Here is an 85785-nt window from a genome sequence, read left to right as displayed (position 1 = left end):
GCCGACGCCCTTCTGAGTAGGACGGGATGGGCGAATATATGCCCCTGATTTGTGTTCTGGTAAACAGAAATATTTTTTATTTCGGGGCTTGACACGATTTCCGTAAATCAGAACTGATTTGCCCGACGGGCCAGATGTTGTGGTCCGTAGCCCGGAGGAGCAGAGTGATTTTCAGGAATTCTCGCACCGGCCGCGCCTTGGCACGCGTTCTGCACTGTGCCGAGCAACAGGGTAACGGATCAAAGGAAAGACAGTGGCAAGATTTGTGAACGTCGCAGCGGGACAGTTGGGCCCTGTCGCCCGAAGCGAAACGAGGACCGAGGTTGTCGCGCGGCTGATGGCGTTGATGCGCCAGGCGCACGCCAACGGATGCGACCTGATCGTCTATCCCGAGCTGGCGCTGACGACGTTTTTTCCGCGCTGGTACATGGAGGATCAGGCGGAAATCGATTCCTTCTTCGAGCATGAGATGCCCGGTCCGCAGACGCGCGCTTTGTTCGACCTGGCCCGGGAACTGGGCATCGGATTTTGCCTGGGTTACGCCGAACTGGCGGTCGAGAACGGCGAAACCCATCGGCACAACACCTCTATCCTCGTGGACAAGCGCGGCAAAACCATTTCCAGGTATCGCAAAGTGCATTTGCCCGGCCACGCCGAACACGAGCCCTGGCGTCGATTTCAGCATCTGGAAAAGCGCTACTTCGAGCCCGGCTCCGGCTTTGGCGTGGCCGACGCGTTCAATGGCGCGATCGGCATGGCGATCTGCAATGATCGCCGCTGGCCCGAAACCTATCGCGTCATGGGACTGCAGGGCGTCGAAATGGTGCTGATCGGCTACAACACGCCGGTGCATAATCCGCCCGCGCCTGATCATGACGACCTCTCGCTGTTCCACAATCGTCTTGTGATGCAGTCCGGCGCCTACCAGAACGGGACTTGGGTCGTCGGCGTCGCCAAGGCCGGGATCGAAGAGGGCGTCGACCAGATTGGCGGTAGCTGCATTGTGGCGCCATCAGGTGAAATCGTCGCCGCCTGCACGACCAAAGGTGACGAAATCGCATTGGCGCGCTGTGATCTGGATTTGTGCAACTCCTACAAGCGCACCACCTTCAACTTCGACGTCCACCGGCAGCCCCATGCCTACGGGCTGATTGTCGAACGAAGGGGACAGCACATGATGGCGGATGGAACGCCCGCGCCTTCGGGCAAAAGCGGTCGCGGCCTGTAGCCTGGATGAACCAACGGGTCGCGCGAATGCACGCCCGATGACAGGCTCCCCGCTATCCGGGTATTTTCCCGCACGGCCCCGCATGTCGCGCGCTCATGCGGGCTACGCGCTCAACGTCGTCATGCCCGGGCTGAAGCGCGAAGCGCGTCTTCGCGCAAGATTTCCCGATTACCGAAAAATTCCGACGCGAGAGTCAGAAAGCGAACGGAAGCCCCGGCGTTAGTCAGCCATATCTTGTTCAGGCAGGCGCGAGGCGGATGTCCCAGGCAGCACCTTTAGGAAGCTCCCTCGGAAGGTCCAAGCGCAAATCCGTTGACGACTTGAAAGGATGAAAACCCGTGGGAAAGGCCGATACTAAAGCCAAAGCGAACACCGATACGCCGAATGCGAAGGTCGATACGAATGAAAAGCGGAACTTTGACGGTTTCACGATGCCGGGAATTTTCCGCGGGATCGCCGAGCAGGGTATGGTGCGGACAAAGGACAACTACGAGAAGTTACAGGCTGCCTCGGGGGAGATAGCCGACATTCTCAGCGAAACCTATTCGACCAATGCAAAGACCTCCGCGGATTACGGGATCAAGGTCATCGAGATCGCGGGCGCCAACACCAACTCCGCCTTCGATTTTCTCGCCAAACTCATGGACACGAAGTCGCTCTCGGAAATCATGCAGCTGTCAGCCGCGCAGACCCGCAAGAACTTCGAAGCCACGTCCGCGCAGAACAAGGAACTTTGGCAGCTCGCCCAGAAAGTCGCGACCGAGACGGCCGAGCCGATCAAGAAGGGCCTCACCAAGGTCCTGCAGAAAGCCTCCTAAAATCGAACTTCCCAGGTCGCCGGGATCGGCTGGAACAAGAGCCTTTTCCGTTCCGATGGAATCGGAACGGGGCTCTAGATTCCTATTTTGACGCGTTTTCTTCACGCGAACCGGTGTCCACTTCGCTGGAAAGAGCTCTAGCCGCCTCCGGTGAGAAGAGGTGCGTCCAGCCGATGGCGAACGGACACGTTGCTGCGACACGACAACGGAACAGGGAGAAACAACATGGGTATCGTCATGATCAAGTGCCCTCAAACGGGACGCGAGATCCCGACGGGTATCAAGGCGGATCGGGAAAAGTTTCGGGCGTGGTGTTCTTCGCGCGCACCTTCTGCTCACTCTGCAAAGCCAATCACGAATGGTTCGCCAAGGATGCCTGGGTCAAGGAAGCCTGGGTTCATGAGCCAAGCGGGGCGGCGGAGATCAATGGCCTCTTGGCCGCGGGCTAGTCCCATGCGTTCGCGGGTGCCGCTGCGCGACATCCACCTTGGCCAAAAGCGGATCTGGCGCGCGGAGGATTTTATGTACCGGAGGCATGTGAGGCTTCATTCCTTCAGGCGAAACGATATGATCGATTCTGCGGCGCATGACGTCGTAGCACTCGCATGCCGCGGATTCGAGCCGCGGCCTGTCAATCTCGATCAGGCCCCGCCGATTAGACCGGATAGCCCGCAACGTCCGCAGCTTGTGCACGACATGCGTCACGGTCGTTCGACGTACGCCAAGCAGCTCCGCAAGCGCCTCTTGCGTCAGCGGCAGGAAATCACTGTCGACGCGATCGTGGATGTGGAGCAACCACCGGGCCAAGCGGGCCTCGACCGAGTGCAGCGCATTGCAGGCGGCGACGTGCTGGAATTGCGCCAATAGCACCCTGGTGTAGATCTGGACCGCCTCTCTGATGGCGGCACTGCGGCTGAGGGCCGCCTCAAATCTTGCCGGAGAAATTTGCAACGAGGTTCCGGCCACGCGGACGACCGCCGTCATCGGAGAGCGGGAAGGTCCCAGCGCGGACAAGATGCCCACGGCGCCCTCATTGCCGACGACCGCGGTTGCCACCGTTTGTCCGTTTGGCATGTCCATGATGAACGCGATCGTCCCGCTGAGGGGGAAATAGATCTGTTCAACCAGGTCTCCCGATCGAACCAGCACTGCATCGCCTTCAAGCGACACTTTGCGCAGGTGAGGCGCAAGCAAATCAAAATCTGCCGCTGGCAACGCAGCTAACAGTCGATTACCTACCCTGGTAGTGGGCTCCATCACGGGAAACTCCTCCCTCGACGGCCGGCTCTCCGCAGAGTACTCTTGGCACCACGCTGCGCAAGTAGCAGATTGGGCCTTGGTACCGAAACCTACTGCGCCAGAGATAGTTCCAGCCTGTAGCCCGGATGAGGTATTGTCCCGGCACCGCCCGCATGTCGCTGCGCTCATGCGGGCTACGCGTTGCGCTCGATACCGCCCGCCCCCGTCATTGCGAGCGAAGCGAAGCAATCCATCGCGCCGCAAGCGGAGAAATGGATTGCTTCGTCGCTGCGCTCCCTTGCGCAAACGCATCGCGTTTATCGCAGGCAATGACGGCGCACGGCGATATCCCCTCACCCAAACCGGTGATCGTATCGGCTAAGCGCCAGCTCCTTCACATCGATATCCGGCTTGCGGCCCGAGAGCATGTCCGCGAGCACCCTCCCCGAACCGCACGCCATGGTCCAGCCGAGCGTGCCGTGTCCGGTGTTGAGATGGAGATTACTGTAGCGCGTCGGGCCGATTACCGGCGGGCCGTCGGGCGTCATCGGCCGCAGGCCGCTCCAGAATGTCGCCTTGTCGATGTCGCCGCCGCGCGGAAACAGTTCGGTCAGTGAATAATCGAGCGTCGCGCGCCGCGCCGGATAGAGCCTGTCGGAGTACCCCGAAATTTCCGCGGTGCCGCCGACACGGATTCGATCACCGAGTCGCGTGATCGCGACCTTGTAGCTTTCGTCCATCACGGTCGATACCGGTGCGGCGTCGGGATCCGATATCGGCACCGTGATCGAATAGCCTTTTACGGGATAGACCGGCAGCGAAATGCCCACCGGCCGCAGCAGCCGCGGCGACCAGCTGCCGAGTGCGACGACATAGGCATCGGCCTGCAACACGCCATTGGAGGTGGCGACGCCTGATATGCGCGACGCATCCGCGATCAACCCGTCGATGCCGACATTGAAGGCAAAGCGCACGCCGAGCTTTTCGGCTTCGAGCGCGAGCGCCTGCGTGAACATGTGGCAATCGCCGGTTTCGTCCTGCGGCAGGCGAAGCCCGCCGGCGATCTTTTCCGAAACCTTCGCTAGCGCCGGCTCCGCGGCAATGCAGCCGGCGCGATCGAGCACTTCATAAGGCACGCCGTTTTGTTTCAGTACGGCGATATCGTCGGCCGTGCCGTCGAGCTGTGCCGCGTAGCGGAACAGCTGCAACGTGCCGCGCTCGCGCTCGTCATAGCGAATGCCGATCTCGCTGCGCAACGCGCGCAAGGCATCGCGGCTGTATTCGGCGATCGGAATCATCCGCCGCTTGTTGACCGCGTAGCGCTCCGATGTGCAGTTGCGCAGCATCTTCAGCAGCCAGAGCCACATCACGGGATCGACCTTCGGCCGGATCACCAGCGGACCGTGCTTCATCAGAAGCCATTTGATCGCCTTGACCGGCACGCCGGGCCCCGCCCATGGCGATGAATAGCCGGGCGACACTTCGCCGGCGTTGGCAAAACTGGTCTCAAGCGCAGGCTTCGGCTGACGGTCGACGACCGTCACCTCGTGGCCGGCTTTGGCGAGATAATAGGCTGACGTGACGCCGATGACGCCACTGCCGAGAATCAAAACTTTCACGATCCCTCATGCTTCTGCCGCGGCATCGTTCGATCACCGCACGATAGTCGATGCCGCAGTTAGAGCAAGGATCAGGCCACGCGCTTGATCGCGTCGCCGAGGATCGAGACCATTTCGTCGATGTGGCTCTTCTCGACGATCAAGGGCGGCGATACCGCAAGGGAGTCGCCGCTCTGGCGCAAATAGAGGCCGTTGTTGAAGCAATCGACCATCAGATCATAGCCGCGCGCGGCCGGCGCGTCCTTGCGCGGTGCGACCTCGATGGCGCCCATCAGGCCGACATTGCGGATGTCGATCACGTTCGGCAGGCCCTTGAGCGAATGCAGGCCCTGTTCCCAGTAATCGGCCATCGAGGCGCCGCGCGTCAGCAGCCCCTCGTCCTTGTAGATGTCGAGCGTCGCGATACCGGCGGCGCAGGCCACCGGATGCGCCGAATAGGTGTAGCCGTGGAACAGCTCGATCTGGGCCTGCGGACCCGTCATCAGTGTGTCGTGAATCTTGCGGCTGGCGAACACCGCGCCGCAGGGAACGGTGCCGTTGGTGATGCCCTTGGCGGTCGTCATCATGTCGGGCGTAACGCCGAAATAATTGGCGGCGAACGGGGTGCCGAGGCGGCCAAAACCGGTGATGACTTCGTCGAAGATCAGGAGGATGCCGTGCTTGTCGCACAGGGTGCGCAGCCGCTGCAGGTAGTTCTTCGGCGGCGGCAGCACCGCGGTCGAGCCAGGCACCGGCTCGACGATGACGGCGGCAATGGTCTCGGCGCCATGCAACGCCACCAGCCGCTCGACATCGTCGGCGAGTTCGGCGCCGTGCTCGGGCTGACCCTTGGCGAACGCGTTGCGGGCGAGATCATGGGTGTGGCTGATATGGTCGACACCCGGCAGATGGGTCGCGAACGCGCGCCGGTTGTTCACCATGCCGCCGACCGACATGCCGCCGAAGCCGACGCCGTGATAGCCGCGCTCGCGGCCGATCAGGCGGGTGCGGGTCGGCTGACCTGCGGCGCGCTGATAGGCCAGCGCGATCTTCAGCGCGGTATCGACCGATTCAGAGCCGGAATTGGTGAAGAAGATGCGATCGAGGCCATCAGGGGCGATCGCGGCAAGGCGCTCGGCGAAGTCGAATGCGAGCGGATGGCCCATGTTGAACGAGGGCGCAAAATCGAGGTTCATCAGCTGGCGCTCGACGGCGGCGGCGATCTCCTTGCGGCCGTGGCCGGCATTGACGCACCAGAGGCCGGCGGAACCGTCGATCACCTTGCGGCCGTCGATGGTGGTGTAATGCATGCCCGAGGCGGAGGCGAACAGCCGCGGCTCGGCCTTGAACTGCCGGTTCGCCGTGAACGGCATCCAGAACGATTCGAGCTTCACGGTGTTGGGAATCTGGTGAATCGTCATGGGGCGCTCCTGTGCGGTTTCCCTACCCGACATCATGTTGATGATGTGCAGCAAGTCCTTTTCTGATACCATCCAAGCCATTGAACTTGCTGGGGACGTTGGGTAGAATTCGTTCGATCCGCAACACACTCAACACCCCAAACCAACCCCTCGAGGCTTTGATGAGCATAGATGTCGGCGAACGGTTACGCTTCGTCCGCGCCCGCAACAAGGTATCGCAGCGTGAACTTGCCAAGCGTTCGGGGGTGACCAACTCGACGATCTCGCTGATCGAATCCAACCAGATGAACCCGTCCGTCGGCGCGCTGAAACGCATTCTCGACGGCATTCCGATGGGCATGGCGGAATTTTTCGCCCTCGAACCCGACCAGCCGCGCACGGCGTTTTACCGCTCCGACGAATTGAGCGAGATCGGCAAGGGCAAGATCTCCTTTCGCCAGGTCGGTGACAATCTGTTCGGCCGGAGCTTGCAGATATTGAAAGAGCGCTACGAGCCAGGTGGCGACACCGGACGCATTCCGCTGGTGCACGATGGCGAGGAAGGTGGCATCGTTCTCTCGGGCCGGCTGGAAGTGACGGTCGATAGTGAACGCCGCATCCTCGGGCCCGGCGACGCCTATTATTTCGAGAGCCGCCGGCCGCATCGGTTTCGCTGCATCGGCGACAAGGCGTGCGAGGTGATCAGCGCCTGCACGCCGCCGACATTCTGAGGGCGGGCAACATCAATAGCTGGCAGCCATCAGCTTCAGGCGCGGGTAGAGCTTGTCGATCGCCATGATGTCGCTGCGCATTTGCGCGATGATCCAGTCCCTGATCTCGACGGCAACGGGGCGGATCGGCCGGTTGCGCGGCGTGACGAGTTCGCAGACCCGCCGCGTGCTGACGAGTTTTGCGGACGCCGGCACCAGCGCGCCGGTCAATAGCCAATGCGCGACGACGGTGATCCAGCCGAGCGTCACGCCCTGCCCGAGCAGCGCCGCCTGCACCACGACGGCATAATCCGAGAAACTCAGCGCCTTGGCGGGACCTGATGCGCCGGTGAGCGCGCCCGGATATTGCAGCACCCAGTCTTCGGGCGTGTCGGCCAGCTTGATGATGGTGCGCCCTTCGGCCGGCTTGCGCGAAACGTTCGTATCCCGGTAGCCGGGGCTGCAGATCGGCAGCATGACTTCCTTCATGACAAGGGCGCCGTTGGTCTCGGGGTCGTCCTGGTCGCGAAACCGCATCCCGACGTCGACGTTCTCGACGGCGCCGCGCAGCGAGCCCGATATCAACTGGAACCGGAGGTCGACATTCGGAAATGCGCGCTGCAGCTTGTCGATGCGCGGCATCAGCCAATGGTTGGTGAAGGCCGAGGAGACCGACAACGTGACGGTTTCGGTGCCCCGCCGCCGCCGCTCGATCTCGACCAGCCCGCTCTCGATGCTGCGAAAGCCGTCCGTGACGCGCCGATAGAGCAGCTCGCCCTCTTCCGTCAGGGTCGCGCCCCCGGCGCTGCGGTCGAACAGGCGGACCCCGAGGTAATCCTCGAACCGCCCCAGCATGCGGCTGACCGCCGGCTGGGTCACGTTCAACTCGGCCGCCGCCGCCGTGAAGCTGCCGTTGCGCGCGGCGGCGTCGAAGACGAACAGCGCATTGCTGGAAGGCAGCATCCGGCGAAGCTCAGGCATAACTTCAGATTATGACTTAAGTGATAATTTGGCAATTGCCCGGCCGCCCTAATTTTGATTGCCTTGCCGATCAAGGAGGCCTGCCGGGAAGCGGAGCATTCCGAGCAAACCACGGTCGGGGAGATCGCCCCTGTCGCGCGGGAAGCGTCCGCCTATAAATTGAGATCATGCCAGTTCAACCCCCTTGGCCTTGCGGCAGGGGAGCCGGGAAGCCGCATTCATGCGGCCAGCGGCGAAGCGCAACAGGAAGGTCGTTCATTGAGCAGCGGTGGCGAAAGCGTCGAAATCAAATCCGCGAGCAAGCACTATGGTGCTGTCGTGGCGCTCGACAATGTCACGCTCAACGTTGCACCACGCGAATTCGTCTCGCTGCTGGGGCCATCCGGATCCGGCAAGACCACGCTCCTGGGCCTGCTCGGCGGCTTCATCCAGCCCACATCAGGTTCGATCCATTTCGGCGAGCGCGACGTCACGCTGGAGCCGCCGCACAAGCGCAACATCGGCGTCGTGTTCCAGAACTACGCGCTGTTTCCGCATATGAGCGTCGGCGAGAACGTCGCCTTCCCGCTGCGCGCGCGGCGGCTGCCGAAGGCCGATTGGCCCGCGAAAGTGCGCGGCGCTCTGGCGATGGTCGGCCTCGCCGGTTACGAGGAACGCGGCGTGGCGCAGCTCTCCGGCGGCCAGCGCCAGCGCGTGGCACTGGCTCGCGCGATGATCTTCGAGCCGCGTTTGATCCTGATGGACGAGCCGCTTTCCGCACTCGACAAGCAGCTGCGGGAATCGATGCAGATCGAGCTGCGCCAGCTCCACAAGCGTATCGGCGCCACCATCATCTACGTTACCCACGACCAGCGCGAAGCGCTGACGATGAGCGACCGCGTCGCCATTCTCAAAGACGGCCGCCTGATCCAGATCGACCAGCCCGCGCGGCTGCACGATCATCCCGCGGATTCCTTCGTCGCGAGTTTCATCGGCGAGGCAAGCCTGTTGCCGGTCCGGCGCATCGATTCCGGCAGCGTTGCGCTAGGCCCCTCCACCCTGCGCAGCGCGAGGGCGATCCCGAATGGCGAGGCGCTGATGCTGGCGGTGCACAGCGAAAAACTGCTGATCGACGACGGCGCTGGTGATGCCGCGCTCAACCGGCTGACGGGCACCGTCACCGACGTCGTCTACCAGGGCGAAAGCCTGCGCATTTTTATCGCCCTGCCGGACGGTACCGCGCTGAGCCTGCGCCAGCCCAGCCATCACGAAGCCTATCGCCGCATCCCGCCGGTCGGCGGCCCCCTCACCGTGACCCTCCACCCCGAGGACACGATCATCGTGCCGAAAGCACCGGAATGAACGTCCACCACCAACGCAGTTCCAACACCAGAGAAGAAACGCCCATGTCGTTCAGCAATTTCAAGGTTCTCACTTTCGATGTCGTCGGCACCCTGATCGACTTCGAAACCGGCGTGCTCGACGCCGTCCGCAAGATATCCGGAAGGAGCGCCGCTGAACTCAGCGACGACAAGATCTTTGCCTCCTACAAGCGCGGCCGCGATGCGCATCCGGAGCGGTCCAGCGAAGTGATGTTCGACGTCTATCGCTATCTCGCCAAGGAACTCGGTCTGCCGGCTGATGATGCAGCCTGCGATTCCTTCCAGCTCGCCGTGCTGCGCTGGCAGCCGTTTTCGGATTCGGTCGAGGCGCTGAAGCGCCTGCGCACAAAGTTCCGGCTGGTGGCGATGACAAATGCCGATCGTGTCGCGCTGTCCTGCTACGCCCACGCGCTCGGCGACCCCTTCGATGACAGCGTCTGCGCCGACGAGACCGGCGTCGCCAAGCCGAACCCGGAATTTTTCGCCTATAATAAAGGACGGCAATCGGCCTTCGGCTACAAGCAGTCCGACATCCTGCATGTGGCGCAGAGCCAGCACCATGATATCGGGATCGCACGCAAGCTCGGCTATAAAGTGTGCTGGATCGAGCGCCGCCAGGGTATGGCCGGATTCGGCGGCACGCCCGAAGTGCCCGTTCTGACAAAACCCGATTTTCATTTCGCCACCATGAAGGCCTTCGCCGACGCGGCGGTCGGGCACTGAGAGGCACGCGGATGGCTGAGGTCTGGACCCCAATGGCATCGGCGAACTCGCTGTGGGCGAGCACGGCGACGCCGTTGCGGACCTTTCCTGTGCTGTCGGGCGAGGTTCAGGCCGACGTCGTGATCATCGGCGCCGGCTATACCGGACTCTCCGCCGCGCATCACATCGCCAAGAGCGGCCTCGTCCCTGTCGTGCTCGAAGCCAACCGTCCCGGCTGGGGCGCGAGCGGCCGCAATGGTGGCGTCATCACCGCAAAGTTCCGGCAGTCGTTCCGCGGCATCGATGCGGCCCATGGCCGCGCGATGGCCAAGCGCATGTACGAGATCGCGTATGAATCGACCGAGATCGTCGAGGAACTGGTTTCCGAATTCGGCATCACCAGTGCGCGGCTGACGCGCACCGGACAGGTCAAGGCCGCGCATAACCACGCGACGCTGAAAGCTGCGATCGATGAAGCCGAATGGATGAAGCGCGAGATGGGCGATGCGGATGTTCGCGTCCTTGACGCCCATGAAGTACGCGAGGAAACCGGTTCGCAGGCGTTCGTCGGCGGCGTGCTCAATCCGGGCTCCGGCGGCATCCATCCGCTGAACTATCTGCATGGCCTCGCCGAAGGTCTCGCGGCGCGCGGTGTCGCGATCTTCCAGGAGAGCCCGGCGCTGCGGCTGCGGCGCGAGAACGGGCGCGTCGTCGTTGAAACGCCGCAAGGCACGGTGCGCGCGCGGCAAGTGATTATCGCCACCAACAGCTATTCGGACCTGACGGGCGCAACGCGCCATATGCAGCACACCCTGGTGCCGTTCCGCAGCGCCATCATCGCCACCGACCGGCTGCCGCATAACCTCGCGGGCAGCCTGATGCCGACCGGGCGAACCTATACCGAGACCAAGCGCATGATGCGCTGGTTCCGCATGGTCGACGATCGCGTGATCTTCGGCGGCCGCGGCGCCTTCGGCAAACAGGATTCGGAGGCCGCCTTCGACGCGCTGCGCAAGGCCATGGTCGGCATCTTCCCGGAACTGAACGACACGCCGCTGGGGTTCAAATGGTCGGGCCTCGTCGGCATGACGCTGGATTCCATGCCGCATATCGGCCGGCTCGACGACCACACCCTGTTCTCGATGGGCTACAACGGCGCCGGTGTCGCGATGTCGAGCCTGATGGGGCGTTACCTCGCGGCCTTCGTGCGCGGCGAGCAGCCGGACGTCGGCCTGCTAGATGCCAGCCGCCTCAAGGTCATTCCATTTTATCCGCTGCGCGAACCGGCCGTCCGAATGGTGGCCGGCTGGTATCAGTTTTTGGACGCGATCGGGCAATAGCAAAGACTAAGCCCGGTCATAACAGGAGGGAACGGAAGATGGCAGTTGCATCCAACACAGGACTAGGACGCGCGTTGTTCGGCGCAGCGCTCGGGCTCTTCGCGTCAACCAGCATCGCGGCCAACGCCGCCGAGCAGATCACCTTCGTGTCGCAGGGCGGCGCCTATCAGAAGGCGCAGACGGTTGCGATCCTCGATCCCTCGGCCAAGAAGCTCGGCATCACCATCAACCAGGACAGCATTCCCGACGCCTGGCCGGTGATCAAATCGCAGGTCGCCAGCGGCAAGCCGATCTGGGACGTGGTTGACGTTCCGACCGGCTATTGCCTGCGCGGCGGCGAACAGGGGCTGATCGAAAAACTCGATTTCTCCAAGATCCCCAATGCCGCCGCCATGCCTGAAGCCTATCGCAATCCGTATTCGGTGGCGTACGAGTTCTATTCCAGCGTTCTGGCCTACAGCCAAAAGAAATATCCTGAAGGCGCCACGCCGAACAGCTGGGCCGACTTCTGGGACGTGAAGAAATTCCCCGGCCGCCGCGCGCTGCGCAACCACCCCATTGCGACGCTGGAAGCAGCGCTAATGGCCGACGGCGTCGCACCGGACAAGCTCTATCCGCTCGACGTCGACCGCGCCTTCAAGAAGCTCGAGGAGATCAAGCCCAACATCACGGTGTGGTGGACCTCGGGCGCGCAATCCGCGCAGCTCCTGAACGACGGCGAGGTCGACATGGTGATGGCCTGGAACGGCCGCGTCAGCGCGCTCACCAAGGAAGGCGCCAAGGTCGCCTATACCTATAATCAGGGCATCCTGCAGAGCACGTCCCTCTGCATCCTCAAGGGCGCGCCGAATCTGGCGACGGCGGTCAAGTTCCTCAACGAGGCCGTCGATCCCGTCCATCAAGCCAATCTGCCGCTGCACATCGATTACGGCCCGGCGAACCCGAAGGCGTTCGATACCGGCGTGGTCAAGCCGGAGCGCGTCGCGCAGCTGCCGAGCGCGCCTGACAACGCCAAGAAGCAGGCGCTGATGTCCTATGCGTGGTGGGCGTCGCCGGACGGCGAAGCCGCGGAGAAGCGCTGGGTCTCGTTCGTGCAGAAATAGACGGAATCAACTGGAGCGGGGTTCGACCGGCGCGCCCCGCTCCAGCCATCCGGCAATGACAGGAAAACGGCATTGACCCATTCCACACCAGACCTCTCGTTGCGTCACCATCGCCGCGAACAGGGCCTGATGCTGGCATTGGCATCGCCGGCGCTGCTGGTCATCCTGCTGCTGATCGTGCTTCCGGTAGGCTGGCTCGCCTGGCAATCGATCTATCATGACGGCTTCACGCTGGAGAACTACCGCCGCATCTTCAGCGAAGCCATCTACTGGCGCAGCTTCTCGCTGACCTTCCAGATCAGCCTGCTGGTGACGCTGCTGGCGCTGCTGCTCGGCTATCCCATCGCCTATGCCGCCAGCGTGGTGCCGAAGGGATGGAGCGTATTGATTCTGGCGCTGGTGATCCTGCCGTTCTGGACCAGCGTCCTGGTGCGCGCCTATGCCTGGCTGGCGCTGCTGCAGCGGACCGGGGTGATCAACCAGTTCCTGCAATATTTGGGGATTATCGACGAGCCGCTGGCGCTGGTGCACAACACGTTCGGCACTGTCGTGGCGACCGTGCATATCCTGCTGCCGTTCATGGTGCTGCCGCTCTACGCCACCATGCAGAAGATCCCGCACGATTTGATGCAGGCGGGCGCCAGCCTCGGCGGCAGTCCTTCGCATACATTCTGGCGGATCTTCCTGCCGCTGTCGCTGCCCGGCGTGCTCGCGGGCACGACGCTGGTGTTCGTGCTGTGTCTCGGCTTCTACATTACGCCCGAACTGCTCGGCGGCGGTCGTACCGTGATGGTGTCGCTGCTGGTCAGCCGCAACGTCGAGCTCTATGACCAATGGGGCGCCGCAAGCGCCGTCGGCGTGGTGCTGCTGCTCAGCGTTCTCGTCATTTTCCTCATCGTCGGCCGGTTCATTCCGCTCGACCGCATCCTGGGGCAAAAATGAAAACGCTGTCTTTTGGCCGCATCGTCTTCGTCGTGTTCTGCGCGCTGGTGCTGCTGTATCTGATCCTGCCGGTGCTGATCATCGTGCCGATGTCGTTTTCGAGCACGCGTTTCCTGACTTTCCCGCCGCCGGCGCTGTCGCTGCGCTGGTATGAGGAATATATCGGCAATGCCGCCTGGATGCAGGCGACCCGCGTCACCTTTGCGGTGGCCGCCCTCACCGTCCTGATCGCAACGCCGCTCGGCGTCGCCGCGGCCTACGCCATCAGCAATTCGAAAATGCGCCTCATGCGCATCGTCCACATGATGCTGATGCTGCCTTTGGTGGTGCCGATCATCATCACGGCGGTCGGCATCTTCTTTGTCTATGCCAAGGTCGGGCTGGTTGCGACGATGTCGGGACTGGTGCTCGCCAATGTCATGCTCGGCCTGCCCTATGTCATCACGTCAGTGGTGGCGGGCCTGCAGAGTTTCGACCCGGCGCAGGAGATGGTGGCGCGCAGCCTCGGCATGAACCGCTTGCGCAGCTTCTTCGCCGTCACGCTGCCGCAGATCAAGGCCAGCGTGCTCACGGGCGCCATCTTCGCCTTCATTTCGGCAATGGACGAGACGGTCGTCGGCCTGTTCATATCAGGCGGCCAGTATCAGCCGCTGACAAAACGGATGTTCACCGCGCTGCGCGACGAGATCGACCCGACGATCGCCGCGATCAGCACGCTGATGACGGCGGCCTCGTTCCTGCTGGTGCTGATCGCCAGCACCCGGCAGAAGAAGAGCGGCTGACGGCGTTCTGTTACTTCTCCAGACCGAAGGGGTCGTCGACCGAATGGGCCGGCTGGGTGAACCAGCGCGCGCCGGTTTCGGTGATGACCATGTGGTCCTCGAGCCGCACGCCGAATTCGCCGTAGATGCAGATGGTCGGCTCGTTGGAGAAGGTCATGCCGGGCTTCAGTACGGTCTTGTCGCCCTTCACGAGATAGGGCCATTCGTGCACGTCGAGGCCAATGCCGTGGCCGGTGCGGTGCGGCAGGCCCGGCGTGGCATAGCCGGGGCCGAAACCGGCGCCGTTGATGACGCCGCGCGCGGCGATGTCGATATCCTCGCATCGGTTGCCCGGCTTGGCGGCGGCAAAGCCGGCGGCCTGCGCCTCCTTCTCCAGGTTCCAGACGTCGCGCTGGCGCTTGCTCGGTTCGCCGAACACGTAGGAGCGCGTGATGTCGGAGAGATAGCCATCGACCGGCGCGCCGGTGTCGATCAGGATCATGTCGCCCTCCTTCAGCGTCTGCGGATAGGGCACGCCGTGCGGATATGCCGTCGCCTCGCCGAACAGCACCGCGTTGAACGGCGGATCGCCTTCCGAGCCGAGCTTGCGGTGCGCGGCGGTGAGGAAGGCCTGCACTTCGGTGGTGGTGATGCCTTCGCGCATGATGCGGGCAGCCAGCCTGTGGGCTTCGAGCGTGATGTTCTTGGCCGTCTGCATCAGCGCGAGCTCCTGCTCGGACTTGATCATGCGGCATCCGGCGGTCACGTCGATCGAATTGATGAAGGTGTACGCGTTGCCGGCGCGGCGCAGCCCGTCAAAGGTGAAAAACGGCGTCGCTTCATCGACCGCGATGGTGCCGGAGGGATAGCCGAGGGAACGTACGGTCTCGGTGACGGTGGCGGTCGGGTCCTCGTCCTCCTCCCAGACCGCGATCTTTTCGCCGAACGAGGTCATGGTCTTGAGTTTCTCGACCTCGAAGGCCGGCGAGATATAGACGATCTCGCCCCTGGCCGGCAGCACTGCGCTGTGCATGCGCTCGGTGCGGCGGAACTTCAATCCGGTGAAATAGGTCATGCTCGAGGAGACATCGAGATAGAGCGCGTCGATGCCCTTCTCGCGCATGATGGCCTGGGCGCGGGCGATGCGCTGCAGCCGCTCCTCGACGCCGATCGGCGGCACGTCGCCGCGCATGTTCTTGATGGCGGCGAGTTCCGCCTCCGCAGTCGAACCGCCAACACCAATTGTCATGCCAAGTCCCCTTCAGTCTTCATCGCCGAAACCGGCGCTGTATCAGGATATTTGCCGCCGCCGTCAATCCGAGGGTAGCCGTCATCAGGACGAACGCGACGGACGCGCCGAACGGCCAGTTGTTGAGCTGAAACTGTCCGTACACCAGCGGCCCCATCATCTTGAATTTGGGGCCGCCGAGCAGCACCGGCGTCGCATAGGCATTCATGCCGAGGATGAAGGTCAGGATCGTGCCGGCGAGGATGCCCGGCAGCGACAGCGGCAGCAGCACGCGGCGAAACATCGTCGCCGGCCCGGCGCCGAGGCTGAAGGCCGCCTCCTCCACATTGCGGTTGATGCCCTCGATCACGCTCGAGAGCGTCAGCACCATGTAGGGCAGATTGACGGCAATGATGCCGGCAATGACGGCGCCCTCGGTAAACATGATCTGCAGCGGTTGGGTAATGATTCCGATCTGCATCAGGGTGACGTTGAGAAAGCCCTTGGAACCGAACAGGGTCATCCAGCCGGCGGCGCGCACCGCATTGCCGACGAACAGCGGCAGCACCACCAGCATAATCAGCACGTTCTTGTACCGCGACTGGGTGCGCGCCAGCACATAGGCCAGCGGCAGGCCCATGGCGAGGCAGATGACGGTGCAAAGCGCGGCCACCCGCAATGTCGTCGCCAGCACGCCGGTGTAATAGGGGTCAGAGAAGAACTTGACGTAATTATCGAACGAGAACGTATCGATCATGATGCGCCGCGCGTCGACCTTGTCGAAGCTGTAGCGGAACAGGATCGCCAGCGGCAGCAGCAGACCGGCGACCACGAACACCGTCGCTGGCCCAATCAATGTCGTCGCCGAGAGCACCGACGTCGGCTTCTCGTCGGACTGGAACTGTGCTGCAGCGGTCGTGGCCATCGGCGGCTTCGCTAATGCCCGCTCAGCCCTTCAGTTCCTTGTCCCACCATTCCTTGAGCGCGACGTCGTTCTTGTTGAGATAGTTGTAGTCGAGATCGACTAGTTTCTTGACCTCGTCCGGGGTGAAGCCGATGCGCTTGTTCAGATCGGGCGCGACCACGGCGTTGCTGACCGTGGGATTGTAACCCATGTCGACGGCGAAGGCCTCCTGCGCGCTCTTGTCCAGCATGGCGTCGAGATAGGCGTAGGCACCTTCCTTGTTGGGCGAGTTTTTCGGGATGACGAAGCCCGAGACATAGGCCAGCGCGCCTTCGGTCGGGGTCATCGACGTCACTGAAATACCCGCGTTCTGCCATTGCACGACGCGCGCTTTCCACATCACTCCGAGACCGAATTCCTCCGACTTCAGACCTTGGGCAAACGCCTCGTTGGTCGGATAGATCCGCATACCGGCCTTCTTGCACTCCAGCAGCAGTTTCTTGGCGGGCTCGAGATCATCGACCTTGCCGCCGGCGGCGAGCGCCGCGCAGACCAACGTGTACTGATACTGGATGTCGATGATGCCGAGCTTGTTGCCTTGCTTGGGATCGAACACGTCCTTGTAACTGACCGGTGCTGTTGTGATCACCTTCGGATTGTAGACGCCGACCTTGCCCGAATAGATATGGCCGACGCCGTAGGGATATTTCATCCCCGGCAGCAGATTGCCGGCATTCTTGAGCTTGCCGTAGTCGATCGGCAGCACACTGCCGGCGTCGTGCATCTGGAACATGTTGATGGCCGATAGACCCTGCACATCAGTCGTGCCGCGCGGCAGCCGCATCTCGGCGAGCATCTTCGAGCGCCGCTCGGGATCGCCGGCCTGGTCCTGCACCACCTCCCAGCCATCCTTGATCAGGATCGGCGCCTCGATATTCTTGTTGAGCAGGCGGGCGTAGTCGCCGCCCCAGGTACCGACAACGATGCGGCCTTTGGCCTGCGCCGACGCCATGCGTGGCAGGCTGGCGGTACCGGCAAGGGCTGCGGCACCGAGCAGGACTTCACGGCGAGATTTCGAGCTGGTCATGGTGGATGCCTCCGGGATGTTGGTTGGCAGAGATATTATGATTGAAATACGCGGCCTGTCGATTTGCTCCAGCCGATACGGACCTGTTCTCCGATCACCGGTAGCGGCTGTTCCGGCCGGTTCTGGATCTGCACGATGACACGTTCCTTGGGCGACAGGCGGACATGCAGATCCACCTGCGAGCCGAGATAGGAGATGAACTCCACGGAGCCTGGAAAACTGTTGTCCATCGCAGGCGCCGCAGCCGACATCAATGCAAGCCGTTCGGGGCGCAGCGCCAGCGAGGCGCTGCCGGTAGCGGTCCCTTCGCAGGTGACGACGAGGCCGCCGGCCGAGACGAAGCGCCCGGGGCCGTCCATACGGCCATCGATGAAGGTGGAGCGGCCGACGAAATCCGCGACGAATTTTTCCGAAGGCCGCTCATAGAGATCCTGCTGCGAGCCGATCTGGCGGATGCGGCCCTCGCTCATGACGACGAGGCGGTCGGCCATGGTGAGCGCCTCCTCCTGATCGTGCGTCACCATGACGGTGGTCAGGCCGAGCTTGCGCTGCAGTTCGCGGATTTCGACGCGCACGTCCTGGCGCAGCTTGGCGTCGAGATTGGACAATGGTTCGTCGAGCAGCAGCACATCGGGGTGGAACACCAGCGCCCGGGCCAGCGCCACGCGCTGCTGCTGGCCGCCGGACAATTGCCGCGGCAGCCGGTCGCTGAGATGATCGAGCCGCACCAGGCGCAAGGCTTCCGTGATCTTCGGCGCCATCTCCGCCTTCGGTATCTTGCGCATCTCGAGCCCGAACGCGACGTTCTCGGCCACCGTCATATGCGGAAACAGCGCATAACTCTGGAACACGAGGCCGGTGTTGCGCTTCCATGGCGGCAGCGAAGTAATATCGCGATCGCCCACGCGCACGCTGCCCGATGTCGGCTCGATGAAGCCGGCAATGATGCGCAAGGTCGTGGTCTTGCCGCAGCCGGACGGGCCGAGCAGAACCAGGAACTCGCCATCGGCGATGTCGAGCGAGACGTCATCGGCGGCCTTGAAGTCGCCATAGCGCTTGGTGATGCCGGTTAATTGCAGACGCGCCATGGTCAGACCACACGACCGATCTTGACGAAGCGATCGGTCAGCAGCATGGCCCCGCCGATAAACAGGATCTGCAGCACCGATACCGCGGCAATCGTCGGATCGATCTTCCATTCGAGATATTGGAGGATCGCGATCGGCAGCGTGGTGCGGCCGGGGCCGACCAGGAACAGACTCATTTCCAGATTCCCGAACGAGGCGATGAATCCGAACAGTGCCGCCGCAACAATGCCCGGCAAAATGCCGGGCAGCGTGATGCGCCGGAACGTGGTCAGGCGGTCGGCGCCGAGGCTCTGCGCGGCTTCCTCGACGGCGCGATCCATCCCGACGAGGCTCGCGGTGATCAGGCGCACCGTCCAGGGGATCGCGATCAGGACGTGACCGGCGACCAGGCCGCCGAGCGAACCGAGGATCGGCCAGCCGGTCACGATCTCGGTTTCGACATGGAAGACGTAAAGCGCGATGCCGAGCACGATGCCCGGCACGATCAGCGGCAGCAACAGCAGATTGTTCACCGCCTCACGCCCGGCAAAACGCCCGCGCACCAGGCAGACGGCGGCAGGAACGCCGATCGCCAAACCGATCGACGTGGCGAGCACGGCGACCTGCAGACTAAGGAAGAATCCCTTGACGAACCTGTCATTGCCGGGAACAGCGCGAAACCATTTCAGCGAATAGCCTTCCGGGGGGAATGACGGAATTTCCTGTGCGAAGAATGCCAGCCAGATCACGAAGAACATCGGCAGCAGGATATATGCAAGCGACACGCCAGCCGCCGTCCCGAGCGCCATCCGGCCGACAACGCGTGATGAGGTCCATCGGGGTACGACGGTCAAGATCGCCTCTTTATGGGAGCCTTCGATTAGTTCAGCCGGTTCTTATGCAAAATGCCGGCCTTCATGATCAGGGAGAGATGTTTGCCTTGATCGCCAAGCAGCGCAAGGTCTTTCAGCGGATTGCCGTCGACCAGGATGGCGTCGGAGAAGGCACCTGCCTGCAACGTACCCACCCTGCCCGGCATGCGCAGGACGTCGGCGCCGATCGTGGTCGCCGAACGGATGATCTCGATCGGCGAGACCACCTCCTGGCGGATGGTGAACTCCTTGGACTGGTCCCAGTGCAGCTCGCCCAGGAGGTCGCTGCCATAGGCGACGGGAATATTGTGGCGCTTGCAGATCTCCAGCGATTTCAGCCCGCCCTGCAGCACGATTTCGTTTTTGGCGAGGCTTTCGCCGATCATGCCGAACTGTTTTGCGCGATCCTTCATGGCATAATAAGTGACGAGGTTGGCCACCAGGAACATGCCTTTTTCGGCCATCAGCTTGGCGGAAGCATCATCGATCAGATTGCCATGCTCGATGGTGCGGACGCCGAGGCGCGCGGCGCGGGTGATGGATTCGGCGGAATAGGCATGCGCGCAGACGTAGCGGCCGAAGGCGGTCGCCTCCTCCACCGCCGCGCTGACCTCGCCATCCGAGAATTGCTGACTGTCGAGCGGATCGTAAGGTGACGCGACGCCGCCGGACATCATGATCTTCACATGGTCGGCGCCCTGGCGCATCTGCTCGCGCGCGGATTTGCGGACCTCGTCAACGCCATCGGCGATCGCGGACTTGAACTGCAGGCCGTTGCAGCAGACGCACTCGTTGTTGCTGCTGTTGAAGCGGTTGGTGCGCCGGCGCGAATCCGAATGGCCGCCGGTGGGGCCGATCGACTGGCCGGCGATGTAGAGCCGTGGGCCGGTGATATGCCCGGTTTCGATCGCGGTCTTGATGCCCCAATCGGCGCCGCCGGTGTCGCGCACGGTGGTGAAGCCGCGGTCGAGCATGGCGCGAAGCCGCGTCGCCGCACGCGCGGTGACCAGCGTCAGCGGCAACGCCTCCATGAAGCGGACATTGACTTCGCTATGGATGGCGTGGACGTGGCAGTCGATCAGTCCCGGCATCAAGGTGCGCTTGCCGCAGTCGATCACCGTAGCCTCGGCCGCCTTAATCGGCGTTGTGCTGAGTTCCTTGATGGTATCGCCCTCGACCAGCAGCTGATAGCCGCCGCGGAGCTCGCCGAACGAAGGCTCGAGTAACTCAAAATTCTTGAACAGGATTTGTTGGGACACTGGCAGGCTCACTGCAGCCGGTTCTTGTGGAAGCGCCCTGCCTTCATGATGATTGAAAGGTGCCGGCCTTCCTCCCCGAACAGTTTCAGGTTCTTCAAGGGATCGCCGTCGACGACGAGCAGGTCGGCAAACGCACCCGGCTTCAGGCAGCCGATCTTGCCCTCCATGCGGGTGACCTGGGCGCCGATCGTGGTCGCGGAGCGGATGATCTCCGCCGGCGACAGCACCTGCGCCCGTAGCGAAAACTCCTCCGACTGCGCGACCTGCAATTCGCCGAGCAGATCGGTGCCGTAGGCGACCGGGACGCCGTGGCGCTTGCAGATTTCGAGCGATTTTAGAGCGCCATCGATCACGAGGTCGTTCTTGGCCAGCATGTCCGAATTCATGCCGTACTCTGCCGCATGCTTCTTCATCTCGAAGTAAGTGACGAGATTGGCGACCAGGAACATGCCCTTCTCGGCCATCAGCTTTGCCGAGGCATCGTCGATCAGATTGCCGTGCTCGATGGTGCGAACCCCGGCATGCGCCGCGCGCGTAATCGCTTCAGGCGTATAGGCGTGCGCACAGACATAGCGGCCAAAGGCGTGCGCTTCCTGCACGGCGGCCTCGACCTCGCCGACCGAGAACTGCAGGCTGTCGAGCGGATCGTAGGGTGACGCCACGCCGCCGGACATCATGATCTTGACCTGGTCGCAGCCCTGGCGCATTTCCTCGCGCACGGCGCGGCGGACCTCGGTGATACCGTCCGCGACGCCCATGGAAAACGACATGGCGTTGCAGCAATGGCAGCGCGAACCGAAATCGGTGCGACGACGTGCATCGCTATGGCCACCGGTCGGACCGATCGCACGCCCGGCGATAAACAGCCGCGGCCCTGGTATCAGCCCCTTGTCCGTCGCCTCCTTCAGGCCCCAATCGGCGCCGCCGGTGTCGCGCACACTGGTGAAGCCGCGGTCGAGCATCCTGTGCATCAAACGGGCCGCGCGCGCCGTCATCAACGTCAGGGGTACACTTTCCATGTTGCGGATCACGACCTCGGACAGCACCACATGGACATGGCTGTCAATCAGGCCGGGCATCAGCGTGCGCCCGCCGCAGTCGATCACGCTGGCGTTTTCGAGCTTGACCGGTTTGGCCGAGACTTCCCGGATCGTGTCGCCTTCGACCACCAGTTCATGGCCACCGCGTAACTCCCCGACCTCCGGGTCGAGCATTTCGAAATTCTTGAAATGGGTGACGTTCATGGCCGGCTTCCGATCGCTCGCACGTTGATCGGAATGTCCTATGCCGACTTGCCGGCGTCAATGGGCAAGCCATGCGCTCACGTGGTGAGCGCTGTGCCTTGGGCGATGTGGCTTTCCGGCGAATCGTGACCGCTGACGAAAGCAAGCGCGTCGTGATGCAAATTCACGCGCCAACGTTCGCGAAGTCACGATCATGAATCATGCCGTCCGCGCGCTTCAGCGCTTGGGCGGGTGCGAAAAGACGAACGACATATCCTCGAACTCCTCGATCGGGAGCTTGTTCGCGGCAGTCGAAAGGGAACGTTGCTGCGATGACGCCAGGCCGGTTGTCCCGGCGCGATGGCCCCAAAGCGAGTGCGACGGCAACATCGTGATGGTAACGGCAAGCAGAGCGACCGCAATGAATCCAGAGATCATCAAACGGTTCATGGGAAACCTCCGTTCGGAGAAGCCCACCCCGTGTGTGCCTTAGCGTGAAGCCCGGCGCGCGGATGTGAACTGCGTCACAGACGGCGTTCACGCTTTCTCTAGCGCTTCGTGGCGCGCTCCAGGAACTGCACCAAATCGGCACGGTCCTGTTCGGAACCGATGCGCTGCACTGGCTCCTGTTGCCGTCAGCGCCAAGGCAGACTTCACTGAGGGACGAGATCACGGCTCCGGCCTTGTTGCCAAACAAGGATCCAGAAGTACGTGATCGGCATCGCGCCGTCGGTATCCGCCTTTCACGATAATCCTGTCACCCGTCTCCATGCCATTGGACTGGTAGGTCACGCACATAATCCGGACATCGGGTGGAGAACACAGCACGAGATACCACAACACTCCATCTGTCTTCACCGCCGTGAGACTGCCAGCCACGGAAAGATCGATCCGGTAGTCGAGTTCCGGAATGCCATCCGACATCGGCCTCACCTCTCTGCACTCGGCGGCCATCCGCACAGGCTGGTCTGCCTCCGAGAACGCGGGCCGCTTGGCGAACATCCCGTTCGAGGCAAGCGATGGAACCGAACTCGGCATCACAAGGCATACGGCGACGACGGCTATCGATAGAGCGCCGGTCGTTTTCGCTGAAAGATTTGCTGCCATTCCGCACCTAGCCCGGTCTCATCGCCGCGACGGCGCGCGCGATCGAAGCGATGGTGGCGTTTTGTTGCGCGCTGGGAATGCTGGCGCCCGTCAGATAGGCCGCGACGATGACAGGGGCGCCGTCGGGAGGCCACACCACGGCAACGTCATTGTTCGTGCCATGGTCACCGGCGCCGGTCTTGTCACCGACACGCCAGCCTTTCGCAAACCCTGCGCGCAATCGTGTGTCGCCCGTCTTGTTGGCAACTAACCATGCCGTCAATTGCTCGCGCGATGCCGCCGACAGCGCCCCAGTCCCAAGGACGAGTGCCTGGAAATCCGAAGCCATCGCATTCGGTGTCGTGGTATCGCGGAGATCGTCGGGCAGTGCCTGGTTGAGCGACGGTTCATCCCGGTCCAGCCGCGTGACCTGATCGCCGAGCCCTCGCGCGAAGGCCGTCAGCCCCGGAGGTCCGCCGATACTGGCGAGCAGCAGGTTGCCCGCAGTGTTGTCGCTCCGTGTCATCGCCGCGTCGCAAATTTCAGCGAGCGTCATGCCATCGCCCCCGGCGTGCTTTTCAGTTACCGGCGAATTCACCACGATTGCTGATGCGTCGAAAGTTATGCGCCGCGTCAATTGCTCCTTCCTGGCATCCACCCGCGCCAGCACCGCCGCTGTCGCCAGCGCCTTAAAGGTGCTGCACATCGGGAAACGCTCGTCGCCCCGGTGGACATGACGCGCGCCGGTTGCCGTCTCCAGCACACAAACGCCGAGCCGGCCACCGCTCTCGCTCTCCAGACGCTTGATCTCGGCGATCAGTCGTTGATCCGTGGCCGCAGCGCGAGCCGTTTTTGGCAGGCCGCTCAGATCAGCGGCTATCAGTGCTGCGCCGAAACCAAGGTGAAATTGTCTCCTGCTGATCATTTCGAATCCCTCCGGGTTGCGGGCAGGAACGTGCCCACAAGGCCCTGTCTTGACAAACGATCAGTTTTGAATGCAGGCATTAGAAAAACTAGGGTCGAACGAATGCGCCGCAGGACGAAGCTTTCCCACCTTCCGCTGAATGCATTACGGGCCTTTGAGGCGACGGCGCGCAACCTGAGTTTCACCCGTGCCGGCCTTGAACTCCGCGTTACGCAGGCCGCCGTCAGTCAGCAGGTGAAAGCACTGGAGGACAGGCTTGGCGCGCAGCTGTTTCGCCGGTTACCGCGCGGCGTCGCGCTGACCGACGAAGGACAAGCGCTGCTGCCCAGCATCGTCGAAGCTTTCGGGCGGCTCAACGAAGCGGTCAATCGTTTTGAAGACGGTCGCTACCAGGACGTCATCACGATCGGCGTAGTCGGCACTTTCGCGTCGGGATGGCTGCTGCCGCGGCTCGACTCTTTCAGGAAGGCGCATCCGCGGATCGACTTGCGTCTGTTCGCCAATAATAATCGCGTCGACATAGCGGGCGAAGGCCTCGATTACGCCATCAGGTTTGGCGACGGCCTCTGACACGGTACGGACGCGACCCGCCTGATGGGGGCGTCGTTTACTCCGTTCTGCGCGCCGGCACTGGCCCGCAGGCTGAGCCGGCCGGCCGATCTCAAACGCGAGGTGCTGCTGCGTTCCTATCGACAGGACGAATGGTCGCGCTGGTTTGCCGCGGCGGGACTGCTTAGTCCCGTTATCAAGGGAATGGTGTTCGACTCATCGATCACGATCGCAAGCGTTGCAGCGCGCGGTACCGGCGTTGCGTTGTTGCCGGCGGAGATGTTTCAGGACGAGATCCGTCAACGGCGACTGGTACGCCCGTTCAAGACTGAAGTGACGCTCGGCGACTACTGGATTACGTCGCTGCATTCGCGGCAACCATCATCTGCGATGCTCTCGTTCAAGAACTGGTTGCTTGAAACGATCGCAGCGAAAGCAGAAGCTCCGGCTCGGAATACACGTAGCCGATAGCCGTGCGAACGCCGCCACTTGGCCCTGCAGCCGCGGTCGGCGGGCAAGGCGCGATAGAGTGTTCTCTAGCGCTTCGTGGCGCGCTCCAGGAACTGCACCAAAGCGGCACGGTCCTGTTCGGAGCCGATGCGCTGCTCGGGCATCTTGGTGCCCGGCGTGTAGGCCGCAGGCCCGATCTCGAACAATTTCGAAACCGTTTCCGGCGTCCAGACGATATCGAGCCGCTTGAGCGCGTCGGAAAAATCATATCCCGGCAAGGTCGCGATGCGCCGGCCGAACAGGCCGGCTAGCGTCGGCCCTGCCCGGTTGGCCTGATCGGCGCCGAGGGTGTGGCAGGCGACGCAGGCACGAAAAATATCCGCGCCGCGGTCGCCGGCATACGCGGCCAGCGGGTCTGCCGTGTGTTCAAACAGCAAGGGATCGACGGGATCTCCGGTCACCGCGTTCCAGCGGCGGATGGTGCTGTCAGCACCGCCGGTGAGCAGCGTGCGACTATCCGGCAGAAACGCCACCGACCAGACCGGCAGCCCGGGACCTACCAATGTGCGCGCGAGATTGCGCGTCTTGCGATCGATCACCGCGACCGCGCCACCAATGCCGGCGGCTGCGACCCATGCGCCGTCGGGCGAGATCGCCATCGAGATCACGGGCCTCGGGCCGGTTTCAACGTCACCGGCGCGCGCACCGTCGCTGCCCAGAAAATACAGTCTGCCGTCGGCGCCGCCGGCCGCGATTTCGCCATCACGGCCAATAGCGACGGCGTTGAGCGGGGTCGGCATCGCAATGACTGATGGCGGCGACGTGCCCGCCAGCGGCCAGATACGAACGCTCTGATCATAGCTGACGCTGACCAGCGTGCGGCCGTCGGGCGAAAAAACGACGCCATTGACGTTCTGGGTATGCCCTTCCAGCACGCGCGGCGCGCCGCCCGCGAGCGGCCACAGGCGCACGGTTTGATCCCACGACACCGAGGCCAATGTTGCGCCATCGGGCGAAACCACAAGGGCTGCGATCGGCGCGGTATGGCCTTCCAGCACCACGTCGGGCCGGGTGTTGCCGGCGGTCCAGATCGCAATGCGGCCATCGGCGCCCGCGGTCGCGGCCCGTCCATCCCGAAGCAGTGCCACCGCGTTGACGGCGTCGGCGTGGAAACGAAGCACCTGCTCGGCCGCATTTGATGTCAGCGACCAGCGGATCGCGGTTGAATCGAAGCTGCCTGAAATAACGCTCGCACCGTCAGGTGAAATCGCCAAGGCCCGCACCGGCCCGCCATGGCCGCGCAACTGCGCGTGGGCGGCGCTGGTTCCAAGCGCCGTCAGGACCAGCAAAGCGATCCAGGTCAGCGCTACGAGGCGGCGGATGGTATGAGCACGGAGCATTCGCGGCGATCGTTTCGTCGGTTCGTGTCGCCGTCAAGGCAGAGGAAGAAGGATCAGCGCATGCCCGGTTTGTCGCGATCGAGGGCCTTGGCCTGGAGCTCGTCGAGATAATCCTGAAAACGCCGCTCGGCGTTGCTGCCGAGATCGTGCAGGAACGCCCAGGAATAGATGCCGGTATTGTGCATGTCGTCGAAGCCGAGCCGCACGGCGTAATTGCCGACGGGATCGACGGAGAGAATGGTCACGTTGCGCTTGCCGCCGACCGTCTTGCGCTGCGCTTCGGAATGCCCCTGCACCTCGGCGGACGGGCTGGTCACCCGGAGCAGTTCGGCCGACAGGTTGAAATCCGCACCGTCGTCAAAGGTGACGTGAAGGGCGCGGCGGTCCTTCACCAGCCGGATTTCCACCGGCCACGCCGCAACTGCCTTAACTTGCTTGGGCGCGTTCAACATCCGATCCAGAAATCAGTTCGGCCCGATCAGATTCTTGCCGGGATCGCCGACCCTCGCCCCGGTGGTGGTGTAGGCAACCGAACTCGACTGCTGAATGGTGTCGAGCACGGACGACACACAGAACGCGGCGATCGCCGCAAACGCCAAAGCCGCCAGAAAGCTCTTCATCGTATTTCCCTCGAACTGTTCTGTACTCGCATCGTCATTCGGCCGCCACGGCGTGCGTGCCATCTTTCGACGGCGCGCGGCCCTTGGCCTGCTCCTCCGCGACCCAGAGCGCGTGATGCTCCTTGGCCCAGTTGAGGTCGACCTCGCCGGTGCCCATCGCATCGAACGCGCCCTCCATCCCGACCGAACCGATATAGATGTGGGCCAGCATGACCGCGATGAAGAGCATCGCGATCACGGCATGGATCACGGTCCAGAACTGCAACGCCGTGACGTTGGCCGGAAGATACGGGAACAGCATGAACCAGCCCGACACCGACATCAGCACGCCGCCGATGATGACGATCCAGAAAATGCCTTTCTGACCGGCGTTGAATCGTTTGGCCGGCGGATGTTTGCCGTTGGGCAGGATGCCGCCACCCTGCTTAATCCATTGCCAGTCGAGCTTCCCTGGGATGTTATCCTTGATCCAGATCAGGAACATGATCGCGAGGCCAAGCATGAACGGAAACGCTAGGTAATCGTGCGCGATCTTGGCCCAGCCCGACATGGTCGCAAATGCCTGGGCGCCGAACAGCGGCATGATCAGGACCCGCCCGAAGCTGATGTTGAGGCCCGACAGCGCCAGCACGACGAAACAGCTCGCCGTCAGCCAATGGGTGAAGCGTTCGAAGCTCGCAAAACGCAGGATCTTGGTGCCGGAAAAACCGTGATCGACGCGAATCCGGCCGCGCACCATCAGGAAGATCGCCAGCAGCGCGATCATTCCAAGGATGGCGACGCCGCCGATGATCGGCAGCTTGCTGCGTTGAAAATCGCGCCAGTCGCGGCCCGCGGGCTGGATCAGGCTGGAGGCCATGGTATCCGGGATCGATATCCGCCCGGTGATCTTGTCGCCCTCCTTCAGCGCGTTCAGGAGTTTGTCTTCCTGAACCGCTTCGGCGGTCGGCTTGAACGTCAGCTGCGCGGCGGCGGGATGCGCGAACACAAACAGCAGCGCGATGGCGGCGCATAGCGCCCGGAGGTGTGAAAGAGAGCTTGGCATAGGCCCGTGACCTTCCCGTTTCTCGTGACATGTGCGCCGCCGCGCGCCGCGCGGCGGCCAAGGCATCAGCCGGTCGGTGAATCCGCGTAAGCCGTTTTCCAGCCCCACATGCCCGAACCGTAACCGCGCTTCATCACGCGCTCCTTGTAGATTTCGGCGATGATGGCGCCGTCGCCGGCGAGCAGCGACTTGGTCGAGCACATTTCTGCGCAAATCGGCAGCTTGCCCTCGGCCAGACGATTGGCGCCGTATTTGGCGTATTCGGCCGGGCTGGAGTCCGCTTCCGGCCCGCCCGCGCAATAGGTGCACTTGTCCATCTTGCCGCGCGAGCCGAAATTGCCGACTTTCGGATATTGCGGCGCGCCGAACGGACACGCGTAGAAGCAGTAGCCGCAGCCGATGCACAGGTCCTTGGAGTGGAGCACCACGCCGTCGGCGGTGGTGTAGAAGCACGACACCGGACAAACCGCGGCGCATGGCGCATCGGTGCAATGCATGCAGGCCATCGACACCGAGCGTTCGCCGGGCTTGCCGTCATTGATGGTGACGACGCGGCGGCGATTGATGCCCCACGGCACTTCATGTTCGTTCTTGCAGGCCGTCACGCAGGCGTTGCATTCAATGCAACGGTCGGCATCACAGAGAAATTTGACGCGAGCCATGATCTATTCTCCCCTCACGCCGATTGAATCTGGCACAGGGTCACCTTGCCCTCGTGCATGCCGGTGACCGGATCGTAGCCGTAGCTCGTGATCGAGTTCACGCTTTCGCCGAGCACGATCGGATCGCTGCCCTTCGGATATTTGCTGCGCTGGTCGACACCCTGGAACCAGCCGGAGAAGTGGAACGGCATGAACGCGACGCCCTTGCCGACCCGGTCGGTGACCAGCGCCTTCACGCGAGCCTTCGATGAGTTCTCCGGGCCGTAGACCCAGACCCAACCGCCATCCTTGATGCCGCGTTCGGCAGCATCCGATGTGTTGACCTCGACGAACATGTCCTGCTGCAATTCGGCAAGCCATTTGTTCGACCGGGTTTCCTCGCCGCCGCCTTCATATTCGACGAGACGACCCGACGTGAGGATGATCGGGAATTGCTTGGCAAGCCCCTTGTCCACCGCGGCCTTCTGAACCGAAAAGCCGAGATTGGCCATCCGGAACTGGCGGCCGTCCGGACGCGTCGGGTATTTGGCGACGAGTTCGGGGCGAGAGGTGTAGATCGGCTCGCGATGAACCGGCACCGGATCCGGCAGGTTCCACGCCACCGCGCGTGCCTTGCCGTTGCCATAGGCCATCACGCCGTGTTCGAGCGTAACGCGGATGATGCCGCCCGACAGGTCGACGGCCCAGCCGACGCCGTCGGGATTGTTGCCGCCGATCTTGTTGATCGTCGCCAGTTCGGCCGCGGTGAGGTCCTTGTCCCAGCCGAGCTTCTTCAGCACGCCGTAGGTAAACTCCGGATAGCCATCGGTGAGTTCCGAACCCTTGCTGTAGGAACCTTCCGACAGCAGGTTGACGTTCTTCACCGAACCGTCCGGCTGCTTCTCTTCATAGACGACGCCGAACCGCGCCCGGAACGTGCCGCCGCCGTCCTTGACGTGCAGGTTGGTGTTGTAGAGCGTATGCGTTCCCGGATGCTTGATCTCCGGCGTGCCCCAGCACGGCCACGGCAGGCCGTAATAGTCGCCGCCGATTTCGGGCTCGTCGGCCATGGCGCGCAGGGTCACGAGGTCGAACTTGCCCTGGTTCTTCATGTGCGCCTTCAGCCGCTCCGGCGACTGGCCGGAATAGCCGGTCGAGAATCCGCCGCGGTTGATTTCGCGCAGCAGCTCTTCCGGCGACGGACGGTTGTTCTCCACCTTGAGGTTCTTGAACATCGGATCGGCGAAGCCGAGCTTCTTGGAAAGCAGGTAGATGATCTCGTAATCGTCCTTGGATTCGAAGATCGGCTTGACGACCTGCTCGCCCCACTGCAGCGAGCGGTTGGAAGCGGTGCGCGAGCCCGAGGTTTCGAACTGGGTGCAGGCCGGCAACAGATAGGTGCCGTTCTTGCGCTCCGAGATCGCCGCGAACGTAGTCGGATGCGGATCGGCAACCACAAGCAGTTCGAGCTTCTCCAGGCCCTTCACCATCTCGGTCATGCGCGGGATGGTATTGCCGCCATGCCCCATGATGACCACGCCCTTGATGGTGTCGCGTTGATCGACATCATCAGGATTGGCCAGCGTCGCATCGAACCAGCGGGTCCACGGGATGCCCGGCAATTCCATGTTCTGCTTGCGGGTGCGGGCCGGACGGCCCGCCTTGGCCGGCACTTCGTCGAAGCGCGCCTGCAGATAATCGTATTCGACCTCCCAGACCCGCGCCCAGTGCTTCCAGGCGCCTTCAACAAGGCCGTAATAGAGCGGCAGCGTCACGATATCGAGGCCGATATCGGTGGCGCCCTGCACGTTGCAATGGCCGCGGAAAATGTTGGCGCCGCCGCCGAAAGTGCCGACATTGCCGGTCGCCAGCAGCAAGGTGCAATAGGCGCGGACGTTGGCGGTGCCGACGGTGTGCTGGGTGCCGCCCATGCACCAGACAAAGGCCGACGGCTTCTGCTTGGCGAAGGTCTCGGCGACCTTCTTCAACTGCTCGCCGGGAATCCCCGACACGCGCTCGACCTCTTCCGGCGTCCACTTCGCGACTTCGGCGCGGATCTGGTCCATGCCGTAAACGCGCTGCTTGATGTATTCCTTGTCTTCCCAGCCATTGTTAAAGATGTGGTGCAGCATGCCCCAGATCACCGCGATGTCGGTGCCGCTGCGGAAGCGCACATATTCGGTGGCGTGGGCCGCGGTGCGGGTGAAGCGCGGATCGAGCACGAATACGTTGGCGCGGTTGATCTCCTTGCCGGTCAGGATGTGCTGCAGCGACACCGGATGCGCTTCGGCGGCATTCGAACCCATGAAGATAACGGTCTTCGAGTTGCGCATGTCGTTGTAGGAATTGGTCATCGCGCCGTAGCCCCAGGTATTGGCGACGCCGGCGACGGTGGTCGAATGACAGATGCGGGCCTGATGGTCGATGGAGTTGGTGCCCCAGAACGCCGCGAATTTGCGGAACAGATAGCCGCCTTCGTTGGAGAATTTCGCCGAGCCGAGCAGATAGACGGAATCGGCGCCGGACTTGGCGCGGATCTCCAGCATCTTGTCGCCGATCTCGTTGATGGCGACGTCCCACGATATTTTCTGCCACTCGCCGTTGACGAGCTTCATCGGGTATTTCAGGCGGCGATCGCCGTGCACGAGTTCGCGCACTGACGCACCCTTGGCGCAATGCGAGCCGCGATTGATCGGGCTGTCCCAAGCCGGCTCCTGGCCGACCCAGACGCCGTTTTGCACTTCGGCGATCACCGTGCAGCCGACCGAACAATGCGTGCAGATGTTCTTTTTGATTTCGGTCGGCGCCCCGACGATTTTCGGACCGGCCTCCGCCTTGCGCACCGAGCCGAGCGGCATCAAGCCGAGGGCGGCGCCGGCGCCTGCAGCCAGACCGGACCGGCGGAGGAACGTGCGGCGGTCGAGAACTCCCGAAGCCAGGCCGGCGGCGACACCTTGCAAACGCGCCTTGCCTGCGGATCCGTCTTTTCGCTTCATCAACATGTGCGTGTTCCCATCAATAGCGGTTGACGCGGTAGAAATTCTTGACGTGATCGGTTTCCTTGTAGCGGGCCTTGACGCGCTCGGCCTGCGACTCGTCCGCGACCGCCTCGCCGCCCGCCAGCGGCACCACGGCGGCTGCAGCGACTGCCGATCCGCCCATCATGAACAAACGGCGGCGATCGAGCCCCTTGGCATCGAGCGGCTTGTCGGCCGGCGCCTTGTTGGATGGTTTGCTCATCGCGGTCTCCTCCACTTCAAACTTTCGATTACCTTTGCGCGTCACTCGGACAGCGTGAAGGCCTCGGCTTCCAGTTCAATAAACACGCGGCCGACGCGGCCGACGGCACGGTAGAATTTGGCGGTCCCGGACATCTCCAGATCAGCGAACATCCGCGCCGCCCACGGCTTGAGATGCCGGTCGAAGAAGCGCGCCTGTTCGGCGAATGGAGCCTCGAAGTCGCCGCGCGCCAGACCCGCCATCACCTCAAGCAGAATCGCGATGTGGTCTTCCGGCTCGCGCGAGGGGCCGGCACGCTCGATGCCGAGCAGGTCCAGATCCTCGCGGACGCGCGCCAGCGGGCGCTCGTGCAGGAAGCCGGTCAGGTAATAGGAGGCATAGGGCAGCAGCTCGCCGCGCCCGAGCCCGATGAACAGGTCGAAGAATTCCTTGCTGGCGGCGCGGTCGTCCATAGCTGACGCGGCCACGGCGAGCTCGACATGCGCCATGCCGAGATCGGAGGCGTCGCCCTTCAATTGCGCGACGCGCGCCAGCGTGCCCGCGTCCGGCGCCTTGCCGAGCAGCAACGACAGCAAGCCGTATTCCGCGGCGCGCAGCTGATCGATCTCGTCGATTTCCGGTTTCGCTGACACGTTGGACGACACCTGGGATGACACCTGAGCCTCGGATGATCCGTAGAGATCGGGGCGAAGCACGGAACGCTCGACGCGCGTCAAGGCCTCAACCGCGAGAACCCGCTCGGCGGGAATCCGCGACCATGATGAAACCGAAGGCTGCGCAATGCCGATCGCTCGCGCTAACGATGCGACGCCACCCGCTGCCCTGATTGCCTGTTCCAGTCCGGCGTCACGCATGGTGAACCCGACTTCTCCCCAGCCTCGCGCCCAGTGTCCCGTATCCTGTGTCCGATGCCTCTTAATCGGGCATACAAATTAGAACTGGAATTATTCCAGTCCTAAATTTGTATCATAGGCTTTGCCTATGTCTCGAAAACTTTTGTCTAAACAAGAGGTTTTGCCGAGCCATGGCGTCGCACCGGCTGCTGCGGTGCAACAGAATCGGAAGGCACGGAGACTGATTCCTGCACTGGTTCGAGGCCGGCTTCCGCGTCGCCGCCCGCAGGATTCGGCTCTATTGCCGCCGGCTGGCCGCTCAATCTCAGCGGTTGATCCGGCAGATCAGGCTTTGGCTGGCCGGAAGATTCAGGGTCGTTCGCGATCTCTGTCGGGACCTCGGCGGCCGCAATCGGCGGCTCGGCCGGGGGTTCGCCGGTGCCCATGATCTGGTTGACCATCCGGGCGATATCAATGCCCGCGCCGAGTTCGCTGTTGCCCGGCACGCCGCCCGGCGTGTTCCAGTCATAAGCGTATTCGAGCGCGGGATTGACGTAGTTGCGGATCGCGGGATCCAGCGCCCAGGATTTTCTCAAAGCCGCATTGCGCAGATGTTCGGGAACGCCCTTGCGCAGAAAGCCGGTGATATCCGTCTCCGAGGTCAATTCTTCGAGCGATGGCAGGCTGGAGAGATCGAACTCCGGCGCAGCCTCCTTCTCAGCCTCGGCCTCGGTCGCCGGAGCAGCAGCGATTTCGGCGTCGGCAATGGGCGCTTCGCGCTCGGGCTGCTTGGCCTCCTGCTTGCGCTGCGACCATCGCGCCAAAAAGCCTTTGTCGTCGCCCTGGTCCTGACCACTCATGCGCGCCCTGTCCCTTCGTCCGGGCCGCGATCCTTCGGTCCACGCGGGCGGTCGCCGCCGGCACGATCGCGCTTGCGTTTGTGGAACACCCGCTCGACATGAAACTCGTCGACAAAGGCGGCGATCCAGGCCGCGATCTCCGGCGACATCGGAACCGTGCCGATGACGTCGCAACCGCTTTCGAAGATCGCCTCCCCTTCGGTCGGATCGGCCGTCACCTTGGTCAGTTCAAGTTCGGATCCGCCAGCCTGTCGCCGCAGCGCGATCCAGATGCGCGGTTCGCCGTCGGCGAGATTGTCGCGGTAATTGGCGGTGTCGGAACTGAACAGGTCGATGCTGGCGGCGCCCGCGTAATACATCGTCGCATCCGACTCCGTGGACAGCACGGTCCATGGCGCGGTTGCCGGCACCTCGTCGAGCACCATCGCCGGCGACCACATATGATCGATCCATGGATTATCGACGGCGCGGCGCCGCACCACCACACCCACTTCGCGGGATGCGGTCATCGCCATGCGCGATCCTCCGTGCACCGGCCGATCATGCCACATTCGCCTTTGGCGCGAGCGGCAGCCCGGCGACCAGGTTTTGCGGCTTCAGCCGCACGACCTTGTCCGCGCCCATCGCCAGGATGAGGTAAACCGGTTTGCTGCCGACGCGCTCATCCACCAGCCGCGTATCCGCGATGGTCAGGCGCATCAGCGCGACGATGCGCTCGGCGGCGTTGGCGTCCACCGACGTGCCGTTCCACAACGCATTGCCGATTTTAGTGCCCTCGCTGTCGAGACCGACAAACCAGCGCCAATCGCGGTCTTCGATACTGGGAACCGTCTCGACGCTGACGGTTACATCGAGCAGATGGGCGATCCATCGTTCGATCACCCGGCAAAGCCCGGCGCGCGCCTTCGGATTGCCGCCGATGTTCATGACCATCGCATGCGCATCCGAACGCGACCAATAGGTCCAGGCGTTCTCGTCGTCCATCACATCCATCTCGCCGAACGCCTTTGGCGGCGCCAGCATCGCCGTGAGCGGCGAGGCATGCAGGTCATGTTCGGCCTGTTGCTGCGCCTCGACGATTTCGGCGTCCGCAAGCAACAGCGTGCCCTCATGAAACGCCGCCTGCTGGCTGCGATAGAACAGTTCCGCCGCACGCAGCATGTAGGGATCGTCGCAGCCTTCGAGCGCGTTGCGCAGGATCAGATGGCAGAGCTGCGAGACAAAAATCGGCGGCAGGTCGCCGGCGCCATTGCGGGCCAGGTTGACATAGACCGCCTCGAGCGAAGGAGCCGCGACCAACCGGTCGCGAAAGTTCATCATAAAGGTCCAGTTCTCGCGCGCATCAGGATCGGCGAGCGCGGCGATATCGGCTTTCGAAACCGAACGGAGCGGATCGGCCAACAGGCCCGCGTGCAGGTTCCGCTCGGCTTCGCAGGCGTCCTCCGGCGGCATCAATTCGGGCCGCGCCAGATAGGCCATGATCAGTTCGGGCGTCGCGATCAACCCGCCGTGATCGGCGCGCCGCGTCAGATGATGGCCGGACGCTACCCAGAATTCTCTCATTTGCGATTTCCGGTTTTCTGTTCAGTTCCCATCAATCCCAAGAGATCGACCTCCTCGGCAGGTTCATCGTCGCCTTCGATCTCATGAAAGGTAAAGGCGCTGGCATGCGCGTGCAACCGGTCGGCATCGCCTGCGGCTTCGCGCGGCTTGAGGGTGCGAAAGCGCTCGCGGATTTCACCGTCCTCGATGCTGCGTTGCACGGCGAGCAAGGTCTGCGCCGGGTGATCGCACAGCGAGGCCGCAAACGCGACCTCTTCTTCTGCGGCGCCGCGCGCGGCTTTCAGGTCCGGCGCGCCGAACTTTTCCAGCAATTGCGCCGCAAGCCGATCGACCGCGGCTTGCCGCTCCGCTTCCGTCGCCTCGGTCACGATTGCAAGCGTCGACCAGCCCAGACTTTCGACCCCGAGAAATCCGGAACGCAGCGCCACGCGCTGCTTCTGCGCAAGCATCGACGAATCCTGGTTCCAGAACACGAACGCGCCGGAAACCGCCCATTCGCCGGGTTCCGCTGCACGCTCGAATACGAACGTATCCGATGGGTCGAGCCTGATGGTTCGCGGCAGCTTCAGCATGTCAGCCTCATCCGAACTTCGGACCGCGCGATTGCGGATCATACCAGTCCGCTTTCGCCAGCGCATCCACGAGGCTGGATCGATCGGGCGGCCCGCTGCCGGCCGGCAGCTTGATCAGGAGATCGCCGTTGACGTCGATGGCCCTGATCTCGCCGGCCTTGCGCCTCGGAAGCCGTTCCAGATAATCTCGGGCGATGGCCTCAAAACCGCGCTCGTTCCAGCGATCGAACGCGGTCATCAGATGCCGGGCGAAGCTGCCGATGATCGCGTCGGTATCGACCATCTCAAAGCCTGCGCCCAGCATCGAAACGCCGGACGCGGCCTGCACCTCGTCGAGATGCACCATGTCGGCGGCGCGCAGGATCACGCCGAATACCAGCCAGTTTGGCACGTCGGTCTCCGCGCAATCGGCGGGCCAGCCGAGCCGCGCGCCGCCCAGCAATCCCGCGTCGAACCGGATCGTATCGGGCCAGTCGAAACTGACATCCCGCTCGGGCGGACAATGGGCGGCAATCGCGTCCGCCAGCGCGTTCATGCCGGCGAACAGCGCCCGGCGCGCCGAGTTCAAGGGTTCGTCGGGTTCGAGCACCACGGCGAATTCGACCAGGTCGTAGCGCCGCACCCAGACCAGCGTTCCGGCACCCGCTTCGGCCGCGATTTCGCATCCATGGGCAAACGCGTCGCCGAGTTCGCGTAACGCGACCAAAGTATAACCGGGGGGCAGATCGGGTGCCTGATCCACTTCCCCGCGCCGCGACATCATCGAAAAGCTCATCCTGCGTTGCTTTGCTAAATTGCTTTGCAATCCGCCGGTGTATGCTATCCCCGTCGGGCTCGCAACGCGAGCGGAACCAGAAAAACGAACCGTGCGATGTGCGCGCCGGTTCAGGAAGTTAACGATGGCTACGGCGTCTCATCTTCTGATTTGCAGCTGCGAGAAGACCATGCCGCTCGACGTGCCGGCGATCAGCCGTGGCTGCCCCGGGAAGATCACGCAAGCCAACCAGCTCTGCGGCCTCGAACTCGACCGCTTCAAGCAAGCGCTTGCCGACGGCGCGCCGATCACGGTGGCCTGCACGCAGGAAGCGCCGCTGTTCCGCGAAGTCGCCGAAGATTTCCCGCAGGCCCAGCTCACCTTTGCCAACATCCGCGAAGCCGGCGGCTGGTCGAATGATGCGGCGGCGGCCGGCCCGAAAGCTGCGGCGCTGATCGCGGCCGCGCAGGAAGACATGCCGCCGATTTCGCTGGTGACGATGGAGAGCAGCGGCGTCGCGCTGATCTATGGAAGCGACGAACTCGCCATCGACGCCGCGCAGCGCCTCGCCGACCGTCTCGACATCACCGTGCTGCTCAGCAAGCCCGGCGACGTCATGCCGCGCCGGAGCAATGAGTTTCCGGTGCTCAAGGGCACCATCCGCAACGCGCGCGGTCATCTCGGCGCGTTTGAGCTTGCGGTCGACGACTACGCGCTGCCGCTGCCGTCTTCGCGCGCCAAGCTCCTGTTCGGCCCCGCACGCAACGGCGCGACGTCGACCTGCGATTTGATCCTCGATCTCAGCGGCGGTACGCCGCTGTTTCCCGCACACGAACTGCGTCCGGGATATCTGCGCGCCGATCCGCGCGACCGCGGCGCCGTCGAGCGCGCGATCGCGGATGCGGGCAATCTGGTCGGCACCTTCGACAAGCCGCGCTTCATACAGTTCGAGGAAGCGCTGTGCGCCCATTCGCGCTCCGGCATTACCGGATGCACGCGCTGCCTCGATCTCTGTCCGACCGGGGCGATTACGCCGAACGGAAAGGCCGTCGCGATCGACGCCAATGTGTGCGCCGGCTGCGGCGCCTGCGCCTCGGTGTGTCCGACCGGTGCGGCTTCATATGCACTGCCCAGTGCAGACGCGCTGATGCGGCGATTGCGCACGCTGCTGCAGACCTATCGTAAAGCCGGCGGCAACAACGCGATCGTGCTGTTCCACGACGGCGAGCACGGCGACGCGCTGATCGACGCGTTGGCAAGGTTCGGCGCCGGACTGCCGGCCCATGTGCTGCCGCTGCGCGTCAATGAAGTGACGCAACTCGGACCGGAGAGTATCGCGGCGGTGTTCGCCTATGGCGGCAGTGGTGTCGCGATCCTGACGCGCGGCAAACCCAAGCACGATATTACCGGACTGCGCCGGACCGTCGGAACATCCGACACCGTGGTTGCCGCGCTCGGCTTCGGCGCAGGCTTGGTGCGCATCCTCGAGACCGACGATCCGGACCAGCTGCGCGCGATGCTCGATGCGGCGCCAGGCGGCGTCGCAACGCCAAAGCCGGCCGGCTTCGTGCCGCGCGGCGCCAAACGCGGCGTGCTCGAAACGACGTTTCGCGAACTCCACCTCGCGGCACCGGCGCCGGTGGATAGCGTCCCGCTGGCGCCGGGCGCGCCGTTCGGCGGCGTCAATCTCAATGTCGAAGGCTGCACGCTCTGTCACGCCTGCGTCACCGCCTGCCCGACCGGCGCGCTGTCGGACAATCCTGATCGTGCCATGCTGCGCTTCACCGAAAGCCTGTGCGTACAGTGCGGGCTTTGCGAAGCGACCTGCCCGGAAAAAGTCATCACGCTCGAGCCGCGGCTGGATTTTGCGGCATGGAATGCGCCGCTGCGCGTCCTGAAGGAAGAAGAACCGTTCAACTGCATTGCTTGCGGCAAACCGTTTGGGACCAAAAGTTCGATAGAACGCGTACTGGCAAAACTCGGCGAGAAGCACTGGATGTTCCAGGGCGCCAACGCCAAACGGATCGATGTCATCAAGATGTGCGCGGATTGCCGCGTCGAAGCCGTGGTCAATGAGGGTTTTGACCCGCACGGGGCGCCGCAGCGGCCGCCGGTGATGTCGACGGAAGATTATTTGCGCGCGCGCGATGGCAAGAAGGGCGATCCCGTTGGATCGTAAGGAGCCCGCCGTGTCCGCCACCCAGCCTGCCCCTGCAGCCCGCGCGACGTCGCGCGCGTCAGGCATTCCCGGCGTCAAGCACGTTATCGCCGTCGCGTCCGGCAAGGGCGGCGTCGGCAAATCCACCACCGCGTGCAATCTCGCGCTCGGCTTTGCCGCCCTAGGGCTGAAAGCCGGTATCCTCGACGCCGATATTTATGGCCCATCGCAGCCAAAACTGTTCGGGCTGCGCGGCAAGCCACGCCAGGTCGGCCCGCGCATGCTGGAGCCGCTGGAGCGGTTTGGCGTCAAGGTGATGTCGATCGGCTTTCTGGTCGAGGAAGACCTCGCGATGATCTGGCGCGGGGCGATGGTGATCTCGGCGATCACGCAATTGCTGCGCGAGGTGGCGTGGGGCGATCTCGATATTTTGGTCATCGACCTGCCGCCGGGCACCGGAGACGCGCAGCTCACGATGGCCCAGCAGGCGCCGCTGGCCGGAGCGGTGATCGTCTCCACGCCGCAGGACATCGCGCTGATCGACGCGCGGCGCGGCATCGCGATGTTCGAGAAGGTGAACATCCCGATCCTGGGTCTGATCGAAAACATGTCGGCGTTCTGCTGCCCGGCCTGCCAGAAGCTCACGCCGATCTTCGGCCATGGCGGAGCGCGGCAGGACGCCGAACGGCGCGGGATTCCGTATCTCGGCGAGATACCGCTCGATATCAAGATTCGCGAGACCTCAGACGATGGCCGCCCGGTGGTGGCGACCGAACCGGACGGCGTTCATGCGCGCCACTACATCGCGATCGCCCGCGATGTCTGGACGACGATCACCTCCGGCGCGGCAAGCCGGCCGCCACCTCGCATTATCATTGAGTGAACGAGTTCATTGCATCGCAGCGAAGCTGCGGGATCGCCACGCGATTGTGCCGCGCCGATTTTCGAGATACGAGAGAGTCATAATTTTTTCTTCAAAGCATTTAGGGGAGCAAATCGTGCGCATATTGAGACATTTTGGATTAATGACCGCGATCCTCATGTTAGCTCTGACGGCCCACGCATCCGCAGCCCATGCCGACAGCTTGAAGGAAGCCACGGCCGCGTTTGCGAAAAAGCAGTATGCGGCGGCCATCAAGCTGTTCCGGCCGCTCGCGGAAAAAGGCAACGCCATCGCGCAATACAAGGTCGCGGTGATGCACAGGATGGGACTCGGCGTTCCCAAGAGCGAAAAGGAAGCGCGGAAGTGGAGCCGGCTCGCCGCCAAGCAAGGCAACCCCCAAGCCCAGACGTTGCTCGGCAGCCTCTACTACAAGGCCAGCGGCGAGGAATCGCCCGACACCGTTCGTGCCTACATGTGGTATGAAGTGGCGGCTGCGCAGGGCAATGCCGAGGCCAAGAAGGATCTCGCTTTGCTCACCAAGGAGCTGACCCCGCAACAGGTCACGGAAGCGCGCGAGAAGGCGCAGAAATGCAAATCGTCCAGCTACGAGCAGTGCGATTGATCGAACGTACTTCTCACGACAGGCAGGCCGGCATCATCCTCGCGCCGACTCTTTAGCGAAGGCAGAACGAGCATTCGCAAGGCGCGTCGATGCGCTCATCCCTTCGGTTTGGAATCCGGCGGGCAGTCCTTTCGGACCACCATGGGCTTGCCGCCGCTCTGCACGGTGGGCGCGGCCGAATCGGCGCCGCCGGCGTCGGGCAGGATCGCGCTCTTTTCCACGGCCATCGAATTCGACGTCTTTTCATCGCCGTGTCCCGAGGTCGCGGACCCGGTTGTCGTGCAACTGGTCTCCGGCTTTTCGCTCGAGGGCGTCGTCGATTGCGCGGCCGCAGGTCCAATGACCAACGATCCCACGAGAATTGCTGCGGCAGCACGAATCATTTTGCTCTCCCGTGAAAAAAACAGGCTTTCGAAATTCGGAAGACAAACGTTCTGCGGCAGCGATGGTTCCCGGCCCCCTCTCAGAATGGCAGCGCGACGTCGCACTTGATCTCCTTGAGGATGACGTTGGTCCGGACGTGACGGATGCCCGGAATCTTGAACATGAATTCGTCGAGAAACCGGTTGTAGGCGGCCATGTCGGCGACGACGACGCGCAGGTGATAATCGGCATCCCCCGTCGTCGCAAAACACTCGAGCACCTCGGGGCGCCGTTTCACGCGCGCGACGAACTGGGTGACGAAGGTGGCGTCGTGGCGATCGAGCGACACATGCAGAATGGCTGAGGTCAGGAAGCCGGCCCTCTCCCGGTCGACCAGCGCCGCATAGCCGGTGATGACGCCGGACTCTTCAAGCGCCCGCACCCGGCGCCAGCACGCCGAAGACGACATGCCGACATCGTCAGCCAGATCCTGGTTGCTGCGGCGGCCATCTTTCTGGAGATGGGTCAGCAATCGTCGATCCTGTCCTTCAATCATGATGAGCCTCTCCTGAACTGCCGTGGCAGATCATACCGAATGATACGCCACTGCTGGTAGTTTCTACCATAACGGACGGAAATATCGAACAATTAGAACAGCTCTTCCACCCGATCGGGTCGACACTTTCAACGACCTGATACGGCGGGAGGCCGATATGACCCAGACCCTCACGACAGGCAGAGACCTCGACAATTACGCCTTGATGGACCGATACACGCGCCAGACCGGGCGTGTGCTGCTGACGGGCACGCAGGCGCTGGTGCGCATCCTGCTCGACCAGCGCGACCGTGATTCTGCCGACGGCATCAACTCGGCCGGATTCGTCTCCGGTTATCGCGGCTCGCCGCTCGGCGGCGTCGATCTGGAACTCTGGCGCGCCGAAAAACTCCTGAGCGAACGGCGCATCGAATTCCTGCCCGCCGTCAACGAGGACCTCGCCGCCACCGCCGTGCTGGGGTCGCAGCAGGTCGAAACCAACCCGGCGCGCGAAGTCGAAGGCGTGTTCGGCCTCTGGTACGGCAAGGGCCCCGGCGTCGATCGATCCGGCGATGCCTTGAAGCACGGCAACGCCTACGGCTCCTCGCCGCATGGCGGCGTGCTGGTCGTTGCCGGCGACGATCATGGCTGCGTGTCGTCATCGATGCCGCATCAGTCGGACGTCGCCTTCATGGCGTGGTTCATGCCGACGCTTAGCCCGTCGAGCGTGGCCGAATATCTTTCCTTCGGCGAATATGGTTACGCGCTGAGCCGCTTTTCCGGCATGTGGGTCGGCTTCAAAGCGATATCGGAAACGGTCGAGTCCTGCGCCTCGGTCGAACTGCCGCCGCGCCGCCTGTTCAACCCGCCGGCATTCGAACCGCCCGCGGGCGGCCTGCACTACCGCTGGCCGGACCTTCCCGGGCCGCAGATCGAGCAGCGGCTGGAAGCCAAGAAGAACGCAGTGCTCGCCTTTGCCGCCGCCAACCCGATCGATCGCCGGATTTACGACATCCCCGACGCCACCTACGGCATCGTCACGACAGGCAAGGCTCATCTCGACCTGATGGAGGCCTTGCAACTCCTGGGCTTAACCGAATCCGAATGCCGGCGGATTGGCATCGATATCTACAAGGTCGGGATGGTGTGGCCGCTGGCACATCACGACGCACTGGAATTCGTCCGGGAGAAGCGCGAGATCCTCGTGATCGAGGAAAAACGCGGCATCATCGAAAGCCAGTTCAAGGAATATTTCTACGACTATCCCGGCCACAAGCCCGAACACATGGCCGGCAAGAGCGATGAAAACAATGACCCGCTGGTGCCCTGGGTCGGCGAGTTGTCGCCGCGGCTGCTGGCGCCGATCGTCGCCAAGCGGCTTGACCTGATTTTTCCCGGCCTCGACCTCACATCACGCGCCGAAAAACTGCTCCGCCCAAGTGCGGAGATTATCAACATATCAGGCGCAACGCGCACACCCTATTTTTGCTCGGGCTGTCCGCACAACACGTCAACGAAGGTGCCTGCGGGATCGCAGGCGCTGGCCGGCATCGGCTGTCATTTCATGGCGAGCTGGATGGACCGCGATACGAGTTCGCTGATCCAGATGGGCGGCGAAGGCGTCAACTGGATCGCCTCCTCGCGCTTTACCGGCGGCAAGCACGTGTTCCAGAATCTCGGCGAAGGCACCTACTATCACTCGGGATCAATGGCGATCCGCCAGGCCGTGGCCGCCAAGGCCAACATCACCTACAAGATCCTGTTCAACGATGCAGTCGCGATGACCGGCGGCCAGCCCGTCGACGGACCGATCAGCGTCACCGCCATCGCCCACGAAGTTCGTGCCAACGGCGTGACGCGGATTGCGATCGTATCCGACGCGCCCGATCAATTGCACGAAAGCGATTTCCCCAAAGGCGTAACGATCCATCCCCGCGCGCAGCTGGATGCCGTACAGCGCGAACTGCGGCAGATCATCGGCGTATCCGTCCTGATTTATGAACAGGAATGCGCCACCGAGCGGCGACGCAAGCGCAAGCGCGGCCAGGCGCCCGAGCTGAAGAAGTTCGCCGTCATCAACGATCTCGTCTGCGAGGGCTGCGGCGATTGTTCGGTCGAGTCCAACTGTCTCAGCGTCGAGCCAAAGGAGACGCCGTTCGGCCGCAAGCGCCAGATCAATCTCTCGACCTGCAACCAGGACTTTTCCTGCGTCAACGGCTTTTGCCCGAGTTTTGTCACTGTCGAAGGCGCGACCCGCCGCAAGAAACGGGGAGCCGGCATCGATGCGATGGCCCGCACGACGGCCCTGCCCGAGCCAAACTTCGTTTCCCTCGAAAAACCGTTCAACCTGCTGGTGACCGGCGTCGGCGGCACCGGCGTCATCACCGTCGGCGCGTTGATCACGATGGCGGCGCATCTGGAGGGCAAGGGTGCGTCGGTGCTCGACTTCACCGGCTTCGCGCAGAAATTCGGCCCGGTGCTGAGTTTCATCCGGCTCTCGAACAGGCCCGACGATATCCATCAGGTCCGGATTGATCAGGGTGCGGCGAACGCGCTGATCGGATGCGACATCGTGGTGAGTTCCTCGCCGAAGGCGTCCGGCACCTATGGACCGGGCATGCGCGCTGTCGTCAACACGGCCGAGATGCCGACCGGTGACATCGTGCGCAATCGCGACGCCAGCCTGGAGGCGGTGGCGAGACTTCGGCACCTCGAACGTGTTGTCGGCTTGGACAATTTCAGGAGTCTTGATGCGAACCGGCTATCCGACGCGCTGTTCGGCGACACGGTTTTTGCCAATGTGATCATGCTCGGAGCGGCGTGGCAGCAAGGATTGGTGCCGGTGAGTTCGGAAGCGCTGATGCGCGCGATCGAGTTGAATGGCGTTGCGATCGAACAGAACAAGCAGGCTTTTGCCAGCGGACGCCTCGCCGCATCGGATTGTGATTTTGTGACGTCGCTATTCGGGCAGACCAAAAAGGAAGAGACGCTGGACCAAGTCATCTCTCGCCGTGTCGAGTTCCTCACCGCCTATCAGGATGCAGCCTATGCCGATCGTTACCTCAAATTCGTCGGTCAAGTCCGCGCCGCCGAGGAACGCCACGTACCCGGCTCGCAGGCGCTAACGACCGCCGTCGCTCGGTCCCTCTTCAAGCTGATGGCCTACAAGGACGAGTACGAGGTGGCGCGGCTGCACATGGAAACCGGGTTTCAGGAAAAGCTGCGGCAGGAGTTCGAGGGCGACTTCGCGATCATGTATCATCTGGCGCCGCCGGTCCTGTCGTCCGGAAAGGACGCCCGCGGCCGGCCGCTCAAGCGTCAATTCGGGCAATGGATACAGACACCATTCCGAATTCTGGCGCGGCTCAAATTCCTGCGCGGCACCGCGTTGGACGTGTTCGGCTATACGCACGAGCGCCAGATGGAGCGCGGCCTGATCGACTGGTACGAAAGGCTCGTGACCGATCTCACGCCGTGGATTTCACCTGACACCATCGAACGCTTGGCCAAGATCGCGGCCGCACCGATGGACATTCGCGGCTATGGCCCCGTGAAGCTGGAAGCGGTGGCGAAAGTACAAAAGGAGACGGAAGATTTATTCCGTCTCCTGAAGTCGTCGATATCAGAAACGCGCGCGGCCTAGCGGGCTTCTTCGAAGCCGGCGAGAACGGATGTCAGGTTGGCGCCTAGAATGTCGGAGAGGTATCCGCCCTCCTGAACGAACACGGTCGGGAGCCCGAGCCGCGCGATGGCGGCGCCAATGCGCCGGAAGCCGGGCGTGGTCACGGCGAGGCCTGCCAACGGATCATGCTCCGATGCGTCGAGGCCAAGTGCAACGACCAGCGCGCCGGGCGCGAAGGCATCGATGGCTTTCTTTGCAACGCCAAGCGCGCCCATGTAGCCGTCATCGCCGGTGCCGATCGGCAAAGGAATATTGAGGTTGGCGCCGAGGCCGGGACCCGCGCCGCGCTCATGCGCATAACCCCAGACGAACGGATAATACGACGTGGGATCGGCATGGATCGAAACCGTAAACACGTCGGGTTGTTCGTAGAAGATGCCCTGCGTACCGTTGCCGTGGTGGACATCGACATCGAGTATGACAACACGTTCATGGCGCTGGCGCAGATGCGCAGCCGCGATCGCGCTGTTGTTGAAGAAGCAGAAGCCGCCCGCCATATCGCGGTAGGCGTGATGACCGGGCGGACGGCAGAGCGCATAGGTCGCGTCTTCGCCGTCGAGGACAAGCTGGGCCGCCGTCGTCGCCACATCCGTTGCCGCGCAAGCCGCAGCAAAGGTACCCGGACCGATCGGAGCGGCAGTGTCGGCCGTATGCCAGCCGAGCCGGCCGACGATATGGGTCGGATAGGTCGCAGCGTGGCGCACCGGGTGGATGTTGGCGATCATTTCCGGACCGGCATTGCCGAGCGCGGACCAGGCCTCCCAGGCTTCGGCGAGAAAGCCGAGATATTCAGGACTGTGAATCCTTGCACGCGGGCCCTGCCCGAACATGGTGGGCGCAACCAGTTCGTGCTTGCCGGCCTTCAATCCTGCGAGCAGCCGGTCGGCGCGTTCAGGCTGTTCGGTGGTGCGCTGGATGATACCGCGCACCAGAAAGAATTGCGGATCGTGACTGCGGTGCAGTTCAGTGTAGACGGCCTTCACGCGAATACTCCTGTTTTCTGTCAAATGAAATCTGGCGCGCCAGCTTGCGTCGCCGGCTAAGCGGGAATCTCCCGCACGAGTTTTCCGACTTCGCGCCACGCATGACCGATGTGATAGTCGATATGCGCCACGATACGTTCGGGATGGCCTTGTTCGATGGCAGCTAGCACTGGTTCGTGTGTCCGGGCGATTTCATGCGGATCGTCGTACAGCCGGCCGATCAGGCCGATCACCATGCGCATTTCCGACGCGAGATCGTCGAACAACCGCAACAGCCGCCGGTTCGCCGCGATCTCGCAGATCAGGCGGTGAAAGCGGTAGTCCTCCTCGACCTGCCTTGCGGGATCTTCGAGATCAGCGGTCTGGTGCAGCACGTCGATCTGCCGCCGCAGCATGTCGCGCGTCTCCGGTGTGAGATTGCGCGCGGCGAGCACGGCCGCGTGCCGCTCGACGCACAGCCGCAAGTCATAGATGTCGTCGATATCGTCGGCGGCGAATTTGCGCACGAAGAAGCCGCGGCGCGGACTGGCCACCAGAAGCCCCTGCTGTTCCAAGAGCCGCGCGGCCTCGCGCACCGGCGCCCGGCTCACGCCAAGCTCCCGCGCGATCCCCGCTTCCACGACTTTGGAACCCGGCGCCAGCCGGCCTTCGACCACCGCTTGGGTCAGAAGACGGGCGACCTGGCCGACGAGATCGGTGTCGGCGAGGGCGGGCAATCCGACCGGCGGGGACAATGTGCGCATCAAAATGGGTCCATTTTGGCCGATTCTTACCCGATTTTAGCCGATTTTACCACTTGTACATAATTTAAGCGTCGATTGTCGACAGTTTAGTCTTGTCATGAGCCTAGTTGCGATGCAACCCTTAGACCTGTTCAAAAAGGGTGCATTCCAATAATGACAGCGCACGTACCGCCTCCGGCCATCAAGGACGGAACCCGGCAAGCCCGAATCGATCTCGCCGCCGCCTACCGGCTGATTCACCGGCTCGGCCTCGACGACAGCATCTACACCCATATCTCTGCCCGGCTGCCGGGCGCCCATGACCGTTTTCTGATCAACCCGTACGGCCTGCGGTTTGAAGAGGTCACCGCGTCCAATCTGGTCACCGTCGATATCGACGGCAACGTCATCGACGACCCCATGAACCTCGGCATCAACCCGGCCGGCTTCACCATTCACAGCGCCGTGCACGCGGCGCGCACCGATGCTGCCTGCGTGCTGCACACCCACACCGTCGCCGGCGTCGCGGTGTCCTGCCAGAAGCAGGGACTGCTGCCGCTCAATCAATGGTCGATGCAGTTCACCGATCGCCTCGCCTATCACGACTACGAAGGCATCGCGCTCGATCTGGATGAGCGCGAGCGGCTGGTCGCCGACCTCGGCGACAAGTTCGTCATGGTTTTGCGCAACCACGGCATGCTCACCTGCGGACGTTCCGTCGCCGAGGCGTTCAAGCTGATGCACAATCTGGAACGCTCGTGCCGCGCCCAGCTCGCGATCCAGGGCGCCAATGCCGAGATCGTGCCGCTCTCGGCAAGCGTCGCCCGCAAGACCGCGGGTCAATATGGGACCTTCTATGACAGCATCGAACTCAACGGTGTTCCCGATATCGAATGGGTCGCCTTCAAGCGGATGCTGGAACGGTCAGATCCGGATTTCATGAACTAGCCGCACACTCAAACTTCAACGCAACGCGCGCCGCTCAGGCGATCAAGAGAGAGATGTCATGCTAAAGCAATTTGTTATGGGTCTTGCTGTGGTAGGCGGCCTTTCCAGCACAGCCCTTTCCAGTGCTGCTCTGGCGCAAGAGCCGAAGGCAGGCGGCGTCGTCAATGCCGTGATCCAGCCCGAACCGCCAGGCCTGATGATGGGCATCGTGCAGAACGGCCCGACCCAGATGGTATCAGGCAACATTTACGAAGGCCTGCTGCGCTATAGCCCGAAGCTGGAGCCGCAGCCGGGCCTGGCCGAAAGCTGGAGCGTCAGCGAAGACGGCAAGGTCTACTCGTTCAAGCTCAGGAAGGGTGTCACCTGGCATGACGGCAAGCCGTTCACGTCGGCCGACGTGGCGTTCTCGATCGAATTCCTCAAGCAGACCCATCCGCGCGGGCGCAACAATCTGGTCCAGGTCGACAAGGTCGAGACGCCAGACGAATCCACCGTCGTGTTCACGCTGAAGCAGCCGTTCGGACCGTTCCTCGGCATCTTCGAAGTCGGCTCGATGCCGATGATTCCAAAACACATCTATGAAGGAACCGACTTCAAGACCAACCCGGCCAACAATACGCCCATCGGCACCGGCCCCTTCATGTTCAAGGAATGGCAGAAGGGCTCGTTCATCCGGCTCGTCAAGAACCCGAACTACTACATCAAGGGCAAGCCCAACCTCGACGAAATCTACTGGCACGTCATTCCCGACGCCGCGGCGCGATCGGTGGCGTTCGAAACCGGCAAGGTCGACGTGCTGCCGGGCGGTTCGGTCGAGAATTTCGACGTTCCGCGCCTGAGCAAACTCAAGAACGTGTGCGTCACCGGCGCTGGCTGGGAATTCTTCAGCCCGCATTCGTGGCTGTGGCTCAACAATCGCTCCGGGCCGACGGCCAACAAGAAATTCCGTCAGGCCGTGATGTTCGCCATCGACCGCAATTTTGCAAAGGACGTGATCTGGAACGGCCTCGGCAAAGTCGCCACCGGGCCATCCGGCTCTTCGATCAAGTACTACACGGACGCGGTGACGAAATACGATTTCAATCCGGCGAAGGCGAAGGCACTGCTGAAGGAGGCCGGCTACAATGGCGAGAAGGTTCGCCTGCTGCCGCTGCCTTATGGCGAAACCTGGCAGCGTTGGGCCGAGGCCGTAAAGCAAAATCTGCAGGACGTCGGCATCAATATCGAAATGGTGGCGACCGATGTCCCCGGCTGGAATCAGAAAACCGCCGACTGGGACTACGATATCGCCTTCACCTATCTGTACCAGTACGGCGACCCCGCGCTCGGCGTCGGCCGCAATTACGTCTCGAGCCAGATAACGAAGGGCTCGCCGTTCAACAACGTCGAGGGCTATTCGAATCCGGAGATCGATCAACTGTTCGCGGACGGCGCCGTCGCCTTCCCGGATTCCAAGCGCCAGGAGATCTACACCAAGGCGCAGAAGATCCTGACCGACGACGTGCCGGTGGCATGGCTGCTCGAACTGCAGTTCCCCACCATCACCCGCTGCAACGTCAAGAACCTCGTCACAACCGCGATCGGCGTCAATGACGGCTTCCGGGACGCGTGGATCGAAAAGTAACTCCGTAACATCCAGATCGCGGCGGCGGCGCTCCGGCGTCTCGCCGCGATCGGAAATTCCAACACCACGCCTCGAACGCAGCGGAAATTCACACGATGCTCGCATTCATTGCCCAGCGCATTGGCAAGGCCGTCATCGTCCTGCTGGCAATCGTCGTCCTCAACTTTTTCCTGATCCGGCTGGCGCCGGGCGATCCAGCGCTGGTGATGGCCGGTGAAGCCGGCGCCGGCGACCAGATCTTCCTCGCCCAGCTCCGCGAAAAATTCGGCCTCGACCAGCCTCTGCCGGTGCAACTGTTTCTCTACGTCAAGGGCATCATCAGTCTCGATCTCGGCTTTTCGTTCCGCCAGCAAATGCCGGTTTCAAAACTGATTATGGATCGGCTTCCCGCCACCCTGCTGCTGACCGGCACCGCGTTTGCGATCTCGCTCGCCTTCGGCGTCCTGTTCGGAACGCTGGCGGCACGCCGCGCCGGCAGCTGGACCGACACCCTTATCACGGTGCTGGCACTGATCTTCTACGCCACACCGCTGTTCTGGGTCGCGCTGATGGCGATCCTGCTGTTCTCGGTCACGATGGATTGGCTGCCGAGCTTTGGCTACGAAACCGTCGGCGCGAATTACACTGGCCTCGCCCACGTGCTGGACGTCGGCGCGCATCTGATCATGCCGGCGACCACGATCGGCCTGTTCTTCATGGCAACCTACGCCCGCATGACGCGCGCCTCGATGCTCGAGGTCAAGCGGCTCGACTTCGTCAAGACCGCGCGCGCCAAGGGTTTGCGCGATGCCGTGATCCAGCGCCGCCACGTGCTGCGAAACGCGCTGCTGCCGGTGGTGACACTGGCCGGATTACAGGCGGGCACGCTGGTCGGCGGCGCCGTGCTGACCGAAACCGTGTTCGCCTGGCCCGGTATCGGCCGGCTGATGTACGAGGCGCTGCTGCAGCGCGACTATAATCTGCTGCTGGGCGTATTCGTGGTCTGTTCGGCGATGGTACTGGCGTTCAACCTGATCACCGACCTGATCTACCGTTCGGTCGATCCCCGCATCGAGTTTGCCGCATGAGACAGTTCTGGAGATTGATGCTCCGCAATCCCGGTGGCCTGATCGGCCTCGTGATCCTGACGGTCGCGATCGTAATTGCTGTGTTCGGTCCCCTGCTGTTTCCGACCTCGCCCTGGCGCATGGTGCAGCGGCCGTTCCTGCCGCCGTTCACGCTGGCCGGCCTGCCGCTCGGCACCGACGCGCTCGGTCGCGACGTGATGGCGGGCATCATCTATGGCGCCCGCGTCTCGCTGCTGGTCGGCCTCGTCTCGACGCTGGCGGCGCTAGCGGTCGGCATTCCCGTGGGCGCTGCGGCCGGCTATTTCGGCGGCCGGATCGGTGACGCCCTGATGCGCTTCACCGAATTCTTCCAGACCGTGCCGAGCTTTGCGCTCGCGATCGTGCTGGTCGCCGTGCTGCAGCCGTCGATCGTCTCGATCGTGATTGCGATTGCCATCGTCAGCTGGCCACCGGTGGCGCGCCTCGTCCGCGGCGAGGTGCTGTCACTGCGCACCCGCGAATATGTCCAGGCCGCGATCGTGACCGGGCAGACCAACAGCTGGATCATCTGGCGCGAGATCCTGCCCAACGCCCTCTCCCCCGTCATCGTGCTGGCGTCGCTGATGGTGGCTACCGCGATCCTGCTCGAATCCTCGCTGTCGTTTCTCGGCCTTGGCGATCCCAATCTGATGTCGTGGGGCTACATGGTCGGCGCCGGCCGCACCGTCATTCGCCAGGCCTGGTGGATCACGGTGTTTCCCGGCGTCGCCATCCTGATCTCGGTGCTGGCGCTGAACCTGATCGGCGAAGGCCTCAACGATGCGCTCAACCCGCGTCTCAACAAGGACGGGCGCTGAGCATGTCTGAAGCCGCTGTAGTCATCAAGGACCTCAAGCTGGCGCTACCGCCCGGCAGCGACCGCGCTTACGCCGTGGATGGCGTGTCGTTCGAGCTCACCGCCGGCAAGATCCTTTGCGTCGTCGGCGAATCCGGCTCGGGCAAGTCGATGTGCGCGCATGCCCTGATGGGTCTGCTGCCCGACACCGTGATCGCCGAGGCCGGCGAAATCACCTTTGGCGGCCAAAACCTGCTGACCCTCGACGCGGATGGCTGGCTCGGTCTGCGCGGCCGCCGCGTTGCGATGGTCTTCCAGGAGCCGATGACGGCGCTCAACCCTTTGATGCGGATCGGCGACCAGATCGCCGAGATGTTCGAGGCGCATGGCCTGCTAACGCCGAAAGAACGGAAGCAAAAGGCCCTCGGCCTGCTGCGCGAAGTCGGCCTGCCCGACCCCGAACGCAGCGTGCGGGCCTATCCGCACCAGCTCTCGGGCGGCCAGCGGCAACGCGCGATGATCGCGATGGCGCTGGCGCTCGAACCGGCGGTGCTGGTGGCTGATGAACCGACGACCGCACTCGACGTCACCACGCAGGCACAGATCCTCAAACTGATCCGCGACCTACAACGCAGCCGCAACATGGCTGTCATGTTCATCACCCATGATTTCGGCGTCGTCACCGATATCGCCGATCGCGTCGTCGTGCTCCAGCACGGCAAGGTGGTCGAACAGGGCGCGGCCGACGACGTGCTGCAGCGTCCGCAACATCCCTATACCCGCGCGCTGCTCGCCGCCGTACCGAAACTGCAGCCGCCGGTGCGCGCTTCCCGGCTCGATCGGCCGAAAGTCGTCGAGGTGATCGGTATCGAGAAAACCTATGTCAGCGGCGGCGGCTGGTTTCAGCCGACCCGCAGCGTCCAGGCCGCCAAGGAAGTCAGCTTTGACATTTTTCAGGGCGAGACGCTTGGCCTGGTCGGCGAATCCGGTTCCGGCAAATCTTCCATCGCGCGCCTGATCATGCGGCTGATCGAGCCGGATGGCGGCACCGTGCGGCTTGGTGAAACCGACCTGACGCGCATCAATGGCAAAGCGTTGCGCGAACAGCGCAAGCGCATCCAGATGGTGTTTCAGGATCCATTCGCTTCGCTCAATCCGCGCCGCAAGGTCGGCAACATCATCACCGATGGTCCGATCGCGCACGGTGCGGACCCTGCGGCCGCGCGAGCGCGCGCCCACGATCTGCTTGGTCTGGTCGGCCTCAACGCCAGCGCGATGGAACGCTTCCCGCACGAATTCTCCGGCGGCCAGCGGCAACGGATCGGAATCGCGAGGGCGCTGGCGCTCGACCCTGAGATTCTGGTGGCCGACGAAGCGGTCTCCGCGCTCGACGTCTCGGTGCAGGCGCAGGTTCTGAACCTGCTCGAAGACCTCAAGACGCGGCTTGGGCTGTCGATGCTGTTCATTACCCATGATTTGCGGGTGGCAGCCCAGATCTGCGACCGGATCGCGGTGATGCAGCGCGGATCGATAGTTGAACTGAGATCAGCCGCAGCGCTGTTCTCCTCCCCCGAGCACCCCTACACGCGAGAGCTGCTTGCCGCGGTGCCCGGCCAGATTTCGTCCTCCAAGGCGGCGTGAACGATGCGTTGTGCGCTCGTCAGCAGCAGCCTCGATATCAGAGGCTACCTCGGCACAGAATTCGCTCGCATCGCCGACCGCATCGAAATCGTCGATCATCGCCGCAACGGGTCGGATGCGGACATCAGCCTTGCGATCGCGTGGCACCCGCCGGCCGACGCCTTCGAGCGTTACCCGAACCTGAAGGCGGTCTGTTCGATCGGCGCAGGCGTCGACAATATAGTCGCCTGCCCGAGCCTGCGGCCGGATATCGACGTCGTTCGCATCGTCGATCCCCTGCAGGCGCAGACGATGTCAGGCTTTGTCATCTGGCATGTGATCTCGCATCAGCGGCGTTTTGCAACTTATCTGGCCCAGCAGCGTGACGGAATCTGGAAGCGCCTCCCGCAGCGTGCCGCGCAGGACGTGCCGGTCGGCATCCTCGGTTACGGCGAAATCGGCCAGCGCGTTGCCGCCGACCTTGCGCAGCTCGGTTTCCCGGTCATGGTGTGGAGCCGGACGGCGAAGCCGACGCCCGCCACCGTCCGGGGATTCCACGGCCCCGCCGGCCTCGCCGCCATGCTTGGCGAAAGCGAGGTGCTGGTGAACTTGCTGCCGCTGACGCAGGAGACCCAGGGCATCCTCAACGCGGAACTGTTCGCCCGCATGCGGCGCGGCGGCTATCTCATCCAGGTCGGACGCGGCGAACATCTGGTCGATGCGGACCTGCTGGCTGCGCTGGAGAGCGGTCGGCTCGATGGCGCCGCACTCGACGTGTTCGCGGCCGAACCGCTGGCGCCGGCACATCCGTTCTGGCATCATCCCAAAATCGTCGTGACGCCACACGACGCCTGCGAAGTCCGGGTCGAGGCCGTTGCGACCACGGTCGTCGCAACCGCCGACGCGATACAAACCGGCCGACGGCCGCCGAACGCCATCGACCGCCAACGCGGCTATTGAACGGTCGCACGCCCCAAGGGATCACGGCCTAAAGGACACTGCGGTGCCAGACTCCTCTCCCGCGATTGACGCGGCACATCCGATCGATGGCCTGCGCGCCGCATCAAGCATTCCGGAATCGCTTGCCAAGGAACTGGCGGCCGAACATTACGGCCTGCCCGTCACGGTGCGTCGCCTCGACAGCGAGCGCGATCAGAATTTCCGGCTGCGGACGCCGGATGGCCGCGAATATGTGCTGAAGATCGCGAACCCCACGGAGGATCGCGCGGTCACGAATCTGCAGACCGAAGCCCTGGTTCAGCTGGCCGCCGCCGACCCCGGCCTGCCGGTGCCGCGCATCTTCCCCGCGTTGAACTGCGCAACGGAACTCGAGATCGGCTTCGACGACGGCTCGACGCGGGTCGTGCGTCTCTTGTCGTTTCTTGCCGGAACACCATTCCACACCGTCGAGAGTTCAGCGGCGCTGCGGCGCGACCTCGGTCAGTGCGCGGCACGGATGGCACGGGGGCTTCGCGACTTCCGGCATCCCGGCGCCAACCACAAGCTGCTGTGGGATCTTCAGCACGCCGCCGAATTGCGTCCATTGATCGACGCCGTCCCGGCCGACCGACGCACTCTCGTCGAGCGCACCCTCGACCGGTTCGAGACGCACGCCCTTCCCGTGCTGTCGAGCCTGCCCAAACAGCCGCTTCACAACGATCTCAACCCGCACAACATCGTCGTCGATTCCGCCAACAGCGAGCGCATCGCGGGAATCATCGACTTTGGCGACATGACGTCGACCGCCCGGGTCGTCGACCTCGCCGTGACCGCGGCGTACCAGGTCGTCGATGGCAACGATCCGCTCGCGCCCGCCTGCGAGATGATCGCGGCTTACCATGCGGTCACGCCGCTCGACCCGATCGAGTTCGAGATCTTGTTCGATCTCATCGCCACCCGCATGGTCATGACCATCGTGATCAGCAGCTGGCGGGCCATCCGCTATCCCGGGAACCGGGAGTATATTCTACGCAACAATCCGGCGGCCTGGGGCAGACTGCAGCGAATCGCTGGTATTCCCCGGGCACTGGCCCGGCAGCAGATTCAGTCTGCCTGCAATTCGGAGTAAAACAGATGTCCACCAACCATGAGGCTGCTTCGGCCAACGACTTGATCGCACGGCGCAAGCGGCTGCTCGGTCCGGCCTACCGTCTGTTCTACGAACAACCGGTGCAATTTGTCCGCGGCGAAGGCGTGTGGCTCTACGATCCCGCCGGCAATGCCTATCTGGACGCCTATAACAATGTCGCGTCGGTCGGACACTCGCATCCCCACGTCGTGCAGGCGATCGCACGGCAGGCCGCGGTGCTGAACACCCATACGCGCTATCTGCACGAGACCGTGCTCGACTATGCCGAAAAACTGCTAGCCACCTTCCCGGCCGAGATCAGCCAGATCATGTTCACCTGCACCGGCAGCGAGGCCAACGACCTCGCGCTGCGTGTGGCCCGCACCTGCACCGGCGGCACCGGCTTCATCGTGACGGAAACCGCCTATCACGGCGTCACCAGCGCGCTGGCCGAGCTGTCACCTTCGCTCGGGCTGCCGATGGCAAAGGACAGCCACGCGCGGCTGGTGCCGGCGCCGCGCTCCGCCGGCGACGACACCGGCGAGACCTTTACGCGGCACGTCCGCGGCGCGCTCGACGACATGCGCAAAAACGGAATTCGTCCGGCCGGACTGTTGGTCGACACGATCTTCTCCAGCGACGGCGTGTTCGCGGACCCTGCGAGCTTCCTGCGCCCCGCCGTCGAAGCGGTGCGTGCGGCCGGCGGCATCTTTATCGCCGACGAGGTGCAGCCAGGCTTCGGGCGCACCGGCGAGCAGATGTGGGGTTTTGCCCGCCACGGTCTCATTCCCGATCTGGTCACGATGGGCAAGCCGATGGGCAATGGCCATCCAGTCGCCGGAATGGCGGCGCGTCCGGAAGTGCTGGCCGAATTCGGCGCGCGGTCACGCTATTTCAACACCTTTGGCGGCAATCCCGTCTCGGCGGCGGCCGGAATAGCCGTGCTTGAAGTGATCGATTCCGAAGGCTTGCTTGCGAATGCACAGCGCGTCGGCGCCTATCTGCGTGAACAGTTTCGGCAACTGCAGGCAAGGCATCCATTGATCGCCGAGGTGCGCGGCGCCGGATTGTTCTTTGGCGTGGAGCTGCGGCACGGCGGTCCCACCGGAACGCCGGCCGCCAGCGAAACAGCAGCCATCGTCAATATGCTGCGCGAGCGGCACGTGCTGATCAGCGCCGCCGGACCGCAAGCCAACGTTCTCAAGATCCGGCCGCAGCTGGTGTTCACCACTGCGCATGCGGACGTGCTGGTGGAGAAACTCGATCAGGTTTTGCAGGCGCTGAAATAGCCGCAAAGCAACTAGGTAAGCGCGCGGACGGCCTTGAAGCCGTGCGAGGCCGCCTCCAGCGCCGCGTCGATATCGGCGGCCTGATGGGCCGACGACAGGAACATGTTGTGCACGGGATGAAAGAACGCGCCGTAGCGCAAAGCCGCTGAACAGAACGCCCGGCCCTTCTTCACATCCGGATCGGCGTCGAACAGCATCAGCGGCATCTGCGGCGGGCCGCTCTGGCGGATCGCGACGCCGTGCTGGTTCGCCAGCGACGCCAGCCCCTCGCGCAGCCGCAAGCCCATGGTGCGGAGTTGCCCGGGCACATCGGTTTCACGCGCGATCCGCAGCGTCGTCCGCGCCGCTGCCATCGCCACGGTGCCGCACCAGAACGAGCCGGTCACGAACACCTTTGTTGCCGCCTCGCGGAATTTGTCATTGCCGGTCACGGCCGCCAGCGCGTAGCCGTTGGCGATTGCCTTGCTCCAGGCGGCCAGATCCGGCCGCACCCCGAGCGCCTCCCAGCTTCCCCTGATATCGAGCCGCAGCCCGGTGCGCACCTCGTCGAGAATGAGCGCGGCGTCAGCGGCGTCGCACGCGGCGCGTGCAGCGGCGGCGAACTCGCGCGTCGGCAATTCGAGATCGCGGGCGATGTCATGCCGGAAGCCGGTGACCAGGATCGCCGCAAGATCCTTTCCCGCTTCATCGACCGCCGCCTGCAGGCTCGCGACGTCGTTGTATTCGAAGTGCAGCAGATGCGCGCGGTCTTCGCTGGTGACGCCGGCCACGCTCGGCGAGCACCAGGGCAGCGCGCCGTGATAGCTGCCCTTGGCGACCAGCACCTTGCGCCGACCGGTGCCGGCCCGCGCGATGGTCACGCAGGCCGTGGTGGCGTCACCGCCGTTCTTCTGGAACATCGCCCAATCCGCATGCGGCACCATCGCGACGAAATCTTCGGCCAGATCCACCATCACCTCGCCCGGGCCGTTCAGACAATCGCCCAAGGCAGCCTGCGCCTCGGCCGCGGCCTGCACTTCGGGGTGACGATGGCCGAGCAGCACCGGTCCCCAGCTGCACATGAAGTCGATATATTCGCGCCCGTCGACGTCGCGCACCCGGCATCCCTCGGCGGAGGCGAAGAACTGCGGATAACCTTCCGGCAGCCGCGCGGCGTTGAGATGCCCCCACATGCCGCCGGGCACCACGCGCTGGGCTCGCGCCCGCAACATCGCATCCGCGCTCTGTGTTTCGCTCAATACCGCTGCTGGCTTGTTCATGGCGTCCCCTTGGTGTGCGCTTATTGTTTTTCTCGCGTGCCGCAGACGTGGTGGCTCCCAGCTTCGATGAAGGGGGAGGCTCCATCCCGCCATCAAAGCATCGCACGCGAATAACGGCAAGGTGCCGACGCAATGCGAACCCGTTCCGGCGCAGCTATCAGGCATGGCTTTGCATGCGCGCATGCGTATGATGCGTCCGTCGCAAGAACAACAAATCAGAAAAACTCGGGAGCGCCCTGTGACCGCAACCACCACCCGGATCAATCCGGCCGATCACCTCCCCGACTATGTCAGCCCGGCGCAGGTGAAGGGGCTGCTCGGCCATGTCGACATCTGGCGCGACGCGTGGGGCATCCCGCATGTCCGCGGCGGCACCTTTCAGGATGCGTTCGCCGGGCTCGGGTTTGCACAGGCGCAGGACCGGCTCTGGCAGATGGAGGCGTTGTTGCGGCGTGGCACCGGCCGCTATGCCGAATGGCTCGGCGCGCGCGCTGTTGCAGGCGATGTGATTGCCCGGCAGATGAATGGCGACGCCGCCTCGCGCCGTGACTACGCCCTGCTCGGCGACGAGGCTAAGGCGATGCTGGTGGCGTACGCGCGCGGCGTCAACGCCTTCATCGCGCTGCGCCGATGGCCGGTCGAATACAAAATCCTCGGCTGCGAACCGATGGCCTGGGAGCCCTGGCATTCCATCGCTGTCATGCGGCAGATCGGATTCCTGATGGGATCGGTGTGGTGGAAGCTCTGGCGGGCCGCGGCGCTGCCGATCGTCGGCGCCGACAACATCGCCAAGCTGCGCTTCGATGATGGCGGCAGCGATCTGCTGTGTGTGCCGCCGGGCGTCGAAGGCAAGCGGCTCGCGGCAGCCCTTGCCGATCTCAAGCCCGGCATCTCTGCGCTGCTGGCGACCGCGCAGGAGCAGATGGGCGCGGAGCTCGACGGCGGCAGCAACAATTGGGCAATCTCGGCTGAGCGCACCTCGACCGGCCGGGCGATCGTCGCCGGCGATCCGCATCGCGTATTGGAAATGCCGAACATGTATGCGCAGGCCCACCTCGCCTGCGACGAGTTCGACGTCATCGGCCTGACGGTGCCAGGCGTGCCCGGTTTCCCGCATTTCGGGCATACGGGCCATGTGGCCTGGTGCGTGACGCATGCCTTTGTCGACATCCACGATCTCTATGTCGAGCAATTCGACGCCGGCGCCCGCCACTATCGCTTCCAAGGAGAGATGCTGCCCGCGACGCATCGCCCCGAGACCATCAAGGTGCGCAACGGCAATGACGTCGCGATCAACGTGATCGAAACCCAGCATGGTCCCGTAATCGCCGGCGATCCCATGAAGGGCACCGCGCTGGCGCTCAAGTCCGTGCAGTTCGCGGTGCCCGACGCCTCATTCGATTGCATGGTGCGGATGCTGCGCGCCAAATCGGTCGAGCAACTATACGAAGCGACGCGCGGCTTTGCGCTGATGGACCACAATGTCGTCGCCGGCGACACGTCAGGCAAAATCGGCCATCGCGTGCGCGCCTTGGTGCCGAAGCGGCCGCGCTCCAATGGCTGGTTGCCGGTGCCGGGCTGGACCGGCGAGCACGAATGGGACGGCATGGTGCCGTTCGAAGACATGCCGCATACGATCGCGCCGGATAAGGGGATGATCGTGACCGCCAACAACCGCGTGGTGGAGCCCGAGCGCGAACCATATCTCTCGACCGACCCGATGCCGCCGCACCGCACCCGCCGCATCTGGCTGCGGCTCAAGGAACTGAAGCGGCCCTCGCCCGAGCAGATGCCGGCCATTCACCGCGACCTCCTGAGCATTCCCGCCATCGAAATCCGCGAACGCCTACGCGCGGTCGGGCTGCCGGCGGAGACGAAGCATTTGTGCGACCTGATCCTCGGTTGGGACGGCGAGATGCGCGGCGATTCGGTCGCGGCCGCGGCCTATTCCGCCGTTCGGCTGGAATTGACAAAGCTCGCGCTTCGCCGATCGGGCCTCGACAAGACCGCCGACAGCGATGTCACCAAGGTGGCACCGGGACTGTTTCCGGAAGTCCAGTTCTGGTGGACGCTGCCGCAACTGCTGCGCAGCAATGACGAGAGCCTCTTGAACGGCGCGACATGGAATGAGCTGCTGCGCGAGGCCGTTGTCACGGTGGCGAAGAATGCGCCGACCGCCGATTGGGGCACGCTGCATACACCGAAGCTCAAGCACGCGCTCTCGGTCGCTTTCCCCGACTATGCCGGTCAGCTCGACAAGGACTGCGCCAAGATATCCGGAGACAATGATTGCGTGTTCATGGCGGGATATTCGATGAAGTTTGGCTTCCAGGCCACCTCGTCCGCATTGTCCCGTTACGTCTTCGACGTCGGCGCATGGAACAACTGCCGGTGGATCGTCTTCCATGGCGCGTCGGGCCATCCGGCCAGTCCGCATTACGCGAACCAGAACGCGACATGGGCGAAAGGTGAAATGGTGCCGATGCTTTACGATTGGGAAGCGATCAAGCGCGGGGCGAGTTCACACCAGATGCTCAGCAGGTGAGCTAGCGCGGCACCACGGCCGTCGCCTCGATTTCGACCCGTGCGGCTTTCTCGACAAGCCGCACCACCTGTACCAGCGCCATCGCCGGGTAATGCGCGCCAAAGATTTCGCGATACACTTTTCCGAGCGCTTTCAGGTTCGCCAGATATTCCTCGATGTCGACGACGTACCAGGTCAGCCGCACGAGGTGTTCAGGCTTCGCGCCGCCCTCGGCGAGGATCGCGGCTATGTTCTCCAGCGTCTGGCGCACCTGCGCGATGAAGCCATCGGCCAGAACGTTGCTGGCGTCCCAGCCGATCACGCCGCCGGTCACCACCAGCCGGCCGTCGGCGGCCATGCCGTTGGCGTAACCTCTCGGCACCGGCCAGCCGCTCGGCTGCAGGATCTGCAAGCCCGAAGCCGGCACCTCATCCTTCGCCACCGGCAACACCGCCAGCGTGGGCCCTTTTTGCGTGCTCACAAAAATCTCTCCATCACTTCCAAATTGTTGTTTGACGCGTTTTCTTTACGCGAACCGGTATCCACTTCGCTCGAAAACGCTATGCGCTTCATTCCGCAGCCATGCCGGCCGAGGCCGAACCGGTCTGCGCCATCTGCCGCAAGGCGAACCGCCGCAACTTGCCGGTCTCGGTCTTGGGCAGTTGTGCGACGAATTCGATCGCGCGCGGATATTTGTAGGGCGCGATCTCGCGCTTGACGTGCTCCTGCAACGCGGTCACCAGCGCCGCATCGGCGTCGATGCCGGAGGCGACCACGATGTAAGCCTTGACGATCATGCCGCGCGCCTCGTCGGGCGCGCCGACGACGCCGCACTCGGCGACCGCCGGATGCGTCAGCAGTGCGGCCTCGATCTCGGGGCCCGCGATGTTGTAGCCGGAGGAGACAATCATATCGTCCGACCGCGCCACGAACGACAAGCGTCCCGTCTCGTCGCGGACGAAGGAATCGCCGGTCAGGTTCCAGCCGTCGCGGACGTAATTCGATTGCCTGCTATCCGCGAGATAGCGGCATCCGGTCGGGCCGCGAACCGCGAGCTTGCCGACCGTGCCTGCCGGCAACTCGTTCATGTCATCGTCAACGATCTTGGCCTCGTAACCTGAGACCGGGAGCCCGGTCGTTCCCGCGACGGCCTCTCCAACCCGGTTGGTGATGAAGATATGCAGCAATTCGGTGCTGCCTATGCCGTCGAGAATTGGCTTTCCGGTCTTGCGGGTCCAGCTGTCGAACACCGGCGCAGGCAAGGTCTCGCCGGCCGACACCGCCAGCCGCAACGACGACAGATCCGCACCCTTGTCCATCGCGGCCATCATCGCGCGATATGCCGTCGGCGAGGTAAAGCAGATCGTGGCTTTGTAGGTCTCGATGATCTTGACCATCTCGGGAGGTGAAGCGTTTTCCAGCAAAGTCGCTGTCGCGCCGAACCGCAGCGGAAAGATCGCAAGGCCGCCGAGGCCGAACGTAAAGGCCAGCGGCGGCGAGCCGACGAACACGTCGTCTTCGGTGACGTTGAGGACGTCGCGCGCATAGCCATCGGCCACGATCAGGAGATCGCGATGGAAATGCATCGTCGCCTTCGGCTCGCCCGTGGTGCCCGAGGTAAATCCCAGCAGCGCAACATCATCCCGTCCGGTCTTGACGGCGTCGAAGCGGACCGGCTTGTTGAGCGCCACCCGGTCGAGCTCGGCGTCATGGTTCGACGTACCGTCGAAATTCACCACCTGCTTGAGAAACTTGCTGGTCTTGGCGCAGGAAACCAGTTCGTCGGCGATGCGGCTGTCGGTCAGCGCCAGCGCGATCTCAGCCTTGTCGACGATTTTGGACAACTCGCCGGCACGCAGCATCGGCATGGTGTTGACGACAACGGCGCCCGCTTTGGTCGCCGCGAGCCATGCCGCCACCAGCGCGGGATTGTTGCCGGAGCGGATCAGCACGCGGTTGCCGGGCTTGACGCCGTAATTCTCCACCAGCGCATGCGCCAGGCGGTTCGACCAATCGGCGAGTTCCTTGTAGGTCCGCTGGCGGCCATTGCCGATCAGCGCCGTGCGGTCACCGAAGCCCTTCTCTACGATCCGGTCGGTCAGCTCGACCGCGGCGTTGAGATATTCGGGGTATTGAAATTCCGGCCGGTCGAGAACCAGTTCCGGCCATTGCTCCGGCGGCGGCAGGTTGCGCCGCGCAAAATCATCGACGTGACCCGATGGGCCAAGGTCTAAATTTCTACCTGACATTTCCATCGCCCTCGCGTTCGGGATGAAAGGCTTGTGAAGACCGTCCGGCAGTGCTCCATTGGCAATCATTTTATACTTAAAGTAATTTGGCGCAAGGGCCCAGATCAGGGCCGTTCCACTCTTTTTTGGAAGCCGGCGCGCCGGCAGGTCCAGGCTGCGCCTACGCCGTCCGCGCCTTCGCGGATTTCTGCGCCGATGCTTTGGTCTTGGCCAGGAGCCGCATCAGTTCGCGGACATCCTTCGGTGTCAAATCCCCGAAGATGTCGGCGATCCACAACTCATGCTCGGCAGCCATCTTGCGGAACTCGACACGGCCGGCCTTGGTCAGGCGGATCACCTGGACGCGGCGGTCGGCATCCGAGGTGCGCCGGTCGAGATGGCCGGATTCGACGAGGCGCTCGACCAGTCCGGTGACGTTGCCGTTCGACACCATCATCCGCTTCGAAACGTCTGATAGCGTCATGCCGTCGGGCACCTTGTCGAGCTGGGCCATCAGGTCGAAGCGCGGCAGCGTCACATCGAAGCGTTCGCGCAGCCGGCTGCGAACCTCGCCCTCGATCAGGGTGGTACAGGTCAGAAGGCGGAGCCACAGCCTGATTTCATCCCCGTGATCCTCGGGGAGTTCGACAGCCTTGGTCTCTGAATCAAGCATCATGACGCCAATTTGTCTGATTTGCGCGTGCGGGGAATCGAGCAGACCGCAGCTTGCTATCATGGTCCAGATTTCTTTAGGGTTCAAGCATTTGGCGCGCAGCTTGCATGGCTTTCTTACATGGATTCTTATTTGCGGGCTTGTTGCTTGCGGCCGAAGTCATCCTCAGAATAAGCTGGATCTGAGGATTTGGTGGGTTGGTTTCGGCTGCGGCCGAATGAAGGAGTTGGTGATGATGCAGCCGTTGAAATTGGCGGGACCTAAGTTAGCCTTGCTTGCGGTCTTGCTGAGTGCCGCCGCAGGACAAGCCGCGGCACAGGAGAAGATCAAGATCGGCGTCATCGTGACGTTGTCCGGGCCTCCGGCGGCGCTCGGCCAGCAGGTCCGCGACGGTTTCGCACTCGCGGTCAAGGATCTCGGCGGCAAGATGTCCGGCAAGGACGTCGAACTCGTCGTGGTCGATGACGAGCTCAAGCCGGACGGGGCCGTGACCAAGGTCAAGGGCCTCCTGGAACGCGAAAAGGTCGATTTTGTCGTAGGCCCGATCTTCTCCAACATCCTCCAGGCCATTCACAGGCCGGTCACAGAAAACAAGACGTTCCTGATCAGCCCTAACGCGGGTCCGTCGACCTATGCCGGCAAGGAGTGCAGCCCGTTTTTCTACGTCACCTCCTACCAGAACGATCAGGTCCATCAGGTCCTCGGCAAGGTTGCCCAGGATCGCGGCTACAAGCGTGTCTATGTGCTGGTGCCGAACTATCAGGCCGGCAAGGATTCCGCCGCCGGATTCAAGATCGACTACAAGGGCGAGATCGTCGAGGAAAGCTACTTGCCGCTGAACACCTCCGATTTCCAGGTTGAGCTGACCAAGATCTCCTCCTCGAAGCCCGACGCGCTGTTCACCTTCATGCCGGGTGGCCTCGGTGTCGGCCTTGTCAAGCAATACCGGCAGGCCGGCCTTGCCGATCGCATTCCCGTGCTGTCCGCCTTCACCGTCGATGAATCGACGCTGCCGGCACAGCAGGACGCCGCCGTCGGCATGTTCGGCGGTTCCAACTGGGCGCCCAATCTCGACAATCCGCAGAACAAGAAATTCGTGGCCGGCTATGAAGCGGCCTACAACATCGTGCCCGGCACCTATGCCTTCCAGGCCTATGATGCGGCGATGCTGATCGACAGTGCCGTCAAGGCGGTGAAGGGCGATCTCGCCAACAAGGACGCGGTGTCGGCGGCGCTGAAGAAGGCCGACTTCACCTCGCTGCGCGGCGACTTCAAGTTCAACGTCAACGGCTATCCGATCCAGAATTTCTACCTGACCAAGGTGGCAAAACGCCCGGACGGCAAGTTCCAGACCGAGATCGTCGAAAAGGTCTTTTCGAATTACGGCGACCGCTACGCCAAGGATTGCGCATCCGGCAAATAACCGGGCGAAGAAAACGCTGGCAAGAAAATCTGGGAGGAAACAACACAATGAAAACTGAAATCGCCGGCATCACGCGCGCCAATGAAGGCATCCAGGGAATCTCCTGGAGCATCCTTGGCCAAACCTATGTGCCGAAAAGCGTCACCGAGCATTCCTTCTCATGGCACGCGACCTTCCCGCCCGACACCTTCGTGCCGCCGCACATCCACCCCGATCAGGACGAATATCTATACATCCTGGAAGGCAAGCTCGACTTCTTCCTCGACGGTGCCGAGACGCAGGCCTCGCCGGGCGATCTGGTGCGCCTGCCGATGGGCAAGCCGCACGGCATCTTCAACAAATCGGGCCGGACCTCGAAGGTGCTGTTCTGGGTCTCGCCGACGCGGCGGCTCTATGACCTGTTCTGGGGCATCCACAACATGAAAGAGCAGACGCCCGACGCCGTCGTGGCGCTGGCGGCCGAGCACAACATCCACTTCCTGCCGCCGCCTCCGGGAGCGTGAGGTCTCGACCCTCATGGTGAGGAGGCGCTTCTTCAGCGCCGTCTCGAACCATGAGGCCCGTATGTGGCCATCCTTCGAGACGCCGCTTCGCGGCTCCTCAGGATGAGGACCCGTGACGTGGGTTCGGCCCTATCTCACAGCCGCCAGCGACGGCGCCGCGAAGCCTGCCTTTGACGCATAGCCGCGCACGATCGCCTCGCGCTGGCCGTAGCTCAGCACCTTCTCGATATCCGCAAACCCGTCGGGCGCGAGTTGTTCGACGGCGTCGATGACGCCCTCGGGACCGCCGCGGCGGTTGGCGCGCACGATCTCCGCCGTCATCGGCAGCCGCTTCTGCTCGTAGGCCAGCAGCGCCTGGCGCGGATGCTCCGCATGGGCCAGCGAATCCGCCAGCGCCCGCGCATCGAGGATCGCCTGCGAGGCGCCGTTGGATCCGACCGGATACATCGGATGCGCGGCGTCGCCGAGCAGCGTCACCCGGCCCCAGGTCCAATACGGCAGCGGGTCGCGGTCGCAGCAGGGATATTCATAGAACTCCGGCGTCGCCGAGATCAGGTTGCGGACGTCGACATGCGGCACCGAGAACCGCGCCACATGCGGCATCAATTCCTCGCGCTTGCCCTGCCGCGACCAGTCCTCGCGGCGCGGCGGCGGCGCGTTGCCTTCGCCAACCCTGACCATCACGGCCCAGTTGGTCAGCCGGCTGGCGGGGCTCGATCCTTCCGCGATCGGATAGACCACGACTTTTGCATTCAATCCACCGGCCACGATCATCGAACTGCCGGTCAGGAACATCGGCCAGTCGCGCGCGCCGCGCCACAGCATCAACCCGTTCCAGCACGGGGGCCCCTCGTCCGGAAACAGCATTTCACGCACGCGCGAATGGATGCCGTCGGCCCCGATCAGGACATCGCCGCGCGCGGTCTTGATATGCGCGCCGGTGCGGTCGAAGAAATGCGCGATCACGCCGCCTTCGTGCTGCGCAAATGCGCCAAGCCGGCAGCCGGTGTGGATCGCTTCCTTGCCGAGCCGTTCCTCGACGGCGCGATGAATGACGCTCTGCAGGCGGCCGCGATGAACCGAGAATTGTGGCACGTCGTGACCGGCGCCGAGGCCGCGCGGCTCGCGCCAGACTTCCTGGCCGTGACGGTTCAGATAATACAAATCATCGGTACGAACAGCGGCCGCGTCGAGCCGGTCCAGCAGCCCTAAGCCAGCGAGTTCGCGGATCGCATGCGGCAGCGTGTTGATGCCGACGCCGAGCTCGCGAATGCTGTCGGATTGCTCGAACAATTCGCAGTCGATGCCGCGGGCGCGCAGCATCAGCGCGGTGGTGAGGCCTCCGATGCCGCCTCCGACGATGATCGCCTTCATCCGCTCAAACTCCACTCAACTGTCTTCCCCTCTCCCCGCAAGAGCGGGGCGAGGGAGAGATAGAGGGTGCCATCCAGCCTATTCGGCCGCAAGCGGCTTTGTCGCCTCGGCCTTGAGCTCGGCGCGGGTTTTCGGCTTACCCTTAATTTTGAGGTCGTCGAAATCCTGCCGGTCGCGGACAGAGTTGCGGAAAATCTGCTCCTTTCCGGGGAGATATTGCGGCGGACAGGCGATATCGGAGGCGCCATACCAGGCCGCCGCCCGCATGGTGAAGGAAGGATCAACCAGATGCGGCCGGCCCAGCGCCACCAGGTCGGCGCGGCCGGCGGCGAGAATGGTGTTGACCTGATCTGACGTCGTGATGTTCCCGACGCACATGGTCGCAACCCTTGCCTCGTTGCGCACCTGTTCGGAGAACGGTGTCTGGAACATGCGGCCGTAAATCGGCTGCGCGTCGCGCACGGTCTGTCCGGTGGAGACGTCCACGAGATCGACGCCGGCCTCGCCGAACGCGCGGGCAATCGCCACCGCATCGTCGCCGGTGACGCCGCCTTCGGCCCAGTCGGTGGCGGAGATGCGCACCGACATCGGCTTGTGCGCCGGCCACGCCGCGCGCATCGCCTCGAATATTTCGAGCGGATAGCGCAACCGGTTCTCGAGCGTGCCGCCATATTCATCCGTCCGGGTGTTGGTCAGCGGCGAGATGAAACTTGCGAGCAGATAACCGTGGGCGCAGTGCAGCTCCAGCATGTCGAAGCCGCAGGCGTCGCCACGCAGCGCGGACGCGACGAACTCGCCTTTGACGCGATCCATCGCTGATCGGTCCATCTCGCGCGGCACTTGGCTGTCCGGGAAATAGGGAATCGGCGACGCCGACAGCGTGTCCCAGCCGCCCTGCTCCAGCGGACGGTCCATGCCATCCCACATCAGCTTGGTGGCGCCCTTGCGCCCGGCATGGCCGAGCTGCAGGCAGATCTTGGCGGCCGAATTGGCGTGGACGAAATCCACGATCCGCGTCCATGCGGCCTGCTGCGTGTCGTTCCACAGTCCGGTGCAACCCGGCGTGATCCGGGCGTCGCGGCCGACGCAGGTCATTTCGGTGAAGATGAGACCTGCGCCGCCGATCGCGCGCGAGCCGTAATGCACCAGATGGAAATCGCCGGGCACGCCCTCTTCGGCCGAATACATGCACATCGGCGACACCACCGCGCGGTTGGCCACCTCCATCTCGCGCAGTTTGAACGGCTGGAACATCGGCGCGACAGGTTTTTCGATGTCGACGTCAAACCCTTTGGCACGGACGGTCTTTGCAAACGCCTTGTCGACCTCGCTGACAAAGCCCGGCGCGCGCAGCGTGAGGTTATCGTAGGTGATCGCCTTGGCGCGGGTCATGACGCCGAACGCGAACTGCACGGGATCGAAATCCCAGAAGCGGTCGACATGCTCGAACCAGACCAGCGACACGTCGGCGGCGTGCTGGGTCTTCTCGACCTCCTCGCGCCGCCCATGCTCGTAGGTCTGCAAGGCTGCATCTACTGTCGGCGCCTGCGCCATCGCTTCGGCGAGCGCGATGGCGTCCTCCATCGCGAGCTTGGTGCCGGAGCCGATCGAGAAATGCGCGGTCGCCTTGGCGTCACCGAGCAGCACCATATTGTCCTTGACCCAGCGCTCGCTGCGGATCATCGGAAAATTGCGCCACATCGAACGGTTGATCAGCAGCTTGTGCTCGCCGAGGAACCAGCCGAAGATATCAGCCATGCGATCGGCGGATTGCTGCTCGCTCAGGCCTTCCAGGCCGGCGCGCGCAAAGGTCTCGGCATCGGTCTCGAAGATCCAGGTCGATCGGCCGGCTTCATATTGATAGGCGTGGGCGATGAAGGGACCCCACTCTGTCTCCTGGAAAATGAACGTGAAGGCATCGAGCGGTTTGGTCGACCCCATCCAGGTGAACTTGTTGGAGCGCAGATCGATCTCGGGACGGAAATGCTCGATATGTTTGTCGCGAAAACGGCTGTTGATGCCGTCGGCAAGCACGATCAAATCGGCATCGGCAAAACGGGTCTCGTCGTCGACATCGGTTTCGAACAGCAGCGTGACGCCGAGTTCACGGGCGCGTTCCTGCAGGATCAGCAGCAGCATGCGGCGCGAACAGCCGCAAAAGCCGTTGCCGCCCACCCGGTGCACGGTGCCGCGGAAATGCACCGCGATATCGTCCCAATAGGCGAATTCCTGGGTGATGCGGCGGTAGCTCGGCGGGTCGTACTTTTCGAAGTTGTCCAGCGTCGCGTCGGAGAACACCACGCCGAAGCCGAACGTGTCGTCGGCGCGGTTGCGCTCGTGCACCGTGATCTCGGCCTGCGGCCGCTGCTTCTTCAAAAGGATCGCGGCATAGAGACCCGCCGGTCCCCCGCCGATTATCGCCACCTTCATCAGCGCCTCCGAAGCAAGCTAACGGGCCATCCGGAAATTACTTTAAACCTAAAGCAATTTTCCCGCAAGTCCCTACCTGTAGCCCGGATGAGCGGAGCTACATCCGGGATTCAAGCCGCACGATCACCCCCGGGTTTCCCCTCCGCTCTCACCGGGCTACTCGGTTGCCTAATTCCCCTGGAACACTGGTGACCGCTTGTTGGAAAACGCCTCGAACGCCCGGGCAAAATCCTCCGTGGTCATGCACAGGGCCTGGGCGACGGCTTCCGCCTCGATCGCCTCCTCTACCGACATCGCCCATTCCATCGCCAGCATCCGCTTGGTCATGGTGTTGGCGTAGGTCGGCCCGTCGGACACCTGTTTCGCCAGCGCTTGCGCCTGCGCCAGCACCTGATCGGCGGCGACGATCCGGCTGAAGAAGCCCCAGCGTTCGCCCTCCTCCGCGGTCATGAAGCGGCCGGTGTAGAGCAGTTCCGACGCCCGCGACTGACCGATGATGCGCGGCAGGATCGCACAAGCGCCCATGTCGCAGCCGGAGAGCCCGACCTTGTTGAAGAGGAAGGCGACCTTGGCGCCGGGCGCTGCCAGGCGCATATCCGAGGCCATCGCGATGATCGCGCCGGCACCGGCGCAGATGCCGTCGACAGCGGCGATGATGGGTTGCGGGCAAGCGCGCATCGCCTTCACGAGATCGCCGGTCATCCGCGTGAAGGCGGTGAGGCCCTTGGTGTCCATCTGCACCAGCGGACCGATGATCTCGAAGACGTCGCCGCCCGAAGAGAAGTTCCCGCCAGCGCCTGACACCACGATGGTCTTGACTTCATCATCCATCGCGCAGGCGCGGAAGAAATCCGTCAGTTCGCGGTAGCTGTCGAAGGTCAGCGGATTTTTCCGCTCCGGACGGTTCAGCGTCACGGTGGCGATCTTGCCGTCAACGGCGAGCAAGAAATGCTTCGGCGAATATTCTGATAGCGGCAGCGTGACGGGGTTGGCGGGTCTGCTCATGGGATCTCCCTTGTCTTGCTATTCGTCATTGCGAGCGCAGCGAAGCAATCCATTCTTTCTTTTTGCGGCGAGATGGATTGCTTCGCTTCGCTCGCAATGACGGTTTCAATTTCAAACTTCGCCGCCGGCGACCGCGACCGCCTGTCCGGTAATGGCGCCGGCGCCCGCGCCGCACAACCACAGCACGGCATCGGCGACTTCCGACGGCGCAACGAGGCGGCCCTGCGGATTGTGCTTTGACAGTTCGGCGACCGCCTGCTCGCGGCTGCGCCCGGTCTTCTTGATGATGTTGTCGATCGAGCCTTCGAGCAAATCGGTCTCGGTGAAGCCGGGACAGACGGCATTGACGGTGACGCCGCTCTTGGCCGTTTCCAGCGCCAGCGAACGGACCAGACCAATCACCGCGTGTTTTGCAGCGCTGTAGGCGCTGACATAGGCGTAGCCCTTCAGGCCGGCGGTAGAGGCGATCGCGACCACCCGCCCCTGGCGGCGCTCCAGCATCCCCGGCAACACAGCCTGCGTGGCATGCACCACGCCCATGAAATTGACGTCCATCATGCGCTGGAACAGCGCAGCGTCGGAGCGGCCGAACGGCGCGGATTCCGCAGCGCCCGCATTCGCGATCAGGATATCGATCGGTTGCCGGCCCGCGGCCTCCGCAACGGCTGATTTCACGGAAGCTGCATCGGCGACATCTGCTGTAACAGCAAATTGCGCGGCGCCTGACGCAACGGCTTCATCCAGCGTGGCGCGATTGCGGCCGAGCACGGTGACGACAGCGCCGGCGTCGGACAGTGCTGCGGCGACTGCGCGGCCAATGCCACGCCCGCCGCCGGTGACGAGCGCATGCTGGGAATGCAACGGTTTGGACATCGGTCGGCCTCCCGGAACTGACCTCCGACATTTATTTTAAACTTCAAGCTTTTGCAAGGAAGCAAGTTGCGGAAGCCTTCGCGTGCCTGCCACACCCGCTTGACAGAAGGCCGGCCGGGGGTAGCGTCGTCGCGACAGCCAAAGAGGGGTCAACAACATGGCGGCGCTCGAAAAAGGCATCACGCAGAACGGCACCGGCTATTCCGGCAAGACCTGGAACATCCTCGGACAGGTATACTTCCCAAAGGCCGTAACGGATTCGACCTTTGCGTTCGAAACCAACAGTGATCCCGGCCAGTTCGTACCGGTCCACATCCACCCCACGCAGGACGAATTCATCCTGGTGCAGGACGGCATGCTCGATCTGAAGCTCGATGGCGTCTGGGTGCAGGCCAAGGCCGGCGACCTGGTGCGGTTGCCGCGCGGGATCCCGCACGGCTATTTCAACAAGTCGGACAAACCGGCGCGGGCGCTGTTCTGGGTTTCACCGACCCAGAAGCTGGAAGCACTTTTCAACCAGCTGCACAATCTGAGCGATGTCGCCGAGATCGTGCGCATCTCGGCCGAGCATGAAGTGAATTTTCTGCCGCCGGAAGCCAATGACTAAAACTCTTCGCGAAATTTAGCTGAGCCCGCGCGCAATGTGCCGCGCGGGCGACGATGGCAAAGCTCTGAGGCTGCGCGAAAGTATTTACGCCAGACATAGCGCGACAAACCCGGTATCCGCGAACCGCAGGTTCGCGCGATGACGAGCTTTCGATGTTCAAATTGACGTAAGCGGCCTTAAGCCCCGGCAGCCGGCAGGCTGGCAGCGGCAATCGCGACGATCTGGGCCAGGCGACGTCCGATCCGGGACGGCGCGTTGCGCAGAAATGTACCTACCTGTCGCATTTCATCTTCCATCGTGCCCGGCGGAACGGTTGTTCCCAGAAACGGGGCGCACTACGGAAAATGGTCGTAACGGGCTAACTAGTCGAGATGCCTACGAAAATAGCAATGCGCGCGTCGTCCGGGCGCCCTTTGGCAGTGGAATTATTGCCATGATCGCGCCCGCCGCGGGGGAAATTTTCTCCGCAGATTTGAGCCGCACTTTCGGCACTGAACCCGCCCCGGAGAGGACGGGTTCCAGGCCGCCTCGCCCTACTTCGGCATCACGATCCAGGACGTGCCGTCAAAGCGCGCCAGCCGCATCTGCTTGATGGGGAAAAAATCCTTGGCACTGGTGCTGAGGTCTATGCCCGGCAGCAGCATCGGAAGCTCCAGATCCTTCATGGAAGCCGCCTGCTGCATGACGTTCTCGCGCGTCAGCACGTCGCCGCATTGCCTGAGGACTTGGACGATGGTCTGGGCCATGGAGTAGCCATAGACATTGCTGCCGTCGATCAGGCTCCCGCGCGGATACCATTGCTTCATGAAGGCGAGCCAGTCCTGAAAGCCCTTGTCGCTTTCCCACACCTTGTCGGTGGGATCCTTCATATAGGCCGCCGTCACGGCGCCGATCGATTTCTCCAGACCGGCCGGAGCCAGAGCCGCGCCGACCGACGCGCCAACGCTCGGCAGGATGATCGCGGGCTTCCAGGTCAGCTCAAACGTCCGGCGGATCGCCTGGGCGACGAATCTCGGATTCGCGTGCAGGAAAAACACGTCGGCGCCGGCAGTCTTCAACGTGATGACTTGCGAGTCGACCGTAGGATCCGACAATTCATACGAGGTCTCGGCCACGATCAGCTTGGCGGCGTCACCGAGGCCCGCCTTGAAACCCTTGATGTAATCCTTTCCGGAATCATCGTTCTGATACAGCACGCCGATTTTTGCCGTCGGATACGTGGCAGCCGTGTAACGACCGAGAATGGCGCCTTCGATCTGGTAGCTGGGCTGCCATCCCATGGTCCACGGAAAATGTTCCGGATCGCCCCACCGCGTCGCGCCGGTCGCGACGAAAAGCTGCGGCACCTTTTTGATGTTCAGATATTTCTGAACCGCGGCGTTCGGCGCCGTGCCGAGCGAGCCGGCGATGAACAGAACATCATCCTGCTCGACCAGCTTGCGCGTGGCTTCCACCGTCTTGGACGAAACAAACCCGTCGTCTTGCGACAGCAGCGTGATCTTGCGGCCGTTGACGCCGCCCTCCGCATTGATCTTGTCAAAATAGGCCTTCATCACAAGGCCGATCGTTGCATAGGACGAAGCCGGCCCGCTGTACGGCATGGTCTGGCCGATCTTGATCTCGGTGTCGGATGCGCCGGGATCGTATTTCTTCTGTGCGGACGCTGCTCCCGTCCAGACGATGGCACTGACTACACCGGCAACAAGGGCCGGCCACAACGACTTGCTCAACATACGCTCACTCCCCTGTTTTCACTTTTCTTTCCGGCACGAGAAGAGCCGGCTATTGATTGACCCGTTGCCTCGCCGTGCTCAAAGCCCGGTGATGCCGCTGTCGACCGCCAGCGTCTGCGCGTTGACGTAAACGCTCTCGTCGGACATGAAGAACAGCGCGGCGTAGGCGATCTCCCACCCCGTCGCCATCCGCCCGAACGGCGCGCCGGACGCACTGCGCGACGGCCGGCCGGCGCTGGTGTGGCGGCCAAGCGGCGTATCGACCAGTCCGGGGCAGATGATGTTGGCGCGGATGCCGCGGCGCGCGCCTTCCTTGGCGACGTTGCGCATCAGGCCGCCAAGCGCCGCCTTCGACGTGTCATAGGCAATCAGCCGCGAGCCCGAGCGAAGCCCGGCGATCGACGAGATGAACACGATCGACGCCCCATCGGCGATATGCTTCAGCGCCTTGCGGCAACAGAGCATTGGACCGGTCAAATTGACCGCGAACGTGTCATTCCACTCCTTGAGATCGACACCGTCGAGCCCCAGCGCCCCGACGCCGATGCCGACATTGAGCACCATGCCGTCGAGTCCACCGAGACCGTCAACGGCCTCGTCGATCATCCTGTTCACATCGGCCTCGCGCGCAATATCCGCCTTGATCGAAAAAGCGAGACCGCCCTCGCCGGCAATGCGCTTTACGGTGTCATCGGCGCTGGCGCGGTGCAGGTCGGCGACCGCGACATGGGCGCCTTCCCTGGCAAACAGCATGGACATGGCCCGGCCGTTTCCGACCGGATCGGTCGCGGCGTCGAACGTCCGCTGACCGCCACCGACGACCAGGATCCTGCGGCCCCGAAGCCGGCCGCGGCCCGGAGCCTGACCTTCGGACGCCGCGCTAAGCTGGCGGACATAGCGCATTTTCTCTGTCATCTTTACCTCGACCCGTGTTGGCGCGCCGAGCCATTGCCGACCCGCATCGCCGGGATCACGCCGGCTTCGGCGTGCGCCATTATTTGAAAGATGCTCGGCTTGACCGCCATCCGGTCAAAGGATGCGCGGATGTCTCCGATCGTCGCGTCCGGATCAATCAGGGATAACCTTGCCACGCACTTCTCCCTTAGCTTTTCGTTTTTTTGTATTTGTTGGGTCTGCGACGTCGCTGATGGCGATCAACGAGAAGAAGAAACCGAGAAACCGCTCGATGGCTTCCATCACCTTGTCGCGCGGTGACGACTGCGCGCCCATCACATAGTGCTCGAGGCGGATGTAGATCAGGCCGGCCGCGAACAGCCGCGCCGTCTCGCGCGGATCCGGTGTCTTGACGAGACCGGCCAGCGTGAAACCGCGGAAATAATCCGTCATCAGGCGCTGCTCGCGCGCATAGAACTGATCGGCGAATTTCGCGCGAATGCCCGGGACCCGGTTTCGTTCCGCCGTGATGACCTTCTGGAATTGATGCTCGCGCGGGTCCGACCATTGGTCGACGAGGTCGAGGGCAAACTGCCGGCAAAACGCCGCGGGCTGGTCGCGCAACTGGCGATAGCGCGGCTGCTCGAGGCGGCTCGCCGAACTCGCCGGCCCGTGCTCGCTGACGATCGCTTCCAGGATCGCCGCCTTGCCCGGGAAGTGGTTGTAAAGGCTGCTTTCACGGACACCGACCCGGCGCGCCAGTTCGCGCATCGAGGCGCCGCCATAGCCGCTCTCGGCAAACAGGCTGAGCGCTTCGGCAAGAATGCGCTCGCGGGTGGAGGTCGCGACCGTTTCGGCCGCACTGGAAGCAGAGGAAATCATGCACATTGACTAACGAACGATCGTTCGATAGTCAACCAAACGAACGATCGTTCGTACACCCGAACGACCGGAAAGCCCGCCCGAAGAGGCGGGAAACCTGGGAGGAGCTACAAAGTGCGCCGTTTTCCTGGATCCCGACTTCACGCCCTCGGCATCGCCCTGTCGGTGCTGGCGGCCATCCCCGCGCAGGCGCAAGGCGCCGCGAAATACGACACGGGCGCTGACGACAAGACGATCAAGATCGGCACCACGGCCCCCCTCAGCGGGCCGGTTTCCGCCTTCGCGCAGATCGCGAAATCCGCCGAAGCCTATTTTCGCAAGATCAATGACGAAGGCGGCGTCAACGGGCGCCGGATCCAGATGATCATCGCGGACGACGCCTACAGTCCCCCCAAGACCGTCGAACAGACCCGCCGCCTGGTCGAAAGCGATGAGGTGCTGTTGATCTTCGGCGGCGTCGGAACGCCGACCAACAACGCCGTGCACAAATATCTCAACGACAAGAAGGTGCCGCAACTCTTCCTCGGCTCCGGCGCCGCGAAGTGGGACGATCCGAAGAGTTTCCCGTGGACGGTCGGCTGGCAGCCGACCTATCGCGACGAGGCTCTCGCCTATTCCAAATACATCAGGGACAGCCACCCGAGGGCAAAGATCGGCGTTCTCTATCAAAACGACGATCTAGGAAAAGACTATCTGAAGGCGCTGGAGGAAGGTCTCGGCGGCAGCGATCAGATCGTCTCCAAGGCCCCCTATGAAACCACCTCCCCCACCATCGATACCCAGATACTGCTCTTGAAGAGCAGCGGCGCCGATGTCGTGCTGGTGGCGGCCACGCCGAAATTCGCCGCGCAAGCGATCCGGAAGATCGCCGAGATCGGATGGAAGCCGACCACGATTATTTCAAACGTATCTGCCTCCATCAGCGGCGTGCTCGAACCGGCGGGGCGCGAGAATTCGGTCGGCGTCGTCTCCAGCCAGTATCTGAAAGACAGCACCGATCCCGGCCTGAAGGACGACCCTGGCTACAAGGAATGGCTGGCCTTCATGGAGAAATATCTGCCGGACGCCAACAAGAGCGACTGGCTGAACGTGTACGGCTACACCATCGCCCAGACATTGGTAACGACGCTCAAGGCCGCCGGTAACGATCTGACCCGCGCCAATGTGATGAAGCAGGCGACCAACCTGAAAGACGTTCGCCTGCCGATGCTGATCAACGGCACCGCGGTGAATAATTCGCCGGAACGCTATACGCCGATGACGAGCATGCGGCTGATCCGCTACGACGGAACACGCTGGGTGCCGTTCGGCGATTTGCTGCAGAACTGACAGGCCCAGCATGGAGACGCTGAAAATCGGCAGCATGCGGATCGACCGGCTGGTCGAGATTGCCAGTCTGCCGTTTGAAAGGAACTGGTTGTTCGCCAACGTCGATGACGAGGTGATCGCGGCTAACAGCGACTGGCTGGACGAACGATACATCGAGCCCGGCACCGGGCGGATGATCCTCAGCCACCACTCCTATGTGGTCCGCACCGGGCGATGGACCGCCCTGGTCGACACCTGCTGCGGCAATCACAAGCCGCGGCCGCGCGTCCCGGTATGGAACCAGCTCAACCAGCCTTATCTGGAAAAAATGCAAGCACTCGGCGTTCGTCCCGAAGACGTCGACTTCGTGATGTGCACCCATCTGCATGTCGATCACGTCGGCTGGAACACGCGGCTCATCGACGGGCGCTGGGTCCCGACCTTCCCGAACGCGCGGTACCTGATGGGCCGCACCGAGTATCGCCATTGGGAGCAGGCGCACGCCGCCACGCCCAACAATCCGGTCAATCACGGATCGTTCGCAGATTCGGTGTTGCCGGTGGTTGCCGCCGGACAGGCGGAATTCGTGGAAACCGACCATCTGCTGTTCGACGATCGAAACGCGATGATGCACTTTGAGCCCGCCCCGGGCCATACGATCGGCAATATGCAGATACATTTGAACGGCAGGCATGATCATGCGGTCATGTCCGGCGACATCATCCATCATCCGATCCAGTGCGCGGCGCCCTGGCTGTCGAACGCGGCGGATTTCGATAGGGAGGCCGCGCGGACCACCCGTATCAAACTGCTCGAGCGGCTCGCGGACACGCCGAGCATCCTTCTTGCGGCGCACTTTCCGGCACCGACCGCCGGCCGCGTGGTATCGAAGGGATCCGCCTTCCGGTTCGTTTTCCTGTAGCGCCTATTTCGGCGCAAACCCGAACGTCCGCTCGAAGCGCTTGGCATAGGCCGGCCAGACCTCGGGATTGACGATGCGCGGCGGCCGCTTGCCGTCGAGCGCGTCGAGGATCTGTTCGGCGGCGATCCTGCCCATGTTGACGCGGGCTTCCCTGGTGACACCTGCCGTATGCGGGCTGGCCAGCACATTGTCGAACTGCAGCAGAGGGTGTTCCGGCGGCGGCGGCTCCTTGTCCCAGACGTCGAGCCCGGCACCGGCGATCCGCTTGTCGCGCAGCGCATCGTACAACGCGGCCTCGTCGTGAATGAAGCCGCGCGCGGTGGTGATGAAGAACGCATGCGGCTGCATCAGCGCGAACTGTTTTGCACCGATCATGCGGCGATTGTCTTTTGTCAGTGGGCAGGAAATCGAAACGAAGTCCGAGCGGCGCATCAGATCGTCGAGCTCGACCTTCTCCGCGCCCCGCGCCGCGATTTCCTCTGCCGTCAGATAGGGATCGTAGGCGATCACCTTCATGTGCAGCAGTCCCTTGCAGAGTTCGGCGATGCGGCGGCCGACATTGCCGATCCCGACGATGCCGATGGTCTTGCCCTGCGCTTCGTTGCCGATCAGCGCATTGCGATTGACATTGGCCTCTCGGCGAAGCGCACGGTCGGATTCGAGGATGCGCTTCGACAGCGTCAGCAGCATGCCAAGCGCGTGCTCGGCCACGGAATTGGCGTTGCCGCCGGTCTGGTTGACCACCAGCACGCCGGCCGCGGTGCAGGCATCGACATCGACGGGGTCAAAGCCCGCGCCGTTGCTGGAGACGATGAGCAAATTCGGCGCCCGCTTCAGAAGATCTGCATGGGCATGGAAATGCGGCGCCAGTTCATCGCGCGCCGCCCCGATCTGATAGGCGTGCGCCGCGGCCAGAATCGGCGCCGCGACGGATTCAGGGCTCTCGTTTTCCAGCTTGTCGAGCCGCACATCGGCCCTGGTCTTCAGGATCTCGGTGTAGATCTCGTGGGCGAGATATTTGACGTAGAACACGCGCTTGTTGTTGACGGTCATCTTGTTGTGCAACTTTCAGTTCGGGAAATCGTAGAGTTTGGCGGGATTGCTGACGAGGATGCGCTGCTGCGTTGCCTTATCAGGCGTCCACATCTGAAACAATTCGAGAAGGTGTCCGGCGTCCGGCATTTCGCCCTCGACCCGCGGATGCGGCCAGTCGCCGCCCCAGACCAGGCGCTCCGGATTTATCTTGACCAGCATCTCGTGGAACGGCCGCGCTTCGGGATAGTCAGGCGCGTTTTGGCTCAGCCGATGCGCGCCCGACAATTTCGCCCAGCACCAGCCCTCGCCGACCGCACGCAACAGGCTCTGGAAACCTTCGGTGCCGGTGCCGGCGCGCGCATCGGTGCGGCCCATGTGATCGATCACGACAGGCAGGCCGAGTTTTTTGAGGACCGGAATCGTCTGCGGCAGATCCTTGACATCGATCCAGAGCTGCAGGTGCCAGCCAAGCTCGGCCATGACAGGCGCAAGCTTCTCGGCCTCCGTCAACGGCACGCCACCGCGATAGTGCAATTGGCCATCGCGAAAGAAGTGATTGAAGCGCAGGCCTCGGACGCCGGCGCCGTGCCACGCGCGCAGTTCGTCAGGCGAGACATTGGCGTCGGCCACCGCGACGCCGCGCAGGCGGCCGGGCTCTCGCCGCAGCGCATCGAGCATCGCCGCATTGTCGCGGCCGTGCGCACTGCCCTGCACCAGCACGCCGCGCGCAAAGCCGAGCGTGTCGAGCATGCCGAGATATTTTTCCAGCGGCGCATCCGGCGGGGTGTAGCTGCGATCATCCGCATAGGGAAAGCGATCCGATGGGCCGAATACATGGGCATGGGTATCGCAGGCGCCAGGCGGCAACGGCACCTTGGGACGGCTGACAGGTCGGGGCGGAAGGCAGGCTGGAATCATCGGAGGCACCACATCGTTATTCCGCCTTCATCCCGGAAGCTTTGATGATCGGCTCCCATTTTTCGTAATCGGCACGGATCCTGGCGTCGAATTGTTGCGGTGAGCTGCCGATCGGCTGCGCGCCGAGCTTGCCGAGGCGCTCCTTCACGGCCTCCGTGTTCAAGGCCGCGACGAAATCATGTGAGAGTTTTGTGAGTATCTCGGGCGGCATGCCGGCCGGTCCAAGCAGGCCCCACCACACGCCGGTGTCATAGCCCGGTACGGCTTCCGACATGCTCGGGACGTTGGGCAGGAGCGGCGCGCGATCGGCCGTGGTGACGGCGAGCGCACGAAGCGTGCCGGCTTGAAGCTGCCCGACCGATTCCGGGCCGTTGTTGAACGACATCGGAATTTGCCCGCCGAGCAGATCGTTGATCGCGGGTGCCCCGCCCTTGTACGGAATGGCGTTGAGATCGACTTTCGCGAGATTCTTCAGGAGTTCGCCAGCCAGATGCGTCGACGTGCCGGTGCCGGCATGGGCAAATGACAGACTGCCCGGCTTTGCCTTCGCCGCCGCGATCACATCGGCCACCGCCTTGAACGGAGAATCCGCACGCACCAGCAGGATATTGGGCGACGACCCGAGTAGCGAAATCGGCGTGAAGTCCTTGAAGGTGTCGTAGGGAATTTTGGGATACAGCAACGGATTGGTGGCATGACCGCTCGCCACCATGATCAGCGTGTAGCCGTCAGGCGGCGAGGTCACGACCGCCTGCGAGGCAATGACGCCGCCGGCGCCCGGGCGGTTCTCGACCACGACCGACTGGCCCCATTGCTTGGACACCACCTCACCCAGCGTGCGCGTCAGGACATCGACGCCGCCGCCGGCGGGATAGGGCACGAAAATACGCACGGGCTTTGAAGGGAACGATTGCGCGGATGCCGCGCCCACCGCAGCGAGCATCAATGCCGCAACCGCAGCCATCCGGAACCAAACTCCCACGGCAGCCCTCCCGATGTTCTCGTTATCTCACATTGTCGCATGCCGGCGCGTTGAAGCCATCGCCAAGCCTGCAGATCACGGTAACGATGAAGGCATGTTGACAATCTCGTCCGCGGCGTCAAGTTTCGGCGCAGCAAAAGCTGCGCGACGGCACCACGTCGCGAACGAGAATTTTCGGAAGATCGAGGGAGAAGACAGTATGGCGGTTGCGGAGGAAAAAACCTCGCCCAAGACTTCGCTGGAGAACAGCTCGCAGGAGAAGAGCTGGCACGGCATCGTGCTGCAATCTCTCAAGCGCAACGATATCAGTCTGGTGCCCTATGTGCCCGATCGCATCCTGACGACGCTGATCAAGAACCTGCATGCCGATCCGTTTTTCACGACCTTTCCGACCGCGCGCGAGGAAGAAGCCGTCGGCATCGTCTCCGGCGCCTGGATGGGCGGGCGGCGGGGCGCGGTGCTGATGCAGACGTCGGGCTTTGCAACGCTCGCCAACGTGCTGGCCTCGCTGGCGATGCCCTACCAGATCCCGCTGATCTTGTTCGTGACCGAACGCGGCACGCTCGGCGAGTTCAACTACGGCCAGTCGCTGGTATGCCGCACCATGCGCCCGGTGCTGGATTCGCTGGCGATGGAGCATCACACCTGCACACGCCTCGACGAGTTCGAATTCATCTGCGACCGCTCGATCAAGCAGTCCATCACCACGCAGGCGCCGGTGGCGCTGATCCTCTCGCCGCTTCTGACCGGCGGCAAGACCTTCGACAAGTGAGCGATGTCATGAACAGCACCCCTGCCCGCAATACCAAGGTCATGAACCGCTTCGATCTCACCTCGCGGCTGGTCGCCAAGCTGAAGAACGAGGAAGCCGTGGTCGGCGGTATCGGCAACACCAATTTCGACCTGTGGGCCGCCGGCCACCGGCCGCAGAACTTTTACATGCTCGGCAGCATGGGCCTCGCCTTTCCGATCGCGCTCGGCGTCGCACTGGCGCAACCGGAGCGTCGCATCTTCGCGCTTGAAGGCGACGGCTCGCTGTTGATGCAACTGGGCGCGCTGTCGACGATCGCAACCCTGGCGCCGAAGAATCTCACGATGGTGGTGATGGACAACGGCGTCTACCAAATCACCGGCGCGCAGCCGACGCCAGGCGCTGTTGTCGCCGACATCGTTGCGATCGCGATCGCCAGCGGTCTCGGCAACAGCGCCTGGGCCGCCGACGAGGACGATTTCGAACGCCTGATCGATCAATCCATGTCCACCGCGGGGCCGACCCTGATCGGCGTGCGGATCGACGACAAACCGGGCGTCGGCATCACCCGGCGCGATCCCGTGCAGATCAGGGAACGGTTCATGCACGGGCTGGGTGTGCGGGAACCGCTCTAGCTTTTTGTTTTGACGCGTTTTCTTCACGCGAACCGGGCTCCATCCCGCATCAAGTGCGGGACAGGCTTTCGCTCGAAAACGCTCTAGTATTAGGCATTAACCACACGACATCGTGGCTGTTCGCAGGTGCAATATTCGCGTCCTGAACATGCTAAGCCGGGCTCATGTCAATTGCCCTCAAGCTCTTCGCCTGGTGTCTTGCCGCAGCCGTCGCATTCGCAACCCTGGGGCCGCCGGGTTATCGGCCGCACGCCAGCGTTCTCGGACAGGACGGCGAACATGCGCTCGCCTTCGTATTGCTTGGCCTCGCGTTCGGCCTGGCCTACACGCGAAACCGTTTGTTTACGGCGGCCACCGGCGTCGGCCTGACCGGCGTGATCGAGATCCTGCAATTCTGGGCGCCGGGGCGGCACGCGCGGCTGGAGGATTTTCTGGTCGACGCGTTTGCAGTCTGCGTTGGCCTCGCCGCTGCGGCGGCCTTCGATCTGGTCGTCAAGCGAACGCAACGATCGAGCGCCGGCGCGTCGTGACGGCCGGTGCGTCCTGACGCAACAATCCCCGCGGGAGGATTGCCCCCGCGAGGATCAATTGCAAGCTGCGCGCTTAGTCGATGATCTTGATGACCCGGCGCGTGCGCGGCTCCACGATCACGCGGCGATCATTGACGATCGCATAGCGATATTCGGTGTGGCTCGGCACCGTGCGCAATTCGACGGTCGACGGCAGCGGCTCGCCCACGACGACCCGCTCACGCACCACGACCGACGGCCCGCGCTCCGCCTGGATCGACGTGATCACGGCATTCGGAATTTCCAATCCAAGGCCTACGGCCGCACCCACGGTGCCGCCAACGACCTCGCCGACCGGACCTCCGACCTGACCACCCGCTCGGGCGCCGTCCTGCGCGCCCTGAACGGTGGTGGATTGGGCAAACGCCGCGCCCGAAGTCAGCAGCGAAGCGGCAATCAGCGAAACAGCTAAACGATTGTTCATCATGTCCTCCAGTGAATTGATGGTGCGTTTCAACCATCGGAGGCATTGGATGTTCCGGTTCCACGCGCGCCAATAAAGGGCACATGGAACAGGAAGTTCCGCATCAGGTTCCGCGTTCGATCAAGTCTTTCCAATCTCGTGGTTAGCCATCATCTCCAGCGCCTTCACCATGCCGGAATGATCCCACGCCTTGCCGCCATGCGCCGCGCAGGAACTGAACAGCTGCTGTGCGATCGCCGTGTTCGGCAAGGATATGCCGAGCGAGCGCGCGCCTTCGAGGGCGAGGTTGAGATCCTTCTGATGCAGCTCGATGCGGAAACCCGGATCGAAATTGCGCTTGATCATGCGCTCGCCATGCACCTCGAGAATCCGCGACGACGCAAAGCCGCCCATCAGCGCCTGCCGCACCAGGGCCGGATCGGCACCGGCCTTCGATGCGAACAACAGCGCTTCGCCGACCGCCTCGATCGTCAGCGCGACGATGATCTGGTTGGCGACCTTGGTGGTCTGGCCGTCGCCATTGCCGCCGACCAGCGTGACGTTCTTGCCCATCTTGTCGAACACCGGCTTCATGGTGTTGAACGCGCGCTCGGGTCCACCCACCATGATGGTCAGGCTCGCCGCCTTGGCGCCGACCTCGCCGCCGGAAACCGGGGCATCGAGATAATCGGCGCCGAGCGCCTCGATCTTTTTGGCGAATTCTTTCGTGGCAAGCGGCGAGATCGAACTCATGTCGACCACGATCTGGCCCTTTGAAATCCCCTGCGCGACGCCGCCCTCGGAGAACAACACCGCTTCGACATGCGGCGTGTCCGGCACCATGATGATGACGACGTCGGATTTTTCCGCGACCTCCTTGCCCGATTTGCAGGCCACCCCGCCTTCGGCGACAAGCTCGGGCGGGATCGGCGCAACGTCGTGCAGGAACAGGTGATGGCCGGCAGTCTGGAGATGCTTCGCCATCGGGCGACCCATGGTGCCGAGGCCGATAAAGCCGATATCGATCATTTGGATTTTCCCTTGTTATTGACCAATCAGGTATCGAGCGTCAGGGCCGCGTGCCAGCCGAGGCCGTCGACGGTCGTCGTCCTCGGTTTATACTCGCATCCGACCCAGCCGCGATAGCCGATCGCGTCGAGATGCCGGAACAGGAACGGATAATTGATTTCACCGGTGCCGGGCTCGTTGCGGCCGGGGTTGTCGGCGAGCTGGACATGAGCGATGCGCGGCAGATGCTTCTGCAGGCTGCGCGCGATGTCCCCTTCCATGATCTGCATGTGGTAGATGTCGTACTGCACGAACAGGTTGCTCGATCGCACGTCTGATATGAGCTGGATCGCCTGTTCGGTACCGCTCAGGAAAAAGCCCGGAATGTCTGTTGTGTTGATCGGCTCGACCAGAAGCCTGATCCGTTCCTTGGCCAGCGCGTCGGCGGCAAAGCGCAAATTTCCGATCAGCACCTTGTTCAGTTCGTGCGCATCGGCGCCATCAGGCGCGATGCCGACCAGGCAATTGAGCTGACGGCAATCCAGCGCCTTGGCGTAATCGATGGCGCGCGCGACGCCGTCGCGGAATTCCTCGACCCGGTCAGGAAAAATCGCGATGCCGCGCTCGCCCGTCGCCCAGTTGCCGGCGGGCAGATTGTGCAGCACCTGGGTCAATCCGTGCTGCTGCAATTGCTCGCTGAGCTCGGCCTTGTCGAAATCATAGGGAAACAGATATTCGACGCCGCTGAAGCCGGCGGCCTTGGCCGCCGCAAAGCGATCTGGGAATGGCAGTTCGCCGAACAGCATGGTGAGGTTGGCGGCAAATTTGGGCATCGTCGATCTCCCCCTAAGCCGGCAACAATGTGCCAGATGTGTTCGACTTCGCCGGCGCATCGTCCAGCGGCAGATCGAGCACTTCCTCGAACTCGATGATGTTGTCGATCTCGGTGCCCATGGAGATGTTGGTGACGCGCTCGAGGATGAACTCGACCACCACAGGCACCTTGTGCTCCGCCATCCATTCGCGCGCGGTCGCGAACGCCGCCTGCGCGTCGTGCGGATCGGTGACGCGGATCGCCTTGCAGCCGAGGCCTTGCGCGACCGCGACGTGGTCGACGCCGTAGGCGCCAAGCTCCGGCGCGTTGATATTCTCGAACGACAACTGCACCTGATAGTCCATCTCGAATCCGCGCTGCGCCTGACGGATCAGGCCGAGATAGGAGTTGTTCACGACGACGTGGATGTAGGGCAGCTTGAACTGCGCGCCGACCGCGAGCTCCTCGATCAGGAACTGGAAGTCATAGTCGCCCGACAGCGCCACGATCTCGCGGGTCGGATCGGCGGCGCGCACGCCGAGCGCCGCGGGCAGCGTCCAGCCGAGCGGACCGGCCTGCCCGGCATTGATCCAGTTGCGCGGACCGTAGACGCCGAGGAATTGCGCGCCGGCGATCTGCGACAGGCCGATTACGCTGACGTAACAGGTGTCGCGGCCAAACGCGCGGCTCATCTCCTCGTAGACCCGCTGCGGCTTGATCGGGATGTCGTCAAAGCGGCTCCGGCGCAGCATGGTCCGCTTGCGGTCCTGGCAGGCGGCCGGCCAAGCCTGACGCTCTTTGAGTTTGCCGGTCTTGCGCCACTCCTTTGCAACGGTGACGAACAGTTCCAGTGCCGCCTTGGCGTCGGACACGATGCCGAAATCCGGGTTGAAGACACGGCCGATCTGCGTCGGCTCGATGTCGACATGCACGAAGGTGCGGCCCTTGGTGTAGGTCTCGATCGAGCCGGTGTGGCGGTTGGCCCAGCGGTTGCCGATCCCGAGCACGAAGTCGGATTGCAGCATGGTGGCGTTGCCGTAACGGTGGCTGGTCTGCAGCCCGACCATGCCCGCCATCAGCACGTGGTCATCGGGGATGGCGCCCCACCCCATCAGCGTCGGCACCACGGGAACGTTGACAGCCTCGGCAAACGCCACCAGCAATTCGGATGCGTCGGCATTGATGACGCCGCCGCCCGCCACGATCAGCGGACGCTCCGCGGCGTTGAGCATCGCCAGCGCCTTCTCGATCTGCCTGCGCGTCGCTGATGGTTTGTAGACCGGCAGCGGCTCGTAGGTCTCGTCGTCGAACTCGATCTCGGCAAGCTGCACGTCGAGCGGCAGGTCGATTAGCACAGGCCCGGGACGGCCCGAACGCATGATGTGAAAGGCCTGGCTGAACACGCGCGGTACCAGCGCGGGCTCGCGCACCGTGACAGCCCATTTCGTCACAGGCTTTGCGATCGATTCAATATCGACCGCCTGAAAGTCTTCCTTGTACAGCCGCGCGCGCGGCGCCTGCCCGGTGATGCACAGGATCGGGATCGAATCCGCAATCGCCGAATAAAGCCCGGTGATCATGTCGGTGCCGGCCGGACCTGACGTGCCGATGCAGACGCCGATATTGCCGGCTTTGGCGCGGGTATAGCCCTCGGCCATGTGGGACGCGCCCTCGACATGGCGCGCCAGGATGTGGCTGATCGAACCGCGCCGCTTCAGCGCGGAGTAAAGCGGGTTGATCGCCGCTCCCGGCACGCCGAAGGCGGTCACCACGCCTTCCTTTTCGAGGATACGTACCGCGGCATCGATCGCTCGCATCTTCGCCATTTTGCACCTCGCTTGACCGTGTTGCTCTGGCGCGATCATCACGGCTGCCACCTTCGATCTCAACGACGTCGCATTTGTTTCCCGCGATGTGGGAGGAATTGGGAAAAGCACGGTGGATCATGTGGTTGGATGGAAGGATCGGTGAAACGATGAGATCGGCGAACGAGAGCCGAAGCTCTATCAGCCGTCGTCCCGGCCTAGTGCGCAATTGCGCACGGGGGCTGGGTCCCATAACCACCAGCGATCATTGTTTTGCACGCTGGTCGTCATCTTCCTTTTTTAGCAACGGGGGCCGCGGCGTATGGGTCCCGGCCTTCGCCGGGACGACAAAAATTATTCTCGCGACGCATTGCGCCCGAGCTTTGCCAGTAACTTCCCGCCCTCTCATCAAGAGGGCGCAGGGAAGACCGGGTGCGCGCTGCACCCGCGGTCTCGCGTGCGGTTTGCACAAAACAAAGTGCACACGA

At 63.2% G+C, this 85785-nt stretch carries 79 protein-coding genes and 2 pseudogenes; 31 read left to right on the top strand and 50 right to left on the bottom strand.

Annotated features, from left to right (window positions below):
* Positions 1–253 precede the first annotated feature (253 nt).
* Positions 254–1228, top strand: a complete 975-nt coding sequence (locus JQ611_RS30035; protein WP_212467468.1) for an N-carbamoyl-D-amino-acid hydrolase — start codon at positions 254–256, stop codon at positions 1226–1228.
* A gap of 338 nt (positions 1229–1566) precedes the next feature.
* Positions 1567–2046 (top strand): phasin, encoded by a 480-nt coding sequence (locus JQ611_RS30030; RefSeq protein ID WP_312012276.1) that lies wholly within the window; start codon positions 1567–1569, stop codon positions 2044–2046.
* Positions 2047–2469: 423 nt separating this feature from the next.
* Here the strand turns inward: JQ611_RS30030 and JQ611_RS30025 are convergent, their stop codons facing one another.
* From JQ611_RS30025 to JQ611_RS30015, 3 genes are all read right to left on the bottom strand, one after another.
* On the bottom strand, positions 2470–3303 hold the full coding sequence (locus JQ611_RS30025) for a Crp/Fnr family transcriptional regulator (protein WP_212269139.1): 834 nt from the start codon (positions 3301–3303) through the stop codon (positions 2470–2472).
* 335 nt (positions 3304–3638) lie between these two features.
* Complete coding sequence (locus JQ611_RS30020) at positions 3639–4904, bottom strand: D-amino acid dehydrogenase (protein WP_212269128.1); 1266 nt, start codon at positions 4902–4904, stop codon at positions 3639–3641.
* A 71-nt stretch (positions 4905–4975) separates the two neighbouring features.
* Positions 4976–6304: an aspartate aminotransferase family protein gene (locus tag JQ611_RS30015; protein WP_212269127.1), complete on the bottom strand. Its 1329-nt coding sequence runs from the start codon at positions 6302–6304 to the stop codon at positions 4976–4978.
* 161 nt (positions 6305–6465) lie between these two features.
* On the opposite strand from JQ611_RS30015, the gene JQ611_RS30010 reads away from it, so the two are divergent.
* A complete protein-coding gene (locus JQ611_RS30010) occupies positions 6466–7014 on the top strand; it encodes a cupin domain-containing protein (protein ID WP_212467467.1) in 549 nt (182 codons plus the stop codon).
* 12 nt (positions 7015–7026) lie between these two features.
* Here the strand turns inward: JQ611_RS30010 and JQ611_RS30005 are convergent, their stop codons facing one another.
* A complete protein-coding gene (locus tag JQ611_RS30005; RefSeq protein WP_212467466.1) occupies positions 7027–7974 on the bottom strand; it encodes a LysR family transcriptional regulator in 948 nt (315 codons plus the stop codon).
* A 258-nt stretch (positions 7975–8232) separates the two neighbouring features.
* On the opposite strand from JQ611_RS30005, the gene JQ611_RS30000 reads away from it, so the two are divergent.
* From JQ611_RS30000 to JQ611_RS29975, 6 genes are all read left to right on the top strand, one after another.
* A complete protein-coding gene (locus JQ611_RS30000; protein WP_212467465.1) occupies positions 8233–9315 on the top strand; it encodes an ABC transporter ATP-binding protein in 1083 nt (360 codons plus the stop codon).
* Between the two features lie 44 nt (positions 9316–9359).
* Positions 9360–10058 carry an HAD family hydrolase gene (locus tag JQ611_RS29995; protein ID WP_212391162.1) on the top strand — a complete coding sequence of 233 codons (699 nt, stop codon included), beginning with the start codon at positions 9360–9362 and terminating at the stop codon, positions 10056–10058.
* An 11-nt stretch (positions 10059–10069) separates the two neighbouring features.
* Positions 10070–11377 carry an FAD-binding oxidoreductase gene (locus tag JQ611_RS29990; RefSeq protein WP_212467464.1) on the top strand — a complete coding sequence of 436 codons (1308 nt, stop codon included), beginning with the start codon at positions 10070–10072 and terminating at the stop codon, positions 11375–11377.
* 38 nt (positions 11378–11415) lie between these two features.
* The gene (locus JQ611_RS29985; protein ID WP_212391158.1) at positions 11416–12480 is read left to right on the top strand and encodes an ABC transporter substrate-binding protein; all 1065 of its coding nucleotides are present in this window, start codon (positions 11416–11418) and stop codon (positions 12478–12480) included.
* Between the two features lie 129 nt (positions 12481–12609).
* Positions 12610–13422 (top strand): ABC transporter permease, encoded by an 813-nt coding sequence (locus tag JQ611_RS29980; RefSeq protein ID WP_212269138.1) that lies wholly within the window; start codon positions 12610–12612, stop codon positions 13420–13422.
* A complete protein-coding gene (locus JQ611_RS29975) occupies positions 13419–14204 on the top strand; it encodes an ABC transporter permease (RefSeq protein ID WP_212412761.1) in 786 nt (261 codons plus the stop codon). The genes JQ611_RS29980 and JQ611_RS29975 overlap by 4 nt, the downstream gene beginning before the upstream one ends.
* A gap of 10 nt (positions 14205–14214) precedes the next feature.
* Here the strand turns inward: JQ611_RS29975 and JQ611_RS29970 are convergent, their stop codons facing one another.
* The 10 genes from JQ611_RS29970 to bla all read right to left on the bottom strand — a co-directional run bounded on the left by JQ611_RS29970 (position 14215) and on the right by bla (position 23834).
* On the bottom strand, positions 14215–15432 hold the full coding sequence (locus tag JQ611_RS29970) for a Xaa-Pro peptidase family protein (RefSeq protein ID WP_212467463.1): 1218 nt from the start codon (positions 15430–15432) through the stop codon (positions 14215–14217).
* Positions 15433–15451: 19 nt separating this feature from the next.
* Positions 15452–16336 carry an ABC transporter permease gene (locus tag JQ611_RS29965; RefSeq protein ID WP_212269118.1) on the bottom strand — a complete coding sequence of 295 codons (885 nt, stop codon included), beginning with the start codon at positions 16334–16336 and terminating at the stop codon, positions 15452–15454.
* 22 nt (positions 16337–16358) lie between these two features.
* Positions 16359–17402, bottom strand: coding sequence for a PotD/PotF family extracellular solute-binding protein (locus JQ611_RS29960; RefSeq protein ID WP_212035243.1), 1044 nt, complete (start codon positions 17400–17402; stop codon positions 16359–16361).
* A 35-nt stretch (positions 17403–17437) separates the two neighbouring features.
* On the bottom strand, positions 17438–18490 hold the full coding sequence (locus JQ611_RS29955) for an ABC transporter ATP-binding protein (RefSeq protein ID WP_212391152.1): 1053 nt from the start codon (positions 18488–18490) through the stop codon (positions 17438–17440).
* Positions 18491–18492: 2 nt separating this feature from the next.
* Complete coding sequence (locus JQ611_RS29950; protein WP_249133558.1) at positions 18493–19323, bottom strand: ABC transporter permease; 831 nt, start codon at positions 19321–19323, stop codon at positions 18493–18495.
* A gap of 26 nt (positions 19324–19349) precedes the next feature.
* Positions 19350–20600, bottom strand: coding sequence for an amidohydrolase family protein (locus JQ611_RS29945; protein ID WP_312011096.1), 1251 nt, complete (start codon positions 20598–20600; stop codon positions 19350–19352).
* Positions 20601–20608: 8 nt separating this feature from the next.
* Positions 20609–21844, bottom strand: a complete 1236-nt coding sequence (locus JQ611_RS29940; protein WP_212269116.1) for an amidohydrolase family protein — start codon at positions 21842–21844, stop codon at positions 20609–20611.
* A 216-nt stretch (positions 21845–22060) separates the two neighbouring features.
* Positions 22061–22273, bottom strand: coding sequence for a hypothetical protein (locus tag JQ611_RS29935; RefSeq protein ID WP_212269115.1), 213 nt, complete (start codon positions 22271–22273; stop codon positions 22061–22063).
* A gap of 219 nt (positions 22274–22492) precedes the next feature.
* Positions 22493–22930, bottom strand: a complete 438-nt coding sequence (locus JQ611_RS29930) for a hypothetical protein (protein ID WP_212467462.1) — start codon at positions 22928–22930, stop codon at positions 22493–22495.
* 7 nt (positions 22931–22937) lie between these two features.
* Positions 22938–23834, bottom strand: coding sequence for a class A beta-lactamase (gene bla, locus JQ611_RS29925; RefSeq protein WP_212467461.1), 897 nt, complete (start codon positions 23832–23834; stop codon positions 22938–22940).
* A 102-nt stretch (positions 23835–23936) separates the two neighbouring features.
* Between bla and JQ611_RS29920 the strand changes: the two are divergent.
* A pseudogene (locus JQ611_RS29920) lies at positions 23937–24854 on the top strand (LysR substrate-binding domain-containing protein).
* A 65-nt stretch (positions 24855–24919) separates the two neighbouring features.
* On the opposite strand, the gene JQ611_RS29915 reads toward JQ611_RS29920, so the two are convergent.
* The 13 genes from JQ611_RS29915 to JQ611_RS29855 form a co-directional block, all read right to left on the bottom strand.
* Entirely contained in the window at positions 24920–26233 is a 1314-nt protein-coding gene (locus tag JQ611_RS29915; RefSeq protein WP_212467460.1) for a c-type cytochrome, read from the bottom strand.
* Positions 26234–26286: 53 nt separating this feature from the next.
* A complete protein-coding gene (locus tag JQ611_RS29910; protein WP_249133557.1) occupies positions 26287–26682 on the bottom strand; it encodes a gamma-butyrobetaine hydroxylase-like domain-containing protein in 396 nt (131 codons plus the stop codon).
* Positions 26683–26697: 15 nt separating this feature from the next.
* Positions 26698–26853, bottom strand: a complete 156-nt coding sequence (locus JQ611_RS29905) for a hypothetical protein (protein ID WP_212269109.1) — start codon at positions 26851–26853, stop codon at positions 26698–26700.
* A gap of 34 nt (positions 26854–26887) precedes the next feature.
* Complete coding sequence (locus JQ611_RS29900) at positions 26888–27898, bottom strand: formate dehydrogenase subunit gamma (RefSeq protein WP_212391140.1); 1011 nt, start codon at positions 27896–27898, stop codon at positions 26888–26890.
* Positions 27899–27963: 65 nt separating this feature from the next.
* On the bottom strand, positions 27964–28560 hold the full coding sequence (gene fdh3B, locus JQ611_RS29895) for a formate dehydrogenase FDH3 subunit beta (RefSeq protein WP_192734407.1): 597 nt from the start codon (positions 28558–28560) through the stop codon (positions 27964–27966).
* A 14-nt stretch (positions 28561–28574) separates the two neighbouring features.
* A complete protein-coding gene (locus JQ611_RS29890) occupies positions 28575–31541 on the bottom strand; it encodes a formate dehydrogenase subunit alpha (protein ID WP_212467459.1) in 2967 nt (988 codons plus the stop codon).
* A gap of 13 nt (positions 31542–31554) precedes the next feature.
* Positions 31555–31779, bottom strand: a complete 225-nt coding sequence (locus JQ611_RS29885; protein WP_212269106.1) for a hypothetical protein — start codon at positions 31777–31779, stop codon at positions 31555–31557.
* 41 nt (positions 31780–31820) lie between these two features.
* Positions 31821–32633 (bottom strand): Cro/CI family transcriptional regulator, encoded by an 813-nt coding sequence (locus tag JQ611_RS29880; RefSeq protein ID WP_212467458.1) that lies wholly within the window; start codon positions 32631–32633, stop codon positions 31821–31823.
* A 146-nt stretch (positions 32634–32779) separates the two neighbouring features.
* The gene (locus JQ611_RS29875) at positions 32780–33472 is read right to left on the bottom strand and encodes a DUF3306 domain-containing protein (protein ID WP_212467457.1); all 693 of its coding nucleotides are present in this window, start codon (positions 33470–33472) and stop codon (positions 32780–32782) included.
* Positions 33469–33987: a DUF3305 domain-containing protein gene (locus tag JQ611_RS29870; RefSeq protein WP_249133556.1), complete on the bottom strand. Its 519-nt coding sequence runs from the start codon at positions 33985–33987 to the stop codon at positions 33469–33471. Before JQ611_RS29870 ends, JQ611_RS29875 begins: the two co-directional genes overlap by 4 nt.
* A 25-nt stretch (positions 33988–34012) precedes the next feature.
* A complete protein-coding gene (locus tag JQ611_RS29865) occupies positions 34013–35035 on the bottom strand; it encodes a DUF6352 family protein (protein ID WP_192734402.1) in 1023 nt (340 codons plus the stop codon).
* Positions 35032–35607 (bottom strand): DUF6505 family protein, encoded by a 576-nt coding sequence (locus tag JQ611_RS29860; protein WP_212467456.1) that lies wholly within the window; start codon positions 35605–35607, stop codon positions 35032–35034. The genes JQ611_RS29865 and JQ611_RS29860 overlap by 4 nt, the downstream gene beginning before the upstream one ends.
* 7 nt (positions 35608–35614) lie before the next feature.
* Positions 35615–36367, bottom strand: coding sequence for a biotin/lipoate--protein ligase family protein (locus tag JQ611_RS29855; protein WP_249133562.1), 753 nt, complete (start codon positions 36365–36367; stop codon positions 35615–35617).
* A gap of 139 nt (positions 36368–36506) precedes the next feature.
* On the opposite strand from JQ611_RS29855, the gene JQ611_RS29850 reads away from it, so the two are divergent.
* The 3 genes and pseudogenes from JQ611_RS29850 to JQ611_RS29840 all read left to right on the top strand — a co-directional run bounded on the left by JQ611_RS29850 (position 36507) and on the right by JQ611_RS29840 (position 40024).
* Positions 36507–38540, top strand: coding sequence for a 4Fe-4S binding protein (locus JQ611_RS29850; protein ID WP_249133555.1), 2034 nt, complete (start codon positions 36507–36509; stop codon positions 38538–38540).
* A pseudogene (locus tag JQ611_RS29845) lies at positions 38503–39402 on the top strand (Mrp/NBP35 family ATP-binding protein); the annotation flags it as partial. The gene JQ611_RS29850 and the pseudogene JQ611_RS29845, both read left to right, overlap by 38 nt.
* A 157-nt stretch (positions 39403–39559) precedes the next feature.
* Positions 39560–40024: a tetratricopeptide repeat protein gene (locus JQ611_RS29840; RefSeq protein WP_212467454.1), complete on the top strand. Its 465-nt coding sequence runs from the start codon at positions 39560–39562 to the stop codon at positions 40022–40024.
* 95 nt (positions 40025–40119) lie between these two features.
* Here JQ611_RS29840 and JQ611_RS29835 read toward each other — a convergent pair whose 3' ends face one another.
* Both JQ611_RS29835 and JQ611_RS29830 read right to left on the bottom strand, forming a co-directional pair.
* On the bottom strand, positions 40120–40407 hold the full coding sequence (locus JQ611_RS29835) for a hypothetical protein (RefSeq protein ID WP_212269099.1): 288 nt from the start codon (positions 40405–40407) through the stop codon (positions 40120–40122).
* Positions 40408–40487: 80 nt separating this feature from the next.
* Positions 40488–40943 (bottom strand): Lrp/AsnC family transcriptional regulator, encoded by a 456-nt coding sequence (locus tag JQ611_RS29830; protein ID WP_192734397.1) that lies wholly within the window; start codon positions 40941–40943, stop codon positions 40488–40490.
* Positions 40944–41100: 157 nt separating this feature from the next.
* Here JQ611_RS29830 and JQ611_RS29825 point away from each other — a divergent pair, with 157 nt between their 5' ends.
* The gene (locus JQ611_RS29825) at positions 41101–44565 is read left to right on the top strand and encodes an indolepyruvate ferredoxin oxidoreductase family protein (RefSeq protein ID WP_212467453.1); all 3465 of its coding nucleotides are present in this window, start codon (positions 41101–41103) and stop codon (positions 44563–44565) included.
* Here the strand turns inward: JQ611_RS29825 and JQ611_RS29820 are convergent.
* Positions 44562–45587, bottom strand: a complete 1026-nt coding sequence (locus tag JQ611_RS29820) for a histone deacetylase family protein (RefSeq protein ID WP_212412776.1) — start codon at positions 45585–45587, stop codon at positions 44562–44564. The genes JQ611_RS29825 and JQ611_RS29820 overlap by 4 nt on opposite strands.
* A gap of 56 nt (positions 45588–45643) precedes the next feature.
* A complete protein-coding gene (locus JQ611_RS29815; protein ID WP_212205668.1) occupies positions 45644–46330 on the bottom strand; it encodes a GntR family transcriptional regulator in 687 nt (228 codons plus the stop codon).
* Positions 46331–46483: 153 nt separating this feature from the next.
* Between JQ611_RS29815 and JQ611_RS29810 the strand changes: the two genes are divergently transcribed.
* The 8 genes from JQ611_RS29810 (at position 46484) to JQ611_RS29775 (ending at position 55739) form a co-directional block, all read left to right on the top strand.
* Positions 46484–47257: a class II aldolase/adducin family protein gene (locus tag JQ611_RS29810; RefSeq protein ID WP_212391109.1), complete on the top strand. Its 774-nt coding sequence runs from the start codon at positions 46484–46486 to the stop codon at positions 47255–47257.
* 76 nt (positions 47258–47333) lie between these two features.
* The gene (locus JQ611_RS29805) at positions 47334–48881 is read left to right on the top strand and encodes an ABC transporter substrate-binding protein (protein WP_409411310.1); all 1548 of its coding nucleotides are present in this window, start codon (positions 47334–47336) and stop codon (positions 48879–48881) included.
* Between the two features lie 95 nt (positions 48882–48976).
* Positions 48977–49948 (top strand): ABC transporter permease, encoded by a 972-nt coding sequence (locus JQ611_RS29800; RefSeq protein WP_212467451.1) that lies wholly within the window; start codon positions 48977–48979, stop codon positions 49946–49948.
* A complete protein-coding gene (locus JQ611_RS29795) occupies positions 49945–50784 on the top strand; it encodes an ABC transporter permease (RefSeq protein ID WP_212269093.1) in 840 nt (279 codons plus the stop codon). The genes JQ611_RS29800 and JQ611_RS29795 overlap by 4 nt, the downstream gene beginning before the upstream one ends.
* A gap of 2 nt (positions 50785–50786) precedes the next feature.
* Complete coding sequence (locus JQ611_RS29790) at positions 50787–52403, top strand: ABC transporter ATP-binding protein (RefSeq protein ID WP_212467450.1); 1617 nt, start codon at positions 50787–50789, stop codon at positions 52401–52403.
* A 3-nt stretch (positions 52404–52406) separates the two neighbouring features.
* Entirely contained in the window at positions 52407–53342 is a 936-nt protein-coding gene (locus JQ611_RS29785; RefSeq protein ID WP_212467449.1) for a glyoxylate/hydroxypyruvate reductase A, read from the top strand.
* A 166-nt stretch (positions 53343–53508) separates the two neighbouring features.
* On the top strand, positions 53509–54450 hold the full coding sequence (locus JQ611_RS29780) for a phosphotransferase (protein WP_212467448.1): 942 nt from the start codon (positions 53509–53511) through the stop codon (positions 54448–54450).
* 5 nt (positions 54451–54455) lie between these two features.
* A complete protein-coding gene (locus tag JQ611_RS29775; protein ID WP_212467447.1) occupies positions 54456–55739 on the top strand; it encodes an aspartate aminotransferase family protein in 1284 nt (427 codons plus the stop codon).
* A gap of 11 nt (positions 55740–55750) precedes the next feature.
* On the opposite strand, the gene JQ611_RS29770 is transcribed toward JQ611_RS29775, so the two are convergent.
* The gene (locus JQ611_RS29770) at positions 55751–56998 is read right to left on the bottom strand and encodes an aminotransferase class III-fold pyridoxal phosphate-dependent enzyme (RefSeq protein WP_212467446.1); all 1248 of its coding nucleotides are present in this window, start codon (positions 56996–56998) and stop codon (positions 55751–55753) included.
* 238 nt (positions 56999–57236) lie between these two features.
* On the opposite strand from JQ611_RS29770, the gene JQ611_RS29765 reads away from it, so the two are divergent.
* Entirely contained in the window at positions 57237–59543 is a 2307-nt protein-coding gene (locus JQ611_RS29765; protein WP_312012272.1) for a penicillin acylase family protein, read from the top strand.
* A 1-nt stretch (position 59544) separates the two neighbouring features.
* Here the strand turns inward: JQ611_RS29765 and JQ611_RS29760 are convergent, their stop codons facing one another.
* The 3 genes from JQ611_RS29760 to JQ611_RS29750 all read right to left on the bottom strand — a co-directional run bounded on the left by JQ611_RS29760 (position 59545) and on the right by JQ611_RS29750 (position 62426).
* Positions 59545–60003, bottom strand: a complete 459-nt coding sequence (locus JQ611_RS29760; protein ID WP_212269085.1) for a RidA family protein — start codon at positions 60001–60003, stop codon at positions 59545–59547.
* 88 nt (positions 60004–60091) lie between these two features.
* Positions 60092–61771: a benzoate-CoA ligase family protein gene (locus JQ611_RS29755; protein ID WP_212467445.1), complete on the bottom strand. Its 1680-nt coding sequence runs from the start codon at positions 61769–61771 to the stop codon at positions 60092–60094.
* 160 nt (positions 61772–61931) lie between these two features.
* Positions 61932–62426, bottom strand: a complete 495-nt coding sequence (locus JQ611_RS29750) for a MarR family winged helix-turn-helix transcriptional regulator (protein WP_192734383.1) — start codon at positions 62424–62426, stop codon at positions 61932–61934.
* 229 nt (positions 62427–62655) lie between these two features.
* Here JQ611_RS29750 and JQ611_RS29745 point away from each other — a divergent pair, with 229 nt between their 5' ends.
* Together JQ611_RS29745 and JQ611_RS29740 are read left to right on the top strand one after the other, a co-directional pair.
* On the top strand, positions 62656–63846 hold the full coding sequence (locus JQ611_RS29745; protein ID WP_212467444.1) for an ABC transporter substrate-binding protein: 1191 nt from the start codon (positions 62656–62658) through the stop codon (positions 63844–63846).
* Positions 63847–63893: 47 nt separating this feature from the next.
* Positions 63894–64349: a cupin domain-containing protein gene (locus JQ611_RS29740; RefSeq protein WP_212269083.1), complete on the top strand. Its 456-nt coding sequence runs from the start codon at positions 63894–63896 to the stop codon at positions 64347–64349.
* A 129-nt stretch (positions 64350–64478) separates the two neighbouring features.
* Here JQ611_RS29740 and JQ611_RS29735 read toward each other — a convergent pair whose 3' ends face one another.
* From JQ611_RS29735 to JQ611_RS29720, 4 genes are all read right to left on the bottom strand, one after another.
* Positions 64479–65723 carry a flavin-dependent oxidoreductase gene (locus tag JQ611_RS29735; protein WP_212467443.1) on the bottom strand — a complete coding sequence of 415 codons (1245 nt, stop codon included), beginning with the start codon at positions 65721–65723 and terminating at the stop codon, positions 64479–64481.
* Positions 65724–65801: 78 nt separating this feature from the next.
* Positions 65802–68153: a bifunctional salicylyl-CoA 5-hydroxylase/oxidoreductase gene (locus tag JQ611_RS29730; protein WP_212467442.1), complete on the bottom strand. Its 2352-nt coding sequence runs from the start codon at positions 68151–68153 to the stop codon at positions 65802–65804.
* Between the two features lie 168 nt (positions 68154–68321).
* Positions 68322–69158: an enoyl-CoA hydratase family protein gene (locus tag JQ611_RS29725; protein WP_212269080.1), complete on the bottom strand. Its 837-nt coding sequence runs from the start codon at positions 69156–69158 to the stop codon at positions 68322–68324.
* A gap of 111 nt (positions 69159–69269) precedes the next feature.
* A complete protein-coding gene (locus tag JQ611_RS29720; RefSeq protein WP_212391087.1) occupies positions 69270–70031 on the bottom strand; it encodes an SDR family NAD(P)-dependent oxidoreductase in 762 nt (253 codons plus the stop codon).
* 157 nt (positions 70032–70188) lie between these two features.
* Here JQ611_RS29720 and JQ611_RS29715 point away from each other — a divergent pair, with 157 nt between their 5' ends.
* The gene (locus JQ611_RS29715; protein ID WP_211996955.1) at positions 70189–70638 is read left to right on the top strand and encodes a cupin domain-containing protein; all 450 of its coding nucleotides are present in this window, start codon (positions 70189–70191) and stop codon (positions 70636–70638) included.
* A gap of 533 nt (positions 70639–71171) precedes the next feature.
* On the opposite strand, the gene JQ611_RS29710 is transcribed toward JQ611_RS29715, so the two are convergent.
* The 4 genes from JQ611_RS29710 to JQ611_RS29695 all read right to left on the bottom strand — a co-directional run bounded on the left by JQ611_RS29710 (position 71172) and on the right by JQ611_RS29695 (position 74147).
* The gene (locus JQ611_RS29710; RefSeq protein WP_212391085.1) at positions 71172–72371 is read right to left on the bottom strand and encodes an ABC transporter substrate-binding protein; all 1200 of its coding nucleotides are present in this window, start codon (positions 72369–72371) and stop codon (positions 71172–71174) included.
* A 78-nt stretch (positions 72372–72449) separates the two neighbouring features.
* Complete coding sequence (locus tag JQ611_RS29705; protein WP_212269076.1) at positions 72450–73286, bottom strand: SDR family NAD(P)-dependent oxidoreductase; 837 nt, start codon at positions 73284–73286, stop codon at positions 72450–72452.
* A gap of 2 nt (positions 73287–73288) precedes the next feature.
* Entirely contained in the window at positions 73289–73462 is a 174-nt protein-coding gene (locus JQ611_RS29700; protein WP_409410655.1) for a hypothetical protein, read from the bottom strand.
* On the bottom strand, positions 73440–74147 hold the full coding sequence (locus JQ611_RS29695; protein WP_212269075.1) for a TetR/AcrR family transcriptional regulator: 708 nt from the start codon (positions 74145–74147) through the stop codon (positions 73440–73442). The genes JQ611_RS29700 and JQ611_RS29695 overlap by 23 nt, the downstream gene beginning before the upstream one ends.
* A gap of 114 nt (positions 74148–74261) precedes the next feature.
* On the opposite strand from JQ611_RS29695, the gene JQ611_RS29690 reads away from it, so the two are divergent.
* Positions 74262–75476: an ABC transporter substrate-binding protein gene (locus JQ611_RS29690; RefSeq protein WP_212269074.1), complete on the top strand. Its 1215-nt coding sequence runs from the start codon at positions 74262–74264 to the stop codon at positions 75474–75476.
* 10 nt (positions 75477–75486) lie between these two features.
* On the top strand, positions 75487–76377 hold the full coding sequence (locus tag JQ611_RS29685) for an MBL fold metallo-hydrolase (protein ID WP_212467441.1): 891 nt from the start codon (positions 75487–75489) through the stop codon (positions 76375–76377).
* Positions 76378–76380: 3 nt separating this feature from the next.
* Here JQ611_RS29685 and JQ611_RS29680 read toward each other — a convergent pair whose 3' ends face one another.
* Genes JQ611_RS29680 through JQ611_RS29670 form a run of 3 tightly spaced genes read right to left on the bottom strand, consistent with a single transcriptional unit; the run spans position 76381 to position 79294 of the window.
* Positions 76381–77430, bottom strand: coding sequence for a hydroxyacid dehydrogenase (locus JQ611_RS29680; protein ID WP_212467440.1), 1050 nt, complete (start codon positions 77428–77430; stop codon positions 76381–76383).
* Between the two features lie 15 nt (positions 77431–77445).
* Positions 77446–78330 (bottom strand): amidohydrolase, encoded by an 885-nt coding sequence (locus tag JQ611_RS29675; protein ID WP_212467439.1) that lies wholly within the window; start codon positions 78328–78330, stop codon positions 77446–77448.
* A gap of 16 nt (positions 78331–78346) precedes the next feature.
* Complete coding sequence (locus JQ611_RS29670; protein WP_212467469.1) at positions 78347–79294, bottom strand: tripartite tricarboxylate transporter substrate binding protein; 948 nt, start codon at positions 79292–79294, stop codon at positions 78347–78349.
* Positions 79295–79511: 217 nt separating this feature from the next.
* Between JQ611_RS29670 and JQ611_RS29665 the strand changes: the two genes are divergently transcribed.
* From JQ611_RS29665 to JQ611_RS29655, 3 genes are all read left to right on the top strand, one after another.
* Positions 79512–80084 carry a thiamine pyrophosphate-binding protein gene (locus JQ611_RS29665; protein WP_212467438.1) on the top strand — a complete coding sequence of 191 codons (573 nt, stop codon included), beginning with the start codon at positions 79512–79514 and terminating at the stop codon, positions 80082–80084.
* An 8-nt stretch (positions 80085–80092) separates the two neighbouring features.
* Positions 80093–80698 carry a thiamine pyrophosphate-dependent enzyme gene (locus JQ611_RS29660; RefSeq protein ID WP_212467437.1) on the top strand — a complete coding sequence of 202 codons (606 nt, stop codon included), beginning with the start codon at positions 80093–80095 and terminating at the stop codon, positions 80696–80698.
* A gap of 164 nt (positions 80699–80862) precedes the next feature.
* The gene (locus JQ611_RS29655) at positions 80863–81228 is read left to right on the top strand and encodes a VanZ family protein (RefSeq protein ID WP_212467436.1); all 366 of its coding nucleotides are present in this window, start codon (positions 80863–80865) and stop codon (positions 81226–81228) included.
* A gap of 73 nt (positions 81229–81301) precedes the next feature.
* Here the strand turns inward: JQ611_RS29655 and JQ611_RS29650 are convergent, their stop codons facing one another.
* The 4 genes from JQ611_RS29650 to gcl all read right to left on the bottom strand — a co-directional run bounded on the left by JQ611_RS29650 (position 81302) and on the right by gcl (position 85318).
* Positions 81302–81691, bottom strand: a complete 390-nt coding sequence (locus JQ611_RS29650; RefSeq protein ID WP_212269067.1) for a DUF1236 domain-containing protein — start codon at positions 81689–81691, stop codon at positions 81302–81304.
* A 120-nt stretch (positions 81692–81811) separates the two neighbouring features.
* The gene (locus JQ611_RS29645) at positions 81812–82699 is read right to left on the bottom strand and encodes a 2-hydroxy-3-oxopropionate reductase (RefSeq protein WP_212467435.1); all 888 of its coding nucleotides are present in this window, start codon (positions 82697–82699) and stop codon (positions 81812–81814) included.
* A 26-nt stretch (positions 82700–82725) separates the two neighbouring features.
* Entirely contained in the window at positions 82726–83511 is a 786-nt protein-coding gene (gene hyi / locus JQ611_RS29640) for a hydroxypyruvate isomerase (RefSeq protein ID WP_212467434.1), read from the bottom strand.
* Between the two features lie 13 nt (positions 83512–83524).
* Positions 83525–85318 carry a glyoxylate carboligase gene (gene gcl, locus JQ611_RS29635; protein ID WP_212391063.1) on the bottom strand — a complete coding sequence of 598 codons (1794 nt, stop codon included), beginning with the start codon at positions 85316–85318 and terminating at the stop codon, positions 83525–83527.
* Between the last annotated feature and the right edge of the window lie 467 nt (positions 85319–85785).

This window comes from Bradyrhizobium sp. AUGA SZCCT0182, assembly GCF_018130185.1.
Taxonomy (GTDB): domain Bacteria; phylum Pseudomonadota; class Alphaproteobacteria; order Rhizobiales; family Xanthobacteraceae; genus Bradyrhizobium.
Note: the sequence above shows the minus strand (reverse complement) of the source record. Positions and strands in the feature narration are given on the sequence as shown.

Excerpts from the sequence above, each read along its gene's own strand:
- JQ611_RS29865 (WP_192734402.1), bottom strand. The coding sequence starts at position 35,035 with ATGAGAGAATTCTGGGTAGCGTCCGGCCATCATCTGACGCGGCGCGCC.
- JQ611_RS29930 (WP_212467462.1), bottom strand. The coding sequence starts at position 22,930 with ATGGCAGCAAATCTTTCAGCGAAAACGACCGGCGCTCTATCGATAGCC.
- JQ611_RS29860 (WP_212467456.1), bottom strand. The coding sequence starts at position 35,607 with ATGCTGAAGCTGCCGCGAACCATCAGGCTCGACCCATCGGATACGTTC.
- JQ611_RS29840 (WP_212467454.1), top strand. The coding sequence starts at position 39,560 with ATGTTAGCTCTGACGGCCCACGCATCCGCAGCCCATGCCGACAGCTTG.
- JQ611_RS29815 (WP_212205668.1), bottom strand. The coding sequence starts at position 46,330 with ATGCGCACATTGTCCCCGCCGGTCGGATTGCCCGCCCTCGCCGACACC.
- JQ611_RS30010 (WP_212467467.1), top strand. The coding sequence starts at position 6,466 with ATGAGCATAGATGTCGGCGAACGGTTACGCTTCGTCCGCGCCCGCAAC.
- JQ611_RS29645 (WP_212467435.1), bottom strand. The coding sequence starts at position 82,699 with ATGATCGATATCGGCTTTATCGGCCTCGGCACCATGGGTCGCCCGATG.
- JQ611_RS29720 (WP_212391087.1), bottom strand. The coding sequence starts at position 70,031 with ATGTCCAAACCGTTGCATTCCCAGCATGCGCTCGTCACCGGCGGCGGG.
- JQ611_RS29965 (WP_212269118.1), bottom strand. The coding sequence starts at position 16,336 with ATGGCCACGACCGCTGCAGCACAGTTCCAGTCCGACGAGAAGCCGACG.
- fdh3B (WP_192734407.1), bottom strand. The coding sequence starts at position 28,560 with ATGGCTCGCGTCAAATTTCTCTGTGATGCCGACCGTTGCATTGAATGC.
- JQ611_RS29725 (WP_212269080.1), bottom strand. The coding sequence starts at position 69,158 with ATGAGCAGACCCGCCAACCCCGTCACGCTGCCGCTATCAGAATATTCG.
- JQ611_RS29970 (WP_212467463.1), bottom strand. The coding sequence starts at position 15,432 with ATGACAATTGGTGTTGGCGGTTCGACTGCGGAGGCGGAACTCGCCGCC.
- JQ611_RS29795 (WP_212269093.1), top strand. The coding sequence starts at position 49,945 with ATGAGACAGTTCTGGAGATTGATGCTCCGCAATCCCGGTGGCCTGATC.
- JQ611_RS29730 (WP_212467442.1), bottom strand. The coding sequence starts at position 68,153 with ATGAAGGTGGCGATAATCGGCGGGGGACCGGCGGGTCTCTATGCCGCG.
- JQ611_RS29805 (WP_409411310.1), top strand. The coding sequence starts at position 47,334 with ATGGGTCTTGCTGTGGTAGGCGGCCTTTCCAGCACAGCCCTTTCCAGT.
- gcl (WP_212391063.1), bottom strand. The coding sequence starts at position 85,318 with ATGGCGAAGATGCGAGCGATCGATGCCGCGGTACGTATCCTCGAAAAG.
- JQ611_RS29955 (WP_212391152.1), bottom strand. The coding sequence starts at position 18,490 with ATGGCGCGTCTGCAATTAACCGGCATCACCAAGCGCTATGGCGACTTC.
- JQ611_RS29710 (WP_212391085.1), bottom strand. The coding sequence starts at position 72,371 with ATGTTGAGCAAGTCGTTGTGGCCGGCCCTTGTTGCCGGTGTAGTCAGT.
- bla (WP_212467461.1), bottom strand. The coding sequence starts at position 23,834 with ATGATCAGCAGGAGACAATTTCACCTTGGTTTCGGCGCAGCACTGATA.
- JQ611_RS29905 (WP_212269109.1), bottom strand. The coding sequence starts at position 26,853 with ATGAAGAGCTTTCTGGCGGCTTTGGCGTTTGCGGCGATCGCCGCGTTC.
- JQ611_RS29980 (WP_212269138.1), top strand. The coding sequence starts at position 12,610 with ATGCTGGCATTGGCATCGCCGGCGCTGCTGGTCATCCTGCTGCTGATC.
- JQ611_RS29685 (WP_212467441.1), top strand. The coding sequence starts at position 75,487 with ATGGAGACGCTGAAAATCGGCAGCATGCGGATCGACCGGCTGGTCGAG.
- JQ611_RS29660 (WP_212467437.1), top strand. The coding sequence starts at position 80,093 with ATGAACAGCACCCCTGCCCGCAATACCAAGGTCATGAACCGCTTCGAT.
- JQ611_RS29985 (WP_212391158.1), top strand. The coding sequence starts at position 11,416 with ATGGCAGTTGCATCCAACACAGGACTAGGACGCGCGTTGTTCGGCGCA.
- JQ611_RS29885 (WP_212269106.1), bottom strand. The coding sequence starts at position 31,779 with ATGAGCAAACCATCCAACAAGGCGCCGGCCGACAAGCCGCTCGATGCC.
- JQ611_RS29990 (WP_212467464.1), top strand. The coding sequence starts at position 10,070 with ATGGCTGAGGTCTGGACCCCAATGGCATCGGCGAACTCGCTGTGGGCG.
- JQ611_RS29975 (WP_212412761.1), top strand. The coding sequence starts at position 13,419 with ATGAAAACGCTGTCTTTTGGCCGCATCGTCTTCGTCGTGTTCTGCGCG.
- JQ611_RS29695 (WP_212269075.1), bottom strand. The coding sequence starts at position 74,147 with ATGATTTCCTCTGCTTCCAGTGCGGCCGAAACGGTCGCGACCTCCACC.
- JQ611_RS29875 (WP_212467457.1), bottom strand. The coding sequence starts at position 33,472 with ATGAGTGGTCAGGACCAGGGCGACGACAAAGGCTTTTTGGCGCGATGG.
- JQ611_RS30015 (WP_212269127.1), bottom strand. The coding sequence starts at position 6,304 with ATGACGATTCACCAGATTCCCAACACCGTGAAGCTCGAATCGTTCTGG.
- JQ611_RS29670 (WP_212467469.1), bottom strand. The coding sequence starts at position 79,294 with ATGGCTGCGGTTGCGGCATTGATGCTCGCTGCGGTGGGCGCGGCATCC.
- JQ611_RS29655 (WP_212467436.1), top strand. The coding sequence starts at position 80,863 with ATGTCAATTGCCCTCAAGCTCTTCGCCTGGTGTCTTGCCGCAGCCGTC.
- JQ611_RS29735 (WP_212467443.1), bottom strand. The coding sequence starts at position 65,723 with ATGAAGGCGATCATCGTCGGAGGCGGCATCGGAGGCCTCACCACCGCG.
- JQ611_RS29870 (WP_249133556.1), bottom strand. The coding sequence starts at position 33,987 with ATGGCGATGACCGCATCCCGCGAAGTGGGTGTGGTGGTGCGGCGCCGC.
- JQ611_RS30005 (WP_212467466.1), bottom strand. The coding sequence starts at position 7,974 with ATGCCTGAGCTTCGCCGGATGCTGCCTTCCAGCAATGCGCTGTTCGTC.
- JQ611_RS29855 (WP_249133562.1), bottom strand. The coding sequence starts at position 36,367 with ATGTCGCGGCGCGGGGAAGTGGATCAGGCACCCGATCTGCCCCCCGGT.
- JQ611_RS29715 (WP_211996955.1), top strand. The coding sequence starts at position 70,189 with ATGGCGGCGCTCGAAAAAGGCATCACGCAGAACGGCACCGGCTATTCC.
- JQ611_RS29850 (WP_249133555.1), top strand. The coding sequence starts at position 36,507 with ATGGCTACGGCGTCTCATCTTCTGATTTGCAGCTGCGAGAAGACCATG.
- JQ611_RS29675 (WP_212467439.1), bottom strand. The coding sequence starts at position 78,330 with ATGATTCCAGCCTGCCTTCCGCCCCGACCTGTCAGCCGTCCCAAGGTG.
- JQ611_RS29880 (WP_212467458.1), bottom strand. The coding sequence starts at position 32,633 with ATGCGTGACGCCGGACTGGAACAGGCAATCAGGGCAGCGGGTGGCGTC.
- JQ611_RS29665 (WP_212467438.1), top strand. The coding sequence starts at position 79,512 with ATGGCGGTTGCGGAGGAAAAAACCTCGCCCAAGACTTCGCTGGAGAAC.
- JQ611_RS29745 (WP_212467444.1), top strand. The coding sequence starts at position 62,656 with ATGATGCAGCCGTTGAAATTGGCGGGACCTAAGTTAGCCTTGCTTGCG.
- JQ611_RS30025 (WP_212269139.1), bottom strand. The coding sequence starts at position 3,303 with ATGGAGCCCACTACCAGGGTAGGTAATCGACTGTTAGCTGCGTTGCCA.
- JQ611_RS29775 (WP_212467447.1), top strand. The coding sequence starts at position 54,456 with ATGTCCACCAACCATGAGGCTGCTTCGGCCAACGACTTGATCGCACGG.
- JQ611_RS29770 (WP_212467446.1), bottom strand. The coding sequence starts at position 56,998 with ATGAACAAGCCAGCAGCGGTATTGAGCGAAACACAGAGCGCGGATGCG.
- JQ611_RS29705 (WP_212269076.1), bottom strand. The coding sequence starts at position 73,286 with ATGACAGAGAAAATGCGCTATGTCCGCCAGCTTAGCGCGGCGTCCGAA.
- JQ611_RS29740 (WP_212269083.1), top strand. The coding sequence starts at position 63,894 with ATGAAAACTGAAATCGCCGGCATCACGCGCGCCAATGAAGGCATCCAG.
- JQ611_RS29810 (WP_212391109.1), top strand. The coding sequence starts at position 46,484 with ATGACAGCGCACGTACCGCCTCCGGCCATCAAGGACGGAACCCGGCAA.
- JQ611_RS29680 (WP_212467440.1), bottom strand. The coding sequence starts at position 77,430 with ATGACCGTCAACAACAAGCGCGTGTTCTACGTCAAATATCTCGCCCAC.
- JQ611_RS29935 (WP_212269115.1), bottom strand. The coding sequence starts at position 22,273 with ATGAACCGTTTGATGATCTCTGGATTCATTGCGGTCGCTCTGCTTGCC.
- JQ611_RS29800 (WP_212467451.1), top strand. The coding sequence starts at position 48,977 with ATGCTCGCATTCATTGCCCAGCGCATTGGCAAGGCCGTCATCGTCCTG.
- JQ611_RS29755 (WP_212467445.1), bottom strand. The coding sequence starts at position 61,771 with ATGTCAGGTAGAAATTTAGACCTTGGCCCATCGGGTCACGTCGATGAT.
- JQ611_RS29830 (WP_192734397.1), bottom strand. The coding sequence starts at position 40,943 with ATGATTGAAGGACAGGATCGACGATTGCTGACCCATCTCCAGAAAGAT.
- JQ611_RS29940 (WP_212269116.1), bottom strand. The coding sequence starts at position 21,844 with ATGAACGTCACCCATTTCAAGAATTTCGAAATGCTCGACCCGGAGGTC.
- JQ611_RS29825 (WP_212467453.1), top strand. The coding sequence starts at position 41,101 with ATGACCCAGACCCTCACGACAGGCAGAGACCTCGACAATTACGCCTTG.
- JQ611_RS29915 (WP_212467460.1), bottom strand. The coding sequence starts at position 26,233 with ATGCTCCGTGCTCATACCATCCGCCGCCTCGTAGCGCTGACCTGGATC.
- hyi (WP_212467434.1), bottom strand. The coding sequence starts at position 83,511 with ATGCCCAAATTTGCCGCCAACCTCACCATGCTGTTCGGCGAACTGCCA.
- JQ611_RS29785 (WP_212467449.1), top strand. The coding sequence starts at position 52,407 with ATGCGTTGTGCGCTCGTCAGCAGCAGCCTCGATATCAGAGGCTACCTC.
- JQ611_RS29835 (WP_212269099.1), bottom strand. The coding sequence starts at position 40,407 with ATGATTCGTGCTGCCGCAGCAATTCTCGTGGGATCGTTGGTCATTGGA.
- JQ611_RS29960 (WP_212035243.1), bottom strand. The coding sequence starts at position 17,402 with ATGACCAGCTCGAAATCTCGCCGTGAAGTCCTGCTCGGTGCCGCAGCC.
- JQ611_RS29900 (WP_212391140.1), bottom strand. The coding sequence starts at position 27,898 with ATGCCAAGCTCTCTTTCACACCTCCGGGCGCTATGCGCCGCCATCGCG.
- JQ611_RS29790 (WP_212467450.1), top strand. The coding sequence starts at position 50,787 with ATGTCTGAAGCCGCTGTAGTCATCAAGGACCTCAAGCTGGCGCTACCG.
- JQ611_RS29890 (WP_212467459.1), bottom strand. The coding sequence starts at position 31,541 with ATGTTGATGAAGCGAAAAGACGGATCCGCAGGCAAGGCGCGTTTGCAA.
- JQ611_RS29750 (WP_192734383.1), bottom strand. The coding sequence starts at position 62,426 with ATGATGCTTGATTCAGAGACCAAGGCTGTCGAACTCCCCGAGGATCAC.
- JQ611_RS29650 (WP_212269067.1), bottom strand. The coding sequence starts at position 81,691 with ATGAACAATCGTTTAGCTGTTTCGCTGATTGCCGCTTCGCTGCTGACT.
- JQ611_RS29995 (WP_212391162.1), top strand. The coding sequence starts at position 9,360 with ATGTCGTTCAGCAATTTCAAGGTTCTCACTTTCGATGTCGTCGGCACC.